The organism is Bradyrhizobium manausense, from assembly GCF_018129685.1.
Taxonomy (GTDB): Bacteria; Pseudomonadota; Alphaproteobacteria; order Rhizobiales; family Xanthobacteraceae; genus Bradyrhizobium; species Bradyrhizobium manausense_D.
The window spans coordinates 1-97666 of the sequence record NZ_JAFCLG010000020.1 but is presented as its reverse complement, the minus strand read 5'-3'; the positions used below and the strand labels follow the sequence as shown (position 1 = coordinate 97666).

General features: G+C 64.1%; 100 protein-coding genes, 2 tRNA genes and 1 pseudogene. 69 read left to right on the top strand and 34 right to left on the bottom strand.

The window, feature by feature from the left end; genetic code table 11:
• Nucleotides 1-119: 119 nt before the first annotated feature.
• The 3 genes from JQ621_RS29925 to JQ621_RS29915 are packed head-to-tail and all read right to left on the bottom strand — an operon-like array spanning nt 120 to nt 2704.
• Nucleotides 120-839: a DUF1045 domain-containing protein gene (locus JQ621_RS29925; protein ID WP_212240311.1), complete on the bottom strand. Its 720-nt coding sequence runs from the start codon at nt 837-839 to the stop codon at nt 120-122.
• An 18-nt stretch (nt 840-857) separates the two neighbouring features.
• Complete coding sequence (locus tag JQ621_RS29920; protein ID WP_212240309.1) at nt 858-2051, bottom strand: alpha-D-ribose 1-methylphosphonate 5-triphosphate diphosphatase; 1194 nt, start codon at nt 2049-2051, stop codon at nt 858-860.
• The gene (locus JQ621_RS29915; protein WP_212240307.1) at nt 2048-2704 is read right to left on the bottom strand and encodes a transferase hexapeptide repeat family protein; all 657 of its coding nucleotides are present in this window, start codon (nt 2702-2704) and stop codon (nt 2048-2050) included. The genes JQ621_RS29920 and JQ621_RS29915 overlap by 4 nt, the downstream gene beginning before the upstream one ends.
• Before the next feature lie 173 nt (nt 2705-2877).
• Between JQ621_RS29915 and phnC the strand changes: the two genes are divergently transcribed.
• From phnC to phnE (JQ621_RS29895), 4 genes are all read left to right on the top strand, one after another.
• Nucleotides 2878-3687: a phosphonate ABC transporter ATP-binding protein gene (gene phnC / locus JQ621_RS29910; protein WP_212240298.1), complete on the top strand. Its 810-nt coding sequence runs from the start codon at nt 2878-2880 to the stop codon at nt 3685-3687.
• 61 nt (nt 3688-3748) lie between these two features.
• Nucleotides 3749-4678: a phosphonate ABC transporter substrate-binding protein gene (gene phnD, locus JQ621_RS29905; RefSeq protein ID WP_212240296.1), complete on the top strand. Its 930-nt coding sequence runs from the start codon at nt 3749-3751 to the stop codon at nt 4676-4678.
• Nucleotides 4679-4747: 69 nt separating this feature from the next.
• Nucleotides 4748-5632, top strand: a complete 885-nt coding sequence (phnE, locus tag JQ621_RS29900; protein ID WP_212240294.1) for a phosphonate ABC transporter, permease protein PhnE — start codon at nt 4748-4750, stop codon at nt 5630-5632.
• Nucleotides 5629-6474, top strand: a complete 846-nt coding sequence (gene phnE, locus JQ621_RS29895) for a phosphonate ABC transporter, permease protein PhnE (RefSeq protein ID WP_212240292.1) — start codon at nt 5629-5631, stop codon at nt 6472-6474. The genes phnE (JQ621_RS29900) and phnE (JQ621_RS29895) overlap by 4 nt, the downstream gene beginning before the upstream one ends.
• A 133-nt stretch (nt 6475-6607) precedes the next feature.
• Here phnE (JQ621_RS29895) and phnF read toward each other — a convergent pair whose 3' ends face one another.
• The gene (gene phnF / locus JQ621_RS29890; RefSeq protein WP_212240290.1) at nt 6608-7336 is read right to left on the bottom strand and encodes a phosphonate metabolism transcriptional regulator PhnF; all 729 of its coding nucleotides are present in this window, start codon (nt 7334-7336) and stop codon (nt 6608-6610) included.
• A gap of 119 nt (nt 7337-7455) precedes the next feature.
• On the opposite strand from phnF, the gene phnG reads away from it, so the two are divergent.
• The 11 genes from phnG (at nt 7456) to JQ621_RS29835 (ending at nt 16158) form a co-directional block, all read left to right on the top strand.
• Nucleotides 7456-7920, top strand: coding sequence for a phosphonate C-P lyase system protein PhnG (phnG, locus tag JQ621_RS29885; protein WP_212240289.1), 465 nt, complete (start codon nt 7456-7458; stop codon nt 7918-7920).
• Between the two features lie 4 nt (nt 7921-7924).
• Nucleotides 7925-8533: a phosphonate C-P lyase system protein PhnH gene (gene phnH / locus JQ621_RS29880; RefSeq protein WP_212240287.1), complete on the top strand. Its 609-nt coding sequence runs from the start codon at nt 7925-7927 to the stop codon at nt 8531-8533.
• A 3-nt stretch (nt 8534-8536) separates the two neighbouring features.
• A complete protein-coding gene (locus tag JQ621_RS29875) occupies nt 8537-9652 on the top strand; it encodes a carbon-phosphorus lyase complex subunit (protein WP_212240285.1) in 1116 nt (371 codons plus the stop codon).
• Entirely contained in the window at nt 9649-10545 is an 897-nt protein-coding gene (locus tag JQ621_RS29870) for an alpha-D-ribose 1-methylphosphonate 5-phosphate C-P-lyase PhnJ (protein ID WP_212240284.1), read from the top strand. Before JQ621_RS29875 ends, JQ621_RS29870 begins: the two co-directional genes overlap by 4 nt.
• A complete protein-coding gene (phnK, locus tag JQ621_RS29865) occupies nt 10538-11329 on the top strand; it encodes a phosphonate C-P lyase system protein PhnK (protein ID WP_212240283.1) in 792 nt (263 codons plus the stop codon). The genes JQ621_RS29870 and phnK overlap by 8 nt, the downstream gene beginning before the upstream one ends.
• Nucleotides 11330-11337: 8 nt before the next feature.
• Nucleotides 11338-12036 carry a phosphonate C-P lyase system protein PhnL gene (phnL, locus tag JQ621_RS29860; protein ID WP_212240282.1) on the top strand — a complete coding sequence of 233 codons (699 nt, stop codon included), beginning with the start codon at nt 11338-11340 and terminating at the stop codon, nt 12034-12036.
• A 12-nt stretch (nt 12037-12048) separates the two neighbouring features.
• Nucleotides 12049-13206: an alpha-D-ribose 1-methylphosphonate 5-triphosphate diphosphatase gene (locus JQ621_RS29855; protein ID WP_212240281.1), complete on the top strand. Its 1158-nt coding sequence runs from the start codon at nt 12049-12051 to the stop codon at nt 13204-13206.
• Nucleotides 13203-13799: a phosphonate metabolism protein/1,5-bisphosphokinase (PRPP-forming) PhnN gene (gene phnN, locus JQ621_RS29850; protein WP_212240280.1), complete on the top strand. Its 597-nt coding sequence runs from the start codon at nt 13203-13205 to the stop codon at nt 13797-13799. The genes JQ621_RS29855 and phnN overlap by 4 nt, the downstream gene beginning before the upstream one ends.
• A 21-nt stretch (nt 13800-13820) precedes the next feature.
• On the top strand, nt 13821-14432 hold the full coding sequence (locus JQ621_RS29845; RefSeq protein WP_212240279.1) for a pyridoxamine 5'-phosphate oxidase family protein: 612 nt from the start codon (nt 13821-13823) through the stop codon (nt 14430-14432).
• Between the two features lie 538 nt (nt 14433-14970).
• Nucleotides 14971-15192, top strand: a complete 222-nt coding sequence (locus tag JQ621_RS29840; RefSeq protein WP_212240277.1) for a hypothetical protein — start codon at nt 14971-14973, stop codon at nt 15190-15192.
• 12 nt (nt 15193-15204) lie between these two features.
• Complete coding sequence (locus JQ621_RS29835; protein ID WP_212240275.1) at nt 15205-16158, top strand: aliphatic sulfonate ABC transporter substrate-binding protein; 954 nt, start codon at nt 15205-15207, stop codon at nt 16156-16158.
• Here the strand turns inward: JQ621_RS29835 and JQ621_RS29830 are convergent.
• The 3 genes from JQ621_RS29830 to JQ621_RS29820 form a co-directional block, all read right to left on the bottom strand.
• Nucleotides 16155-16937 (bottom strand): alpha/beta fold hydrolase, encoded by a 783-nt coding sequence (locus tag JQ621_RS29830; RefSeq protein ID WP_212240273.1) that lies wholly within the window; start codon nt 16935-16937, stop codon nt 16155-16157. The two genes, JQ621_RS29835 and JQ621_RS29830, sit on opposite strands and share 4 nt — an antisense overlap.
• Before the next feature lie 4 nt (nt 16938-16941).
• Nucleotides 16942-18237: an O-acetylhomoserine aminocarboxypropyltransferase gene (locus JQ621_RS29825; RefSeq protein ID WP_212240271.1), complete on the bottom strand. Its 1296-nt coding sequence runs from the start codon at nt 18235-18237 to the stop codon at nt 16942-16944.
• A 138-nt stretch (nt 18238-18375) separates the two neighbouring features.
• Nucleotides 18376-19926 (bottom strand): outer membrane protein, encoded by a 1551-nt coding sequence (locus JQ621_RS29820; protein WP_212240266.1) that lies wholly within the window; start codon nt 19924-19926, stop codon nt 18376-18378.
• A 172-nt stretch (nt 19927-20098) separates the two neighbouring features.
• On the opposite strand from JQ621_RS29820, the gene JQ621_RS29815 reads away from it, so the two are divergent.
• Nucleotides 20099-21067, top strand: coding sequence for a helix-turn-helix domain-containing protein (locus tag JQ621_RS29815; protein ID WP_212240263.1), 969 nt, complete (start codon nt 20099-20101; stop codon nt 21065-21067).
• 4 nt (nt 21068-21071) lie between these two features.
• Nucleotides 21072-22040 carry a helix-turn-helix transcriptional regulator gene (locus JQ621_RS29810; RefSeq protein ID WP_212240262.1) on the top strand — a complete coding sequence of 323 codons (969 nt, stop codon included), beginning with the start codon at nt 21072-21074 and terminating at the stop codon, nt 22038-22040.
• Nucleotides 22041-22061: 21 nt separating this feature from the next.
• Here the strand turns inward: JQ621_RS29810 and JQ621_RS29805 are convergent, their stop codons facing one another.
• Both JQ621_RS29805 and JQ621_RS36135 read right to left on the bottom strand, forming a co-directional pair.
• Nucleotides 22062-22460: a hypothetical protein gene (locus JQ621_RS29805; RefSeq protein ID WP_212240260.1), complete on the bottom strand. Its 399-nt coding sequence runs from the start codon at nt 22458-22460 to the stop codon at nt 22062-22064.
• The gene (locus JQ621_RS36135) at nt 22445-23566 is read right to left on the bottom strand and encodes a YadA-like family protein (protein ID WP_249125667.1); all 1122 of its coding nucleotides are present in this window, start codon (nt 23564-23566) and stop codon (nt 22445-22447) included. Before JQ621_RS36135 ends, JQ621_RS29805 begins: the two co-directional genes overlap by 16 nt.
• Nucleotides 23567-23982: 416 nt before the next feature.
• On the opposite strand from JQ621_RS36135, the gene JQ621_RS29795 reads away from it, so the two are divergent.
• Nucleotides 23983-24972, top strand: a complete 990-nt coding sequence (locus JQ621_RS29795; RefSeq protein WP_212240256.1) for a helix-turn-helix transcriptional regulator — start codon at nt 23983-23985, stop codon at nt 24970-24972.
• A gap of 303 nt (nt 24973-25275) precedes the next feature.
• Here the strand turns inward: JQ621_RS29795 and JQ621_RS29790 are convergent, their stop codons facing one another.
• Complete coding sequence (locus JQ621_RS29790; RefSeq protein ID WP_249125658.1) at nt 25276-27747, bottom strand: autotransporter family protein; 2472 nt, start codon at nt 27745-27747, stop codon at nt 25276-25278.
• A gap of 299 nt (nt 27748-28046) precedes the next feature.
• Between JQ621_RS29790 and JQ621_RS29785 the strand changes: the two genes are divergently transcribed.
• Both JQ621_RS29785 and JQ621_RS29780 read left to right on the top strand, forming a co-directional pair.
• Entirely contained in the window at nt 28047-29027 is a 981-nt protein-coding gene (locus JQ621_RS29785; protein ID WP_212240253.1) for a helix-turn-helix transcriptional regulator, read from the top strand.
• Between the two features lie 166 nt (nt 29028-29193).
• Nucleotides 29194-30903, top strand: coding sequence for a methyl-accepting chemotaxis protein (locus tag JQ621_RS29780; protein WP_212240252.1), 1710 nt, complete (start codon nt 29194-29196; stop codon nt 30901-30903).
• A gap of 51 nt (nt 30904-30954) precedes the next feature.
• Here the strand turns inward: JQ621_RS29780 and JQ621_RS29775 are convergent, their stop codons facing one another.
• Nucleotides 30955-31956 carry an LLM class flavin-dependent oxidoreductase gene (locus tag JQ621_RS29775; protein ID WP_212240251.1) on the bottom strand — a complete coding sequence of 334 codons (1002 nt, stop codon included), beginning with the start codon at nt 31954-31956 and terminating at the stop codon, nt 30955-30957.
• 184 nt (nt 31957-32140) lie between these two features.
• On the opposite strand from JQ621_RS29775, the gene JQ621_RS29770 reads away from it, so the two are divergent.
• The 4 genes from JQ621_RS29770 (at nt 32141) to JQ621_RS29755 (ending at nt 35149) form a co-directional block, all read left to right on the top strand.
• Nucleotides 32141-32644 (top strand): peptidase associated/transthyretin-like domain-containing protein, encoded by a 504-nt coding sequence (locus JQ621_RS29770; protein WP_212240249.1) that lies wholly within the window; start codon nt 32141-32143, stop codon nt 32642-32644.
• 11 nt (nt 32645-32655) lie between these two features.
• Nucleotides 32656-33273, top strand: coding sequence for a ferric reductase-like transmembrane domain-containing protein (locus tag JQ621_RS29765; protein WP_212240247.1), 618 nt, complete (start codon nt 32656-32658; stop codon nt 33271-33273).
• Between the two features lie 53 nt (nt 33274-33326).
• Entirely contained in the window at nt 33327-33803 is a 477-nt protein-coding gene (locus tag JQ621_RS29760) for a Crp/Fnr family transcriptional regulator (RefSeq protein ID WP_212240327.1), read from the top strand.
• A gap of 278 nt (nt 33804-34081) precedes the next feature.
• Entirely contained in the window at nt 34082-35149 is a 1068-nt protein-coding gene (locus tag JQ621_RS29755; protein WP_212240246.1) for a winged helix family transcriptional regulator, read from the top strand.
• 154 nt (nt 35150-35303) lie between these two features.
• Here the strand turns inward: JQ621_RS29755 and JQ621_RS29750 are convergent, their stop codons facing one another.
• Nucleotides 35304-35750, bottom strand: coding sequence for a hypothetical protein (locus JQ621_RS29750; protein ID WP_212240326.1), 447 nt, complete (start codon nt 35748-35750; stop codon nt 35304-35306).
• A gap of 30 nt (nt 35751-35780) precedes the next feature.
• Nucleotides 35781-36149 carry an antibiotic biosynthesis monooxygenase family protein gene (locus JQ621_RS29745; RefSeq protein WP_249125657.1) on the bottom strand — a complete coding sequence of 123 codons (369 nt, stop codon included), beginning with the start codon at nt 36147-36149 and terminating at the stop codon, nt 35781-35783.
• Between the two features lie 97 nt (nt 36150-36246).
• Here JQ621_RS29745 and JQ621_RS29740 point away from each other — a divergent pair, with 97 nt between their 5' ends.
• Complete coding sequence (locus JQ621_RS29740) at nt 36247-36720, top strand: MarR family winged helix-turn-helix transcriptional regulator (RefSeq protein WP_212240244.1); 474 nt, start codon at nt 36247-36249, stop codon at nt 36718-36720.
• 55 nt (nt 36721-36775) lie between these two features.
• Here the strand turns inward: JQ621_RS29740 and JQ621_RS29735 are convergent, their stop codons facing one another.
• On the bottom strand, nt 36776-37039 hold the full coding sequence (locus JQ621_RS29735) for a hypothetical protein (RefSeq protein WP_212240243.1): 264 nt from the start codon (nt 37037-37039) through the stop codon (nt 36776-36778).
• Nucleotides 37040-37296: 257 nt separating this feature from the next.
• Here JQ621_RS29735 and JQ621_RS29730 point away from each other — a divergent pair, with 257 nt between their 5' ends.
• Nucleotides 37297-38451 (top strand): alpha/beta hydrolase family protein, encoded by a 1155-nt coding sequence (locus JQ621_RS29730; RefSeq protein WP_249125664.1) that lies wholly within the window; start codon nt 37297-37299, stop codon nt 38449-38451.
• Complete coding sequence (locus JQ621_RS29725) at nt 38448-39572, top strand: alpha/beta hydrolase family protein (protein ID WP_212240241.1); 1125 nt, start codon at nt 38448-38450, stop codon at nt 39570-39572. The genes JQ621_RS29730 and JQ621_RS29725 overlap by 4 nt, the downstream gene beginning before the upstream one ends.
• Nucleotides 39573-39592: 20 nt before the next feature.
• Here the strand turns inward: JQ621_RS29725 and JQ621_RS29720 are convergent, their stop codons facing one another.
• Nucleotides 39593-39775, bottom strand: a complete 183-nt coding sequence (locus JQ621_RS29720; protein WP_212240239.1) for a hypothetical protein — start codon at nt 39773-39775, stop codon at nt 39593-39595.
• Between the two features lie 75 nt (nt 39776-39850).
• Complete coding sequence (locus tag JQ621_RS29715; RefSeq protein ID WP_212240237.1) at nt 39851-40063, bottom strand: hypothetical protein; 213 nt, start codon at nt 40061-40063, stop codon at nt 39851-39853.
• A 293-nt stretch (nt 40064-40356) separates the two neighbouring features.
• On the opposite strand from JQ621_RS29715, the gene JQ621_RS29710 reads away from it, so the two are divergent.
• Nucleotides 40357-41553, top strand: coding sequence for an alpha/beta hydrolase (locus JQ621_RS29710; RefSeq protein ID WP_212240235.1), 1197 nt, complete (start codon nt 40357-40359; stop codon nt 41551-41553).
• Between the two features lie 79 nt (nt 41554-41632).
• Here JQ621_RS29710 and JQ621_RS29705 read toward each other — a convergent pair whose 3' ends face one another.
• The gene (locus JQ621_RS29705) at nt 41633-42673 is read right to left on the bottom strand and encodes a hypothetical protein (RefSeq protein ID WP_212240233.1); all 1041 of its coding nucleotides are present in this window, start codon (nt 42671-42673) and stop codon (nt 41633-41635) included.
• Nucleotides 42674-42929: 256 nt separating this feature from the next.
• Between JQ621_RS29705 and JQ621_RS29700 the strand changes: the two genes are divergently transcribed.
• The gene (locus tag JQ621_RS29700) at nt 42930-43817 is read left to right on the top strand and encodes a dienelactone hydrolase family protein (protein ID WP_212240230.1); all 888 of its coding nucleotides are present in this window, start codon (nt 42930-42932) and stop codon (nt 43815-43817) included.
• Nucleotides 43818-44009: 192 nt separating this feature from the next.
• Nucleotides 44010-44246: a DUF3551 domain-containing protein gene (locus JQ621_RS29695; protein WP_212240228.1), complete on the top strand. Its 237-nt coding sequence runs from the start codon at nt 44010-44012 to the stop codon at nt 44244-44246.
• 29 nt (nt 44247-44275) lie between these two features.
• Here the strand turns inward: JQ621_RS29695 and JQ621_RS29690 are convergent, their stop codons facing one another.
• Nucleotides 44276-45223, bottom strand: coding sequence for an AraC family transcriptional regulator (locus JQ621_RS29690; RefSeq protein ID WP_212240226.1), 948 nt, complete (start codon nt 45221-45223; stop codon nt 44276-44278).
• A gap of 101 nt (nt 45224-45324) precedes the next feature.
• On the bottom strand, nt 45325-47304 hold the full coding sequence (locus tag JQ621_RS29685) for a cache domain-containing protein (protein ID WP_212240224.1): 1980 nt from the start codon (nt 47302-47304) through the stop codon (nt 45325-45327).
• Nucleotides 47305-47898: 594 nt separating this feature from the next.
• On the opposite strand from JQ621_RS29685, the gene JQ621_RS29680 reads away from it, so the two are divergent.
• Together JQ621_RS29680 and JQ621_RS29675 are read left to right on the top strand one after the other, a co-directional pair.
• Nucleotides 47899-48255 carry a hypothetical protein gene (locus JQ621_RS29680; protein WP_212240222.1) on the top strand — a complete coding sequence of 119 codons (357 nt, stop codon included), beginning with the start codon at nt 47899-47901 and terminating at the stop codon, nt 48253-48255.
• Between the two features lie 155 nt (nt 48256-48410).
• Nucleotides 48411-48950 carry a 2'-5' RNA ligase family protein gene (locus tag JQ621_RS29675; protein WP_212240221.1) on the top strand — a complete coding sequence of 180 codons (540 nt, stop codon included), beginning with the start codon at nt 48411-48413 and terminating at the stop codon, nt 48948-48950.
• A gap of 911 nt (nt 48951-49861) precedes the next feature.
• Here the strand turns inward: JQ621_RS29675 and JQ621_RS29670 are convergent.
• A tRNA-Thr gene (locus JQ621_RS29670) sits at nt 49862-49936 on the bottom strand.
• 314 nt (nt 49937-50250) lie between these two features.
• Here JQ621_RS29670 and JQ621_RS29665 point away from each other — a divergent pair.
• The 13 genes from JQ621_RS29665 (at nt 50251) to JQ621_RS29605 (ending at nt 58768) form a co-directional block, all read left to right on the top strand.
• Nucleotides 50251-50439 (top strand): hypothetical protein, encoded by a 189-nt coding sequence (locus tag JQ621_RS29665; RefSeq protein ID WP_212240220.1) that lies wholly within the window; start codon nt 50251-50253, stop codon nt 50437-50439.
• A 25-nt stretch (nt 50440-50464) separates the two neighbouring features.
• Nucleotides 50465-52171, top strand: coding sequence for an FAD-dependent oxidoreductase (locus JQ621_RS29660; RefSeq protein ID WP_212240325.1), 1707 nt, complete (start codon nt 50465-50467; stop codon nt 52169-52171).
• A 122-nt stretch (nt 52172-52293) separates the two neighbouring features.
• Nucleotides 52294-52602 (top strand): EthD family reductase, encoded by a 309-nt coding sequence (locus JQ621_RS29655; RefSeq protein WP_212240219.1) that lies wholly within the window; start codon nt 52294-52296, stop codon nt 52600-52602.
• Nucleotides 52603-52793: 191 nt separating this feature from the next.
• Nucleotides 52794-53303, top strand: a complete 510-nt coding sequence (locus JQ621_RS29650) for a hypothetical protein (RefSeq protein WP_212240217.1) — start codon at nt 52794-52796, stop codon at nt 53301-53303.
• 110 nt (nt 53304-53413) lie between these two features.
• Entirely contained in the window at nt 53414-54238 is an 825-nt protein-coding gene (locus JQ621_RS29645; RefSeq protein WP_212240213.1) for an alpha/beta fold hydrolase, read from the top strand.
• 36 nt (nt 54239-54274) lie between these two features.
• Entirely contained in the window at nt 54275-54412 is a 138-nt protein-coding gene (locus tag JQ621_RS29640) for a hypothetical protein (RefSeq protein WP_249125656.1), read from the top strand.
• 82 nt (nt 54413-54494) lie between these two features.
• Nucleotides 54495-54944, top strand: coding sequence for a DUF2948 family protein (locus JQ621_RS29635; RefSeq protein ID WP_212240324.1), 450 nt, complete (start codon nt 54495-54497; stop codon nt 54942-54944).
• A 135-nt stretch (nt 54945-55079) separates the two neighbouring features.
• Entirely contained in the window at nt 55080-56375 is a 1296-nt protein-coding gene (gene hisD / locus JQ621_RS29630) for a histidinol dehydrogenase (protein ID WP_212240211.1), read from the top strand.
• A complete protein-coding gene (locus tag JQ621_RS29625) occupies nt 56372-56869 on the top strand; it encodes a UPF0262 family protein (protein WP_212240209.1) in 498 nt (165 codons plus the stop codon). Before hisD ends, JQ621_RS29625 begins: the two co-directional genes overlap by 4 nt.
• Before the next feature lie 72 nt (nt 56870-56941).
• Nucleotides 56942-57409 carry an arsenate-mycothiol transferase ArsC gene (locus JQ621_RS29620; protein WP_212240207.1) on the top strand — a complete coding sequence of 156 codons (468 nt, stop codon included), beginning with the start codon at nt 56942-56944 and terminating at the stop codon, nt 57407-57409.
• A gap of 157 nt (nt 57410-57566) precedes the next feature.
• Nucleotides 57567-58196 carry a Maf-like protein gene (locus JQ621_RS29615; protein WP_011084077.1) on the top strand — a complete coding sequence of 210 codons (630 nt, stop codon included), beginning with the start codon at nt 57567-57569 and terminating at the stop codon, nt 58194-58196.
• 126 nt (nt 58197-58322) lie between these two features.
• Complete coding sequence (gene yacG, locus JQ621_RS29610) at nt 58323-58505, top strand: DNA gyrase inhibitor YacG (protein WP_212240205.1); 183 nt, start codon at nt 58323-58325, stop codon at nt 58503-58505.
• 187 nt (nt 58506-58692) lie between these two features.
• Nucleotides 58693-58768, top strand: a tRNA-Phe gene (locus JQ621_RS29605).
• A gap of 207 nt (nt 58769-58975) precedes the next feature.
• On the opposite strand, the gene JQ621_RS29600 is transcribed toward JQ621_RS29605, so the two are convergent.
• Nucleotides 58976-59881, bottom strand: a complete 906-nt coding sequence (locus tag JQ621_RS29600; protein WP_212240203.1) for a ferritin family protein — start codon at nt 59879-59881, stop codon at nt 58976-58978.
• A 212-nt stretch (nt 59882-60093) separates the two neighbouring features.
• Here JQ621_RS29600 and JQ621_RS29595 point away from each other — a divergent pair, with 212 nt between their 5' ends.
• From JQ621_RS29595 to JQ621_RS29560, 8 genes are all read left to right on the top strand, one after another.
• Complete coding sequence (locus JQ621_RS29595) at nt 60094-62325, top strand: NosR/NirI family protein (protein ID WP_212240323.1); 2232 nt, start codon at nt 60094-60096, stop codon at nt 62323-62325.
• 15 nt (nt 62326-62340) lie between these two features.
• The gene (nosZ, locus tag JQ621_RS29590) at nt 62341-64296 is read left to right on the top strand and encodes a TAT-dependent nitrous-oxide reductase (protein ID WP_212240200.1); all 1956 of its coding nucleotides are present in this window, start codon (nt 62341-62343) and stop codon (nt 64294-64296) included.
• A gap of 14 nt (nt 64297-64310) precedes the next feature.
• Nucleotides 64311-65672 carry a nitrous oxide reductase family maturation protein NosD gene (locus JQ621_RS29585; RefSeq protein WP_212240199.1) on the top strand — a complete coding sequence of 454 codons (1362 nt, stop codon included), beginning with the start codon at nt 64311-64313 and terminating at the stop codon, nt 65670-65672.
• A complete protein-coding gene (locus JQ621_RS29580; RefSeq protein WP_212240197.1) occupies nt 65669-66574 on the top strand; it encodes an ABC transporter ATP-binding protein in 906 nt (301 codons plus the stop codon). Before JQ621_RS29585 ends, JQ621_RS29580 begins: the two co-directional genes overlap by 4 nt.
• Nucleotides 66571-67398: an ABC transporter permease subunit gene (locus JQ621_RS29575; RefSeq protein WP_212240189.1), complete on the top strand. Its 828-nt coding sequence runs from the start codon at nt 66571-66573 to the stop codon at nt 67396-67398. Before JQ621_RS29580 ends, JQ621_RS29575 begins: the two co-directional genes overlap by 4 nt.
• Nucleotides 67395-67937: a nitrous oxide reductase accessory protein NosL gene (locus JQ621_RS29570; RefSeq protein WP_212240187.1), complete on the top strand. Its 543-nt coding sequence runs from the start codon at nt 67395-67397 to the stop codon at nt 67935-67937. The genes JQ621_RS29575 and JQ621_RS29570 overlap by 4 nt, the downstream gene beginning before the upstream one ends.
• Nucleotides 67938-67950: 13 nt before the next feature.
• The gene (locus tag JQ621_RS29565) at nt 67951-68949 is read left to right on the top strand and encodes an FAD:protein FMN transferase (protein WP_212240183.1); all 999 of its coding nucleotides are present in this window, start codon (nt 67951-67953) and stop codon (nt 68947-68949) included.
• Between the two features lie 217 nt (nt 68950-69166).
• Nucleotides 69167-69415 (top strand): hypothetical protein, encoded by a 249-nt coding sequence (locus JQ621_RS29560; RefSeq protein ID WP_212240181.1) that lies wholly within the window; start codon nt 69167-69169, stop codon nt 69413-69415.
• 278 nt (nt 69416-69693) lie between these two features.
• On the opposite strand, the gene JQ621_RS29555 is transcribed toward JQ621_RS29560, so the two are convergent.
• Both JQ621_RS29555 and JQ621_RS29550 read right to left on the bottom strand, forming a co-directional pair.
• Nucleotides 69694-70737, bottom strand: a complete 1044-nt coding sequence (locus tag JQ621_RS29555; RefSeq protein ID WP_212240179.1) for a glutathione S-transferase family protein — start codon at nt 70735-70737, stop codon at nt 69694-69696.
• Nucleotides 70738-70775: 38 nt separating this feature from the next.
• Complete coding sequence (locus JQ621_RS29550; protein ID WP_212240177.1) at nt 70776-71552, bottom strand: SDR family oxidoreductase; 777 nt, start codon at nt 71550-71552, stop codon at nt 70776-70778.
• Nucleotides 71553-71678: 126 nt separating this feature from the next.
• On the opposite strand from JQ621_RS29550, the gene JQ621_RS29545 reads away from it, so the two are divergent.
• The 4 genes and pseudogenes from JQ621_RS29545 (at nt 71679) to JQ621_RS29530 (ending at nt 75018) form a co-directional block, all read left to right on the top strand.
• Nucleotides 71679-72593, top strand: a complete 915-nt coding sequence (locus JQ621_RS29545) for a LysR family transcriptional regulator (protein WP_212240175.1) — start codon at nt 71679-71681, stop codon at nt 72591-72593.
• A 98-nt stretch (nt 72594-72691) separates the two neighbouring features.
• A pseudogene (locus tag JQ621_RS29540) lies at nt 72692-73019 on the top strand (hypothetical protein).
• A 21-nt stretch (nt 73020-73040) separates the two neighbouring features.
• Nucleotides 73041-73742, top strand: a complete 702-nt coding sequence (locus tag JQ621_RS29535) for a RibD family protein (protein WP_212240174.1) — start codon at nt 73041-73043, stop codon at nt 73740-73742.
• A 4-nt stretch (nt 73743-73746) separates the two neighbouring features.
• On the top strand, nt 73747-75018 hold the full coding sequence (locus JQ621_RS29530) for a flavin monoamine oxidase family protein (RefSeq protein WP_212240172.1): 1272 nt from the start codon (nt 73747-73749) through the stop codon (nt 75016-75018).
• 20 nt (nt 75019-75038) lie between these two features.
• Here the strand turns inward: JQ621_RS29530 and JQ621_RS29525 are convergent, their stop codons facing one another.
• On the bottom strand, nt 75039-75614 hold the full coding sequence (locus tag JQ621_RS29525; RefSeq protein ID WP_212240171.1) for a cysteine hydrolase family protein: 576 nt from the start codon (nt 75612-75614) through the stop codon (nt 75039-75041).
• 252 nt (nt 75615-75866) lie between these two features.
• Between JQ621_RS29525 and JQ621_RS29520 the strand changes: the two genes are divergently transcribed.
• On the top strand, nt 75867-77426 hold the full coding sequence (locus JQ621_RS29520) for an oleate hydratase (RefSeq protein ID WP_212240170.1): 1560 nt from the start codon (nt 75867-75869) through the stop codon (nt 77424-77426).
• A gap of 6 nt (nt 77427-77432) precedes the next feature.
• On the opposite strand, the gene JQ621_RS29515 is transcribed toward JQ621_RS29520, so the two are convergent.
• The 6 genes from JQ621_RS29515 to JQ621_RS29490 form a co-directional block, all read right to left on the bottom strand.
• Entirely contained in the window at nt 77433-78011 is a 579-nt protein-coding gene (locus JQ621_RS29515) for a hypothetical protein (protein ID WP_212240168.1), read from the bottom strand.
• A 217-nt stretch (nt 78012-78228) separates the two neighbouring features.
• Nucleotides 78229-78972: a CoA transferase gene (locus JQ621_RS29510; protein WP_212240164.1), complete on the bottom strand. Its 744-nt coding sequence runs from the start codon at nt 78970-78972 to the stop codon at nt 78229-78231.
• Entirely contained in the window at nt 78972-79790 is an 819-nt protein-coding gene (locus tag JQ621_RS29505; RefSeq protein ID WP_212240162.1) for a CoA transferase subunit A, read from the bottom strand. The genes JQ621_RS29510 and JQ621_RS29505 overlap by 1 nt, the downstream gene beginning before the upstream one ends.
• Nucleotides 79791-79824: 34 nt before the next feature.
• Nucleotides 79825-81138, bottom strand: a complete 1314-nt coding sequence (locus JQ621_RS29500) for a tetratricopeptide repeat protein (protein ID WP_212240160.1) — start codon at nt 81136-81138, stop codon at nt 79825-79827.
• Nucleotides 81139-81153: 15 nt separating this feature from the next.
• Nucleotides 81154-82164, bottom strand: coding sequence for an aldo/keto reductase (locus tag JQ621_RS29495; protein ID WP_212240159.1), 1011 nt, complete (start codon nt 82162-82164; stop codon nt 81154-81156).
• Nucleotides 82165-82321: 157 nt separating this feature from the next.
• A complete protein-coding gene (locus JQ621_RS29490) occupies nt 82322-82747 on the bottom strand; it encodes a PaaI family thioesterase (RefSeq protein WP_249125655.1) in 426 nt (141 codons plus the stop codon).
• A 71-nt stretch (nt 82748-82818) separates the two neighbouring features.
• On the opposite strand from JQ621_RS29490, the gene JQ621_RS29485 reads away from it, so the two are divergent.
• Together JQ621_RS29485 and JQ621_RS29480 are read left to right on the top strand one after the other, a co-directional pair.
• On the top strand, nt 82819-83445 hold the full coding sequence (locus JQ621_RS29485) for an NUDIX hydrolase (protein ID WP_212240158.1): 627 nt from the start codon (nt 82819-82821) through the stop codon (nt 83443-83445).
• 56 nt (nt 83446-83501) lie between these two features.
• Complete coding sequence (locus tag JQ621_RS29480) at nt 83502-84719, top strand: hypothetical protein (RefSeq protein ID WP_212240157.1); 1218 nt, start codon at nt 83502-83504, stop codon at nt 84717-84719.
• A 77-nt stretch (nt 84720-84796) separates the two neighbouring features.
• Here JQ621_RS29480 and JQ621_RS29475 read toward each other — a convergent pair whose 3' ends face one another.
• Nucleotides 84797-85099 (bottom strand): hypothetical protein, encoded by a 303-nt coding sequence (locus JQ621_RS29475; protein ID WP_212240316.1) that lies wholly within the window; start codon nt 85097-85099, stop codon nt 84797-84799.
• 192 nt (nt 85100-85291) lie between these two features.
• Between JQ621_RS29475 and JQ621_RS29470 the strand changes: the two genes are divergently transcribed.
• Together JQ621_RS29470 and JQ621_RS29465 are read left to right on the top strand one after the other, a co-directional pair.
• Entirely contained in the window at nt 85292-85771 is a 480-nt protein-coding gene (locus JQ621_RS29470; protein ID WP_212240154.1) for a hypothetical protein, read from the top strand.
• Between the two features lie 70 nt (nt 85772-85841).
• Nucleotides 85842-86648 carry an SDR family NAD(P)-dependent oxidoreductase gene (locus JQ621_RS29465; protein WP_212240153.1) on the top strand — a complete coding sequence of 269 codons (807 nt, stop codon included), beginning with the start codon at nt 85842-85844 and terminating at the stop codon, nt 86646-86648.
• Between the two features lie 181 nt (nt 86649-86829).
• Here the strand turns inward: JQ621_RS29465 and JQ621_RS29460 are convergent, their stop codons facing one another.
• Complete coding sequence (locus JQ621_RS29460; RefSeq protein WP_212240150.1) at nt 86830-88374, bottom strand: cation:proton antiporter; 1545 nt, start codon at nt 88372-88374, stop codon at nt 86830-86832.
• A gap of 102 nt (nt 88375-88476) precedes the next feature.
• Between JQ621_RS29460 and JQ621_RS29455 the strand changes: the two genes are divergently transcribed.
• The 4 genes from JQ621_RS29455 to JQ621_RS29440 all read left to right on the top strand — a co-directional run bounded on the left by JQ621_RS29455 (nt 88477) and on the right by JQ621_RS29440 (nt 93232).
• Entirely contained in the window at nt 88477-89241 is a 765-nt protein-coding gene (locus JQ621_RS29455) for a tetratricopeptide repeat protein (RefSeq protein WP_212240148.1), read from the top strand.
• A 189-nt stretch (nt 89242-89430) separates the two neighbouring features.
• A complete protein-coding gene (locus tag JQ621_RS29450) occupies nt 89431-90807 on the top strand; it encodes a tetratricopeptide repeat protein (protein WP_212240315.1) in 1377 nt (458 codons plus the stop codon).
• Nucleotides 90808-90990: 183 nt separating this feature from the next.
• On the top strand, nt 90991-92901 hold the full coding sequence (locus JQ621_RS29445; RefSeq protein ID WP_212240146.1) for a propionyl-CoA synthetase: 1911 nt from the start codon (nt 90991-90993) through the stop codon (nt 92899-92901).
• Between the two features lie 70 nt (nt 92902-92971).
• Nucleotides 92972-93232, top strand: coding sequence for a hypothetical protein (locus JQ621_RS29440; RefSeq protein WP_212240144.1), 261 nt, complete (start codon nt 92972-92974; stop codon nt 93230-93232).
• A gap of 78 nt (nt 93233-93310) precedes the next feature.
• Here the strand turns inward: JQ621_RS29440 and JQ621_RS29435 are convergent, their stop codons facing one another.
• Entirely contained in the window at nt 93311-94006 is a 696-nt protein-coding gene (locus JQ621_RS29435; protein ID WP_212240143.1) for a DUF1013 domain-containing protein, read from the bottom strand.
• A gap of 264 nt (nt 94007-94270) precedes the next feature.
• On the opposite strand from JQ621_RS29435, the gene ispH reads away from it, so the two are divergent.
• Genes ispH through rnhA form a run of 3 tightly spaced genes read left to right on the top strand, consistent with a single transcriptional unit; the run spans nt 94271 to nt 96702 of the window.
• The gene (gene ispH, locus JQ621_RS29430; protein ID WP_212240142.1) at nt 94271-95239 is read left to right on the top strand and encodes a 4-hydroxy-3-methylbut-2-enyl diphosphate reductase; all 969 of its coding nucleotides are present in this window, start codon (nt 94271-94273) and stop codon (nt 95237-95239) included.
• A 6-nt stretch (nt 95240-95245) separates the two neighbouring features.
• Nucleotides 95246-96241 (top strand): homoserine kinase, encoded by a 996-nt coding sequence (locus JQ621_RS29425; RefSeq protein WP_212240140.1) that lies wholly within the window; start codon nt 95246-95248, stop codon nt 96239-96241.
• Complete coding sequence (rnhA, locus tag JQ621_RS29420; protein ID WP_212240133.1) at nt 96238-96702, top strand: ribonuclease HI; 465 nt, start codon at nt 96238-96240, stop codon at nt 96700-96702. Before JQ621_RS29425 ends, rnhA begins: the two co-directional genes overlap by 4 nt.
• A gap of 200 nt (nt 96703-96902) precedes the next feature.
• Here the strand turns inward: rnhA and JQ621_RS29415 are convergent, their stop codons facing one another.
• Nucleotides 96903-97388: a peroxiredoxin gene (locus tag JQ621_RS29415; RefSeq protein WP_188098920.1), complete on the bottom strand. Its 486-nt coding sequence runs from the start codon at nt 97386-97388 to the stop codon at nt 96903-96905.
• Between the last annotated feature and the right edge of the window lie 278 nt (nt 97389-97666).

Genomic DNA, 97666 nt, shown 5'->3' with positions numbered 1-97666 from the left:
GCCCTCATTGCTGTCGCCAGGAAGCTGCTGACCATCCTCAACGCCATGCTGCGCGACCGAAAAATCTATAAGGTCGAACCATCAACATAACAGTTGCCGGCCTTCGCCGGGACGACACCTTATATGACGCGCGAGCCCGCCTGACTCACCAGCTTCCACTCGCCGATGATGCGGAAGCGCGCCTTCGCATCATCCTGCCTGAACAGCGCAATGCGATCGATCGCGAGCGTATCGAGGCCAAGCCCTGTAAACCTCGCCCGCAGCATCTGCAGGATCGGCCCGCGCCGCTCCGCATCGAGCCGCCCCGTCAGCGTCATGTGGAAGCGGAATTCCTCCATCACGTAAGGATAGCCCCAGCGATCGAGATAATCGCGCTGCCGCTCGGTGAGCTTCTCGGGCTTGCGCCGCGCGCGATCCTCCGCCGTCAAAGAGGCGCGGAAGGAATCGAAATCGCGGACGCAGTCGGCGGCAAACTGTTGGAGCGCATCGACCGGTTCGGTCGGAATGACCGCGATGAAGCCGCTTATCGAGTCGACCACCGGTCGGATCACCGGGAGCGGCCGCGTTTTGCCGGCGAATGTCGCGCACGCTGCTACGAGTTCGGCTTCGGTCCTGTCTGATGTCAGCGCCATCGGCGCCTTCAGCGTGCCGTGAAAGCCGTATTTGCGAGGATCGGCGGTGATGTCGCGCCAGTCGGCTGCGACATGCAAGGCATCGCCGGGAAAGGGCAGTTCGTCACCGGTGTAGGCATCATAGCCGAGCAGTTCCGCGCCAAATCGCGACAGCGCGTGACCAGCGCCGGCGGCGAAATAAATTGCGTAGCGGGGAAAACCTGTCATTGCCGGAGCATAACCAATTTACGCCGCAACGACAGTCTCGCGCGGGGTCGCCGCGATTGCAGCGAGCCGCGTCGCATCGGCGAGAAGCACGAGCTTGCCGGCGGCGATGACCGCAACCAGCCGCGGCCGCATCGGCACGCTGTCGTCGACGAGCAAAATGTCGGCGCGATGCCCGGCAGCGAGCGTGCCTCGGTCGGTCAGGCCGGCTGCCTGCGCCGGCGCCGACGAGATCAGCTTCCAGGCGTCCGTCAGCGGCAGCACGCGGTCGGCGGCAAGGCGGAATGCGGCGAGCAGCGGCGCCGGATAGTAATAGTCTGAGGCCAGCACCGTGCAGAGCCCCTTGGCGATCATGTCGGAGGCCTTGGTCCAGCCGGTGTGGCTACCGCCGCGCACGACGTTCGGGGCGCCGTAGACAATGGCGTCGCCGTGACTTGCTGCCTCGTGCGCCGTCTCCTCGTTGACCGGAAACTCGGCGAGCCGCACGCCCATGTCGCGAAAATTCCGGCGCATCGCCGGCGTCTGATCGTCATGCGACAGCATCCGCACCTCGGCCGCGCGGGCCGCAGCCGCGATCCGGATGATCGATGCCGGAACACCGGCCGCGCGCGAGACGATCCGTGCGACGAGCTTGTCGAAATCCTCGCTCGGCAGGCCGGTGCGCTCCACCATGCGGTTGCGCTTGCGTGGATTCGAGATGTCGGCAACGACCCCGTCCATATGGTCGTTGAAGGCGAACAGGTCGACGCGGCCCTCGGCGAGCCACCGGCCGATCTCCTCCTCGGCATCCAGATTGTAGGTCTCGTGACGCAGGTGGAAACGGGTATCGGCGGCGAACTGCGGACGCTGCCGTTCGATCGCCTCGAGCAGGCGCCTTGCATTGTCGCCGCTGCGCAGGCCCGGTTCCCACGACCAGGTCGTGGCGTGGAACACGGTGGTGATGCCGTTGCTAATCACTTGGCGGTCGGTGTCGGCCAGCGCGACGTCGATCGGGAAGTCGACGCCGGCGCGCGGCATCATCTGGCGTTCGAAGGCATCGCCGTGAAGGTCGACGATGCCGGGCAGCACCAGCAAATTGCGCGCATCAATCGCCAGCCGCGCGCGGCCACGTGACGCATCGATCTGCCCAATGTCGGTTCCGGATACGGAGAGAGATGTTTCGGCAAGCTCGGAGCCGATCAGGGTCCGGCCACCTTCGATGAATATATCTGTCACGCGACCGCGCTTCGTTTGCTGGCAGAGGAATGTGCCCCTGCTTCGTATGTCGTCAGGAAATCTTCAATCGCGAGCTCGCGGAAATCGGGCAGCGCCGCACGCAATTTGTCGTGATCCCAGTCCCACCATGCCAGCTTTGCAAGCCGCCCGGCAACCTCCTCCGAGAACCGCCGCCGCACGATCCGCGCGGGATTTCCCGCCACGATGGTGTAGGCCGGCACGTCCTTGGTGACGATGGCACCCGCCGCAATCACCGCACCGGTGCCGATATTTCGGCCCGGCAGCACCACTGCGCCATGGCCGATCCAGACGTCATGCCCGATATGGACGTGATGCCGGCGTCGCCATTCGAAGAAGTCGTCGTCGTCGCTCTCGCCCGGGAAGTAGGCGCTGGAGCGGTAGGTGAAATGCGCCTGGGTGGCGCGGTGCATAGGATGATTGCCGGGATTGATACGCGTCATCGCCGCGATCGAGCAGAACTTTCCAATGGTCGCGTAGGTGATCTGCGCGTCGTTGACGACGTAGGAGTAATCGCCCATCGCCACTTCGTGCAGGATGGTGCGCGCGCCAACTTCAGTATAGGCGCCAAGCTTGACCTCGTGCAGCTTCGCCGAAGGATCGATGGTCGGCTCGACCGATAGCAGCTTGGCCATGTTGCATCCGGGCGTTCGAGGGGGAGAGCCCGTCTTCGAGTGGCTTGATGACAATGTCATGACAGCACGATGACGGGGACGAGGTGTGTTGCATTGCCGCACCGACCTGGCAGTGTCACACAAGTGTCAAGCGCCGGGATTAGCGGTGGGAGTCAGCTACTCTGGAGCCCTGCATGCTGGTGGTGGAAGGTCTGACGTGCCGCTTCGGCGCAAAAGCCGCGGTGGACGACGCGTCGTTTCAAATTTCCCCCGGCGGCTTCGTCGGCGTGATCGGGCGCTCCGGCGCCGGCAAGTCGACCCTGCTGCGAACCATCAATCGCTTGGTCACCCCGACGCAGGGCCGGATCCTGTTCGACGGCCTCGACGTCACGGCACTACGCGGCAAGGAGCTGCGGCAGTGGCGGGCGCGATCGGCGATGATCTTCCAGCAATTCAACCTGGTCGGCCGGCTCGACGTGCTGACCAACGTGCTGATGGGGCGGCTGGCCACCATGCCCGCCTGGCGCTCGCTGTCGCAGATCTGGCCCGAGCAGGACAAGGCGCTGGCCATGTCGGCGCTCGAGCAATTCGACATCGCCCCGCTCGCCGCCCAGCGCGCCGACCAGCTCTCCGGCGGTCAGCAACAGCGCGTCGCGATCGCGCGGGCGCTGGTGCAGCAGCCCGACATCATCCTCGCCGACGAGCCGATCGCCTCGCTCGACCCGCGCAACACCAAGATCGTCATGGATGCGCTGCTGCGCATCAACAAGCATTTTGGCATCACCGTTCTCTGCAACCTGCATTCGCTCGATCTGGCGCGCAGCTATTGCGACCGCCTGATCGGCATGGCGCAGGGGCGCGTGGTGTTCGACGGCGCGCCGGCCGCGCTGACCGATCTCGTCGCGCGTGAGCTCTACGATCTCGAAGCCGCCGATGTCATGGGCGGCACACCGGCCCCGGCGCCCGAGGGCGTCCCGGCACTCGGAACGGCCGCCGCGGCCTGAGCCGCGTCGCATCCGTCGTTACCTGTATTTGCGTCCACCGATCCTATCAGATGAGGGCATCATGATCACTCGCAGATTAATTCTCGCCGGCGCAGCCGCGCTGACCTTTGCCGGATCCGCTTCGGCCGAAGACTGGAAGACGAAATATCCGGAAATCACCTTCGCCGCGATTCCGGCCGAGAACGGCTCGGGCGTGACCGAGCGCTATGGCCCCTTCATCAACTATCTGTCGAAGGAACTGGGCGTGAAGGTCACGCTGCGCGTCGCCAATGACTACGCCGCGCTCATCGAAGGTCAGCGTGCCGGCAACATCCACATCGGCTATTACGGCCCTGCCTCCTTCGCACGCGCCCGCCTGACCGGCGTGAAGACCGATGCCTTCGTCATCGACGTCAACTCCGACGGCTCGAAGGGCTACTACTCGGTGTTCTACGTGCTGGCGAAATCGCCATACCAGAAGATCGAGGACCTCAAGGGCAAGAATTTGGGTCTGGTCGATCCGAACTCGACCTCGGGCAACAACATGCCCCGCTTCAAGCTGAACGCGATGGGCATCGATCCCGATTCCTATTTCTCCAAGGTGGTCTTCACCGGCAGCCACGAGAACGCCGTTCTCGCGCTCGCCCAGGGCACCGTCGACGTCGCCGCCAATTGGTGGAATGCGGACGACGACTCCAACCTGACCCGTATGCTCAACAAGGGCATGGTGAAGTCGTCCGACGGCACCGTGATGAAGAAGGAAGACTTCCGCATCATCGTCAAGTCCGACCTCATCATCAACTCGCCCTACGCCTATCTCAGCGACCTGCCCGACGACATGAAGGCCGCGATCAAGAAGGCCTTCCTCGATGCGGCGCAGAAGGATCCCGAGGCGTTCAAGAAGCTCTCCGACGGCAAGAACAAGCCGTGGGAGCCGATCGCCAACGACGATTACAACAAAACCATCGAGCTGATTAAGTTCGTCGACGCTTTGCGCAAGAAGGCGTCCTGATTTCGTCGGGACGACGCTACTCGAGCCGGGTCTCGGACCCGGCTCTTTTCTTGATGGATCCGTATTTCAATGACGGTTGCGGTTTCGATCCTTCCCGAGCAACAGCTCGCAGCCCTCAACGCCGCTTACCGCAAGGCGGTGGCGCGCAGACGCCTGCAGGTGACGGGCGGACTTGCTCTGTTCATCGTCGCGCTGATCGTGGCCGCCGTCGGCGCCGAAGTGAATCTGCGCACCTTCTTCACTTATTTCGGCAACTTCATAAGCTATTTCGACCGCATTTTCACGCTCGACAGCGGCCAGCGGGTCTGGACCGATTTCCGCGAATGGTTCTGGGGCTTGCACAAATGGCTGAAGCTGCTCGGCGAGACCTTGCTGATATCCTATGTCGGCACACTGTCCGGCGCCGTCCTCGCCTTCGCCCTCAATTTCTTTGCGGCTGAAAATACCTCGCCCGCGCCCTGGCTGCGCTTCACGGTGCGGCGCTTGCTCGAATTCGCCCGCACTGTGCCCGGCATCGTCTTCGCGCTGATCTTCGTCATCGCGTTCGGGCTCGGTCCGATGGCGGGCGTGCTCGCGATCGCCATTCACTCCACCGGCGCGCTCGGCAAGCTGTTCTCGGAGATCGTCGAGAACGCCGACATGAAGCCGGTCGAGGGCATCCGCTCCACCGGGGCGAGCTGGATCGCCTGCATGCGCTTTGCGATCCTGCCGCAAGTCTCGGCGGGCTATGCCAGCTACACGTTGCTGCGCTTCGAGATCAACGTGCGCGAGGCCTCGGTGATGGGCTTTGTCGGCGCCGGCGGCATCGGGCAGGAGCTCATCGTCGCGATCCGCAAGTTTTACTACTCCGACGTCAGCGCGATCCTCGTGACCATCATCGTCACGGTCTTCCTGATCGACATCACGACCGGCTGGGTGCGTGGCCGCCTGTTCGGCAAGGAGGCGCGGAATTGAGCAAGCTCCAGGACGTCAACACCGCGGAGCTCCGCGCGCGCTACCCCGATGTCTTCAACCGGCCGGCATCGGCACGCCTGGCGACGCCTGCGATGCTCGTCGCGGCGCTCGCGATATTCGTATTCGGCCTGGTCGATCTCGATTTTTCGCCGTCGCGCTTCGTCTCGGGGCTGAGCCAGCTCGGCTGGATCAGCATGATGATGATCCCGCCCGATCCCGGCTCGTCGCTGCCGCTCTATCTGAAGGCGCTGGGCGAGACGCTGTCGATCGCGCTGCTCGGCACCACGCTCGCAGCCCTGATGGCGCTGCCCATCAGCTTGTTTGCGGCGCGCAATATCGTGCCGGGCATCGTCCGCTTCCCGGTGCGGCGGTTCCTCGATTCGATCCGCGGCGTTGATACGCTGATCTGGGCGCTGGTGTGGATCAACGTGGTCGGGCTCGGTCCGTTCGCCGGGGTGCTCGCCATTGCCGTGTCGGATTTCGGCGCATTCGGAAAGCTCTTTTCGGAGGCGATCGAAGGCGCCGACCAGAAGCAGGTCGAGGGCATCCGTGCCTCGGGCGGCAGCGCGCTGCACGAGATCCGCTTCGGCCTGATGCCGCAGGTGCTGCCGGTCATTGCCGGCCAGGTTCTTTATTTCATCGAATCGAACACGCGCTCGGCTACCATCATCGGAATCGTCGGCGCCGGCGGTATCGGCCTCCAGCTCGCCGAGCAGATCCGCGTGCTTGAATGGCAGAAGGTCTCGTTCCTGATCCTGATGATTCTGGTCGCGGTCGCCGCGATCGATTTCATCTCGGGCAAGCTGCGATTTGCGATTATTGGCAGGCGCGCTGTCGCCTGAACGACGGTGCCGTAGGGTGGGCAAAGCGAAAGCGTGCCCACCACCTCTCTCGAATCATGGAAAGATCGTGGGCACCGCGCAAGAGCGCCTTTGCCCACCCTGCGAGACCGGATTTGTAGAGCGAGGGTTCACCCTACGGCTCCACCAAAAACTCCACCCGCTCGGCCGCAAAGCGCGAATGCTTCGTCACCAGCGGCTTGCCCTCGAGATCGAGGTCAGTGGCGTCGACCACCAGGATCGGTCGTCCCAGCGGCAGGTCGAGCCGTGCGGCGTCGGTCGCATCGACAATGCCGGCGGTGATCCTCGTGGCGCCGCGACGGTAGTCGCGTACGCCGTAATGTTCGAGCAGCTTTGTCATCGAACGCGTCGCGGCGAACACTTCGCCTGCGCCGGGAAATAGCTCCGCCGACAGCCACGTCGTGGAGACGCAGATTGGCGTGCGATCGGCGAGCCTGATAGCCTCGATCCGGACCAGCGGTGCGCCGGTCTTCAATCCGAGTTCTCGCGCAAGCTCGCGGGTCGCGACGTCTTCCGATGCTTCGATCAACCGGCCGTGCGGCTCGCGGCCTTCGGCGCCGACAATCTCGGAGAAGCGCGTGCGCGAGCGCAAGGGATAAGCGAGCTTCTGCGCCTCGACATAGGTTCCGCTGCCGCGCTCGGCACGCACGAGGCCGCGCTCGGCAAGGGCTGCGAGCGCGCGTCGCACAGTGTGCCTGTTGACGCGATAGGTTTCGGCGATCTCCATCTCGCCCGGCAGCTTGTCGCCTGCGGCAAAACGGCCGTCGGCGATGCCGCGCTCGATGCCGTCGGCAACGAGGCGCCACAGCGCGACGCCGGAAGAGGCGGTGTCCTGCATGCTCATGTCGGCGGCGAGCCTAGCCTGAAAATCACACGTTTGTCACGAAACAGTCATGGCGTTTCCTTATCAAGTTGTCTAGTATCATAGACAACTTGGATTCGGCAAGTTCTGAAGACAATCCGGTGGATTCGGTGACCCAGCACAATCAGCAGCAAGTCCAGCGCCAGGCCGCGATGGCCGTGCTGGCGCACGCGGAGGCGGGCGAGATCGCCGCCCGTCTCCGCGCGATCTCCTTGCCTGGCCATCAGGACCTGCGCGAACCGGAGAACGGACTCGTCATGCTGCGCGGCCGGGTCGGCGGCGACGGCGCGCCGTTCAATCTCGGTGAAGCCACCGTGTCGCGCGCGGCGGTGCGGCTTGCGAGCGGCGAAATCGGCTTCGGCTACACGCTTGGGCGCGACGGGCAGAAGGCGCGGCTGATCGCCTTGTGCGACGCACTCGTGCAGTCGCCTGAATTTGGTGCCGCCGTCGAGCGCGACGTAATCGCGCCGTTGCGCGAGCAGCTTATGATCAGGCGCAAGCAGTCGGCGGAAGAGACCGCTGCGACGAAGGTTGATTTCTACACCATGGTGCGCGGTGAGGGGTGAGGCCATGACCACGATTGCGGAACTGCCGCCGGGGTTCGTCGACAAGGTGTTGTCGGCGCAATCGACCTTTCGCTCGGTCATGGACGCGATGGCGCGGCCGGGCGCGGTCCAGCGCATCGTGCCGATGGCGGGAACAGCCGGACCGATGATGCGCGGCATGGCCGCGATCGCGCTGACGTTGTTCGACCACGACACGCCGCTCTGGCTCGATCCGCGGATGGCGGAAAGCACGGACGTCCTGAAATGGCTCAAGTTCCACACCGGCGCGCCGGTGATCCAGGACTCCTCGATCGCTGCCTTCGCGCTGATCAGCGACGGCGTGCTGCTGCCTGATCTCCAGCGTTTCGCGCTCGGCACCAACGAATATCCCGATCGCTCGACCACCGTGATCGTTCAGGTCGAGAGCCTGGACTCGGGGCCGAGTTTCGAACTGCGCGGCCCCGGCATCGACGGCGTCGCAACGCTCCAGGCCTCCGTCAAGCCCTTCGACCTGTTCGAGCTCCTGCGCATCAACGAGACGCTGTTTCCGCGCGGCATCGACGTGGTGCTGGTCGCCGATGACGCCGTGGTCGCGATCCCGCGCACGACCCGCGTTACGAGCCTGGGAGTCTGACGCATGTATGTCGCAGTCAAAGGCGGCGAACGCGCTATCGAGAACGCCCATCGCCTGCTTGCCAACGCCCGGCGCGGTGACCAGGGCGTCGCGGAAGTCTCGCTCGACCAGATCTCGGAACAGCTTGGGCTCGCCGTCGATCGCGTCATGAGCGAAGGCTCGCTCTATGACCGCGAACTCGCGGCGCTGGCGATCAAGCAGGCGCGCGGCGATCTGATCGAGGCGATCTTCCTGGTTCGCGCCTTCCGCGCCACCTTGCCGCGCTTCGGCGCCAGCGAGCCCGTCGACACCGGTGCGATGCGCGTGCGGCGGCGGGTGTCTGCGACCTTCAAGGATATTCCGGGCGGTCAGATCCTCGGGCCGACTTTCGACTACACGCATCGCTTGCTGGATCCGTCGCTCGCCGAAGGCTTCGTGCCGGAGGCGCCGGCGACATCAGAGGCGTCGTCAGCGGCAACCCCGCGCGTGACCGATATTCTCGGCCGCGATGGATTGATCGAGACCTCGCCGCAAGCCGAAGAGGGCGCCAGCGTTGGCGACCTCACCCGCGAGCCGCTGAACTTCCCGGCAGATCGCGATCTGCGCCTGCAAAATCTTGCGCGTGGCGATGAAGGTTTTCTGCTGGCGATGGGCTATTCCACCCAGCGCGGCTATGGCCGCAATCATCCCTTCGTAGGCGAGATCCGCTTCGGCGACGTCGAGGTCGAGTTCGCAGCCGAAGAGGTCGGTTTTGCCGTGCCGCTCGGCTCGATCGAGCTGACGGAGTGCCAGATGGTCAACCAGTTCAAGGGATCGGCGACGGAAGCGCCGTGCTTCACCCGCGGCTATGGCCTTGCCTTTGGCCAGAGCGAGCGCAAGACCATGTCGATGGCGCTGGTCGACCGGGCGCTGCGTGCCCGCGAGCTCGGTGAAGAGGCCCTGGCCCCGGCGCAAGATGAAGAATTCGTGTTGTCTCATTCGGACAACGTCCAGGCGACCGGCTTCGTCGAGCATCTGAAACTGCCGCATTACGTCGACTTCCAGTCCGAGCTCGGCCTGTTGCGCAAGCTCCGGAAGGAGTTTGCCGAAGCCTCAGCCGAGGCCAACGCGCCCGATGCCATGAAGGAGGCCGCGGAATGAACGCGCCCGCCTACAACTTCGCCTATCTCGACGAACAGACCAAGCGGATGATCCGCCGCGCGATCCTCAAGGCGATCGCGATTCCCGGCTATCAAGTGCCGTTTGCCAGCCGCGAAATGCCGATGCCTTACGGCTGGGGCACCGGCGGCGTCCAGGTGACCGCCGCGATCCTGGGGCCGCAGGACGTGCTGAAGGTGATCGACCAGGGTTCTGACGACACCACCAATGCGATCTCGATCCGCAAATTCTTCGCCAAGACCGCCGGCGTCGCCACGACGACGTCCACGATTGATGCGACCGTGATCCAGACCCGTCACCGCATCCCTGAGACGGGGCTGCACGCAAACCAGGTGCTGGTCTATCAGGTGCCGATTCCGGAACCGCTGCGTTTCCTTGAGCCGCGCGAGACCGAGACGCGGCGCATGCATGCGCTTGCCGAATACGGCCTGATGCATGTGAAGCTCTACGAGGACATCGCCCGCTTCGGTCACATCGCCACCGCCTACGCCTATCCGGTGAAGGTCAACGCCCGCTACGTGATGGACCCGTCGCCTACGCCGAAATTCGACAATCCCAAGATGGATAACTGTCCGGCCTTGCAATTGTTCGGCGCGGGCCGCGAGAAGCGCATCTATGCGATCCCGCCCTATACGCAGGTGGTGTCGCTCGATTTCGAGGACCACCCGTTCGAGCCGTATCGTTTCAACGCGCCCTGCGCGCTGTGCGGCGCCGAAAATTCCTACCTCGATGAGATCGTCACCGACGACAAGGGCAGCCGCATGTTCGTCTGCTCGGATACCGACTATTGCGAGGGACGTCAGGCCGCCGGCCATCACGGTGCCATGAGTGCTGCGCCATACAAGGACAAGGCGCAGGGAGAAGCAAATGGCTGATCTTCTGGAAACCGATCAGCCGCTGTTGATTGCCAACGCGCTCAGCAAATCCTATGGCCGTATCGTCGCCTGCCGGGACGTCTCGTTCGCGCTTTATCCCGGCGAAGTGCTGGCGATCGTCGGTGAATCCGGTTCGGGCAAATCGACGCTGTTGCAAATGCTTTCGGGTCAGCTCGCCGCCAGCGGCGGACAGGTGTCCTACCGGATGCGCGACAGCGTTACCCGCGATCTCGCCTCGCTGGGCGAGGCCGAACGGCGCCTCTTGTTCCGCACCGATTGGGGTTTCGTGCATCAGGACCCGGCGCAGGGTCTGCGTATGGCGGTCTCGGCCGGCGCCAATGTCGGCGAGCGGTTGATGGCCGTCGGCTGGAACCATTACGGCCGCATTCGTGAGAGCGCTTCTGACTGGCTTGCCCGCGTCGAGATCGACGTCGCGCGGATCGACGATGCCCCGCGCACCTATTCGGGCGGCATGCGCCAGCGGCTCCAGATCGCACGCAACCTCGTCACCGAGCCGCGGCTCGTGTTCATGGACGAGCCGACCGGCGGGCTTGATGTCTCCGTGCAGGCTCGCTTGCTCGATCTGCTGCGCAATCTCGTCGCCGAACTGCATCTCGCCGTCGTCATCGTCACCCACGATCTCGCGGTCGCGCGCCTGCTTTCCCATCGCGTGATGGTGATGAAGGGCGGCCGCGTCATCGAGACTGGTCTCACCGACCAGGTGCTCGACGATCCTCGCGAGCCTTATACCCAGCTCCTCGTCTCCTCGATTCTGCCGCCATGAGCCTGCCGATGACCGCCATGATCGAAGTCGCCGACGCCAACAAGACCTTTACGATGCATCTGCAGGGCGGCATCGAATTGCCCGTCGTGCGCGGCGTGACCTTTCACGTCGATCCGGGCGAATGCGTCGTGCTGTCGGGACCGTCGGGCGCCGGAAAATCGTCGATCCTGAAGATGATCTTTGGCAATTACCGCTGCGATTCCGGCCGTATCGGGATCCGCCATCGGGGCCAGGTGATCGATCTTGCCACCGCCGAGCCGCGGCAGGTCCTAAACGTTCGCCGCGCGACGATCGGCTATGTCAGCCAGTTCCTCCGCGCGGTGCCGCGTGTTGCAACCATCGACGTCGTCGCCGAGCCGCTGATCGTCAACGGTCTCGGCCGCGCCGATGCGCAGGCGCGTGCCGGCGAGCTGTTGCGTCGGCTCAATATCCCCGAACGGCTGTGGCAGCTTCCGCCTGCGACCTTTTCCGGCGGCGAGCAGCAGCGCGTCAATATTGCGCGCGGCTTCATCTCGGAACTACCAATCCTGCTGCTGGACGAGCCGACCGCCTCGCTCGATGCGGCCAACCGCGCCGTCGTGGTCGAGCTGATTGCCGAGAAGAAGCGTCAGGGCGTCGCCATGGTGGCGATTGTCCATGACGACGAAATCCGCCATCTGATCGCCGACCGCATCGTCGACGTCACCAGCTTTGCCGCCGCGGCCTGAAGGACAAGGAACATGAACGCCAAGCCGAAGGACATCGTGATCGCCAACGCCAGGATCGTGCTGGCTGACCGGGTGATCGAGCAGGGCTGGCTTGCTCTTGCCGATGGACGCATTGCCGAGATCGGTGAGGGCAAGGCACCTACAGGTAGCGAAGATGCCGGTGGCGATCTGATCATGCCCGGCCTGATAGAGCTCCACACCGACCATCTCGAAGCGCATTACGTGCCGCGCCCAAAGGTGTTCTGGAATCCAGTCGCCGCAGTGATCTCCTATGACGGCCAGCTTGCGACCTCAGGCATCACCACCGTGTTCGACTCGCTCCGGGTCTGGCGCGAGGACGGTGCCGAGGAGGTCGATGGCCGCGCCGGCGTGCTTGCCGCCGCGATCACCACCGCGCGTGATTCGAACCTGTTGCGTGCCGACCACTTCCTGCATCTGCGCTGCGAAATCCCGATGCCAAGCGTGGTCGAGGAGGCCAGGGAGCTGATCGACCGTCCCGACGTCAAGCTGATGTCGCTGATGGACCATACCCCTGGCCAGCGCCAGTTCCGTGACGAGGTCAAGCTGCGCGACTATTACCGCGGCAAGGGCGGCGGCAAGACCGATGCCGAGCTCGATGAGCTCTTCGCAAAGCGCTTCGAGTACCAGAAGGCCTATGCCGCGACCAACATGCGCGAGATCGTTGCGCTGGCGCATCAGTACAAGATTCCGCTGGCAAGTCACGACGACACGACCGAGGAGAACGTCGCCGACGCCGTGCGTGACGGCGTTGCGGTGGCGGAATTCCCGACCACGATCGAGGCTGCGCGCGGCCTGCATCAGGCCGGCATCGACATCCTGATGGGCGCGCCGAATGTCGTGCGCGGCGGCTCCCACTCCGGCAACATCGCCGCGGTCGACCTCGCCCGCGAAGGACTGCTCGACATCCTGTCTTCGGACTACATCCCCTCGAGCCTCCTGATGGGCGCGCTGCAACTGCCAGAGCATGCGTCGTCGATCAGCCTGCCGGCGGCGGTTCGCACCGTGACGAAGGCGCCTGCGGACGCGGTCGGCCTCACCGATCGTGGCGAGATCGCGGTCGGCAAGCGTGCGGACCTCATTCGCGTGCATGTGGCCGCCAGCGTTCCCGTTGTCCGCAGCGTCTGGCGCGAAGGAAGCCGCGTCGCATGAGCGAGACGGTCGCGGCGGAGGCAGGGCAGGCGGGCGCGATTGGCCCGGGCCGGCTCGTGCTCGTGGTGGGTCCGAGCGGTGCCGGCAAGGACACGCTGCTGCGGCTGGCGCGGGCAGCGTGTGCCGACGATAACGACGTCGTCTTCCCGCGCCGTGTCGTGACGCGCGCGTCCTCGGCCGACGAGGACAATATTGCGGTCAGTCCGGACGAATTCGCCCGCGGGCGCGATCACGGCGATTTCGCCGTGCATTGGGACGCGCATGGCCATTCCTATGCGCTTCCGCTGGAGATCAACGACGACATCCGCGCCGGGCGCACCGTGGTCGTCAACGTCTCGCGCACGGTGATCAGCGCCTTGCGTCGGGCCTATGCAAACGTCGTCGCGGTCGCGATCACGGCGCCGCCGGACGTGCTGGCTCAGCGTCTTGCCGCGCGTGCGCGCAACAGCGATGGCAATATCGCCGACCGGCTCGCGCGTCATGTCGATGACGCATCGGCCAATGCCGATGTCACCATCCTCAACGCCGGCAGCGCGGATTATCACGGCCGCCAGCTCGTGCGTGTAATCCGCAATGAAGGCTGGCGCGAGTAACCGGCAGAGCAGGAGCGTGGAATGACGGTGATCAGGACGGTCGAACAGCTCGAAGCCATCTACGGCGCCATCAACGACGCCTCGACCGTGAAAGTCGCCGACCATGTCACTCCGCTCTACCGCATCTTCATCGAGAAGGCACCGTTCGCTGCGCTTGCCACCATCGGGCCCGAGGGCATCGACTGCTCGCCCCGCGGGGATCTTCCCGGCTTTGTCCGTATTCACGACTCCAAGACGCTGATGTTGCCCGATCGCCGCGGCAACAACCGCGTCGATTCCCTGCGTAACATCGTCCGCGACCCGCGTGTGTCGCTGATGTTTCTGATCCCTGGTTCCGGCAATGCGGTCCGCGCCAACGGCCGCGCGCATCTCTCCGTCGATCCCGACCTGCTCGTCTCGTTCAAGGTCGAGGGCAAGGCGCCGCGCAGCGTCATGGTGATGAACGTCGACGAGATCTATTTTCAATGCGCCCGTGCGATCGTCCGCTCCGACCTGTGGAATCCCGACAAGCGCATCGACCCGAAGACGTTGCCGACGCCCGGCCAGATCCTCGCCGAGATGAGCCAGAACAAGGTCGGCGGCGCGGAGTATGATCGCATCTGGCCTGAGCGCGCTGCGGCCACGATGTGGTGAGGGGCTCCTTACCCTCTCCCCCTGCGGGAGAAGGTGGCTCGCCGCTATAGCGGCGAGACGGGTGAGGGGTAGCTATCCCCACGAGCTGTCGTGCAAGCGGAGAGATAACCCTCATCCGGCGCCATAGCCGAAGCTTCGCTTCGGCGTTCATAAGAACGGCGGCCGAAAGGCCACCTACGCCACCTTCTCCCGCAAGGGGAGAAGGGAAGAGGAGATCGTTGCGCGAGATGAATCCGCCTCTCATTGCTTGCGGCGGGAGAAGCGGCAAAGCGCGTCGCTGCCAAATATGGATAGCCATTTCATTGACCAAAGGCGCTGAACGCTCGATATTCGAAGCATCGAAACTGCTCCTCGAGCTCGAAGCCGCACCATGGGAATCGACCACCAGCGCAATCAGAACGACATGCATGCGTGCATGACGCGGCGCTGTTTCTCCGCGGCAACGGGCGCCTGTTGTTGTTGCTGATCGTCTCCTAACAGCAACTCGATCCGCAAAATCCCAAGACAGGAACGCCGAGACTTCGGCGAACGAGCAGTCATGACTCAAACCCCGTCCAACGCCTACATCATCGAAATCAATGACCGCGCCGCTGGAATCGTCACCCGTGATGAGCGTGGCTTCCGCTTCTTCTCCTGCGAGCGCCTGTTCGATGGCCTCGAAGGCCGCCAGTTCCGCTCCGCGCGCGAAGTCGAGCGCGCGGCCCGCGCGGTGTTCTCCGAGCGCCGCCGGCGTGCCAATTCCCCGAACTTCGCCAACTGAAAGGATCGCACCATGATTGCACGACGACACCTTCTCACCGCAGCGCTGCTGCTCGCGACCAGCCTCGCTGCACCCGCCTACGCCGAGGACAAGCCGACGGAGATCCGGATCGGGACGCAGAAGGGTGGTTTCTTCCCCGCCGTTCGCCAGCGCCAGACGCTCGAAAATGCCTTCAGGCCGCTTGGGATCGAGGTCAAGTGGATCGACTTCCAGTTCGGTCCGCCGCTGCTGGAGGCCATCAATGTCGGCAGTGTCGATTTCGGCTACGTCGGTGATGCCCCGCCGATCTTCGCGCAAGCCGGCAGTGCCAGGATCCGCTATGTCGCCGCGGTGAAATCGGACGGCAAGACCCAGGCAATCATCGTGCCGAAGGATTCGTCGATCAAGACGCTGACCGATCTCAAGGGCAAGCGCGTCGCCTTCGGCAAGGGATCGAGCGCGCATAATCTGCTTGTCGCGGCGCTCGAGAAGGCCGGCCTGTCCTGGTCCGATATCACCCCGGCGCCGCTCGCGCCCGCCGATGCGACGGCGGCCTTCGTGAAGGGATCGGTCGACGCCTGGTCGATCTGGGATCCGTATCTGGCGCTGGCCGAGTTGAAGGAAAACGCCCGCGTCCTCGTCTTCGACAAGGACGTGCACAAGCCCAACGCCTTCTACATTGCCAATTCGGATTTCGTGGAAAAATATCCTTTGCTGGTCGCGAGGCTCAACACGACCTTCGCGTCAGAAGGCGTATGGGCCAACGAACACCATGAGGACGTCGCCAAGGCGCAAGCCGACGCGACCGGCGTCGATATCGAGGCCGTCAGGCGTTTCGTGGATCGCTCCAACTTCCGCGTGGTGCCGCTCGATGCCGAGGTGATCGCAACTCAGCAGGCCGTGGCCGACCGCTTCGCAAAGCTCGGCCTGATCCCGAAGCCGGTCAACGTGTCCGACATCGTCTGGAAGTGGACGCCGGGCTCCTAACCCCTTAGCGCCGCCAGCAACTCGTCCGGGCGTTCGGCCATGATCATGTGGCCCGCGCCCGGCACGATGACCGTCTTCGCATGCGGAATTGCCGCCGCAAGCGCCTTGCCGGCCTTCACCGGCGTCATCATGTCCCGCTCGCCGAGGATGAGCGTCGTCGGCACCTTGACGCTCGCCGCCGCAGTCAGCGCGTTCGCATAGGCATTGCAAGCGGACAAATCCCTGAACAGCACGCCCGGCTCGCAAGCCTGAAGCACGGCCTGCGCGCCGCCATGCATCCACAGGCCCGGCGCGAAGCTGCCGCCGAGCTCGGCGTTGAAGCCGAGGCCCCAGATCGAGACCATGTCATTTGCATCCTGCGAGTTGGCTTCCGCTGCCTTCAGCAGATCCGGGCCGACGGTCATGGTCGCCGCAGTGCCGATCAGGCTCAGCGCCGACACCTTGCCCGGGTGACGCGCCGCAGTCTCCAGCGAGATCAGCGAGCCCATGGAATGGCCGATCAGGTGCGCCTTGGCAGCGCCAGCCGCATCGAGCAGCGCCGCCGTCCAGTCGGCCATCTCGGCGATACTTCCGAACGAAGGCCCGGGCGAGCGACCGTGACCAGGCAGATCGGGCGCCAGCACGCCAAAGCCGTGATGGGCAAACCAGCGCGTATGCAGCGCCCAGGTCGAATGATCGAAGCCGGCGCCATGGAGGAAGACGACCGTGGGGAGGGACCCATCGAATTCGCGGCCGCCGGTTGCGACAAACACATCAGATCCGTTGACGGAAAGGTTCATCGTCTCAGACCTTTTGCGAGATGCGCAATGCCTGCGCGAGATCGTCGATGATATCGCTGGCCGTCTCGATGCCGACCGAGAGCCGCACCAGCTCCTCGCCGATGCCGGCGGCCTTGAGCTGCTCGGCATCCATCTGCTGATGCGTGGTCGAGGCGGGGTGGATCACCAGCGTCTTGGCGTCGCCGACATTGGCAAGATGGCTGATCAGACGCAGCGACTCGATGAATTTGCGCCCGGCAGGCCGACCCCCCTTGATACCGAAGGAGACGATCGATCCGGCACCGCGCGGCAGCAGCGTCTTCGCAAGCTGGTAGTCGGGGTGGTTCTCAAGCGAGGGATGCAGCACCCAGTCGACGGCCTTGTTGGCCTTCAGCGCCTCCAGCACGAGGTACGTGTTCTGCATGTGCCGGTCCATCCGCACGCCCAGCGTCTCGACGCCCTGGAGCAGCTGGAACGCATTGGTCGGCGAGAGACACGCGCCGAAATCGCGCAGGCCCTCGGTGCGAGCGCGCATGATAAAGGCGGCGGTGCCGAACTGCTCGTCGAAGACGATACCGTGATAACCGCCATAGGGCTCGGTCAGCACACCGAACTTGCCGGAGCCGCGCCAGTCGAAGCGGCCGCCGTCGACAATGGCGCCGCCGATCGCGATGCCATGGCCGCCGATCCATTTGGTCGCCGAATGCATCACGATATCGGCGCCCCGCTCGATCGGCCGGCTCAGATAGGGCGTCGCGAAGGTGTTGTCGATCAGCAGGGGAATTCTCGCCGCATGCGCGATGGCGGCGACCTTCGGGATATCGAGCACTTCGAGCCCGGGATTGCCGATGGTCTCGCCGATCACCAGCCTGGTGTTCGGCTTGATCGCGTTCCGGAACGCCTCGTGATCGCGCGGCTTGACGAAACTCGTTGTGATGCCGAAGCGCGGCAGCGTGTGCGCCAAGAGATTGATGGTGCCGCCATAGAGCGAGCTCGACGCCACGATGTGGTCGCCGGCGTTGAGTAACGTCGCGATGGCGAGATGCAGCGCGGCCATGCCGCTTGCGGTGCAGATCGCTCCGACGCCGCCCTCCAGCGCCGCGAGCCGCTCCTCCAGCACGCCGGTGGTCGGATTGGAGATGCGCGTATAGATGTGGCCGGCGCGCTCCAGGTTGAACAGCGCCGCCGCATGGTCGGAATCCTGAAACACGTAGGACGTGGTCTGGTAGATCGGCACCGCCCGCGCCCCGGTCGCGGGATCCGGATGCTGGCCCGCATGCAGGCTCAGGGTCTCGAAGGCGGGCGGCTTGGGTGCGGGCATGCGTGGCCTCGTTGGTCGGTCGGCACGAGGCGTCGTTGTGCCACAAAACGAGGTGCCGCGTCAGCCCGTTGACAACGGCCTTGGGATCGTCCGTGCGGGGCGGCTTGGCGATCAATACTTCGCCGTCGCCGGCGCGCCTCAGTTGAAGCGATAGACCAGCGAGGTGCTGATGGTCTGGGTCCACGGCTTGAAGGCGACGGCGTTGCCGGTCGGCGTGCCGGCGGGCCCGAAGAAAGCAAAAGCGGCGTTGGTTTCGGGCGCCGTGGCGCGATCGTAATAAGCCGCGCGATACTCGGTCTTCATGAACCAGCCCTTCGCCGCCACGCCAAGGATGTTCACGCTGTTCTCGACGCCGCCGCCGACAAACCAGCCGTCCCGATGAAAGGATGGGGTGGTAAAAAAGACCACGCGGCCTCCACCGCCGGCCGAGAGGTTCAAATAACTTGCCCCGGACCAGTCCGACCCCGAGTAACCCGCGTTCACGTAGGAGAGCACGTTTGGCGCAACCAGATAACCAAGCCTTGCACCGGCGGCGTAACTGGTGCGCAATTTCTCCTGTCCTTCGAACGTGCTGAAGAAGATCGCAGGGTCGGTGATTGAGCCGTGGATGTTGCCGAACTGGCCGTCCGCAAACAGGCCCGCCACCCATTTGCTGCCGAATTGCCAGTCGTAACCGGCACCGACCGTGCCGAACCATCCACTGCCGCCAAGCCGTTGATCGCGGGACAGCGGAGCAAGGCCCGGGACCGTGACGATACTACTGTCTGCGGCCCATAGCCCGCCGCCACCGCCGCCAAACAAATAGACGCCACTCCAATTGGTCGCCATCACAGGGGAAGGTGCCTTGGTGTAGGTCGGGGCCGCCGCCATGGGCCGATCAGAGTTGAATCGGTAGACCAGTGAGGTACTGATCGTCTGGACCCAGGGCTTGAACGTATCGGCGGTCGTCGTTGGCGATCCAGTCGGTCCGAGCATACCAGCGAGGGAAATGGTTCCCGGCAGAATGGCCCGATCATAGTAGGCGGCGCGATATTCAGTCTTCATGAACCAGCCGGGCGTAGCGAGCCCGAAGAGATCGAGACTATTCTCGACGCCACCGCCGACGAACCAGCCGTCTCGATGGAATGAAGGCGTAGCGAATAAGTTCCCGGGAACGATGCCCGTGGGCAACGATGAATACTCCGCTCCGGACCATTCAGAACGCGAGTAGCCGGCGTTGACGTAAGACAGCACGTTCGGCGCCACCAGATAGCCGAGCCGCGCGCCCGCAGCCCAACTCGTGCGCATCGTTTCGCGCCCCTCGGTCGTCAAGCCTAAGAACGTGAGCGGATCGGCGATCGAACCGCGAATCTTGCCGAGCTGCGCATCAGCGAAGGCGCCCGCGACCCAGTTTGTGTTGAACTGCCAATCGTAGCCGAGTCCCACCGTCCCGAACCAGCCGCTGCCGCCGAGCCGCTGATCGTGCGAGAACGCGGTGCCGTCGGGAAAGCCCGGTCTACCGGATGCGACGACATTGCTCTCCGCATTCCACAGCCCGCCGCCGGCGCCGCCGAAGACATAGAAGCCAGTCCAGTTGATCCCGTGGGCCGCGGGGGCCGGTGATGGAGTCTTAACGGGAAGATCTGCCGCAAAAGCGGGCAGTCCGATGAGTGCCGTCATGCCAGCGGCAACCACAAACGTCGTCTTCATCAAGGCCCCAACACATTCCAGATTGCATTACGCCATTGATAGCTGCCGCGCTGATTTACGCTTGGGCTAAACGGCACAACGCACGGACTACGCGGCGCTCAACTTGCAATTTGAACGGTTGTTGCTGTTGTGCGACAAATTGCTCTGCGCGTCGCGCGTGTTGGAAGCCGCCATGGAAGTCGATGATTACGAGTTGCTGCAACTTCATGTTTCTTCGGAGCCCTTTGCCCAGCGCGGCGAGCTCGATGCCTTTCGCGAGGTGTGGGGCCGCAAGATGCTGCGTTACGAGCTAGAGCCGATGGATGGCCATCCCCTGCATTTCGAAGTCGCTCTGCGCTCGCTGCCCGACTTCACGATGGCCACCGGATCGCGATCGCCGATGCGCACGCGCCGCACCGAGGAGCACATCGATCACGACGATTTCTTCCTCGTCGTGTTTACGAGCGGGGCGGCCGAGCTGAACGAGTGCGGTCGCGTGGCGGCCATTCGCGAGGGTGAAGCCGTGTTGTCGTCGAACGGCTCGCCCGCGAGCTTCGTGATTCCGACGCGGTCCCGCACCCTCAGCTATCGCTTGAGCCGCGCGCTGTTGCGGCCCCACGTTCGCAATCTCGACGATCTGACTGCGCGCCCGATTCCGCGGGAGAGCCAGTTGCTCCGCCTGCTGGTGGGCTATTCTGGTGCTCTGAACGATCAGAGCGCGCTCGCGACGGCCGGGCTTCGTCGTGCGGTGAGCGCCCATATGCACGATCTCGCTGCGCTGCTGCTCGGCGGCAAGGCTGAGCCGCCCCTGAACGAGGGGTTGCAGGCCGCCCGGCTCAAGGCGATCAAGGACGACGTGCTGCGGAGGCTCGCGCAGAGCGATCTGTCGGTCGACGAGATTGCCGCGAGCCAGCAGATCTCCGAGCGCTACATACGCAAGCTGTTTGCATCTTCAGGCACGACCTTCTCCGATTTCGTGCGCGAGGCGCGCCTCGACTGCGCCCATCGCATTCTGACCGATCCTGCGCAGATGCAGCGCCCGATCAATGCGATCGCCTATGAGAGCGGCTTCGGCGATCTCTCTTATTTCAACCGCGCCTTTCGCCAGCGCTACGGCATGACGCCGTCGGAAGTGCGCGGTCTCGCGCGGCAGAGCGGCTGATCCGATGCAAGCCAACGATCACGAGTTGTTGCTGTTTCGCGTCTCATCGGCTCCCTATGAGAAGAGCGGAGAGCTCAATGCATTTCGGGAAGCTTATGGTCGCACGATATTGCGCTTCGACATCGGAGCCCTCGATGGACACCCCCTGCAATTTGATTTCGTGCTTCGCTCGCTGCCGGACCTGGCGGTGGCGAGCGGGTCGCGATCGCCGATGCACATTTGGCGTTCCGAGGAGCTCATCGACAACGACGATATTATTCTTGTCGTCGTAACGCGCGGTGCAGGTGAACTGGGTCAGCATGGTCGCGTGGCGGCCATGCACGACGGCGGAGCCGCGCTGATGGAGAACGGGGCGCCTGCAAGCTTCCTGGTGCCGACGTCGTCTCACACCATCACCTATCGCTTTCGCCGCAATCTGCTTCGACCTCACATACCGAATCTTGACGATCTCCTGATCCGCCCCATCGCAGGAGGCAGCCAGGCGCTCCGTCTCCTGGTCGGCTATTCCCGCGTTCTGAACGATCAAAGCGCACTTGCAACGGCGGAGCTTCGCCGGACCGTCACGACGCACATGCACGACCTCGCCGTCCTGCTGCTCGGCGGCAAGGCCGAGGCACCTCTCGCCGGTGGACTCCGCGCGGCACGGCTGAAGGCGATGAAGGATGACATTCTACAGAGGATAGCGCGAAGCTCTTTCTCCGTTGGCGAGATCGCTCGAAGCCACCAGATCTCGGAGCGCTACATCCGCAAGCTCTTTGCCGAGGAAGGCACGAGTTTCACCGATTTCGTGCGGCAGGCGCGGCTCGCCCGTGCCCACCAGATGCTCACCGATCCTTCCCAGCGTTTCCGGCCGATCAATGCCATCGCCTATGAGAACGGCTTCAGCGATCTGTCTTATTTCAACCGCGCGTTTCGCCAGCGTTACGGCATGACGCCGTCGGAAGCGCGTGAGATGGCGCGACAGAAGGACTGATTCGGCGCGTTGTTTTCTCGATCAATGCGGCGCGGCGGCAGGTTTCGCCACCGGTGCCGCAGCGGGCGCGGCGATCCTGAAGCAACTGATCGATCCGATCACGTTCGCTCCATATTGGACGAAGCCGTCCTGTGTCGGCGGCGAGTGGGCCGCGCTGATCGGCAGATAGAGGTAGCACGCGGTGCCGTCGGCCGGATCGCGCCAGCGCTGGATCAGCGTGTCCTGCAAGGGTCCCGCGAACTGCCGCTCGAGCTGCATGCGCGGCAGATTGGCCCATTGGCCGGACGGCTGCGGCGCGGGTTGCGCCGGCTGGGCCGGAGCGGGTTGCGCTTGCTGCGCGATGGCCGGGCTGGCCGCCATCGTCACGGCGATGATCGCGAGGCCTGACAGCCGCGACCACATCCTCAGTTCAACGTCCATGAGCTACCGATCGAGGCGCCGTATTGGTTGACCTGCGGTGTGGCGGTGAACGACGCGTTGACGCGCCATTGGCTGCTGATGGCATAGCCGAGACCGGAGGCTAGTGCGCTCTGGCCCTTGAAATGGCCGACCGCGGCGGCGACCGAGAGCTTGCCGGGGCGAGGATCGTATTGCAGGGCGCTGGAAGCCAGCGCCAGCGCGATGCCGGCGCGCGCCTCGGTCAGATTGGTGTCGATCTGGTTTTGCAGCCCGGCCGTCCATCCGCTCGCGAGGCTGTTGAGCTGCGACATATTCACGGCATCGGTCGGCGCGATGCCGGCCGCGACATTGGTCAGCCGCCGTTCGTTGCCGGTCGAGCCGAACGAGACCGTGTTCGGCGCGGACGCGACCGAGCCACGGCCGATCGCGACGGAATTGGCCGCGCTCGCCTGCGCGCCGTTGCCGATCGCGATGGCGTTGGTGCCGCTGGCGAAGGCGGCGTTGCCGGCGCCCGTATTGCTGTTGCCGCCAATGGCGATGGAGTTCGCGCCCGACGCCTGGGTATTGCCCCCGAGCGCGGTGGAGTAGTCGCCGCTGGCATTTGCAGCAGCGCCGAAAGCGCCCGAAGCGTTGCCGGTCGCGCTGCTACCGGCGCCATAGGCCGAGCTGGACGTGCCTGCGGCCACGCTGTTGACACCTATGGCCGCACTATTTGTGCCGCTCGCAACACTGACGGTCCCTGCTGCGATACTGTTGTCTCCCGAGGCGGTCGCGTTGTTGCCGGTTGCGATGCTGTTGCTCCCCGAGGCGGTGGAGCTGTTACCCGCGGCAATGCTGGAGATTCCGCTGGCAACGCTGCCGGCTCCTGCGGCAAGGCTGGCATTGCCGGAGGCAACGCTGGACGCACCAAACGCCGCACTACCGTCGCCACTTGCAGTAGTTCGGAAGCCTACCGCGGTGCTGGCAACGCTGCCCCCGATCGCTGTCGAGCCGGCCCCGATGGCCGACGAACCGCCACCGCTGGCAGAAGCGTTGGTGCCGCAAGCCGTATTGCTAATAGAGCCGAAATCGTTCCCCGCCGGACTCGGGCCCGTGCCGCCGTTGCTGCACTCGACGGCGTGCGCCATCGACGAGGCGAGAAGTGAAACGGTCAGGATCGAGCAGGCGATCAACAGCGACACGGCTCGCTTGCGAACCGACGACGCGTTGGAGGTGGTTTGGCTAAGAAAGATGCAGGCTCGCGCCAGGCTCATTAGCTTTTCTCCAGTTCGTCCTTGAAACGAGACGATGACTCGTCGATCGGTTGCGGGACGTTCGGCTCAATTTGCCAAGTGGAAGGCGTGTCCGCTTGGGCGCGGCGGCACACCGCGCGGGCTCCGCGGCACTCGCAGCCGATATCGAGTCTTTGTTGCCGTCTCGCCACAGATCGAGTCCGTGTTGCGTCCATTAGCATTGTGCCTTGGTGCGAATGCGCAATAAGCTGGAAGCGGCGTCGCCCGCGAGGATGCGTCGTCACGGCCGCCTGTCTCCTCCTGGACAACGAATGCAGTCTCCCGAAACCGATTTCAGAAAATTGCGTTTTCAGTCGCCCGCCAATCCGGACCGGCACTGGATCGAATGGTTCTGCGAGGAATTTTCGCGCCAGCACTATGCTGTTCAGACCAGTCCTCTTGGAGACGGCCCCCTCGTGATGGCCGGCGTCACGCGGCTGTTGCCGGATCTCGCCGTCTATCGCGGCACGACATCGCTGGTGCGAAGCGTCAACCTGCCCGAGCTGGCGCCGAGCGACGATCCATTCCTGCTGATCAATCTCGCCGGTGGCGACCTCAACGTCGCGTTCAGGGGCGAGAAGGCGGTCCAGGCTCCCGGAAGCTGCTTTCTCGGCAGCCCGGATCTGGTCGGCACGCTGGAGGCCCCACAGTCGACGGAGATTCTTTCGATTCGCCTGCGCCGCAGACTGCTCGAGCCGCTCGTTCCCGGCCTGTCGGATCGCCTGTCGCGGCTGGCCGCGCCGAACTCGCAGGCGCTGCAAATGTTGCTGGGCTACATGCAGTCGCTGGAGGCCGAGCAGGGGATCGGCGATCCCGACCTGGCGCTCGCCGTTACCACCCATGTTCATGAGCTCGCCGCGCTGGTCTTCGACGCCGGCGGCGACGCTGCGCGTCCGGAAACCAGCGGAGTGCGCGCCGGACGGCTGGCGGCGATGAAGCAGGACATTCTGCGCCGGCTTGCCCAGGGCTCGCTGTCCGTCGGCGAGATCGCGCGCTGCCAGCAGATCTCGGAACGTTACATCCGCGATCTCTTCGCCTCCGAGGGAACGACATTCTCCGATTTCGTGCGCGAGGCGCGGCTGGCGCGTGCGCGGCGCCTGCTGGCCGATCCGCGCCAGGCGCATCGTCCCATCAACGCCATCGCCTATGACTGCGGCTTCGGTGATCTCTCCTACTTCAACCGGACCTTCCGCCAGCGCTACGGCATGACGCCGTCGGAAGCGCGCGAGAAGGCCGGGCGGGAAAACGGCTCGGATCGCTGAGCCGCTCGACGATGCCGGTCACAACATCACGGCGGCAAGATCGCCATGGCCCGACGCGGCGGCCCACAGGGCGACGAGCAAAAAGCACGAGGCTGATGCCGCAAAAGATCAGAGTGCCGTCCTCGCTTCCGTCGCGATCGGCCATCCGGCGCCCATCGGCACGCGGGTGGCGCCGGCCGTCACGCGCAAGCAGGTTGTCAGTGTAGATCGACATTCGCGTTTCCCGATTTCAGATCTGCAACTCAATGCTTCGTCGCCGAAAGCGCCCGATCGGTTCTGACATTTCCGTGAAGTCTCGTCTCATTACCACGCATATCGAACTACGCCCTTGCCGGCATAGGAGCGGGTGACTTGCGAGAACTCGCCCTCGAAGGTCGCCGCCGCCGACCAGCCGTTCAGCCATTTCATTTCGACGGATGCGGTGGCGAGCGCGGAATCGCGCGCCTGCGCGGCGCCGTTGACGACGAAGCTCGCGCCCGGCAGCGCCTGGAAGGTCGCGGCGATGGCGCGATTCGGATTGTAATCATGCGCCCAGGCGAGGCGGCCGCGCAGCGTCAACACGCCGTTCTGTTGCGCAAAGGATTTGTCGCTGCGCAAACCGAGCTCGGTGCGGGTGTCCGTCACGTCCTTGGCCCCATAATTCAGCGCGAAGGCAGGCGTCCCCGAGATCGCTTGCTCGGCATAGGCCGGCAGCTGGAACGTCGTCGCTTGAGCGGCCGCATAGGGCGTGAGGCCGAGGCCGCCGATCCACGGCGCCACGAAGCGATAGCCGCCTTCGAGCCGGCCGGACCACGCATTGGCGTTGAACTCGGCGCGCAGGCGGTCGACGCCGGCGATAGTGACGGTGCGGTCCGTCGTGACGTCCTGCCAGCCATAGGCAAGCGCCGCGGTAATATACGCCTGGCCGCGCGTGTGATGCACATAGGCGCCGGCCTGGAACAAATCGGAGCGTCCGCCGCCGAGCCCGTTCACGCCAAAGCTGGTGCCGCCGCCGGCCAGCGCAAAGCCGGCCAGCGTGTTCGGCGAGAACAGGTAGTCCGCGCCGACGGCGGTGCCGAAGATGCGGCTGGTCGCCTGGTTGGAGCCGACGACAGCGTTGCCATCGGTGGTCTGCGTGCCGCCGAAGCCCGCCGCCCACACGCTCCAGCGTTGCTCGAAGGGACGGGCGCGCAGCGGCGCCTTGGTGAACATGGCATAGGCGTTGGCGCGGCCGTCATCCGCATAGCCGCTCGCGCCGGCGGGATTGTCACCGCAACGCTCGCGCGTGACAGCCGAGGAGCTGCAGCCGACATCGCGCATGAAGGGATCGGTCAGCAGGCCCATGAACTGGCTCATGGCATCGAAGGTGGTCTGCTGTGAGCCGGTCGCGTGTTCGCCCGAGGCTTGTGTCAGCTCGGCCGGTGAGAGGCCGGCATAAACCGCCGGAATGCCGCCGGTAGCGTTGAAGTAGCCGACCAGTGCATTGCCGACTGCGATCTGGTTTTGATTCATGCCGTTGTTGGACGGGCCGCCACCGAAACCGAGCGAAAGATTGAGATAGACGTGGTTGGCATCGTAGCTCAGGCTGTCCGTTGCGCCGGCCGGCAGGTTACCGCCGAGATTGTTCGCGGAGGGCGCGAACGTCCCGGAAATGCCGCCCGCTGCGGTCAGGATCGTATATTGCTTGCTGAGATAGCTGCCGGGGAAGAAGGTCGCGCTTACCGCCGCCCCGCCGAGGGTTGCGGTGCCCGCCACGTTGGCGAAGGATGAGGCCGTTGGACTGACGGAGATGAAGTAATGCGCACCGGTCTGGAGCACTAGATTGCCGGAGATCGTCAAGGATGTGGTTGGTGAATCATTGCCTGCATACAGGGTAGCGCCCGTGTTGACCTGGGTGCTGCCGACCGTGCCCTGGCCGCCAAATGCGGCGCCGCTTCCGACTGTGACTTGGCTCGAGGTGTTGAGCGAGCCATTGACCAGCAGTGTGCCACCGTTCACGATAGTTGGCCCGTCATAGGTGTTGGCGTTTGTCAACGTCATGCCGTTGCCGCCGGTCTTGACCAGCGAGCCGCCAACGCCGCTGATCACACCGTCGACGGTCATTGCCAGACCGTTTCCACCGACCGTCAATTGGTTGCTGCCGAGTTTGAAGGTGCCGCCTCCATTGATCGAGCCGGCGGAGATCTGATGGCTGCCGCCCGGCCCTGACGTAGCAGAGAAGTCCGTCTGCGCCGTCGCATTGTTGTTAATGGCGGCGTTGCCGGCTGTGCTGTTGTTGAAGAAGCCAAGGAAGCCGTTATTCGTGATCGTCGCGTTGCCTGCCGTGCTGGTGTTCTGAAGGTTCATGTTCCAGAAATTGGTGATCGTGGCGACGCCGGCGGTGCTGCTGTTCTGGAAGTTCAGATTGCCGCTACTGTTTGTAATGGAAACGCTGCCGCTCAAGACATTGATGCCGGCGCCTGTGAAGATGAGATCCCGGTTGAGACCCGTCGAGAAATGATAGGTGCCGAGATTGAAGGTCCAGCCACCCACGGTGACGTCCGCACTCGTGGTGATGGAAGTCTGGCTGGACAGGTTGAAGAAGGCGGTTCCGGTCGGCACCGTTGTCGGGATCCAGTTCGCGCCGGTGTTGTAGTCGGCGCTGCCGGGGGCCGTATTCCAGGTGGCGTTCTGCGCCGAGGCCGGCGCGGCGGGAATCATGAAGGCGAGCACGGAGCAAGCGGTTAGCAGCGCGGTTCGCGTCAGCGCTCGTTGCGACGATCCGAGCGTGGCAGCGGAGACAACGGTCATCTTCATCATGATCTTCCCAAGGCATCGTCGGGCGAAGCGAGCGCCGCCCATCAACCGGATAGCTAACGCGCGGGCGATATCGCGGCTTGGGCAGGACGGCAGCCGCCTTGGGCTGCGCGGAGCTGCCGTTGCGAATTGCGATGTCTGTTGAAGTTGAGCAACAGCGCCGGCGAGCGCTCACGGTCGTGCGCGGTCAGGCGCTTGGACAAAACGGAACAAGGCTGCGGACTAAACGGCATTCATATGCCGTTTGATCCAATGTTCCCGTTGTGCGACAAGTTGGCATGTCCATGGGAGTCCGTGACGTGACGGCAGTCGACGCCGAAGAATTGCTTCAGTTTCGCATTTCATCCGAACCTCTTGCCGCGAGCGGGCAGCTCGACGCCTTCATCGAGGTCTGGGGCCGCAAGATGATGCGCCTCGACATCGAGCCGCTGGGCAGCCAGCCCCTCAAGATCGAAGCCATGCTGCGTTCGCTACCCAACTTCACGATGGCGAGCGGGCTACGCTCGCCGATGCGGGTTCACCGCACGCCCGAACTCATCGACCATGACGATCTTCACCTCGTCGTCATCGCACAGGGCGCCGGCGAACTGCATCAGCAGGGCCGTGTTGCGACGATAGGCACTGGCGAAGCTGTCCTGACCGACAACGGCTCGCCGGCGATCTTCGTGATGCCGACGCATTGTCACACCATTACTTATCGCTTCAGCCGGGATCTGCTGCAGCGTCGCATCGGCCATGTCGACGATCTCGTCGCCCGCCCGTTCGCGAGGGATCACCAGGCGCTTCGCCTGCTGACAGGCTATGCCGGCGTCCTCGGCGATCAAAGCGCGCTTGCGACCGCCGAGCTGCGCCGCGCCGTCAGCGATCACATGCATGATCTCGCGGCGCTGCTGTTCGGGGCCAGAGCAGAGCCGCATCTTGCCGATGGGCTTCGCGCGGCGCGACTCAAGGCGATGAAGGACGAAATTCTCCGGCGGCTCGCGCAAAGCTCGCTCTCGGTCGACGAGATCGCGCGTAGCCAGCAGATATCGGAGCGCTACGTCCGCCAGCTCTTCGCCGACGACGGCACCACCTTCACCGATTTCGTCCGCGATGCGCGGCTCGCTCGCGCCCATCGCATCCTGACCGACGCCACCGAGCCGCGGCGGCCGATCAACGCGATCGCCTATGAATGCGGCTTCAGCGACCTTTCTTACTTCAACCGCGTGTTCCGCCAGCGCTACGACATGACTCCAACGGAGGCACGCGGCGGGGTGAAGCGCAAAGGCGGCCCGTGCTAATGCTGGTGCGCGTTAACCTCCTGGTAACACCGGAGATGGTCGGTGGCGCCTTCGTGGCGTAACTGAGTTCTTAACGAATTGCCTCTACTTTGCGCATTCTCGCCAATGTGATCGCCCGCAGCCCTGGTTCCAACGGCGCGGCGCCCAGCAACCCCGAAGAGGCAGAATGCCTGATCTCAAGAACCTGTTTTCGTTGCGCTCGATCGGCGCCAAGCTCGCGCTCATGACCTTTGTCGGTGCAGTCTGCATGGCGCTGGTCGCCTCGACCGTGCTGTGGATCGCGCGCAACCAGCTCGTCACCGAGCGGGTCGAGAAGGCGCATGCTGCCGTCGATATCGTCTGGAATCTGGCCGACGGCTACTACAAGGCCTACAAGGCCGGCCAGATGACCGAGGAGGAAGCCAAGAAGCGCTTCCTCGAAGCCAATAATTACGTCTGGTACGAAGAGCACGGCAACTACGCCTATATCTACGACTACGAGACCGGGCTGTGCGTCTCCAACCCTGGCATCCCCCAGTTCGTCGGCAAGGACATGCGTCCGAACAAGGACGCCAATGGCATGCTGTTCGCGGTGGCGCTGATGGACATCGCCAGGAAGGGCCAGGGCACGCTGCGCTATTCGTTCCGCCGCAGCGGCTCGGATGCGACGCCGCTCGACAAGGTCGCCTTCACGCGCGGTTTCGCGCCGTGGAACCTGATGATCGGCTCGGCCGAATACATGTCCGAGGTCGACAATTCGTTCTGGTCGATGGTGCAGACTGCCTCCGTCGTCATCGCCGTGCTGATGCTGATCTCGATCATGATCGCCTGGGCCGTCGGCCGCAGCGTGGTCAAGCCGCTCATGGGCCTGAAGGAGCGCATGGCCTCGCTCAGCGAAGGCCAGCTCGATGCGCCGGTCGCGCATGCCGATCGCCGTGACGAGATCGGCGAGATGGCGCGCACGGTGCAGGTGTTCCGCGACGCCATGATCGAGACCAACCGCATGCGCGAGGAGCAGGCCGTCGCCGCGCAGCGCCAGGGCGAGGCCCGCAAGGTCGACATGAACCGGCTCGCCGATCAGTTCGAGCGCGAGGTCGGTGAGATCATCGAGCTCGTGTCGGTTGCCGCCGGCCAGCTCGAGACGTCGTCGACGACGCTGTCCAAGACCGCCGACACCGTCGCGCAGGTCTCGAACCGCGCCTCCACGGCGTCGGGCGAGGCATCAGCCAACGTCCATTCGGTCGCCGCCGCGAGCGAGGAGCTTGCGTCGTCCATCGGCGAGATCTCGCGTCAGGTCGAGACCTCGGCGCGGATCGCCGGCGAGGCCGTCAGCCAGGCGCAGAAGACCGACAGCCGCATCAGCGAGCTGTCGCAGGCCGCGAGCCGCATCGGCGACGTCGTCGATCTCATCCAGACCATCGCCGGTCAGACCAATCTCCTGGCGCTCAACGCGACCATCGAGGCCGCGCGCGCGGGCGAAGCCGGCCGCGGCTTTGCCGTGGTGGCGTCCGAAGTGAAGTCGCTCGCCGAGCAGACCGCCAAGGCAACCGACGAGATCAGCCAGCAGATCAACGACATCCAATCGGCGACACGCGATTCGGTCGCGGCGATCAAGGAGATCGGCGCGACGATCGGCAAGATCTCGGAGATTTCGGCGGCGATCACCGCCTCGGTCGAGCAGCAGGGCGCGGCCACGCAGGAGATTTCCCGCAACGTGCAGCGCGCCGCCGAAGGCACCTCGCAGGTCGAGGCCAGCATCGCCGACGTCCAGCGCGGCGCCTCCGAGACCGGTGGTGCCTCCGCCCTGGTGCAGTCGGCCGCGCAATCGCTCGCGGGCGAAAGCGCGCGCCTGAAGCGCGGCGTCGCGAGCTTCATGAGCTCGATCAGGGCGGCGTAGGCGACGCTCTGAGTTATCTGCGTCATGGCCGGGCAAGCCCGGGCATGGCGACTAGGCCGTGTTCGCCAACCGGTCCCGCACCTCTGCTGCGATCTCGAACGAGCGCAGCCGCGCGGTGTGGTCGTAGATCTGGCCGGTGGTCATCAGCTCATCAGCCGCGGTGTCGGCGATCAGCGCCCTCAGCTTTCCCTCAACGACATCAGGCGAGCCGACGGCTGAGCAGGCCAGCGATTGCGCAACGCCGGCTTTCTCCGCCGGCGACCACAGCGCGTCCATGTCGTCGACCGGTGGCGGCAGCTGGCCAGGCGTGCCGCGGCGCAAATTGATGAACTGCTGCTGCAGCGAGGTGAACATCCGCTGCGCCTCGATATCGCTGTCGGCGGCGAAAACGTTGACGCCGATCATCGCATAGGGCTTGTCGAGCTGCGCCGACGGCTCGAAGCGCGCGCGATATTCCCGCAGCGCCGGCATCATCATCTGCGGCGCGAAATGCGAGGCGAAGGCGAAGGGCAGCCCCAGCATCGCCGCGAGCTGCGCGCCGAACATGCTGGAGCCGAGGATCCAGAGCGGCACCTTCGTGCCCATGCCGGGCACGGCGCGGATGGTCTGGTCCGGTTGCAAATCGCCGAGCAGCGCTTGCAATTCCAGCACGTCATGCGGAAAATTTTCGGCCGCCGTCGCGAGGTCCCGCCGCATCGCCCGCGCGGTGAGCTGGTCGGTACCGGGCGCGCGGCCAAGGCCGAGATCGATCCGTCCGGGATAGAGCGATTCCAGCGTCCCGAACTGCTCGGCGATCACGAGCGGCGAATAGTTCGGCAGCATCACCCCGCCGGAGCCGACGCGGATCGTCTTGGTCCCGCCCGCGACATGTCCGATCACCACCGACGTCGCCGCGCTCGCGATGCCCATCATGTTGTGATGCTCGGCCAGCCAGAACCGCTTGAAGCCCCAGGCCTCGGCATGCCGGGCAAGATCGAGCGAATTGCGGAACGCCTGCGCGGCGTCGGAGCCCTGCCTGATGGGCGCGAGGTCGAGCACTGAAAAGGGGATCATGTCGGGCTGCCGGAGTGGGGGTCTGCATGTATGAGGGGTCGACATGTAGTGTCACCGCGCAGGATGGGTAGAGCACCATTCACAACCCTGTTATGGCGCCCTGTGTCGCCCTTCGTCTCGGCTGGGCGTTTCTTGTGTGGTGGTGTATCCTGCGCGCAGCGCCACCTTTGCCAGGAGGACAGATATGACCCTTGTCGTACTCAGCCGCCGCAATCTCCTCGTCGCCGGCAGCTCGGTCCTTGCCTCGGGCGTCCTGGCGGCCGGCGCTTCCGGGCTTCTGCTGCCTGCACGTGCGGACGGCCTCGCGCCGACGGAATCGATGACCGGCGGAGCCAACAATTATCGCAAGGGCGCGCCGATCGTGGATCGGATCGGAAAGGGCGGCTTCTGGATGAGCGGCACTGTGCGCCGCGCCGGCGACGGAGCACCGCTGGCCGGACAGCGCATCCAGATCTGGGCGCACACGGTCGAAGGGCAGGAGCACGAGCCGCAGAGCCACGGCGCCACGCTCACCGACAAGGACGGCGTGTTCCGGCTCGAGATGCCGCAGATCATTCCGATCTTCGGCCAGCCGCACGGTCACCTCGCCTATGACAGCGGCGAATTCAAAACCGTCTTTCTGCGGCCGATCATGCGCAGCCCGAAGGAAACCAGCCTTGAGGCGCATTTCGTGCTTCAACCGGCCTGACAGAATTGCAGATGAACGGGCGGACATCCCTGATCTGGGCCGCCCTTGCCTTGGCCGTCGGCGTGCCGATCGCGTTCGCGGCGGCAAGCGAGCAGCTGGCGTGGCGAGGCCCGATCTACATTCTGGCAGGATTCGCTGGAATCATCGCTCTCGCTCTCGTGCTGGTTCAGCCGCTGCTGATCGGCGGATATCTGCCCGGCCTGTCGACGTATCGCGCACGGCGCGCTCATCATTGGATCGGCGGCGCGCTTGCGCTGGCCGTGGTGATCCATGTCGCCGGCCTCTGGTTCACCAGCCCGCCCGACATGATCGACGCGCTCACCTTCTCTTCGCCGACGCCGTTCTCCCCCTTCGGCGTGGTCGCCATGTGGGCGATCTTCGCCGTCGCGCTTCTGGCGGCGTTGCGCCGGCGGCTGGGCCTGCGGCTGCGCTCCTGGCGCATCATCCATATTCCCCTTGCGATCGCCATCGTGATCGCCGGCGTGGTTCATTGCCTGTTGATCGAGGGGACGATGGAGACGATCTCTAAGGCGGTGCTCTGTGCGCTCGTGCTCGCCGCCACCATCAAGGTCTTGGCCGACCTCTGGCGAAAGCGGATGGTGCGCAGCGAGAGCATCGCGCGGCAGTGAATCTCGTCCGCGCTCTGCTTGCCGCTCATGGCGCCGACAACTATCCTCGCGCGATGACCGCCAGCACCCCCGATCTGAAAGCGTTCCTGCTCGCGACACCGTTCTTCGGCGGTCTCACGGACGCAAGCCTCGAAGTCCTGGTCTCGATGCTGGTCGAATGCCGCTTCGATACCGGCGCGACGATCGTGACGGAGGGCGAACCGGGGCGCTCGATGTTCATCGTCAAATCCGGCCGGCTGGCGGTCCGCAAGCGGACGAGTTCGGGGAACGTCATCCCGATTTCCGTGCTGGAGCCTGGCGATTTCTTCGGCGAGATGACGCTGATCGAAATGCAAAATCGTTCCGCCACGGTGATCGCGGAAAGCCCGACCGTGCTGTACGAACTGACGGCCAAAAAGCTCTACGCCTGTTACAAGGCCGACGTCCACGCCTATGTGATCGTCCTGCAGAACATCAATCGCGAATTGTGCCGGCGGCTCCGCCGCGCCGACGATCGCTTTACGGGGCATCAGGTCGGCAACGGCAATTGACCCGACAATTCGGACGCGTTTACAGTCGTTTACATCCCATTCGTGCGGCGTTGACAGCGATCTCGGCGATGCCGGCGTTTTTTGCTATAGGTGGTCCGCGTGAGAGGGAGCGCGATGAGCACGGTTGCTGCAATGTCATGTCCTGAAGCTGCGGCCGGCCTCTCGGCGCACACCAGATCAGTTGCTCAGGGATGGTGAAGCCGACAATCCTCGTCGTCGCCGACGACGCTTCATTGCGAGCGACACTGGCGCGCTGGCTGCTGCAGGCCGGCTACGCCGTGGAGCTCGCCGAGAGTCCGCGGCGTGCGCACGAGGTGGCCGCGAAGGCCGGTATCGACCTCGCCATGGTCGCACCACGGGGATTGGGCGCGCCGGGCGTCGAGCTCGCGCATGAACTCACCGGCGTGGTCGCGCACGTCATCATGATCGGAGAACCGGCGGCCGATCCTGGAGCGTCGGGCGAGCCGGCTGTCAGCGTTGCGTTACCCCTCAGCGAATTGGACGTGCTGGACAAGGTCCGCTCCGTCTTGCGACCGGCCCGAGTCCAGGAGGCGCCGTCGACGCCACAAATTCTTCGCTTCGAGGGGTACACGCTCGACGCCGGTGCGCGCACCTGCGTCGATGCGCGGGGACAGGACGTGACGCTGACGCGCGCCGAGTTTTCCCTGCTGCTGGCGTTCGGACAAAAGCCCGGTCGGGTGCTGTCACGCGACGAGCTCACGCGTGTGGTGACGGGCCGCGGCGCAGAGCCCGAAGACCGCAGCGTCGATGTGCTGATCTCGCGCCTGCGCCGCAAGATCGAACCGGACCCGAAAACGCCGCGGCTGATCGTGACAGTACCGGGCGAGGGCTACAGGTTCACCGCCAAACCGGAGGTCGTCACCCCGGACCATCAACCTGTTGCAGTTCAGCCGGCGGCAGTCCAGGGCGCAGATGCGCCTGTGGTAGCGTTCGATCGCGGATCGGGGAACAGACTTCCCAGGTTCGCCGGAATTGGCGCGGTCGCTGTCGTCCTGATCATGGCCGTCGTCGGTTGGAAGGAATGGAGCAACCGAGACGCCCTGCAACGGGTTGCCGAAGCGTCGCCGCCCGCGATCTCGCCCGAGACACGGCCGTCGCCGGCGCCGCCTGCACCCTCGCGGGACGAGCAGCGCGCCATCGTGTTCAAGCGCATGGTCGCAGCCATGCAGGACAATCAGTACAACTGGCGTACGGTCGAGCGATTGGCAGTTCTGTCGGGCGTTGACGAAAGTGAAGCGCACGAAATCCTGGCGGAGCATCCCAACGAAGTCGTGCTCGGCAAGTCGCAAGAAGGCAAGCTGCTGGCCAAATTGGCAGGGCGCTGAGGTGCGGTGTCGTGCGTCAAAGAAAAAAGAAAGAGGCCGCCCAGTAAGGCGGCCCGTTTTGTTTTGACCCGTCATCTGACCTAGGGCGCGTACTCATAAAGTCACGACAACATCGAGCGTCAGGTCAGTTCTCCGCGCAGTTCCAATTGGGTGATCAAGCGGGTTTACGGCGCAACCATCCTCTGATTTTGAAACCGTCCCGCATGTTGAGAACTAGAAGTGTAATGTTTGTTGCGCCCGCGACGAACTCGATCGTTTGCACAGCATAGAACGTAGCATCGAATGCCGCCGCTTGAGCCTTGGACGCAAGGAAGAGCGCAGACGGAATAAGAACCAGTATGCCGTTTCCTGCAATGAATGGCATGCGCCTGAATTTGGCCCCGATCAGCCCGGCCCGGCGTCCCTTTGCCAGGATGACACCTGTGCCACCGGTGGCAGCGAGCGCCGGAATCAGCAACAAGAAACCCCAAGGTATGGTGCTCTTAACCGCTGCGACTGTGGCATGGGACGCGAACAGCTCACTGAGTACCGTCGAGAGCCAAAATGTACCGATCGTTGCGATAGATAAGGCGCCAGCGAGAGGATGTATCAACTTGATCATGAGCATCTTCCCTTCTTAAAAACAGCAGGGCTAGGCAACGCAGATGCCGGGCACGGAAACTTTCTGGAACAGATGAGGGGAAGCTATCGCCGAGGCCGGATAGCTGGCGATTTTTGCCAGGAAGTCAGGATGGGTGAACGCCGCGCGGAAGTGTGCGGTGGATTCCCAGACGGCGTAATTCAGATAGGTCGAGCTGTCGCCGAGAGCTCTGTGAAGCTGGGTGGAAATGAAGCCCGGCTGTCGCTTCATGAACTCTGCGTCGTCCTGCCAGGTCTTGAGAAAAGCCGCCTCGTCGGCTTTGTCGAGAGTGAATGGGTTCACTAGGACGACTGAATTTGCCTCAATACCGATCTGGCGGTCGATCGGGAAGGACGGGTCGAGTGGGCGTAGCAGAGACATGGGTGGCTCCATTGCTAGTTGATATATGATGCCTAATTGGTATTATGATTACATATTAGATTGACACTATGATGTCAATATAAATCAATGGTGACGAATGAAGAGAGCCAAGCGAACCACCGAGGGTGAAGCCCTGACCGATCTTGTTCTCGATCTATTCAGGCTCGACAGCCTACTTTTGACGGCCGGCGACCGTCTGGTCGCCCCGCTCGGCCTGACAAGCGCACGCTGGCAGGTGCTTGGCGCCATTGTGGCCGCCGAGCGTCCCCAACCGGTCGCTTGGCTCGCACGTGACCTCGGCGGCAATCGTCAAAACGTGCAACGGATTATCAATGATCTGCATAGGGAGGGCCTCGTATCTTTCGAGGTCAACCCGCATCACCGACGGGCGCAGCTTGTTGTGCTCACTGAGGCTGGAAGGCGCGCCTTCGAAGCCGCAATGGAATTGCAGGCCCCCTGGATCAACGATCTTTCAGAAGGGCTGTCGGTCAAGGATATACGGATTGTCCATCGCGTGATCGCGGCCTTGCGAGATAAGCTTGAGGGCAGCCGTGACGACAAGTCGGCCTGACAGGGCAAGAGCATTGTGCTCGGCCGGCACGGCTGCGCGCTAATGAGTCCACGCCCTAGTCCCGCCAGCAATACTTGCCCTCGTAGCCCAGATGCGTTCCGATCGGACATTCGCGGGGGTGATTGGGCCAGCAATACTTGCCTTCATAGCCGAGATGGGTGCCGGGTCCGCACGACAGCGCGGACTCGGCGACGTTCGACGCGATGCCGAGTGCGAGGCCCAGCGGGCTGGCGGAGGCAGCGCCGGTCGAGATGGCGAGGGCGAGGCCGGTTCCGGCGAGAAGCAGCTTGAGGTTCGAGAAAACGGACTTGCGTGACATGGCGATCTCTCCTGTAGCTTGTTGACCATCGGCAGCGCGCGGCCTGTCCGGATGGGATGTGAACATTCACATCATGCCCATCCGTCATTGCACCGAGCGCGGGAGTTCAGCGGATTCTCGAGCGTTTACTTGCATTTACATCCGGTTCACCCGCCGTTTACGTGATTGCCCAGCCGGAATGACTTCCGCTTGTGAACGCCCCGTGCACAAATGCGCCCGCGCCAGATGGACCGTCGTTTTGGGGGAAGAACGTCGTGATGGGTGCCCGCCTGATCCTGCTTGCTGCGTTGGTTTGCACGGCCGCGTCACCCGCACGGTCCGATGACTTGCTGGAAACAGCAGCCCCGTTGGCCGTGACCATCGGCAGGGATGTTGTCCGGCTCGAGGGACTCATCATCAGGAAGTCCGACGCCCAGGGCCGGCTGCCGATTGCGATCCTGACCAATGGCGGCGTTGCGACCGCAACGGGTGGAGGCGGGACGAGCACGGCGACCTACGCGCACCATGCGCGGGACCTGGCGCGACGCGGCTGGCTTGCGGTGGTCGTGATGCGGCGCGGCTTTGGCCAGTCCGAGGGCCAAAAGCCGGCGGCGATCACCTGCCAGGCCGCATCGCTCGGTGCATGGGCAAACGCCGCGGCGGACGATCTGCAGGCAACCATCGAATTTGTCGCGAAGCGGCCGGATGCCGATGCGAGCAGGGTGATCGCGATCGGATCCGAAATCGCAGGCGTGGCGGCCGTCGCGCTCTCCGCGCGCAATCCGCCCGGATTGGTCGGGGTTATCTCGGTTTCAGGCGGCCTGCAGTCCGAATCGAACTGCCCGATCGACGACCTCCTGGTCGAGCAGTACAAGGCTTTCGGCACGAGAAACCGCGTGCCCAATCTCTGGATCTATTCAAGGAGCGACAAGGCATTCGGCCCCGATCTCGCCGAGCGTTTGCACGGCGCGTTTCTCGATGCCGGCGGCGATGTCAAATTCGTCATGTTCTTCCGCGACGGCGACGTCGGTACCGCTGTCTTCGGTCAGGCGACCGGCGCATGGTACGCGCAGATGGATGCCTTCCTGCGTGTCAGAGGCCTGCCGACATGGAGCCCGGCCGACGTCTGGAATGTCGCCGACAGGCTCAAGATCACCGACAGGATCGAGCGGGAGAATGTCGCGGAAGTCCTGTTCCAACGCTATTTTGCAGCTCCCGGCGAAAAGGCGATCGCGTTCTCGCAGGCCTTGCAGGCCGCGTGGGCGCGTCCCCAGAACAAGGTCGTCGCCGAGCCGCATCTGCCGCTGACGTATCAGTTTGGCGCGAAAAGCCTCGATGAGGCGCGGAGCGGCGCCCTGGCGAGCTGCGCGAGGCTCGCGCAGGACTGCGCCATCGTCATGGAAAATGATCGCTGGGTCGGGGACGTCAGATGATGCGTCCGATCTGTCGAACCCCCAAATCGCGCGCGCACGTCGCTTTCGCGGTCATTGCCCTCATCGCCTCGTTCTCGACGGCATTCGCCGGCGATCTCGTCGAGGAGCGTCGATATCTGCGCGTCAAGATCGGCGGCAGGGACGTTCGCCTGGAGGCGCTGTTCGTCAAGCGCACGGATGCGGCGGGACGTTTGCCGATCGCGTTCTTCAATCACGGCCGGCCGCCGGTTCGCAACATGGCGCTGGATCAAAGTCTCGTTCGCGATCCAGGTATCAATGCCATCGCCGACATCGCGCGCCGCGGCTGGCTGGTCGTGGCGATCAACCGGCGTGGCTATGGATCGTCCGACGGCCCGAGCCAGTCGGACGGGCCCTGCGCTGCGGATACCTTTCTGTCCTGGATGAATGCGGATGCCGATGACATCGAGGCCTCGATCGGCACTGTCACGCAGCGCGCCGACGCCGATCCAGCGCGGATGATCGTCATCGGTGAATCTGCCGGCGGCGCGGCTGCGCTGGCGCTGGGCGCGCGAAATGTCCCAGGCCTTGCGGCGGTGATCGACCTTGCGGGTGGCGAGCATCTGGCGGGCTGTGCGGCGATCAACGATGCCATTCCCGCCGATTTCAGGGCGCTTGGCGCGCGCAGCCACGTTCCCAATCTCTGGGTGTTCGCCAAGAACGACCTCAATCATCCCGTCGACCAGATCGAGGCGATGCGGGCGGCCTTCACGGCATCAGGCGCGGATCTCAAGCTCGTGCTGCTTGAGCCGATCGGCGAGGACGGCCACACCGGGCTTGGATCGAATGCCGGTCGCGCGCGCTGGCTGGCCGAGCTCGACATTTTTTTGAGGAGCCACAATCTCCCGACCTGGCCGCTTTCCAGCGTGGACGTCGTGCTGCAGAAACTGCGATGGCCGCAATCCCTGCACAACTATGTGCAGGCCTATCTGACCGCGCCGGGCGAGAAGGCCTTGGCGCGGACACCCGGAACGCAGAATGCGTCCTATCGGACCGCGCCGACCCTCGACGATGCACGCAAGCTCGCCCTGGATGCCTGTCAGCAGAAGGGCGAGCATTGCACGATCGTCATGGAGAACGACCGCTGGACCGGAGCGCAATGAATCGTGCGACAGGCGAACGCTCACAATGGCTTCTTCTTGCTCGGCGGGTGGAGGTAACTCTTCTGCACCGATGTGATGGGATGAAAGTGAGCCGCGACCTCTCGATTGGTGGCACCGAAAGTCTGCGTGGAGAATGCGGACGCCGGGGTGGCGATGGCTGCAATTGCAAGGACGATCGCCGACAGGATGGATGCGCGGAACATGGTGGTCTCCTTGAGGGTGTGAGATGGTCGGGTGCGACGGAATGTGAGCATTGGCATGGGTTCAAGCTTATGGGTTCAACGATCGGGTTGGGGGCGCGGCGGCATCAGGCAGTTGTGGGTCTCGCAATAGGTCGGAAGCACCTTTGGCACGAGCGGTGGCCGCGGCAATCGACCCGCCTCGGTTTCGAGCGGCCTTATCGTCGTGCTGGCGTGCGCAGAGGCGGGAGCTGCGATACCGATCGAAGCAAGACTGAGCGTGATCGCGAGCAGAGCTTGAATGCGCAACATGATGATCTCCTGTGGTCGGCACGAGATGGATCGGCATTACTGGATCACGACCTGCGTGCAGGGCACGTAAGCCGTGGCACATGCCAATCAGTCATTCCGCAGCGGACCGGGTTCGTCCGATCCTGCGGCATTTCCGGCCGTTTACATCGCGTTCGCAGCCTGTTTACGCGGCATCGCCAGCAGCGCAGGTCGCGATGATCCCGACCCGTTCGCTTCGCCTGAGCAGGTTCGCCGCGATTGTCGCTGTCGCGGTCCTGACGGGTGCAGCCTCACCCCTGCCTGAAGGAGCGCGCATGGTGCTTGCGCAGAACGATGCGTCCCGTCCAACGGAAGCCCCGCTGCGCAAGATCATTGCGGATCTGCAGCAAGGCGCGCCGGATACCGGCAGCATGGTGCCCGAGCTTGGCGCTGCCGTGCAGGTGCAGGCAGCAGCGATTGCGGGATCGCTCAAATCGCTCGGCAAACTGCAGCAAATGGAGTTCGCAGGCGTCGATCACGGCTCGGATGTCTACATCGTGACATTCGAGCATGGCGCGACCCGTTGGCTGCTCCGGATGTCGCCTGACGGCAGGATCGCCGGCCTTTTCTTCAAACCGCTTCCAGTCGCCGAAGCCAGAGGTGACGACGTCGCGACATCGGGTCTGTCGGGGACATTGTTGAAGCCCGACAAGAGCGAGCGCCCGCCGGTGGTGCTGCTGATCGGCGGTTCCGGCCCGACCGACCGGAACGGCAACCAGGGCCCGACGGGGCCCGCCGAATTGCGCCAGCTTGCCGAACAGCTCGCCGACAGGGGCATCGCATCGCTGCGCTATGACAAACGCGGCGCCGGCCGCAGCGCCGCGCCCGGCTTGCAGGAAAAAGATCTCGCGCTGAAATCCTTTGTCGACGATGCGATCGCCTGGCTCGGCTGGCTGCGCCAACGCTCCGATCTCGGACCCGCAATCATGATCGGACACAGCGAAGGCGGGCTGATCGCGATGCTCGCGGCCAGGCGCGAAACCGTCGCCGGCATCGTCTTGCTCGCGACGCCCGGCAGGAGGCTCGGCGATATCATCCGCGATCAGTTGCAGGGCATTGGAATGGACGCAGCGCTGCAGAGCGAGGCCTCAACCATCATCGCAGCGCTGGAGCGCGGCGAAACGGTGCCGAGCGTGAGCCCGGCCTTGCACGCGCTGTTCAGGCCCAGCGTGCAGCCTTTCATGATCTCCGAGCTGGCGGTTGATCCTGCGAAGGAGCTCGGGGCTCTTGCCTTGCCGGTGATGATTGTGTCCGGCGGGCACGATCTTCAGATCCTGGCTGCCGATGCAGCTTTGCTCGCCGCGGCGCGCCCCGACGCTGAACGCCTCGACATGCCCGACATGAATCACGTGCTGAAGACGACGCCTGCGGATCGCGCGGGTCAGCAGGATGCGTATTCCAATCCGAACGTTCCGCTTGCCGCGGGCTTGAGCGATGCGATCGCAAGCTTCGTTCGTCGCGCGGCGCATTAAATTAGCGGCTGTTCGTCGCCGAGCGGCAAGCGGAGGCGATGATTGACGCATCGCCTCCGCCGGAGCCGCATGCGCCGGATCACTTCGGCTGGCCTGCATCGGTACTGGCCATCTGCTTCTGCCAGATGAAAACACCGGAGCCGCAGCGGAGCCAGACCTTCTGGTAGCCGAGCAGGTTCATGGCGACCTCCTCGGTATCGCGCGCAGCTGCGTCCTTGGCATCCGTCTCCAGCACCTGAATCGTCTGCCTGAGCTCAGTGACCTCGGCCCTGGCCGCGTCCGACAGCGGGGCGGTCGGCAGCAATTGATCGATCATCGTGGCCAGCGGGGGATTGTCCGCTGCCGTCATGCATTGCGGCGTGACGACAGGCTGCGGCTGCGCCGTCGCAGCGGAAGCGCCTCCGCCAACGCCAATGCGAGGCGGTGTGCCGTAGGGCAGAGGCGCAGAACCGGCGCCGGGAATGCCGACAGGAATCCCGACCGGCACGCGGACCGGCACTGGTGGCACCACGATCACGACCGGACCGCTACCGCCACTCTTGCCAGTGCCGCCCGTGCTTCCGCCGCCTGCACTGCCGCCGCCCGAACCACCGCTGCCCGACCCACCGGAGCTTCCGCCGCCCGAGCCACCGCCTCCGGAACCGCCGCCGCCGGAACCGCCGCCTGCGCTGCCTCCGCCGGAGCCGCCTCCCGAACCACCGCCACCTGAACCGCCGCCCGAGCCGCCACCGGAGCTCTTGCACATGGGCAAATACGGATGCGTCGCGCAGATGTCGACTGGCGGCAGATTTTGTTTCGGGATCTCGGCGTTCTGGATGCTGGTGATGTTGTGGGACGCCGGTATCGGCTGCTCGGCGTTCTTGACGCTGGAGATGCTGTGGGACGGCGGCATCGGCTGCTCTGCATTCCCGACCGTGGCCCTGCCCGGTGCAGGGACTCCTGGCACCGTCGGGATCGTGTGGGGAGACTGGATCACCTTGGCCGGAGTCGGCGCTGGAAGCTGAGCCAGATGGCTACCGCCGCCGAACACCTGCAGCGATCCGGCCGCCGCCGGGAGGGTGGCGGAGCCGATCGCAGTGGCGCTGAGCAGAATTGCGAGGAAGCTGGACGTGCGTGACATGACTGATCTCCTGAGGTTGGTCGTCGGGTTGCTGGATGCGATGCGGCCGTTCGCACCATGCCCGTCTGTCATGCGGCCTCGCGTCCGCGTTCGGGAGAATTGTCAGCGTTTACAGTTGTTTACACCAGATTTACAGCCCGTTTACGGGACATCCGCACGGCGCCCCGCTAGCTTGTTTCAACACCGGCGCGACAGGTCTCGTGGATTTCGTGCTCGGTTCAGCCAGGTTCCCGATCATTTCGTTTAGAGGTGCCCCGTGATTTCAGCGCGTTCGCTTTTCCGCTTCGTCGCTCTCGCCGCTGCCTTGGTCGTTTCGGTCGGAGCCACCCCTCCGCCACCGATCGGCCCGTTGCCGGAGCGTGTCACTTTTCCCAGCGCAGACGGTCAAACCACTCTGGTTGGCTATGTCTTCAGGCCCGAAGGCCCGCACGCCGCGCGAACACCGGCCGTGGTCATGATGCATGGCCGGGCCGGTCCCTATTCATCGCTGGCCAACGGACGGTACGATGCCAGCACGCTGTCCCAGCGCCATCAGAAATGGGGCCACCTCTGGGCCCAGCAGGGTTATCTTGCCATCCTGGTGGACGGGTTCGGACCACGCGGATATCCGCAAGGCTTCTCGCACAAGGATTACGAGCAGCGCCCCGAGAGCGTGAACGAGGTGGTCGTGCGGCCGTATGATGCCTATGGCGCTCTGGCCTATCTGCGCACGCGCAGCGATGTCCTGGCCGATTACATTGCGCTGCAGGGCTGGTCGAATGGTGCAAGCGCCACGCTCGCCACGATGTCGTCGGACACGCCGGCGCTGGCACCGCCGTCGCAAGTCGTCGGCTTTCGCGCCGCGGTCGCCTTCTATCCCGGCTGTGGCCTGAAGGGAAAATTCAAGGCTGGCCTGATCCCCTATGCTCCGGTTCACGTGTTCGTCGGCACCGCCGATGAGGAGATATCGCCGACCGAATGCAGCGAGCTCGTCGAGAAGAGCCGGGCGCAGAAAGCCAATATCAGCCTGAAGATCTATCCCAACGCGACGCATGATTTCGATGATCCCGGTGCAGTCCGCCAGGACAATCCGGCCAACGTCGCCGCGACTCGGGATGCGACCGCCGATAGTGTCGCTTTCTTTGCCTCGGTCCTGAAGCACTAGGGCGTTTTCGAGCAAGGTGGATACCGGTTCGCGTGAATCCGTTCCGAGACAATCGGAACGGAATCGCCCGGCACGCCGCCGCGCAGGCCACGGATTGATGCTTGCCGTCGGAGACGACAATCCGTAAGCAATTCCTAGCGACCGGTTGCCTTCCCCGGCTCCAGCCGTTCCGCTGACGTGATGGAGGATCACATGCGTCTCGCCCTGTTGGTTGTTGTCATGGTGGCCGGACTTGCTGGCGCAGCGCACGCCGAGCGCGACTATCCCTGGTGCGTCTTTGGCGGATCGCTCGGCCCTTCCGGCGAATGCATGTATGTGACGCGGGAACAGTGCCTGGCCTCGGCGTCCGGGCGTTGGAATACCTATTGCGACATCAACCCGCGCGTGAGGTTCCAACAGATGACGCCGCCTCCGCGCCGGACGCATTGATCACGGGAGCGATGGCATCGCGACGGCCGTCAGGCCGGTAGGCGCCTCGCGTTTGCAAGCGTCTGTGATGGAAGCTCCCCGGTCGTATCGCGATAGAGCTTGGAGAAATCACCCATGTGCCAGAAGCCGTGGGCGCAGGCACTGGCCTTGACGGTCAGGCCTGGGGTTCCGCTGCGAAGCTGCCGGCGGACGGCCCAGAGCCGCCTGAGCTGGCTGTAGCGCAACGGACTGGTGCCGCAGACAGCACGGACGGCATTGTTCATCGTTCGCGTCGAAATGCCGATCTCTTGCGCCAGGATATCGCAGTAGATGTCGGTGGTGTGGTTTGCGCTGACCACACGTTCGATGTGATCCACGATGGCCTTGTAACGCGAGCGCGGGTCGTCCCGGTCGAAGTCACCGGCGCACATCGCCTCGTCGAACGACGAGAACAGGGCAGACTCGATCGTCGCCGGCGCGCCATCAGCCGCGATGGCCTGGGGCTGGGCGGCGGCGGTCTCGAGAATGCCGCGAAGGTGCATTTGCAGGCGCGCCAGATCGGGGTCGGCCAACCGGAGCAGCACGTGGCCGTCGTTGAAGGCCTTCCAGCTATCGGCCAGCGCATCCCGGCGGATCGCCAGGATCGCGACGAGGCGTCCCTCCGGCTCGTAAACCGTGCAGTTGGCGTTGCCCTTCAGGATGATCAGCGACCGGCCGACATCCTTGCCGTTCACCCGGGTCGATGTGATCCCGTCCATGGGAACAACGATGACCAGCCGGCCGGAGAGATCGTACCCCCTGATGATGCGCGGAAAAGTCTGTACCAGCGACAGGGAGCACGAGGGCAAGGCAACGTTGGCCCGCAGCACCTCGAAATTGCCGGCCCTTAGCGGGGTGCTTTCGGCACTTGCATACCGTTCGCTCTCGCGAAACTGATCGATGTCCGCGTAGCGCACCAGTTCCAGTGAGGTCGAGGAATGGAGGTTTCTGAAAAGCATCGGAAATTCGAATCAAAGGCAAGGATCGCATGAGGTCCATCATATTAACGCCGATATGAGTTAGGAAAAAATGGTATCTTGGTCCATCCTGACGAAAAACTTTACGCGGCCTCCCGCCGGAGCAGCTGCGCCAATGCGGCATCTTGCCCGCTGGCCGAGGAGAACTTCACCAGCGCCGAGCGCCCGTCGATCCGGGCGACCGTTCCGGCAAGATCGGCCGAGCTGCCCTCGATCTGCAGGCGAACCTGCGTGTCGATCGCCAGGCCCTCCGGGATGTCATCGATTCTCGCGCCGCCGTCCGAGATATCTCGAACGATAATGCCGAACGGCTTACCAGCCACCAGCAGCCTGCCGGCGCGGCGGACCTCGAACCGTGTCGTCACGCGGCGGTCGACGTCCGACGTCGAGGTGCGGATGACGCGCACCAGCGTCAATCGCAGTTCGTCGACTTTCTGCGCGATATCCACCGAACCATGTCGGATTTCGGCAGCGCGACGACCTGTCTCGACGGCCTCGCGCGAAACCGAAGCGATCTGGGTGGCAACCTCGCGGGCTGCGAGCGAGGTTTCCTCGACGGTGCGCGAGATCTCGAGCGTGACGGTATTCTGCTGCTCGATGGCGTCGGCGATGGTCGTCGACACGGATTCGACATTGCGAATGACTTCGCCGATCGCGCTGATCGACTGCACGGAGGCGCGGGTCGATTCCTGGATCTCGGCAATCTGCTGCGAGATCTCGCTGGTCGCCTTGGCTGTCTGCTCGGCGAGCGACTTCACTTCGGATGCGACCACGGCAAAGCCGCGTCCGGCCTCGCCGGCGCGCGCGGCTTCGATCGTGGCGTTGAGCGCCAGCAGGTTGGTCTGCTCGGCGATCTCGCTGATCAGATTGGTCACGGCGCCGACCTTGCCGGCGGCCTCTTCCAGCCGTGCGATGGTCGATTGCGCCTCGCTGGATGCGGTGACCGCCTGCCTTGTCAGGTCGCGGGAGGAGGAGACCTGCTGGGCGATCGCGGTGATCGAGGTCGCCATTTGCGAGGAAGCTTTCGCCATCGTCTGGGCATTGATGAGCGCTTCTTCGGCGGCGGCCGCGACGCTGCTCGAATTCTGGCCCAGCGTCCGCGCGGTATCGTTCATCTGGGTCGCGTTGTCGGCCATCCGGCTGGTTCCGCTGGCGACCTCGGTGACCGCGGCGTTGGTCTCGCGCTCAACCGTTTCGGCCATCTCCTGTAGTGCGGCGGCCTTGGCCTCCTCGGCCTGGAGCCGCCGCCGTTCGTCGGCCGCGGCTTCCTCGCGCATCTTCTCGGCGGCCTTGATTTTGAATTGCTCGATCGAGCGCGCCATGTCGCCGATCTCGTCAGCCCGATTGAGGCCCGGCAGCTTCACGTCGAATTGCCCGGCGCCAAGCGCGATCAGCGCTGAGGTCATTGACGACAACGCCGATGACATCTTGCGCGCGATGACCAGCGTGATCGCGCCGAGAACGATGACGATGCAGAGTCCGGCGATGATCAGCGCTTTTACGCTCGACCAGACCTGCGCATCGAGATCGTCGATATAAACGCCAGTGCCGATCACCCATCCCCACGGCGAAAATCCCGTGACGTAGGACAGTTTCGGTTGCGGCGCGTCCTTGCCAGGCTTCGGCCAGTAATATTCGACCACGCCCGAGCCCTGGCGCTTGACGGTATCGGCGAACTCCACGAACAGGCGCTTCCCGGTCGGGTCCTTGATGTTGCTGAGATCCTGTCCGTTGAGCTCCGGCTTGATCGGATGGATGATCATGCGCGGTTCCAGATCGTTGATCCAGAAGTAGTCACCGTTGCCATAACGCAACTTGCCGATCTCATCGGCCGCGCGCTGACGGGCGACGTCGTCAGGCGTCTTGTCGCGCTGCGACCTGTCGTATTCGCTCTTGGCGATGCTGAACGCTGATTGAACGAGATGGCTCAGCTCGTTCTGGCGCTGCTCGCGCAGGGAGACGGCAAGATTGTCGATCTGCACGGCCGCGAGGCCCAGCAAGCCGCAGAAGCTCAATCCGATGATACCGTAGATGCGCAGCTTGATCGAAACGCGCAGCTTCATGCGACAGATCCCCGTAGGTTGCGGATGGTTGCGTCTTACGGCCCGGCAATGAGCTTCATACGCGCCCTCATCAACCTAACGGGCCGAGGTATCGATGTGCTTAAACGGCCTATCGAAATTCGGAGAGCGTGGAGCCGAACATGAAGTATGTTGCCGAAAACGACGCGCAGCTCGCCGGATATCGATAGGAAAATTATCGGCGCGTGAATCGCACGCGGGTAAACGTAATGGCGAATCAAGCGGGATGAGAAGCGAATTGTCCAATGTTGTCCCGATGCCGAATCTCGCGTCGCAACTTCGTCGTCCTGACCCTGTCGTGACGACGATCTCGGATCTGTTGCCGGTCCACGAAATGCGATTGGCGCAGATATCGGTCCTCGTCGAACGATGCGGCGAGGGGGAAGGGAACCGCGCGCTTCGTGCGCAATCGGCGACGGTCTCGCATCTCATCGCGCAGGCGCGGAAGCAGGCGGCTCGACTTGGTCCGGCGGATAGCCCGCTTCTTACTGAATTTCGATAGGGATGTTTGTTGCCGCATAAGATGATTTGCGACATATTAAACGAGAGATAAAAAGGTGGCGTGAGTAGGCGTTAATGACGAATGTCGCGGCATTCCCGGCGCATGCGAGCGCAACTGCCTCAATGGCGGTCAACCGGCTGAACGAAATCTTGCAGACCGTGGAAGCCGTCTCGCTGCGGCTGCCGCATGAACATGCAGCGCGCGCCGATATGATGCGGATGCTCCGGATTTTCAACACGGCGAACAGCTGCGTCAGGATTGTCTTGTCGGACTTCAGGGACGATCCGGCGTTCGATCAGCTCGCCCTGTATTCAGGCGAGATCAAGAGGATGATCGAAACAGCGCGCGAAAAGGCCGTCGGCTTGCTCGAAACGGGCAACGACCAGGTTTTGGGCTCCGAGGCTTTGCTCGCCAGACGCGTCGGCGACTGACGGGCGTCAGGACGGGTCGAGCACCGCGAAATCCGTCATGCGTTATTGATCAATCCCTCGACGCGCTTGCTTCACACCGCCGCCGAATTCGGCCCGTTGCAGATCCGAGCCATCAGTCTAAAGATGGAGGGCCCTGGTCTCCAACATGTTCAGCAATGGCGATCGCGATCAATATTCGAGCCGATGGTTCCTCCGCGAGCGAGATCGAACGACTGTGGGACCAGGTTGCGGCTTTCGAGAATGAGCCCTCGATGCGCTCTCTCGGCTACCGGCCGCATTTGACATTCGCGATCTACGATGCGCCCGAGATCGACGAAAGCACCGCATGGGAGGCGATGCTGCGCGCGGTGAACGGCGAGGCGCAGCTGCGCGTCGCGTTCAAGCGCATCGGCTGGTTCGCCGGCCCTCCGCTTGTCCTGTGGGCCGAGCCCGTCAGTGACCCTGCGCTCGCGCGTTGGCACGCAGCGATCAGCGAAAGCATTGATCCTGCTCACTGTCGACCTCACTACCGCCCCGGCGCCTGGACGCCTCATTGCACCCTCGGCATGCGTATCGCCGACGCGAAGCGCGATGAGGCAATCGCATTTGCACGGTCGTTCGACCGAAACATCTCGGTGTTGTTCGACGTGGTCGACTGCGTGTCGTTCCCGCCGGTGCGGGTGATCGCCGAGCGCAGATTGCCGCCCGTTCGGTAATTGCCTCGGTTGGCTAAAGCAGGGCGATTGAACGCAGCGAGTTTTGATGAAGGCCGAAAGCGATCAGGCCGGAGAGAAGCAACGCAGTCCCGGTCGCGATCAGGCAAAACGCAAACACTATCGAAAGCCCCTGGTTCGTCTTGAATGACCAGGACGATAATAGATAAAATTTTACCGACAATCGAAAGGAAGAATTAACCTTACCTGCGCGGCCCAACAGGAAACGTCGGCATCACGCCTTGGATGCGTCCGCGGGCATGTGTTTGCCGCACACGCCAATCTGACCCGTCGGGCAAAGCACCCGCCTCCCGCCGAACCCCGTCAACCCCCCTCACAAAAATATTCCACTTTACCGAAATTCGGAATTGCGGTATTCCCCCGCCATCCCGGCCCGAGGAGGGGAGCGATCTTACGTCGTCACGAACGTGGGCCGGGGTTGCGATGGACGCAGCAAGCGCCGGCGCGGATGCGAGGGCAGGGCGGGGGGAGGATTGAGCCGGATCCCGTGAGCTCATCGCAAGCCGTGGCGTACGAACGGCGCTCGCGCGTAACGGCAAAACCGTGTGGTCCTGGCTGTCGTCGCTACAGCCAAGCTTCCGCGACGATGCATCCTCCCAACCGGGCGCGGTGCGTCAACGGATCGTGAAGCGACGGTGACAAAAAGAACGCGTCGCCGGGGAGAGCACGGCATAGCCGTCCAACCATCGCGCAGGGAAGGCCGAGTGTTCGGCGTCACCTGTATGCTGCTGTGCGGTCTTTCACTGCGCTACATTCGCGCAGCGGACCGCGGGTGCCCGTCGGCACCCGGTCTTCCCTGCGCCCTCTTCGAAAGAGGAAGGAGGCGGAACGAGCAAAGCTCGGGCGTCCAGTGCCGCGAGAATGCCGGTCCGCGCTCAATGTCTGAAAGTGAATGGTGCTGCCAGACAGGATTGAACTGTCGACCTCTCCATTACCAATGGAGTGCTCTACCACTGAGCTACGGCAGCAATGCTGGGATCGAGAATCGGCCGCCACAGGGGCCTACCAAGCGGGCCGATATCTGCCACAGGCCTCCCCGCTGTGCAAGCTTGCAAGGACAGCCAAAACGAGAAAATCGGAGCGATATCGGGGATATTACGGCCGTTTTCGCCCGAAACGACCGACTCTCCGTCGAATTTGGTTCCGATTCCCCGGCCAACTGGCCAGTTGGCTGCAGGGGCGGCTTCGACCCATTTTGGATTTCGCACGATCGAGGCCATCAGGCCTCTTGAGCTGCCGCATTCTCTGAGCATGTTACCGCCATCTGCGGGATGGACGCGCGATGGCTGACGAGAACGACAAAACCACTGGACATGCGAAGGGATCGCGGGACGACCGGCTAAAATCGGCGCTGCGCGAGAATCTCAAGCGACGCAAGGCGCAGGCGCGCGAACGCGCCGCGCGCGGCGATCCCTCGCAAAACGAAGATGGCTCCCCAAATGAGGGAGCCGCCGGCAAGGCCGGAACTTAGAAATTTGGAGTGCGTGGACGTGGCCATGGGGCAGAACGAGCAGGATCAGACCGACAGGAATGCGATGATGTCGCGTTTCGCCCGCCCCGAGCAGACGTTTCCGACGTTGACGCCGGCCGAGATCGAGCGCCTCAGGCAGTTCGGCGAGCTTCGCACCTACAGGCATGGCGAGGTGCTGTTCGAAACCGGCAAGCCGGGGCCGGGCATGTTCGTCGTGCTGAAGGGTCATGTCTCGATGACCCAGCGTGACGGCCTCGGCAATGTCACGCCTCTGATCGACCAGGGGCCGGGGCAATTTCTGGCCGAGCTCAGCCAGCTGTCGGGCCGTCCGGCGCTGGTCGATGGCCGCGCCGAAGGCGATGTCGAGACGCTGCTGCTGCCGCCGGAGCGGTTGCGCGCATTGCTGGTCGCCGAGGCCGAGCTCGGCGAGCGCATCATGCGCGCGCTGATCCTGCGCCGGGTCAATCTGCTGCAGGCCGGCGTCGGCGGCATCGTGCTGATCGGTCCCTCGCATTCGGCGGGCGTGGTGCGGTTGCAGGGCTTTCTCACCCGCAACGGCCAGCCGCATCACCTGCTCGATCCCGACAGGGATCGCGATGCCGCGGAGGTGATCGCGCGCTATTCGCCCAGACCCGAGGACTGGCCGCTGGTCGTCACGCCGGATGGCGCGGTGCTGCGCAACCCTGATGAAACCGCGCTTGCGCGCGCGATCGGCATGATCGGCGGCCCGCGCAACGACCGCATCTACGACGTTGCGATTGTCGGCTGCGGGCCGGCCGGGCTCGCCACCGCCGTGTATGCGGCCTCCGAGGGCCTTTCAGTCGCGGTTCTCGACACCCGCGCCTTCGGCGGCCAGGCCGGCGCCAGCGCGCGCATCGAAAACTATCTGGGTTTTCCGACCGGCATTTCCGGCCAGGCGCTCACGGCACGCGCGTTCAACCAGGCGCAAAAGTTCGGCGCCGACATCATGATCCCCGTCACGGCGAAGTCGCTCGATTGCTCGCGCAAGGACGGCGCGTTTGCGGTCACGCTCGACGGCCATGATCCCTTGCGCGCGCGTTCGGTGGTGGTGGCGAGCGGCGCGCGCTATCGCCGGCCCGACATCGCCAACCTCGACAAGTTCGAGGGCCGCGGGGTCTGGTACTGGGCCTCGCCGGTCGAGGCAAGACTGTGTGCGGGCGAGGAGGTGGCGCTGGTCGGCGCCGGCAATTCGGCCGGGCAGGCGGCGGTGTTCTTGTCGGGCCATGCGAAAAAAGTGCTGATGATCATCCGCGGCGGCGGTCTTGGCGCCAGCATGTCGCGCTATCTCATCGAGCGTATCGAGGCGACGCCGAACATCGAGCTGCTGTTCAACACCGAGATATCGGCGCTCGAAGGCGACGAGGCCTCGCTGCTGCGGCGGATCCGCTGGAAGAGCCGGCTGTCCGACGACGAGGATTCCGCGGACATCAAGAATCTCTTTTTGTTCGTCGGCGCCGATCCCGCCACCAGCTGGCTCGACGGCTGCGGCGTGACGCTGGACCGTGGCGGCTTCGTCGTCACGGGCGCGCAGTCCGAACAGAACCAGGGCCGGCTGGTGGCGCCGTTGGAAACGTCGGTTCCCGGTGTCTATGCCGTCGGCGACGTCCGCTCCGGCTCGGTCAAACGCGTCGGCGGCGCCATCGGCGAGGGCGCACAGGTTGTCGCCTCACTCCACGGCTATCTCGGCGACGCCGCAAAACCGGCGCTTTAATCGCGGATAGAACGAGCAAATGGCAAGTCGATTGTGACTTGCCATCTTGCCGTGTCCCACGGACTATTGCCGCGCCGCGATCAATCGCGCGTGGAAGAACAAAGATTGCAAGGGAGGACTACATGGCCGAACTCGTCGTGCTCTACAAGACGCCCAAAGACGCCGCCGCCTTCGACAAATATTATGTCGAGACGCACATTCCGCTCGCAAAGAAACTTCCGGGTCTGAAGAAGTACACCGTGAGCAAGGGGCAGATCGGCACGCCCGCCGGTCCGTCGCAATTCCATCTGATTGCGACGCTCAGCTTCGACAGCCTCGCCGACATCCAGAAGGCGTTCGGCTCACCCGAGGGCAAGGCGGCCGCCGCCGATGTGCCGAAATTCGCCTCGGGCGGCGTCGAGATGCAGATGTTCGATACCAAGGAAGTGTGAATCTCCGACGCGACTTCCGTCGAACGCTGCCATCGCTTGTGACAGCGCTGCAAAAATTTCAGTCATGCATTTGTCGATTCGCACGATGATGCATGGCTGGACGCGGATGTGTGATCGTGCCGCGTGTGGCAATCCGATGAGGACCGTAATATCAATCTCCTGTTCTCAATGCCGAGAGTAGGAGAGATGTCATGGTGCTCGGGATGAGTCTGCAAGTCTTCACACTGGTCCATGTCATCATCAGCCTGATCGCCATCGCCGCCGGCCTCGTCGTGATGTTCGCCCTGCTCGGCTCGAAGCCGATGCCGGGCCTCACCGCGATCTTCCTGGTCTTCACCATCCTGACCAATGCGACGGGCTTCCTGTTTCCGTTCAAGGAGCTGCTGCCGTCCTACATCATCGCCGGCATCTCGCTGGTGCTGCTGGCAATCGCCTGCTTCGCGCTCTACGGCATGAAGCTCGCAGGCCCGTGGCGGCCTGCCTACATCGTGACCGCGATGATCTCGCTCTACCTCAACGTCTTCGTGCTGATCATCCAGTCGTTCCTGAAGATCCCGGCGCTCGCCGCGCTCGCACCGGCCGTGCCGCCGGCGCCGCCCTCCGGCCCGGTGTTCGCCGCGGTGCAAGGCATCGTGCTGGTGTTCTTCGTGCTGGTGACCATCGGCGCCTGGCGCCGCTTCAAGCCGATGGCGTTCGCGTGATTTGATCTCGTCATTCCGGGGCGATGCAAAGCATCGAACCCGGAATCTCGAGATTCCGGTTCGCGCTGGTGCGCGCCCCGGAATGACATTTTCCAATGAAGGAGTCCCACATGCCCACCATCACCACCAAAGACGGCGTCGAGATTTTCTACAAGGATTGGGGCTCGGGTCAGCCGATCGTGTTCAGCCATGGCTGGCCGCTGTCATCGGACGATTGGGACGCGCAGATGATGTTCTTCGTCACCCGCGGCTATCGCGTGATCGCGCATGACCGCCGCGGTCATGGCCGCTCGGCGCAGGCCGCCGATGGCCACGACATGGATCACTACGCCGACGATCTCGCCGCGCTCACCGCGCATCTCGATCTCAAGAGCGCCCTGCATGTCGGCCATTCCACCGGCGGCGGAGAGGTCGTGCACTACATCGCGCGTCACGGCGAGTCGCGTGTGGCGAAGGCCGCGATCCTCTCGGCGGTGCCCCCGCTGATGGTGAAGACCGAGGCCAATCCCGGCGGTCTGCCGAAGAGCGTGTTCGACGGCTTTCAGGCGGCGCTTGCCGCCGGCCGCTCGGCGTTCTACCGCGACATCGCCGCAGGTCCCTTCTACGGCTACAACCGTCCCGGCGCCAAGCCGTCGGAAGCCGTGATCCAGAACTGGTGGCGCCAGGGCATGATGGGCGGCGCGAAGGCGCACTATGACGGCATCGTCGCGTTTTCGCAGACCGACTTCACCGAGGATCTGAAGATGATCAGCGTGCCGGTGCTGGTGATGCATGGCGACGACGACCAGATCGTGCCCTACGCAGACTCCGCGCCACTGTCGGCCAAGCTGCTCAAGAATGGCACGCTGAAGACCTACAAGGGCTTTCCGCATGGCATGCCGACCACGGAAGCCGAGACGATCAACGCGGACCTGCTGGCGTTCTTCAGGAGTTGAGCGTTCGATCTTGCCCTCTCCCGTCTGCGGGAGAGGGTGAGGGGTTGTTTTCGCAAACACGCCTCGCCCAGGCTCGTCACCTCGACCGGGCAGATCGGCTGCGCCATGATCCATGTCGCCCGGGCCGGTTATCCGAAGAATGTGCTGGAGATGGAGGATATCAATAGCGTCTAGCTCTTGGGCTGGTTAGTTTGCGCGGAAATTTTGCCCGCCCCGCGCGTTGAGCCGCATCAGCCCCGAGGAAAAAGTACCGGTGATGTCTCCCCAGCTCAAACTGATCGCGCTCGATGCCGACGATCTCGCCGTCATCTCGACCCATGTGCAGGATGCCCGGGTGCAACCTTGCGACATCATCTGGCGGCAAAGCGAGAAGCGCCTGGTGGTCGGCATGAGCCGTCTGGACTGGGAGCAGACGCTGGATGGTGAGACCGAGCCGCGCCGGCTGGTCGCCGCGCTCCGCTTCGACCGCGTGCTGGCCTGCAAGGCGCGCAATATCGATCTCGCCACGCCCGAGGCCGTTCTGGACCTCGTCGGCATCGAATTTCACCCTCAGGACGGCCGTCACGAGGAGCCCGGCGGCAGCGCGCTGCTTCTGTTCGCCCAGGGCGGCGCCATCCGCCTCGATGTCGAGTGCCTGGAGTGCCAGCTCACCGACCTCGGGACGGACGAATTCGGGGCGGGACTGCAAATCGAGGGGGAGGGCTGAGGCAGCCTGTATACCAGGCGTGCGGCTCAGGCTCTCGCCCAAACGGGTGCTTGCAAGGGTTGACGCAGCTTCCCCGCCGCGCCATTGAGCAGGGGGCCGTCTGAGCCCCCCTAAACCAGCAGAAGCCAAGCCAAAATGCCCGTTCGTCTCGACCGCAGCAGCGCCGATTTTGACCAGCGATTCGCGGCCTTCCTCGCCGCCAAGCGCGAGGTTTCGGCCGACGTCGAGGCCGCCGTGCGCGCCATCGTCGACGACGTCGCCAAACGCGGTGATGCCGCGCTGCTGGAGGCCACCGCCAGGTTCGACCGCTTGAAACTGGATGCATCAAGCCTGCGCGTTTCGGCCGCCGAGATTGAAGCTGCGGCAAAGGCCTGCGATGCAGCGACGCTGGATGCGCTCAAGCTCGCGCGTGACCGCATCGAGATCTACCATCGTCGCCAGCTGCCAAGAGACGAGCGCTTCACCGATCCGCTCGGCGTCGAGCTCGGCTGGCGCTATACCGCGATCGAATCCGCCGGCCTCTACGTGCCCGGCGGCACCGCCGCCTATCCGTCCTCGGTGCTGATGAATGCGGTGCCGGCGAAGGTTGCCGGCGTCTCGCGCCTCGTGATGGTGGTGCCGTCACCGGACGGCAAGCTCAATCCGCTGGTGCTGGCGGCCGCCTCGCTTGGCGGTGTCACCGAAATCTATCGCGTTGGTGGCGCGCAGGCCGTTGCGGCGCTCGCCTATGGCACCGCGACGATCGCGCCGGTCGTCAAGATCGTCGGCCCGGGCAACGCCTATGTCGCCGCCGCAAAGCGGCTGGTGTTCGGCAAGGTCGGCATCGACATGATCGCAGGCCCTTCCGAGGTGCTGGTGATTGCCGACGATACCGGCAACGCCGACTGGATCGCCGCCGATCTCCTGGCGCAGGCCGAGCATGATGCCAGCGCGCAGTCGATCCTGATCACGGACTCGGCGCGCCTTGCCGACGATGTGGAGAAGGCCGTCGAAGCGCAGCTGAAAACGCTGCCGCGCGCTGCCATTGCCGGCAAATCCTGGGCCGATTTCGGCGCCATCATCATGGTGAAAACTCTCACCGAGGCCATCCCGCTCGCAGACGCGATCGCCGCCGAACATCTCGAGATCATGGCCACCGATCCCGATGCGCTCGCCGCAAAGATCCGCAACGCCGGCGCGGTGTTCCTCGGCGCGCATACGCCGGAGGCGATTGGCGATTATGTCGGCGGCTCCAACCACGTGCTGCCGACGGCGCGCTCGGCGCGATTCTCCTCGGGCCTCGGGGTCGCCGATTTCATGAAGCGCACCTCGATCCTGAAATGCGGCCCGGACCAGCTGCGTGCGCTGGGACCGGCTGCGATGACGCTGGGACAAGCGGAGGGGCTGGATGCCCATTCGCGCTCGATCGGATTGCGCCTCAATCTGTCATGACAAAGCCGCCCGAACAGGACGACTCGACCAATCGCATCGTCGCGGTCACCCTCGACGAAGACTCGATCGGCCGTTCCGGGCCGGACATCGAGCATGAGCGCGCGATCGCGATCTACGATCTGATCGAGCAGAATCTGTTCGCGCCCGACGGCGCGGAGGGCAAGGGACCGTTCACGCTGCATATCGGCATCACCGGCAGCCGGCTGATGTTCGACATTCGCCGCGAGGACGGCACGCCCGTGGTCGCGCATCTGTTGTCTCTGACGCCGTTCCGGCGGATCGTGAAGGACTATTTCATGATCTGCGACAGCTATTACCAGGCGATCCGCACCGCGACGCCGGACAAGATCGAGGCCATCGACATGGGCCGCCGCGGTATCCATGACGAGGGATCGCGGACGCTGCAGGAGCGGCTGAAGGGCAAGGTGCGGATCGATTTCGAGACCTCGCGCCGGCTGTTCACGCTCATTACCGTTCTGCACTGGAAGGGCTAGGGCATGGCCCGGAAAAGTGTGCAGCGGTTTTCCGATAAGGCCATGCCCTCTATCAAAAGAGGCTAAACGCGGATGGCGGGTCCGCCGCGCACACGCGATCCGCAATCGGTGCTGTTCGCCTGCGCGATGAACAGCGTGCGCTCGCCGATGGCCGCGAGCCTGCTCCAGCATATGTTTCCGCAAGGTCTCTACGTGAAGTCGGCCGGCGCCCGGAAGGGCGAGCTCGATCCGTTTGCGGTTGCCGTGATGGCAGAGCTTGGCCAGGACATCTCGACCCACAAGCCGCAGACCTTCGAGGAACTGGAGGATTGGGAGGGGCTCAATTTCGACCTCATCATCACCCTGTCCCCGGAGGCGCATCACAAGGCGCTGGAGCTGACCCGCACGCTTGCCGCCGACGTCGAATACTGGCCGACGCACGATCCGACCACGATGGAGGGCAGCCGCGACCAGAAGCTCGCCGCCTATCGCGAGGTCTGCGACCAGCTGATGATGCGCATCCGCCGGCGGTTCGCCAAGGTGGGTGCGGCGAGCGGGTAGCAATGGGTGGCCGTAACACCCGCGTCACAGACCACGGGCACAGCTTGTCGGAAACCTCGAATCAGCAAAGTCCGGGTTCCCGGGTTGTGAAATCAGCCCCCGTCCGATAGGTTCCGCGCGCAATTCACCCCCTGCCAAAATCTCCCAAAATCACCTGATGCTCGGCCGCCCCAAATTCGTTCTTGCCTCCGGTTCACCGCGGCGCCTGTCGCTGCTCAACCAGGCCGGCATTGAGCCGGATGCGCTCCGGCCGGCCGACGTCGACGAGACGCCGAAGCGGGGTGAGCTGCCGCGCGCCTGCGCCAACCGCCTCGCGCGGGCCAAGGCCGATGCGGCGCTCAAATCAGTGCAGCTGGACGACGAATTGCGGGGCGCCTTCATCCTCTCCGCCGACACGGTGGTGGCGGTCGGCCGCCGCATCCTGCCGAAGGCCAATCTGGTCGACGAGGCTGCGCAGTGTCTGCGGCTGCTGTCGGGCCGCAACCACCGCGTCTATACCGCGATCTGTCTGGTGACGCCGCGCGAGGCCTTCCGCCAGCGCCTGGTCGAGACCCGCGTCCGCTTCAAGCGGCTTTCTGAAGACGACATCCAGGCCTATATCGGCTCCGGCGAATGGCGCGGCAAAGCCGGTGGCTATGCCGTACAGGGCATCGCCGGCTCGTTCGTGGTGAAGATGGTCGGCTCCTACAGCAACGTGGTCGGGCTGCCGCTCTACGAGACCACGACGCTGCTCGGCGGCGAAGGCTTTCCGATCCGCTTCGGCTGGCTCAACGCCACCGCCGTCTGACGAACATCGCCAAAACAACCCCATGCACAGTAGAATCCACCGGCGGGGAATCCGCGCCTCGGCCCGAGAAACCTGTTTGTCGACGGGCCCTTGAACGCCCCGACCTCGTGTACAGCTATCCCGATCATGGACGACCAAGTCAAAAAGCCCATCCCGCCCCTCAAAACCTGCCCGATCTGCGGCAAGCCGCAGGCGCAGGCCACCCGTCCGTTCTGCTCCTCGCGCTGCCGCGACGTCGATCTGAACCGCTGGCTGAAAGGATCCTACGTCATCCCCGGTCGGGACGACGAGGTGGATGACGTTGAATAGGTAATAATATCAATATCTTACGTGGGCGCCCGGCGCACCTCGGAAAGCCCGCGCCAGCTTGTGCACAGCCGGGCCGCGCCCGGCGAAGCCTCTTGGCGAAGCCGGGTGGACAGGCCGCTCCGAGCCCACTATAAACCGCCCGCTCGATGGGCCTTGAACCCTCTTCTTTGGGTCCCTCGCAGAGCAAGCCCAGGTAGCTCAGTTGGTAGAGCATGCGACTGAAAATCGCAGTGTCGGTGGTTCGATTCCGCCCCTGGGCACCATTAAGTTCGCTCAGACCAAAGGACTCTCCGAGTGAAAGCTCGTCCCGGCGTAATCCGTCGGGTGAAGCTGGATGGTTTCATCCCGCCCCCTAGGCGCCATTGGCTTATGTTGTCCGATACTTGCGCCGCTATTGCCAGCAACGAGCAAAATCACCCGCCGCATCGAATGCAGCGCGACTTGCAAGGTGCATCCGCTGGCGTTGCGGATCATCGCAATCCCGATTCGGCGGCGAGCTGACGCAGCCCCGCGAGTCGCATGATGGATTGCGCGGCGAGTTTCTGCGCCAATTCCATGCTGCTCTGGTCGGCCGCGCGGTCGGCATCGTCGAGATAGATGATGGACAATTGCTCGGCGCGGCGCAGGGCGCGGCGTTTGATGTGTTCGATCTCCTCAATCTTCGTGTCGGCGCTGTTTCCGTCTGAAGGCGTCAGGAAAGGCGGGGGCAGGGGAGCGGGATCGAGGGTCAGGAGTTGTTTGCGTTGGACGGGGTCCAGCCGTTGCGACCAGGCGACCATGTCCCTGAGGAGAAGGCTCTCCAGCAGCGCCGCCGAGTCAGGCTCGTCGATCTCCTCGTCGGTCCTGGCTGCGTGCCCGGCTCCGAGCTTCCGTTCGGCGCGCCAGGCAAGTCGCCGCTCGCGGCGCAACAGATTGCCGTCAGACAACGCTTCACGCGCGAGCTGCTCTGCGGTCTCGCGCACCAAAGGATCTTCAGCAAGGGCGATGACATAAGTCCAGAACACGAAGGCGCGCTGGCGGTGGCGGGCCGCGAGCGCCCAGGCGGCATAAGGCGTCGACAGGCTGGAATTCCCGATGTCGGCGATTTCCGCCGCAGCAACGAGGTCGATCGGTGCCCAGCGCAGATCGGACGCATCGGGACGCTTGCCGCAGGCGGCAAGGCAGGCCGCGGACAGGCTGTCGCAACGATTGCGCTCGCGCGTCGCGACGACCTCGAACACGGGGCGTACCGGCAGCAGGCGCTCCTCGGTCTGCACGGCAAGCGAGTCGTATTGCCGTGCAGCCTTTTGCGCCTGGTCAAACGCAATTGCATAGAGCTCGTTGAGGCTTCGCACCGGCGCCGGCGGCACGGCGATCAGAAGCGGCTCTTTGCGCATGTCGGGCTCTCTCTCGAAACAAAGTTTGTACCAATCGGACTATCGGCAGTTTGATCCAACGCAACTAGCGATCTTGTTCGGCGCTCTATTGTTGCTTGAGCTTGCAATCCAGAACAACGGCGTTCTGCTGAAGAGTCTGGACTTGTCTCTTGCACAAACCCGCCAACATCGTTGTCCTTTTCTCGATCCTTGCCGTTTTCGGCTGGATCGCCATGCTTGGAGAGGCGTGCGCCGCAGGCCGGCTGAGCGAATACCTTGGCAAGGCGGAGCCGGGCGAACTGGTCACAGGCGCCAATCGCTTCGGGGCGCCGCAGGGAGATCCCGCGATTGCGCCTGCCTACAAGGATGATCAGCTCCTCGGCTTCGTCTACCTGAACTCCGATTTTGCCAACGCCACTGGCTACTCTGGAAAGCCCATCCAGATCCTGGTCGGTATCGATCCCAAAGGTGTGCTGACCGGCCTGAAGCTCGTTGAGCACAAGGAACCCATTGTGCTCGTGGGCATTCCGGTAGGCCGCATACTCGAAGCGGTCAATAAGTTGATCGGCACCGACATGGATCGCGTGGCGCGCGGAGTCACGCCCGCCCCGCAGGTCGATATCGTCAGCGGCGCGACCGTCACCGTCCTTGTGATGGGCGACAGCATCGTTCGCTCCGCGACCAAGCTCATCAAGAGCGGTCGGCTCGGCGGTGCGGGCAACGCGATCGCCGGCGCGTCGCCGCAAGCTTCGAAGGTAATCAATCCCGGAAAGAGCGAGATTCGCGACTGGCAGAGTCTGGTCGATGACGGTTCGGTCCGCCGCCTGATTCTCACCGTTGCCGACGTGAACAAGGCCTTCGAGAAATTGGGCAACGCTGGCGCGGCCGCGCGTCCCGAAGAGGGCGATCCCGACGACAGCTTCATCGACCTGTACGTCGCCGATGTCGCGGTGCCGACCATCGGCCGCAGCCTGCTCGGCGATGACGGATTCGACCATCTGACTGGCCGACTCAGGCCCGGCCAGCAGGCGTTGATCGTCGCAGGATCGGGCCGCTATTCGTTCAAGGGGGCCGCTTACGTCCGCGGCGGAATCTTCGACCGCATCGAGCTGATTCAGGATGCCAACAGCATCCGCTTCCGCGACCGCGACCATACGCGGTTGGGAAACCTGGAAGCCGAAGGCGCGCCTGAGTTTCCTGAAATAGCCTTGTTCACGGTGCCGCCGGAATTCGCGCTCGATCCGACCGAGCCGTGGGTGTTGCAACTGCTGGTGCAGCGTGTGGTCTCGACACGAGAGAAGGCGTGGCTCACCTTCGATCTCGGCTACACGCTGCCAAACGCCTATGTGAAAACTGAGCCGCCGCCGGCACGGCAGCAGGCCGCCGCATCGCCCACGGAACGGTCGGCAGCGCCTGCAGTCACACCGCGCGACACCAAGACATCCTTCGTCGCCGAAGGCGAACCGCTGTGGATGAAGATCTGGCGTGGCGACGTCGTCAAGATTTCTACGACGGCTGCAGCGCTCGGCGCGCTCACTTTGATCTTCTTCTTCCAGAATGCCCTGGTCCGCCGCCCCAGGCTCTACACGTGGGTTCGTCGCGGCTATTTGTTGTTCATTCTGGTCTGGCTCGGCTGGTATGCGAACGCCCAGCTCTCGGTGGTCAACGTCCTGACCTTCGCCAACTCGCTGCTGACCGGCTTCAGTTGGGAATACTTCCTGTCGGCTCCGCTGATCTTCCTGCTTTGGGCCTCGATCGCCGCCGGGCTGCTGTTCTGGGGGCGCGGGCCATTCTGCGGCTGGCTCTGCCCGTTCGGCGCGCTGCAGGAACTGCTCAACAACATCGCCCAGGCGGTGAAGATCCCGCAATTCAGGCTGCCATGGGGCCTGCACGAGCGGCTGTGGCCGATCAAATACATCATCTTTCTAGGCCTGTTCGGCATGTCGCTTTACTCGACCGCCTTTGCAGAACAATTGGCCGAAGTGGAGCCCTTCAAGACCACCATTGTCTTGAAGTTCGCGCGTGAATGGCCGTACGTCGTTTACGCCCTCACGACATTGTCCGCTGGCCTGTTCGTGGAACGGTTCTTCTGCCGCTACATGTGCCCGCTTGGCGCCGCGCTCGCCATTCCCGGCCGGATCCGGATGTTCGAATGGCTGCGCCGCTGGCCCGAATGCGGCACGCCCTGCCAGCGCTGCGCCAAGGAATGCCCGGTGCAGGCGATCCATCCCGAGGGCCACATCAACGTCAATGAGTGCATCTACTGCATGCATTGCCAGGAACTGTATTTCGACGACCACCGCTGTCCGCACATGATTCAGGTGCGGCTGAAGCGCGAGAAGCGCGATGCGCTGTCGTCGCCCTCGATGCACAGCGGCGGCAAAGGCCCGAGCACAATCATCACCGCCGGCGGCAAGCCCATCCACCTGCCGACCGCCGATACCGTCACACCACCTGTAACCTGAAAGAAGGAGGCTATTATGAGCGACAACGAAAACGGAAAAGGCGTCAGCCGGCGCACTCTGCTTGGAACGACCGCGGCGGCCGCAGGCGTGGGTCTTGCGGGCGGAGCTGCGCTTGGCACAGACGGCAAGGACTTCATTGCGCCGGCCGATGCACAGACCAAGACGGCGGCGCCGAAAGCACCGGCAGCACGCCCCGCGGTGCAGAAAGCCGAGGTCGCGCCCGGCGAGCTCGATGAATATTATGTCTTCTTTTCCAGTGGCCAGACCGGCGAAATGCGTATCGTCGGTCTTCCCTCCATGCGCGAACTCATGCGTGTTCCCGTGTTCAACCGTTGCAGCGCCACTGGTTGGGGATTGACCAACGAAAGCCTGAAGGTGTTGACGGAAGGACTGCAACCGGTGACCCGCGAATTTCTCAAGACCCGCGGTGGCACCTACACGAACGGCGACCTGCATCATCCGCACATCTCGTTCACCGACGGCACCTATGACGGCCGCTACGCCTTCATGAACGACAAGGCCAATACCCGGGTGGCGCGGGTGCGCCTCGACGTCATGAAGTGCGACAAGATCATCGAGGTTCCGAACCAGCAAGCGGTGCACGGCTTGCGGCTGCAGAAATATCCCCGCACCGGGTACGTGTTCGCCAACGGCGAGGAGGGAGTTCCGCTGCCAAACGACGGCAAGATCCTCGACGATCCGAAGCAGTATCACTCGATCTTCAGCGCGATTGATGGCGACACCATGAAGGTTGCCTGGCAGGTGATCGTCAACGGCAATCTCGACAACGTCGACGCCGACTATCAAGGCAAATATGCCTTCGCTACCTGCTATAACTCGGAAGAGGGCGTAACGCTCGCCGAAATGACCGCCAGCGAGCAGGACTGGGCCGTCATTTTCAATATCAAGCGGATTGAAGAGGCGGTGAAGAAGGGCGACTTCAAGGAAATGAACGGCGTGCCGGTGATCGACGGCCGCAAGGGCTCTGCCTATACCCGCTATGTTCCGATTTCCAACAATCCGCACGGCATCAACACCGCGCCCGACGGCATCCACGTCTGCGTGGCGGGCAAACTCTCGCCGACAGTGACGGTGATGGACGTCCGGCTGTTCGACCAATTGTTCGACGACAAGATCAAGCCGCGTGACGTTGTGGTTGCGGAACCGGAGCTCGGCCTCGGGCCCTTGCATACGGCCTATGACGGCAGGGGCAACGCCTACACGACGCTGTTTCTCGACAGCCAGGTCTGCAAATGGAATATCGATCTCGCCAAGCGAGCCTTCAAGGGCGAGAAAGTTGATCCGATCATCCAGAAGCTCGACGTGCACTATCAACCCGGCCACAACCACTCCTCGATGGGGCAGACCAAGGAGGCCGATGGAAAATGGCTGATCTCGCTCAACAAGTTCTCCAAGGATCGCTTCCTCAATGTCGGTCCCTTGAAGCCGGAGAACGATCAGCTGATCGATATATCCGGTGACAAGATGGTCCTTATTCACGACGGCCCGAGCTTTGCCGAGCCTCATGACGCGACGATCGTTCACCGCTCCAAGATCAATCCGATCTCGATCTGGGACCGCGCCGATCCGATGTTCGCCGACGCCGTCAAGCAGGCCAAGGCCGACGGCATCAATCTCGAAGCGGACTCCAAGGTCATTCGCGACGGCAACAAGGTGCGGGTCTATATGACCTCCACGGCGCCGGCGTTTGGTCTCGAGCAGTTCCAGGTCAAGCAGGGCGATCAGGTCACCGTCTACATCACCAACATCGATGCGGTGGAAGACCTGACTCACGGCTTCTCGATCGTGAACTACGGTATCCAGATGGAAGTCGCACCGATGGCAACGGCATCGGTGTCGTTCTCGGCGGATAAGGCCGGCGTCTACTGGTACTATTGTTCGTGGTTCTGTCACGCCATGCACATGGAAATGAAGGGCCGCATGTTCGTTGAACCGAAGCCGTCGGCTTGAGGCGGGGACGACACGTGCTTTTCTTCCTGCGCATCCTTCCGGCGGCGATCTTCGCCGCCGGAGTCCCGGGCTCCGCCATTGCGGAGACGTTGAAGGCTGTGCCGGAACGGCCCTTGCAGGCTGTGCTCGACCGGGCGCAGGACGGCGACGTCATCGAACTGGCGCCTGGCGAATACAAGGGCGCGCTCAGGATCGAGCGGCGCGTCGTATTGAGCGGGCGGCCGGGCGCGGTGCTCGACGGCGGCGGCTCCGGCAATGCCGTCACGGTGACCGCGCCCGACGTCATCATCCGCGGCATGACCATCCGGGGATCGGGCCATGATCTGGAGACGATGGATTCAGGGGTATTCCTGGAGAAGACCGCGGAACGCGCGCTGGTCGAAAACAACCGATTCGAAGCCAACCTGTTCGGCATTTACGTTCATGGCGCGACGGGTTCGCGCGTCCTCCACAACATGATCGAAGGCGTGCAGGGCGGACGCCGTCAGGAAGCCGGCAACGGTGTGTCGCTGTGGAATGCGCCCGATGTCACGATCGCGGAGAATACTTTCCGCTACGGCCGCGATGGCATCTTCACCATCACCAGCGCCAAGGACCGTTTCATCAACAACCGCTTCGAGCAGGTGCGGTTCGCCGTGCATTACATGTACACCAACGACAGCGAAGTCAGCGGCAACGTCTCGATCGGCAATCACGTCGGCTACGCCATCATGTATTCGAACCGGCTGGTCATCCGAGGCAATATCAGCGATCGCGATCGCGACTACGGCATGCTGTTCAACTACGCCAATTACGCCGAAATCGACGGCAATTGGGTGGCCGGCGGCTCGCTCGACAAGATCGCAAGCAGTCGGGACGAAGGTCCGGACGAAGAGCGCGGCATGGTGCCGGAGGCGAAGCCGACGGCGGGCCTGCGCACCGGGCCGGAAAAATGCGTCTTCATCTACAACACCAACCATAACAAGTTTCGCAACAACTGGTTCGAGCGCTGCGGCATCGGCGTGCATTTCACCGCCGGCTCCGAGGGCAACGAGATCACCGGCAATGCCTTTGTCGGCAACCGCAACCAGGTGAAATATGTCGGCACCCGCGACCTCGACTGGTCGAAGGATGGTCGTGGCAATTACTGGAGCGACAATCCGGCATTCGATCTCGATGGCGACGGCATCGCGGACACGGCCTACCGCCCCAACGATCTGGTCGATCGCGTGTTGTGGACCGCGCCGTCGGCGAAAGTCCTGATCAACAGTCCCGCGGTGCAGGTGCTGCGCTGGGCGCAGGCGCAGTTTCCGGCGCTCTATCCCGGCGGCGTCGTCGATAGCCATCCCTTGATCTCGCCGCCACCGAAACCATCAGCCAGCCGGAGCCTGAGATGACCGTTACCATCGCCGTCAATGGCGTGGAGAAGTGCTACGGCGCGGTAAAGGCGCTGCGCAACGTCTCGTTCGACCTCGGTCCGGGACGGCTGAGTGCGTTGGTCGGCCACAACGGCGCCGGCAAAACCACGCTGATCAAATTGATGCTCGGCCTCATCCACGCCGACCGCGGCACGGTCCGCGTTTTGGGCGAAAATCCAGCGGCCGGCGAATTTTCGGCGCGCAGGCTGCTCGGTTATTTGCCTGAGAATGTTGCGTTCAATGCCGCCCTGACCGGACGCGAAACGTTGGCGTTCTACGCGAGGCTGAAGCAAATCAAGCTCGCCTCGGCCTGGCCGCTGCTTGACCGCGTCGGCCTCATGGATGCCGCCGATCGCAGGGTCGGCACCTATTCCAAGGGCATGCGGCAACGTCTGGGCCTGGCCCAGGCCCTGCTGGGGCGGCCGCGCGTGCTGCTGCTGGACGAACCGACAACGGGACTCGACCCCGCGCTGCGCCAGACTTTCTATGAGATCCTGAACGAGTTGCGAAACGACGGCGCCACCGTCCTGATCTCCTCGCACGCGCTCAACGAGCTCGAGGATCGCGCCGAACATGTTCTGATCATGAACCGCGGGCTTCTGGTCGCGCAGGGTACGCTGGCGGAACTGCGCTCGCTCTCGCAACTGCCGATCCGGGTCTCGCTTGATCTCGCGCCCGGGGCCAACGGCGTCGCGCCGGCATGGATGAGCGGGGAGTCGTTCGCAACTTCGCAGGGGCGCATCGTGCTGGTGCCCGACGAGGCGCGCAAGATGGAATTGCTGCGCGTTGCGGCCGGCGACCCCCGCGTGCGCAACATCGAGATCGCGGCACCGACGCTTGACGATCTCTACGCCCATTTTCTTCGGGAGAATGCTGCGTGAGGAACATCGTCATCATCGCGGCCAAGGAAATCAAGGAAGGGTTGCGCAATCGTTGGGTTCTGGCGACCACGCTGCTGCTGGCCGCGCTTTCGCTGTCGCTGACATTCCTCGGCAGCGCGCCGACCGGCAATGTCGGTGCCGGCGCGCTCGATGTGGTCGTGGTCAGCCTGTCCAGCCTCACGATCTTTCTGCTGCCGCTGATTGCGCTCTTGATCTCGCACGACGCCGTGGTCGGCGAGATGGAGCGGGGCACCATGATCCTGCTGCTGAGCTATCCTGTCGGCCGCTATCAGGTGATCCTCGGAAAGTTCTGCGGGCATGTGCTGATCCTCGCCTTCGCCACCGTCATCGGCTATGGCGCAGCGGCTGCCGCGCTCGCGATCACTGGTGCCTCGGTGCTGGCGGCAAGCTGGTATGCCTTCGCCTCCATGCTCGGGACGTCGATCCTGCTCGGCGCGGTCTTTGTCGCGATCGGATACCTGATCTCCAGCCTGGTCCGCGACCGCGGCACCGCGGCAGGCATCTCGGTGGGCATCTGGCTGCTGATGGTGCTGGTGTTCGACATGGCGCTGCTCGGCATTCTGGTGATCGATCAGGGGCGTGTCATCTCGGCCCCCGTGCTCGAGGCGTTGCTGTTTCTCAATCCCACCGACCTTTACCGTCTCACCAATCTGACCGGGTTCAATGTCAGCCAGTTTTCGGGCATGGCCGGGCTCGCCGGGACTGCGAGCACGGGCACCGGCGCATTGCTGCTGGGCCTGCTGGTCTGGATCGCGGCCCCGCTCGGGCTTGCGACCGCGTTCTTTGCGCGGAGGGAATTATGAGCCTGCGAATCCTCTCCACTATCGTTGCCGCCATCTTGCTGGCCGGATGTAATCAGGATGCGGCCAATTCGGTGGCGCCGCCGCCTGTCGCGCTCAACCGCGACGCGATGGGTGTGTTCTGCGGCATGAATCTGATGGAGCATCCTGGTCCGAAGGGCCAGATCATCACCGCGAGCAGGATTGATCCGTTCTGGTTCACCTCGGTGCGGGACACCGTGGCGTTCACGCTGATGCCCGACCAGCCCCGCGACATCCGGGTGATCTATGTTTCGGACATGGCGCGCGCGACCAGCTGGGACGATCCCGGTACGACGAACTGGATCGACGCGCGCAAGGCGTTCTTCGTGATCGAAAGCCGCAAGCAGGGCGGCATGGGCGCGGCCGAGGCGGTGCCTTTCGGCAATCGCGAGGCCGCCGGCGCGTTTGCTGCGGCCAATGGCGGCCGGGTTGTGACGTTTGCGGAAATTCCAAACGCCTATGTGCTTGGCAGCGACACCGCCGGCGACCAGGCCGAACACTCCGACGTGCGTCTCAACTGACGGAGATCAGCCGATGCTCAACCCAAATCTCACCCGTCGCCGCATCATCGTCATTGCTGCGGCCGCAGCTGGATCGGCATTTCTGACCGGTGGCCGAACTGCCCAGGCAGGCGATGCCGTACGGTGGCACGGATCGGCACTCGGCGCGCAGGTCTCGATCGAGATTTATCACCCGGATCGGGCGGAGGCCGAACGGCTGGTCGACCGCTGTGTGCTGGACGTGCGGCGGCTGGAGCAGCAGTTCAGCCTCTACCGGGCCGACTCCGCGATCTCAACCCTCAACCGCACCGGTATTCTGGTTTCCCCCGACGCTGACATGGTCGTGCTGCTGAAGGCCTCGCTGCGGTTTGCCGGGATGACCGGCGGTGCATTCGATCCGACGGTGCAGCCGCTGTGGCAGCTCCACGCGGATCATTTCGCTTCCGACAGTCCGGATATTGAGGGACCGTCGCCGCAGAAGCTGGCCGAAGCGCTGGCGAAGGTCGGCCACCGTGGCCTCCTTGTGAACGAAGATCGCGTCGCTCTCGTCAAGCATGGCGCAGCGATCACGCTGAACGGCATCGCGCAGGGCTATGCCACCGACCGTGTGGTCGAGCGCCTGCGCAAGGCGGGTCTGTCGACGACTTTGGTCAATATGGGCGAGATCCGGGCGATCGGCACCAGACCCGGGGGCGCGCCATGGCGCGTCGGCCTTGCCGATCCTGACAGGCCCGGCGCGCTCAACGAAACCATTGACCTTGTCGATCGTGCCGTCTCGACATCGGCAGGCGCTGGATTCCGGTTCGATGCCGAAGGCCGGTTTACGCATCTGTTCGATCCGGCGACGGGACGCAGTCCATCGCGCTACCGCACGGTGAGTGTCATTGCGCCAACCGCCACCGAAGCGGATGCGCTTTCGACCGCATTCAGCCTGCTGCCGTCGTCAGGGATCGCGGACATCGTGGCCACGCGACCGGGCGTGCAGGCCCGCGTCACTGATGCCGCTGGATCCTTGATCGTGTATGGCGCTTGAGAAAGGCCGGTGTGCCGGCAATCGGCCCGGTCAGACCCAAATTACAGTGCAATTTTGAGCATCAGGTCAGGATCAGCAGGCTTCCGCTGACAGCCGCGCTTGACACCGCGCGCAGCAGTTCCGGAAACCGCACCTGCCCTGGTTCTGGCACCTCGCTTGCTAAGTCCTGTCCAAAACCCGGCCTCAGCAGGGAGGCCGTTTCAGGTTGAGGCAAGTGATGCAGGAAGTGTCCCGTTCTGGTGCTGAGGACGAGCTCCGGCTTGATGGGTTGATCGCCGATTTGTGGTGGCGGGTTCGGCTGCTCAACACCGATATTCTCGAGGAAGAGGCCAAAGCCGGAGTGTTCGACCCGCAGCAGCCGACCTATCCGACGCTGGCGGCGAACCTTCGCGCCCGACGCGATAATCTGGTCGCGACGATCGGCATGCTCGAGCAGCGTGCGAGAGCGGCTTCCGAGGTGGCGTGAGAGCGGACTTCGTCTCTCCGGCGGGCGGGGCTCGGCCTTCCATCGATACCGCTCCGCGAGAAATGCCGTGAGAGCCCGCATCGGTCTGCTCCGGCTGCTCGATGTGCGGGAGGTGGCCGGCGTGGTCGATTTCGACCAGCTTCGCATCGGGGATATCGTTCGCGGCCTGACGGCCGAGCTCCGGCCAATTTCCGAGCGGCTTGATGGCTTCGGGCGAGGCGTAACGGCGAAGAAGACGCTGCGGTCGTTCTGCCCGACCGTGAGCACGACCGGCATGTTCAGGAGGCTCGTGGCGTATCGGCTCGTTGAAGATCATGTCGTAGGTCAGCGCGGGTACTCGGCGCTCTCGACCGCCCGCGCCCATGTGGTGCTGTGAAGTCAAGCACCGGGCCGAGCGGAACGATCCCGGTCGGATTGATCGCGCGGTGACTCTCATAATAGTGCCGCTTGATATGCTCGAAATTCACGGTCTCGGCGACACCGGGCCACTGGTAGATGTCGCGTGTGTAGGCCGAGAGACTGGGGTAGTCGACCAGCCGGCGGATATTGCACTTGAAGTGCCCGACATAAACAGCATCGAAGCGGATCAGCGTCGTGAACAGGCGGATATCGGCCTCGGTCATGATATCGCCGAGCAGAAAGCGCCGGTCGGCCAGCCGCTGCTCGAGCCAATCCAGTGTGTCGAAGAGCGGCACGACGGCTTCCTCATAGGCTGATTGCGTCGTGGCGAAGCCCGCCTTGTAGACGCCGTTGTTGACCGTGTCGTAGACGCGCGCGTTGATCGCGTCGATCTCGTCGCGCAGCGCAGATGGATAATAGTCGCCGGGTTTGGCGCCGCTGTCGTCGAAGGCCGAGTTTAGCATCCGGATGATCTCGGACGATTCGTTGTTGACGATGCTACAGGTGTCCTTGTCCCACAGCACGGGAACGGTGACGCGGCCCGTGTAGTGTGGATCGGCCGCCGTATAGATCTGATGCAGGAACTGCGCATTGTAGACGGCGTCGGCGATGACGCCCGGGCCGTCCGCGAAGGTCCAGCCGTGCTCGAGCATCAGCCAATGTACGATCGAGACCGAGATCGTGTCCTCGAGCCCCTTCAGCGCCCGCATGATCAATGTGCGATGCGCCCAGGGACAGGCGAGGCTGACATAGAGATGATAGCGGCCGGCCTGCGCCTTGAAGCCGCCCGTTCCGGTCGGGCCGGCGTCGCCGCCGGCCGTGACCCAGTTGCGGAAGGAGCTGTCCTTGCGAATGAAGCGGCCGCCGTTTGGCGCCGTTGCATACCAGGCGTCTTGCCACTTGCCGTCCACCAGCAATCCCATGTCGGTCTCCTCTTGCGTTGCCGTTGTTGCCAGCCGCCTCAGGTGCGGGTGATCGAAAGGCCGCCATCGACCAGCAAGGCCGTTCCGGTGACGAACGATGAATCCTCGGACGCCAAATAAAGCACGGAACGCGCCACTTCTTCAGGCCGTCCCACGCGCTTCAATGCGTGCAGGTTGGTGATGAAGGCCGTCTTGTCAGGCGTATCGTTCATCTCGCGATACATCTCGGTCTCGATCGCGCCGGGCAGCACCGCATTGACCCTGATATTCTGCGGGCCGAACTCGGCGGCGAGCGTCTGCGTCAAGCCGATCAGGCCCGACTTGCTCGCGGCATAGGCGGCGACACCGGGGAATGAGGAGCTGTAGCCGACGAAGGTCGAGGTGAAGATCACCGAGCCGCCGCCGTGCTTGGCCATCTCGGCGATCTGGTGCTTTGCGCCCAGGAACGAGCCGGTGAGGTTGATCGCGACGGCATCGTTCCAGCCGCCCTCCGAGACGCCGGTCGAAGCACCGCCTTCACCGAGCGTGCCGGCATTGTTGAAGGCGATGTCCAGCCTGCCGAATGCCTTCACCGCCAATGCCACCAGGGCCTTGGCATAGTCTTCCGAGCGCACGTCGCCCGCCAGAGCGACGGCCGACCCGCCGTTCGCCTTGATCTCGGCGACGAGGCTCGCCAGCTCGCTTTCGCGCCGGGCGCCGACCACCACCTTCGCGCCCTCGGCCGCGAACAGCTTGGCCGTGACCCGGCCGATGCCCGAGCTCGCGCCGGTCACGATTGCAACCTTGTCTGAAAGACGTCCTGTAACCTGTGTCATGTCCGTTCTCCGGTTCGGCCGCACCATCAGCGGCCTGCGACGAGCTACGTAGACCCTCAGAGAACTGGAAAGAAGCCAAAGAAAATGGTTATATTATTCAGTTTTACTGAATAATCGAGGCCTGTCATGGATCGTCTCCGTGCTTTCGAGGTGTTCACCGCGGTGGTGGGCCAGGGCTCCTTCATCCGCGCCGCCGACAAGCTCGAGACCTCGCCGGCCAATGTCACCCGCTACGTCAACGAGCTGGAGGAGATGCTCGGCGCACGCTTGCTCAACCGGACGTCAAGGCGGCTTTCGCTGACCGAAGCCGGCAAGACGCTGTATGACCGCGCGCTCTCGATTCTGGAGGAAGTGGCGGAGACGGAAGCGATCGCGTCCTCCGCGGCCATGCAGCCGCGCGGGCGCCTGCGGATCAATGCGCCGCTGAGCTTCGGCATCCTCCACCTCGCGCCGCTATGGCCGCGTTTTATCGCACGCTATCCCGATATCCAGCTGGACATCAGCCTGGTCGACCGGCTCGTCGATCTCGTCGACGAGGGCTTCGATCTGGCGGTCCGCATCTCGCGCGGCGGTTCGCCGAGCCTGATCAGCCGCAAGATCGCGGCCATCGGTCACTTCGTTTGTGCGTCGCCCGACTACGTCGCCAAACATGGCGCGCCGCAGACCCCGGACGATATCAGACACCATCGCTGCATTGCCTACGCCTATTCCGCCTCGGCCGACGAATGGCGATTGCTCGACAAGGAAGGCAAAGTCCACACGGTGCCTGTGTCCAACATCTTTCATACCAACAACGGCGAAACGGCTCGTGCGGCGGCGCTGGCCGGGCTCGGATTGTTTCTGCAGCCGACGTTCCTGACCGGAGAGCTGCTGCGGCAGGGGCGCCTGGTCCGCCTGCTGCCGGACTATCGTGCGCCCGAGCTCGACGTGCTCGTCGTCTATCCAAGCCGCCGCTACGTCAGTGCCAAGGTGCGCGTGATGGTGGACTTCCTGGCCGAGGCATTCCAGCACAAGCCGTCGTGGGACACCTGCCAGGTTTGAATCGGCGCAGCCTATGTTGGCTGCTCCCGCCGGTTCCATTCCATGGTTTCGTCCCGCCCTTGTGTTATTGCTGCTCCGCGCAACGATGCGAGGTTTCCATGCTGCCCATTCCCGCTGATATCTTCACCGAGCAAGAGCACGTCTCTCCCGACAGTCTTGCCAATCTCGGGCCGCTCCGCCGGCTCGCTTACGGCATCTGCTCGACCGACTTCCTGGAGCAGGCCTTCCGCACCGATTCCTAATCGCTGCGACATCACCTTCAACGACGATGGCAGCTGGAGCTATTTGATCCAGACCGCGTTGTTCGTCCGCGGCGCGCCGTTCAATCATCACGACAGCAACACGCTTCGGCTGGTCGCGCCGCTCAAGCTCAATCCCCTTGCCGTGATCGTGAACGATCGCGATAAGGGCAGCAAGCCGGCCTGAGGCGCGGTCGCGGAGATCTGCATGAAGCCCTACGTCATCTGTCTGATGCATGCGAGCCTCGACGGCCGCACCCATCCCAGCCGCTGGCGTCCGAAGGGCGCCGGTACCGACTGGTTCGAAAAAATCCATGACCAGCTCGGCGGCGATGCCTGGGTGATCGGCCGCGTCACCGGTTCCGAGTTCGCCAGGGGCAAGCCCTATCCGGAGACGAGCGAGACATTTCCGCGCGAAAACTGGTTCGCGCGGCGCGATGCCAAAACCTACGGCGTCGTGCTCGACGCGCAGGGCAAGATCGGCTGGGGCCGGTCCGATATCGGCGGCGATCCCATTGTCGTGGTGCTGACCGAGAGCGTTCCGGATGCGCATCTCGCGGGACTGCGCGGCGAGGGCGTGTCGTATATTTTCGCCGGCAAGTCCGGGATCGATCTCGCCTTGGCGGTGGAGATCCTCAATCGCGAACTCGGCGTGAAGCGCCTGCTGGTGGAAGGCGGCGGCGTCGCCAATGGCGCGTTTCTGCGCGCCGGCCTGATCGACGAATTCAACCTGATCCTCAGCCCCGCGATCGACGGTGCCAGAGGCGCGCCCTTCGTGTTCGATTCGGCCGAGGAAGACAGCGACAAGCGCGCGCCGCTCACCGCGATGACGCTTGATAGCACGCGGGACCTCGGTGGCGGCGTCCTCTTGCTGCGCTATCTGATCCAGAACGATCGCGCGCGCCAATAGCAGCATGGCGGACAATTCAGAGCACATCGTCATCGTTGGCGCGGGCGCGGCCGGCCTGATGGCGGCGCGCGAGCTCGCGCGTGCCGGCAGACGAGTCACGGTCCTGGAAGCGCGTGATCGCTGCGGCGGACGCATCCATCCGCTGCCGGCCACGGAGTTCGGCTATGCCGCCGATGGCGGCGCCGAGTTCGTCCATGGCGAAGCGCCGGTCACCCGCAGCCTTGCACGCGAGGCGGGGCTGACGGTGCGGGCGATCGGTGGCGCGCAATGGAGCTTTGACGGCACGGATTTCTCGCAGGAGAGCCCGCGCGATCCCTATGACGACAGGCTTCACGCCACGCTGAAGGATTTGACCGAGGATGTCACTGTCGCCGACTTCCTGCATCGTCATTTCGCCGGACCGGAGTACGCGCGCCTGCGGCATGCGGTCGAACGCATGGTCGAGGGCTATGACGCGGCCGACCCCGCACGGGCCTCGACACTGGCACTGCGCGACGAATGGATGAACGACGGACTTGCGGCGCAGGCGCGCATCGACGGCGGCTATGGCGGGCTGATTGATTATCTGGCGGCCGAGTGCCGCAACTGCGGCGCCGCCATTCACCTCGGTGCCACGGTCGCGTCGATCGAGGAGAGCGGCGGCAAGGTCGCTGTCCGCTGCGCCGGCGGGGCAGTGCATGCCTGCGATCGCGTCATCCTCACCGTGCCCCTGCCGCTCTTGCGCGAGATCGCACTGCCCGCGGCCGCACGCGAGAAGGCTGCAGCCGCAGACGACATCGGCTTCGGCAGCGTCATCAAGATCCTGCTGCGGTTCACGCGGCCATGGTGGCGCGAGCGGAAGCCGGAGCTTTCCGACATGCTGTTCTTGCTTTCGGACGAGACGATTCCGGTATGGTGGACGCGTCATCCGGACTGGCATCCCGTGCTGACGGGATGGTTCGGTGGCCCGCGAACGGCGCAGCTGGCGCATCTCGATCCGCAAGGACTGATCGATGCCGGGATCGACTCCCTTGCAGCCATGTTTAGCCTGCGTCGTGATGAGATCGCGCGGGACCTCGTGGCAGCGGCGGCGGCCAATTGGGCGAACGATCCCTTCGCCCGCGGCGCCTATTCCTGGGCGACGCCGCGAACGCGGGCGGCGCAGGAAATTCTCGTGGATCCCGATGGCTCGATTTTGTTTTCAGGCGAAGCGCTGTATCGCGGTCGCGACATGGGAACGGTCGAGGCTGCGCTCGCAAGCGGGCTGGAGACGGCCGGGATCATCTTGCGAGGCTAGTTTGCCAGTCGAGCCGGGGTTTACTGCCGCACCGCTGCGAGCGATGCGATCACCTCGCCCGCGGTCACGATGCGGGCAAACTCGCCGTTCAGATTCGACAGTGTCATCGCGTGGATGGATTCGGCCGAATGCGTCTCGCCGTCCGGGCCGACGCGATCGAATGTCCAGGTCGCATCGCGCACCAGGTGCGCGTCGAAGCCGAGATTGCCGGCCATGCGCGTCGTTGTCTCCACGCAGTGATTGGTGGTCGCGCCGCAGATGACGAGCGTCGAGATGCCGCCTGCGCGCAGGCGCGCCTCGAGATCGGTGCCGATGAAGGCGCTGTTGACGCGCTTGACGATGACGGGTTCGCCGTCCTGCTCGCGCGCCTCGTCCTTGACGGCGTAACCGCTGCGCTCGGGGCGAAACGTCGAGCCCGGCTTGGTGCCTTCATGTCGGATGTGGAAGACCGGCGCGCGATGCTTTCGGAACGCGGTGAGCAGATCGACGATGCGTGCCACCGCATCCGGATTGTTGCGCCGCTGGCCCGCCGCCTCCCATTCGTCGAAGGCGCGCTGGACGTCAATGACAATCAGGGCTGGGTGGCAATGAGCCATGATGGATCTTTCGAGCTGTGCACCGCGGCGACTATGCGGGGTGAATGCGACAGCGCGCAATGCCGATCTTCCCTCGTTTCGGGCCACCTCGCGGGTCTGTAGCCGTATCGACTCTCTGCTCCCGGCCTGCATGACGTTTGCGCTCACTTCGATTTGAAACCCGGCGCCGGCCCCACTTGATCCAGCGCAACCTCGGCGGCCGCTCGCCGATGCAATGTCGCGCCGGACATTTGATTGCGATCGAGGCGAGGCATGAAGGCATATTTCATCGGCGGCGGCATCGGATCGCTCGCGGGCGCGGCATTCCTGATTCGCGATGCGAAGGTGGCGGGACGGGACATCATGATCTACGAGGCGCAGCCGCTGCTCGGCGGCAGTCTCGATGGTGCGCAGCTCGAGAACGGTGCCTATTCGCTCCGCGGCGGCCGCATGCTCACGACCGATCATTACGAATGCACCTGGGACCTGTTCTCCGGCATTCCGTCGCTCGAGCGTCCCGGCCTGAGCGTGCGCGAGGAAACCGTGGCGTTCAACGTGGAGAACCCCGCGCACTCCCGTGCGCGCCTGGTCGATCGCAACCGCTTCAAGATCGATGTCTCGCATATGGGCTTCACCGCGCGCGACCGGCTCGAGCTGTTGCGGCTGACGGAAGCTTCCGAGGAGACGCTCGGCGCCAGCCGCATCACCGACTGGTTGTCGCCGGGATTCTTCAAATCCAATTTCTGGTACATGTGGCAGACCACCTTCGCCTTCCAGCCCTGGCACAGTGCAGTCGAGCTGAAGCGCTATCTGCACCGCTTCATGAACGAATTTCCGCGCATCGAGACGCTCGCGGGGGTCAAGCGCACCGTCTTCAATCAATATGACGCGGTGGTGCGGCCGCTGGTCGACTGGTTGACGCAGCAGGGCGTGCAATTCGTGTGGGGAACGCGCGTCGTCGATATGACGTTCGAGCAGGAGGGTGACAAGCTGCGGGTCCGGCAGCTCATGCTCGACCGCGACGGGCGCAGTGCCAATGTCCGCCTCGAGGACGGCGATCTGGTCTTCTTCCAGAACGGCTCGATGACGGATGCGTCGAGCCTGGGTACCATGACCGAACCCGCGCCGTACCTGACCAAGGCGGACAGTCAGGGCTGGGCACTCTGGGAGACGATCGCGAAGGGGCGCCCCGAATTCGGCAATCCGTCGGCGTTCAACGGCTCGATCCCCGAATCCTATTGGCTGTCCTTCACCGTGACCTGCCGCGACCCGCGCTTCTTCGATCAGATGGAAGCATTCTCCGGCAACAGGGCCGGCACCGGCGGGCTCGTGACGTTCAAGGATTCCAACTGGCTGATGTCGGTCGTGCTCTACCATCAGCCGCATTTCCTCGGTCAGCCCAAGAACGTCCAGGTTTTCTGGGGCTATGCGCTGCATCCCGATCGCATCGGCGATTTCGTCGCCAAGCCGATGTCGGAATGCGGTGGCGCCGACATCCTGACGGAGCTCTGCGGTCATCTGAACTTCGACCGCGCCGTGTTCGAGGACGCGATCTGCATTCCCTGTCGCATGCCCTATATCACCAGCATGTTCATGCCGCGCCATGTGACCGACCGGCCGCTGCCGGTGCCGAAGAATTCGGTGAACCTGGCTTTCGTCAGCCAGTTCGTCGAGATTCCGGACGACGTTGTCTTCACCGTCGAATATTCGGTGCGTGCGGCGCAGACGGCTGTCTATCAATTGATGAAGATCGATCGCCCGGTGCCGGCCGTGACCCGCCACGACAAGTCGCTCGGCGTGATCTTCGCGACGCTGGAGAAGGCGTTCGCTTGATCGGGCCTACCTGAACGGATCCTGGACCGACGGCGACGACTGCCTGATGCGGCGCACGCTCACTGGCGTGCCGTCGGAGACGAACAGCAGTTCATACGTCCGGCCTTCGCTGTCGATCGCGGAGCAGGTGACGTCGTTCACCTTCCTGGCGGCGAAATTGCCGGTCTGGCGGCAACTGCCGGTGGAGGTCTGCGCAGCCGGGACCGGCAGGCCGTCGACCTTCGGCCGGTTCTTGGAGTTGAGCAGCATGCGGTCGATCGGCAACTCGTAGGAATTGTCGTCGGCCCGCTTGCCGTTTTCGCCGGAGAACGACACCACGTGGTTCTCGTCGCTGGGGTCGTCGACCGCGACCGCGAAATTGACCCGGCCCTTGTCGTCATGGGCGAAGGCCACGGTCTTGCAGGCAAAGGGGCGCCCGGCGACCTTCAGCGTCTTGCAGTGGCCCGACATCAGGGCCAGCATGTCGACGAGGGAATTCTGCTGCGCCGGCGGATTCTTCACCGGGATCGCGGTGGAAGACTCGGCAAAACAAGGGCTTGCGAGACAGACGAGGATTGTAGCCAGGACCGGTCGGCGGAGGCGCATCGTCAGGCTCACGTGCCAGGGGGCCACGGACGGGTGAGAGTTCCGCCCACCAACCATCCAATCGCAAATTGGTTGCGATCCCGTTTTATCCGTCAAGTCTTCGGCCAAGCCCGTCTGGAATACCACCGCGCCACCCATCGGCGATTCGCCCGATCGCCCCAACCCGTCCCGGCAGGCACATGCCGCCAGGCCGATGTTTTTTTCGTGGCAGACGGCCCTACGCCGCCCACTTCATGGTCCGCGCAAAGGCTGGATAGGTCTCGGCGAGCTCGTCGAAAACGCGCCCGCGGAGCAGCGCAAGCGTTGCGGCGTCCGGCCGCCGCGTTTCGCGCACGACCTCCGGCTCCTGATAGGCGAAGCCAGTGTTCTCCCGGATGTCGGCCGGCGTGAACGGAGGGTGGACGGAGCGCAAGGCGAAGCCACCCGCCTCGCGATCGAAATCGAACAGCGCCATGTTGGTCAGAAGCGCGTGCGGTCCGCCGCGGCGCGGCACCTCGGGCGTCATCGCACGCGCGCTGACGAAATCGACCTTGGGCACGAACACGCGCGGCGAATGCTCCTCGCGAAACAGGATCACGCGGGGAATGAGATGATAGAGGTAGGCTGAGCCGAATGAGCCCGGCCAGCGCACGCTGCCGGTGGGGTAATCGCCGGTACCGACCAGGTTGATGTTGCCGTGGCCGTCGATCTGGCCGCCGCCGAGGAAGAAGGCGTCGACGCGGCCCTGGGCGGCGCAGTCGAACAGCTCGATGCCGCCATTGGTGAAGAAATTGTGCGCCTGCGATCCCAGGATCGAGATGCGCACCGGTGGCCTGCCACCGAGCTCGCTCCGGGCGCGCAGCAGCATGGCGCCGGCCGCGGGGATCGGCGACGACGCGCCGACCGCGACATGACGGATGCCCTCGAGCAGATCGGCAATGGTGGCGATCAGGATCTCGCGCCGTTCGCGCTCGGCCGACATCAGGCCACCTGCTTGCGATGCGTCAGGAAGGCCGAGAGATAGGCGCGAAAGCCGTCCTCGCTGCGCGCCATCGCCGCATAGCGTGCGATCTCGGCTTCGTCGGCCGGATATTCGTCCCACAGCGCCAGCGGCCAGGCGCCGCGTTCGGCGACCGCGATGGCATCGACGTAGAGCGAGGGCAGGACGCCGGCAGCGGAATCCTCGCTGTCCAGCAGATTGCGGTCGACGATGCGCTCGACGGTCACCAGCGTGCGCTTGGAGGCATAAGCGAGGTCGGCGAGCTCACGGTGCCGGCCGATGCGGACATTGCCGGCGCGGTCGGCCTCGGGCGCGTGAAACAGCGCGACGTCAGGCGAGATCGCGGGCACGACGACAACCTTGCGCGCCTCGCCGACGGGACTGTCGATCACCTGCCAGTCGGGTCGCACGTTGAGGAGATCGCTGCCGATGATGCCCGCGATCGGCATGAACGGCACGCCCTTTTGCGCTGCAAGCAGGCCGGCGAAGATCGCGGGGCAGGTGGAGTCGCGCATCGCGAAGGCCCCGCTCTTGACGCCGGCCGTGAAGCGCGGTGCGCCGCCGGCCTCGCCCAGCGACACCGCGCTGGTTTCGAGCGACGCGACGCTACCGGCGCCAATCAGCAAATCGGCCTGCAGTCCTGATATCGGGACACAGATCAGCTTGAGGTCACGGATGCCTGTTTCGAGCAGCGCCGCGGTCGCCGCCATCGCCACGCCTGAACCGTCGACCGGGATCGCCAGCGACTGTCCGGGTGCAACGCGCGCGGCCAGCGCCTCCAGCGCAACGATCTCGGTCATGGGCGTCCTCCGGTCGTGTTTGCTCCATCCTGCCTTAAGCCATCGCCGCCCGCCAGCGCGTATCGCGCAAGGACGGGCGGCGGTGGAGGCGGGTGTCGAGGAGCTTGCGGGCGCGCGGCAGCTCGCCGCTGCGCATCAGGGCAACGAGGAACGTGTCCTCGATCAGCTCGCGCTGGGCGTGGCTGCCGCCGATGCGCACGACCTCGTTGCAGACGGGCTCCAGCTCACGCACACAGGCTGCGTAATTCTCATTGGCGAAGGCCGCCAGCGCGCGGCAGATCGCCGGCACCACGGGGCCGGCCGGCAACTTGCCGTCGCCAAGCCGCTGCTCGATCACTGCCAGGCGCGCTGCCAGTGCTTCCTGATTTTGCGTTGCGGCCGCGAACAGTGCCATGTGGACGTCAGCGAAGGGCAGCCCCGGCTTCGGAAACAGTTTTTGCGCGGTGGCGTCGGCCTCGGCCCACAGTGTTTTTGGCACTGCGTGACCGTAAGCCGACAGGCGCCAGAGCAATGAGGCGCCGTCAGTGATGGCGTTGAGCGGCGGCGCTTGCGTGGCGGAGGGTTGCAGCACATCGGCATAGATTGCAAGCGCGCGCGCCGAATCGCCATGCTCGAGCGCGCCAAGCGCCTGGTGCCAGAGGATGTGACCGTGCAGGATGCCGGCGCGGTCATAGGTCGGAATCCATTCCTCGACGAGACGATCGGCGGCCTCGATCGAACCATCTTCGAACATCGCGTGCAGCACGGCATGTGCAGCGTGCGCATTGGCCCGGCGCAGATCGAAGCCGCGCTCGGTGATCTTGCGGCCGCGCGCAACGTCGCCGTTCTCCGTCAGTGCCCAGCCGGACATGGTGAGGAACCACCAGTCCTCGCCATAATGCTGCGCGACGCGTTCGCACAGCTCGTGCCGGGCGCGATCGTGATCGGCCATACCGGAGAATGCGAACAGGCCGAATGCGCCGAGCGGCAGCGACAGCACCACGGCATCGCGCGGCCAGCTCTCGATGTGCTTGAACATGGCCGCGATCGCGTCGGGCCCGCGTCCCTCGATCGCAAGCGCCAGCGTTTCGACATGCGAGCGCTCGCGCTCGGTGCCGCGCCTGGCGACAATCCCGCGCGCGGTCGCCGCCTTCTGACGCGCAAGATCGCCCTGCTGGTAGAACGCGTGCACGCGGGCGCGGGCAATGTGCGGGAGCGCGAAATCCGGATCGGCGGCGATAGCGCATTCCAGCGCTTCCACCGTGCCGGTCCAGCCGGCCAGCATGAGATCGACGCCCTCCCGATAGGCGGACGCCGCCTCGTCCGAGGTGGTGGTGAGCGGCAGTCCAAAGCGGTCTTCAAGCGCCATCGTTGTCTCCGGCTCTCAAATCGTCCGCGCGCGCCGGCCTTCGATCGGATAGGCCGGGTCGTTATAGCCCGGCGTCGAGGGATGGCCCGGCACCACAAGCCGGTCGATCAGCGCTTCGTCATCCGCCGTGAAGCGATAATCCAGCGCGCTGATATAGCCGTCCCACTGTTCCTCGGTGCGAGGGCCCGCGACGATCGACGAGACGAAGGCGGAATTCAGCACCCAGGCGACCGCGAACTGCCCGGCGGTGATGCCGTTCTTCTCGGCGTGAACCTTGATGTCCTGTGCGAGCTGGAGCGATTCCGGCCGCCATTCCGTCTGCATCATCCTGACGTCGTTGCGGCCCGCGCGCGTCTCCTTGTCCGGCGCTGCATCGGGCTTGTACTTGCCGGTCAGCACGCCGCGCGCCAGCGGGCTATAGGGCACGATGCCGAGGCCGTAATAGGAGCAGGCCGGAAAATGCTCGACCTCGGGCATCCGGTTCATCGCGTTGTAATAGGGCTGGCTCGCCACGGGACGGTCGATGCCGAGCCGGTCGCAGATGTTGCAGATCTCGGCGACGCGCCAGGCACGGTAGTTGGAGACGCCGAAATAGCGGATCTTGCCCGCGCGGATCAGATCGCCCATCGCGCGCACCGTTTCCTCCAGCGGCGTCGCATGGTCTTCCTTGTGCAGATAGTAGATGTCGATGTGGTCGGTGCCGAGGCGCTTCAGGCTCTCGTCCGCGGCCTGCAAGACCCAGCGCCGCGACAGCCCGACGCGATTGGGATCGTTCCCCATGGGATTGGCGAGCTTCGTCGCGAGCACCCAGGCGTGCCTGGTGTTGCCGATGGCGCGGCCGACAACCTCTTCGGAGCCGCCCTTCGAATAGGCGTCCGCCGTGTCGATGAAGTTGATGCCGGCATCGTGCGCCTTGGCAATGATCCGCTTGGAGGCCGTCTCATCCGTCGGCCCGCCGAACATCATGGTGCCCAAGCAGATCGGCGACACTTTCAGGCCGCTGCGGCCAAGCTGGCGGTATTGCATGGGCAATCCTCGATGTTTTTGTTGCTGCCAGCATAGCGACCCAGTGCCGTCATTGCGAGCGTAGCGAAGCAATCCAGAACTGCGTCCGCGGAAATACTCTGGATTGCTTCGCTTCGCTCGCAATGACGCGGAGAGGGTAGTGTCAACCTGACCGCGCCTACTCCGGCCCCTTCAAAATCTTGAACACGCCATTGGCCATGACGAGGCAGCGGTCCTCCACCAGCACTTCCGTGCTCATGAAAATCAGGCTCCGCGTCGTTCGCACGACGCGGGGGCGGGAGATCAGGATGTCGCCGATCCTGCCGGCCTCGACGAAATGCGTGTCGAGCTGCACGGTCGCCATATACTGCTTGCCGGTCTCGTAGCGGGCGGTCATGCCGCAGGTGCGGTCGGCGAAGGTCATCATCACGCCGCCCTGGACCATGCCGCGGCGGTTGTGATGCTTGTCTTCGGTCGCCAGCGCGAATTCAAAGTGGCCCTCGACCTTGCGCTCCCAGAGCGGGCCGATGAGGTGAATGAAGCCGCTGGTGTCGACGATCGTCCAGCCCTCGGATTTGAGCTTTGCGGCGGTCTTGTCGATCATCTCTCCGTCCATCCCTGCAACGCGTGCCTCTCCTCGTTTCATCAGACGCGGTCCTGGTGTAGTCAAGCATCATGAGATTTTTCGGCGATGCCACCAGACGGAATATCGCAGAGGCTTGCGCTGCCTTCGCGCGGCTGCACGATGCGGCCGAGGCGTCTACACTGAAGCGCGCTGCGGTGGTGGTCGCGCTGACCGAATCCGATGACGGCGACGACACGGCGTTTCTGCTGACCAGGCGCGCATCGAGCCTGCGCTCGCATCGCGGTCAGTGGGCGCTGCCCGGCGGACGTTGCGATGCCGGCGAGACCCCGGTCGAGGCGGCGTTGCGCGAGCTCGACGAGGAGCTCGCGCTCAAGCTCCCCCCCGACGCGGTGCTCGGCCTGCTCGACGATTATCCGACGCGCTCGGGATACCTGATCACGCCGGTTGTGGTTTGGGCCGCAGACAGCGTTGCGATCAAGCCGAACCCGGACGAGGTCGCCTCGGTCCATCGCATCGCGCTCGACACGATCGAGCGTGATGACGCCTTCGATTTCACGGCCATTCCTGAAAGCAGCCGTCGCGTGATCCGGTTTCATCACCGGATGAGCCTGATCCATGCGCCGACGGCGGCGCTGATCTACCAGTTCCGCGAGGTGCTGGCGGGGCGTCAGACCCGCGTCACCGACCTGGAACAACCGGTGTTCGCCTGGACGTGACGATGGTAAACGGCACGTTAACGTGCCGGTTACCGGATGCCTGCTAAGAGGACAGCATGCATCATTCGATTCGAAATAATTTGGCGCTGGTTTCACTCGCGCTCGTCCTGCTTGTCCCCGCCGCGCGCGGTGGCGAGGCTGACGCGCTGCCGCCCGCCTTGCGCAATGCCAACGCCCAGCTTCTGTCGCAGTTCTTCGCGCAGAGCGGGGGCGCTTCGCCGGCCGTGCTCGAATATCGCCGCAAGCTTGCCGAATATCAGCAGATCCGCGGCGCCTTCGATCAGGAGGCCGCTGCCTATTGGGGCCAGGTCACGGAGAAGCGAAAAGGCCGCAATGCCAAGCGGCGCAGCGGGCAGCAGATCACGCTTGATGATTATGTGCTGGAGCAGCCGCCGGTTTACACCGGGCCGAAGCGTCCGGTGAATCCGGAGCCGGAAGAAACGCCGGAACGACCGCCGCGCAAGCCGCTGCCGGTGGCCTCCGATCTCCTGCGTGCCGCGCAGGACCTCTATCAATTCACGCCGCAGCGACCCGCCAGCGAGGTCGAATTCAAGCGCGCCTATGCGCGCTATGCGCTCGCCTCGGGGCTGACGCGCGAGCAGGCGGTGCGGGTCTATTCGTTCGAGACCGGCGGCACCGGCAATTACGATGTACAAGCCGGCATCGAGCATGGCGGCAAGCGCGCGATCTCGACCGCGATGGGCTACAACCAGCTGCTCACCACCAACAGCGTCGAGCTCTTGGCCGAGCAGGGCCATGAGTTCATCCGTGCGCTCTCCGACAAGGTGGCGCGCACCTCCGGTCCGGCACGTCAATCGCTGGAGCACAAGCTCGGCGTTCTCAAGAAGATGGTGGCGCACGCGAAGTCGGTGCCGGACACCTGGTCTGAGCATGAGAAGATCGGCGATACCGCGCAAGGCTGGGCCATGCATGCGATGGTGCTCGACGTCGACATCGGGCCGATGCTGCAGACCCACAAGCTGCTGACCTCGGTGCTGTTCGCCCGCGCCAAGGGCTACACCCGTCCGCTCACCGCAGCCGAACTGGAGATGATGAACCTCACCGGCGACGGAACCGGCCTCGACATGGTGACGATGCCGCAGGCGATGCGCGAGCAGGTGCCGACATCGAATTTCTTCCAGCGCGGCGGCTATGAGCGCAACCCGGTCGCGATCCGCCACAACACGGTGGCCAAGCTGCTGGCCGTGACGGACGCGCGGATGGATTCGAACAGCAACAATGCCGGCGCGCGGGAGTTGGCGGCAGCGTTCTAAATCGCTGGCGAGCTCTTAACCTCGCCCCGCTTGCGGTCGTAAGAACGGGGCGAGGGAGCGCACCTTCAGCTCGGCTCCTAATGATCCGATCCGAACTTGAACCGGCCGTCGCCCTCCAGATATTGCCCGCTGCGCATGTAGAGCTGGCCGTTCTGGCCGATGAAGAACAGCGTGCCCTTGGGCACCTTCTTGGCACCCTTCAGCAACTCGCCGGCATTGTTGGTGCCCATCTTGTAAGAGAAGGTCTTGCCGTCCTTGTCATAGGCATAGCCGGTGTCCGGCTTGAGCTCCCAAGGCGTTGCCGCATTTTGTGCGAATGCCGGGGCGGCGAAGGCGCCCAGCACGGCTGCAATTGCAAAGGTCTTGATTGAAAATGCCATCATCCATCCTCCCCATTGTCGGGGTGCCCATTTGAACAAATCACGAACGATGCGTCAGGGTCAATCTGCGATGACGCCGCAGCGCATCACGTCTTGTCCAGCAGTTGTGATTTTCCCTTCGTCCCCTCGCGACTATGTTCCGCTTTCAGTCTAGAACGCAACACGACAAAGATATTGGTGGGGATGATTCGAATGCGTCACGTCGTTAAATTTTGCGGGATTGCCCTGGTGTCGCTGACGGCGCTCGCGCCGGCCGCCCGGGCCGATGACTACCAGCTCAGCCACAACCAGCGGATTTCGTGCAGCCGCGGTCTTGCCCCGGGCAAGCTCAACACCGCGACCTGCAAGTCCTACACTTATCTCTTCAATACCAAGACCTCGGAATATTTCCGCTGCCAGGTGTCGCTGGCGCTGACCCGCGACAACAAGGAAGTCATCAACGTCCAGACCGACGGCGGCTGCACCAAGAAGCCGCGCATCTTCGAGGCCGACGGTCATTATGATTTCGACGCGACCGAGACCGAGCCGCCGAACACCAATTCGTTCTTCGGCCCCGGCGGCTATTCGGTCTGGGCTGCCGACATGACCGCGCAGAAGATCCGCGGCTGCATCACCATCTCCTCGGGCCTCGGCTCCGACATCTCCAAGTGCCTGGACATGACGTTCCAGTGACGGTCTGCCCGTGAAGGCCTGCCAGGGACGGTGAGGCGCGCTACGAAGAAAACAACGCGGGAGACACGCGATGGACCGACTCAAGGGCAAGGTCGCGATGGTGGTGGGCGCCGGCTCGATCGGGCCCGGCTGGGGCAACGGAAAGGCGACCGCGGTGACCTTTGCGCGCGAGGGCGCGCGGGTGTTTTGCGTCGACCGCAACGGTGCGGCCGCCGAGGAGACAGCTGACATCATCGCCGGCGAAGGCGGCAAGGCCACCGCGTTCACCGCCGATGTCTCGCGACCCGCCGAGATCGAGGCGATGGTCGCGGCGTGCCTGAAGACGTATGGCCGTATCGACGTGCTCGACAACAATGTCGGCATCGCCGAGATGGGCAGTGTGGTTGAGGTGACCGAGGAGAGCTGGGACCGCGTCTTTTCGGTCAACCTCAAGAGCGCCTATTTCGCCATGAAGCACGTCATCCCTGTCATGGTGACGCAGGGCGGCGGCTCGATCATCAACATCTCCTCGATCGCCTCGATTCGCCACATGGGCATCTCCTATGTCACCTACGGCGCCTCGAAGGCCGCGATGAACCAGATGACGCGCACCACCGCGATCGAGTTCGCGCGGCATCATGTGCGGGTGAACGCCATCCTGCCCGGTCTGATGAAGACGCCGATGGTGGAGCATTCCGCCGGCCTCGCCAACAGCTACGCCAAGGGCGACGTCGAGGCGATGTGGCGCGCCCGCGACGCGCAGGTGCCGATGGGCCACATGGGCGACGCGTTCGATGTCGCCAACGCCGCGCTGTTTCTGGCGTCGGACGAGTCGAAATATGTGACGGGGATCGAGCTGGTTGTCGACGGCGGGATTACGTGCAAGGCGGGGGCTTAGCGTCGCCTCACACTCCGCTGTCGTCCCGGACAAGCGTCAGCGCAGATCCGGGATCCATAACCACGGAATGCAGTTGTTGCGCGAAGCAGGTAATTCCGAGTGCTCGCAAAACGATTGCTGAGGCGTATGGATCCCGGATCCGCGCGCTTGGGGCGCGCTTGTCCGGGATGACGAGCTGAAATCATCCCCCCGCGCTGAGCTCCGCGCGATCCAGCTCTTCCTCCAGCCGGTGAAACGCGTCGTCGCCGATCACTTCGGTGGTGCGTAGATGGAAGACCGATTTGCGCGCAGCCTCGATGGCGCGGCGGCGCAGGGGATCGGCGGGCAGTTCGCCATTGACGATGCCGCCGTGCGGATCGTCATCGGCCTGCATCAGGATGGCGCGGTATTCGAGCCTGAGGATCTCGGCCTCCTCTGACGGATCGTCCTCGATCGCATCGAGCGCCGCGCGATAGGCGATGGCCCGGGCACGTGCGACCTCGACGCCGACGGGGTCGTCATCCCTGAGATCGAAGGCCAGGATCAGCGGCCGCAGCGTCAGGCCCTGGATCACCAGCGAGCCCAGCACCACCGCGAAGGCGATGAAGACGATGAAGTCGCGATAGGGAAAGTTCTCCGGCAGTGCGAAGGCGGTGGCGAGCGTGACCAGGCCACGCATGCCGCACCAGGAGATGATAAGCCCCCCTTTGGGTGAGGCGACCTGCTTCGGATCCTTTGGGTGGTAGATCCCGTGCGCGATCAGGGCGCGCAGCGTGGTGCGATAGAATGTGATCCAGAGCAGACGGACCAGGATGACCGTCGCCAGGATCCAGGCCGCCGCCACGCAATATTCCCAGCGCACATCCGTATCCAGCTTGGTCCAGATCGGCCGCATCTGCATGCCAATCAGCATGAAGGCGAGCACGTTGAGGACGAACACCGTCGTCTCCCACACCGCGTAGGACGGCACCCGCAGCCGCGCCGGCATCCGCGCCGGCGCCGACTGCGCGATGGTGATGGCATAGACCACGATGGTGAGGATGCCGGAGAGTCCGAGATGCTCGGCGCCGATCCAGATCATGAAGGTGGTGGCGAACTGCACGATGATCGCGCTCGGCACCTCCCTCACGCGCTCCATGATCGGCGGAATGATGCGCCCCGCAACAAGGCCGGCCAGCACGCTGCCGACCAGTCCGAGCGCGATCGTCGGTGCGACCTCGCTCCATGTCAGGTGCTCCATGACGACAGCGCCAACTGCGATGCGATAGATCAGCAGTGAGCTGGCGTCGTTGAGCAGACTTTCGCCCTCCAGCACCTTCACCATGCGATAGGGCAGCTTCACCTGGCTCAGGATCGCGACGGCTGCTGCGGCATCGGGCGGCGCCACGATGGCACCGAGCGCCACAGCGGCGGCCCAGGGCATGTCGGGAAAGAGACGATGCGCGACAAAGGCGACGGCGACAGTGGTCAGACCGACCGCCGCCACCACCAGGGTCGCGACCGGAACCCAATTGTTGCGCAAATCGCGCAGCGAGGTGTCGAAGGCGGCATCCAGCAGCACCGGTGCGACAAAAAGCGCCAAGGCCAGGTCCGGCTGCAGGGTCCAGGTCGGGCTATCAGGCACAAAGGCAATCAGCGCGCCGCCGATGGCGAGAAAGGTCGGATAGGGGACCTTGATCCGCCGCGCCAGCGCCGATAATGCAACGGCGCCGAGCAGAAGCGCGATGATCCATTCGAATGTCGACACGTTCGTTCCCGAAACCGATGTGAGCAGCGCTACAAGCTAGCACCAATCCGGCCGTATGATGGACAGTACGGCCCCGAGGCAAGCCTTTCGACGACAACGAGCATGCGTTTTCAAAAATTGATTCAGATGTCAGCGGCCGTCCTGCTTGCAGCGGTCTTGCCCGGTGCGGCTCACGCCGCAACCGGCGGTGAGCCCGCCGCCGTCGCGCAGGTCGACGTCGCGGCATGCCTCGCTGCAACCGCTGCCGACGACATCGACAAGGCAGGCCCGGCCTGCGCCGCGGTCATCGACAACGAGAAGACGGCAAAGCCAGATGTCATCAAGGCGCTGGTCGCGCGCGGCGCGCTCTATGCGCGGCATGACCAGATCGACCGTGCCATCGCTGACGACGGCCGCGCGTTGCAGCTCGATCCGACGCTGGCCGACGTCTTCAACGCACGTGGCGAGCTCTGGCTGAGGAAGGGCGACAAGCCGAAGGCGGTACAGGATTTCGGCGCCGCGCTGCGGATCGATCCGAACCACGAGAAGGCCAAGGCCAATCACAGGGCGATGGCGCGTGAGCTCGAACGAATCGGCGCGCAGATGGCGGTGGCCGGCAAGCCCAGCTTTAACTGCGCCGGCGCGCGCCGCCCGGTCGAGAAGGCGATCTGCGCCAATCGCGAGCTCGCTGATCTCGACCGCGAAGTGTATGCCGCGAACGCGCGCGTGATCCGCGAGGCGCAGAGCGAGGACGAGGCGAAGAAGCTCCGGTACGAGCGGGACGACTTTATCGCGCGTCGCAACGCCGGGTTCGGCCGGCCGGGATACGATCTGAAGAAGGCCATGCAGGAGCGGCTGCAGAGGCTGAATGGGGCGGACGGGTACTAGCCGCGCTCTTCGCCGCTTGAGAGGTCGTCATGCCCGGCCTGGTGCCGGGCATCCACGTTCTTTGTGCTGTGGGTCAGGCGTGGATGGCCGGGACAAGCCCGGCCATGACGGCAGGAACAGGCCCCGATTTGAACCCATGACGCGCCCACCGAGACAATGGTGAAACCTGATGTCACGGAGCTTTCCGCCATGTGCGGCACGCGTCCTACCGCGCAAATATCCAAAGTCCCGCTACGCAGCTTCCTGCTGGGCGCCGCGATGAGCCTTGTCCTCGCGACTCCGGCGTCGGCCACCGGCGATTGCGTAATGGGCAGCAAGGCTGCGCCGGCCGAAATCGTGTCGGCGTGCAGCGCCATCATCGACCAGACATCGAATCCGAACTCCGACCGCGTCGCGGCGCTGCTGGTTCGTGCCGACGTCAATGCGCACACGTCCGGCGGGCTCACGCAGGCGCTGCGGGATATTGACCGCGCCATCGCGCTCGATGGCAAGAATGCGCGCGCCTGGCGCCTGCGCGGCGATCTGTTGCGCGAGGCGGGCGGCGATCTCAACCGCGCCACGTCCAATCTCAGCAAGGCAATCGAGCTCGACCCGGGGGATGCCGAGGCCTATGAGCTGCGCGGCGTCGCCTACACCAATCAGCACCGTTTCGACCGAGCGATCGCCGATTACAACCAGGCGATCAAGCTGAAACCGGATTACGCGCAGGCCTGGTCCGACCGCGGCGCGACCTATTATCTCAGCGGCGACAACGACAAGGCGGTCGCCGATCTCAGCGAGGCCCTGCGGCTCGATCCCAGCCGGGCGCGCAGCTACACCAATCGCGGCGCGGCCTACAAGAAGCTCGGCCAGCTCGACAAATCCGTCGCCGACGACAGCGAGGCGATCAGGATCGATCCGAACGTACCGGAATATTACGACAATCGCGGGCTCACTTATGCCGCGATGAAGGACTATGACAAGGCGATCGCCGATTACGATCGGGCGCTGCGGCTGGCACCGCGGCCGAACTTCTTCACCAACCGCGGTGATTCCTACCAGTTCAAGGGCGAGTTCGGCGCAGCGCTGAGCGACTACAATGACGCGCTGAAGCTCGATCCTGATTTCGCGAAGGCCTACAACAACCGCGCAGTGCTCTACGCCAAGATGGGCGAGCGCAAGAAGGCGCTGGCCGATTACGAGACCGCGTTGCGGCTCGACCCGGGCGACACCAACGCCGCCGATGGCCGCCGCACCATGATGGCGGAGATCGCAAGGTTCGGCGCCGAGGCTCCAGGTCCGCTGACCGCGAATTCCGGCAGCGGCCCGTCATTCGATTGCGCCTCTGCCAAGCGCGAGGTCGAGAAGGTGATCTGCGCCGATCCGCAATTGAGCGTGCTCGATCGCCAGCTCGCCGAGGCCTATCAGCGCGTGCTGAAATCGATGAGCCGGCGCTCGGCGGCTGATTTCCGTAAATCCCAACAGGATTTCCTCGCCACCCGCGACGCCAGCTTCCGCCGCCCCGGCTATGACCTGAAGAAGGTCATGCAGGACCGGTTGCAGCGGCTGAATGCGATGGAGGGGTGAGTTCGCGTCTCCGCCGTAAGAACGAGGAGAGGGAGGCCAACCACCCTTTTCAGCTTGAACCGCGGCCCGTTCCCGGAAAATATCCCTCAAACAAGGCCGGCACTTGATCCCTGTCATGGCGGGACTGACGTCCAGCCGTCAGGTCAAGGCGAGGCCAAAAAAGAGGAAACGGGAGCGCCGGGAATGAACGTCCAGGGTAAGAGCCTTTATCACGAGGTCCACGCGCGTTCGCTGGCCGATCCCCAAGGCTTTTGGGCCGAGGCGGCAAGGGAAATCGACTGGATCGAGCCGCCGAAAAAGATCTTCGATGCAACGCAGGGCGTCTACGGCCGCTGGTTCACAGGCGGGGTCGTCAACACCTGCTATAACGCGCTCGACCGTCATGTCGAGCGCGGCCGCGCCGACCAGGTCGCGCTGATCCATGATTCGCCGCTGACGAATTCCGTCACCAAATTCACCTATGCCGAACTGCTGGCCGAAGTGCAGGCGCTCGCCGCCATCATGCAGGAGGTTGGCGTCGCCAAGGGCGACCGCGTCATTCTCTATATGCCGATGGTGCCGGAGGCCGTGGTTGCGATGCTCGCCTGTGCGCGCATCGGCGCGGTGCACTCCGTGGTGTTCGGCGGCTTCGCCGCAAAGGAGCTCGCAACCCGCATCGACGATGCGCAGCCAAAGCTCATTCTCTCGGCGAGCTGCGGCATCGAGCCCGGCCGCATCGTGCAGTACAAACCGCTGCTCGATGAAGCGATCAGGCTGGCGGCCGCAAAACCGAAGGCCTGCATCGTGCTGCAGCGTCCGCAGTTGACTTGCGACCTCGCGCCAAAGCGCGACTATGATTGGGCGAGCCTGCGTCGCAAGGCAATGAACGAGGGCAAGAAGGCGCCTTGCGTGCCCGTCGCTGCCACCGATCCGCTCTACATCCTCTACACGTCGGGCACGACAGGCATTCCCAAGGGCGTGGTGCGCGACAATGGCGGGCATCTCGTCGCGGTGAAGTGGTCGATGTTCAACCTCTATGGCGTCAAGCCGGGCGAGGTCTGGTGGTGCGGCTCGGACATCGGCTGGGTGGTCGGCCACAGCTACATCATTTACGGCCCGCTGCTGCATGGCGCGACCTCGATCATGTATGAGGGCAAGCCGGTCGGCACGCCCGACGCCGGCGCGTTCTGGCGCGTCATCTCCGAGCACAAGGCGGTTGCCCTCTTCACCGCGCCGACCGCGTTCCGCGCCATCCGCAAAGAAGATCCGGAAGGCAAGTTCATCCGGCAATACGACCTGTCGAAATTCCGCACGTTGTTTCTCGCCGGCGAGCGCGCCGATCCGCCGACGGTGGAATGGGCAGAGCAGCAGCTCAAGGTGCCTGTGATCGATCATTGGTGGCAGACGGAGACCGGCTGGTGCATCGCCGGCAATCCGGTCGGGCTCGGGCTGCTGCCGGTGAAGCACGGCTCGCCGACCGTGCCGATGCCGGGCTATCAGGTCGACGTGGTGGATGAGGCAGCCAAGCCGGTGGGTCCCAACACCATGGGCTCGATCGTCATCAAGTTGCCGATGCCGCCGGGCTGCCTGCCGACGCTGTGGAATCAGGATGCGCGCTTCAAGGAAGCGTATTTGAGCGAATTCCCCGGCTACTACAAAACCTCGGATGCTGGCTACAAGGACGAGGACGGCTATGTCTTCGTGATGGGGCGCACCGACGACATCATCAATGTCGCCGGCCACAGGCTCTCCACCGGCGGCATGGAAGAGATCCTGGCCTCGCATCCCGATGTCGCCGAATGCGCCGTGCTCGGCGTCAAGGATGCGATCAAGGGCGAGGTGCCCTGCGGGTTCCTGGTGCTGAAAGCCGGTGTGAAGCGCCCGCCCGCCGAAATCGAGAAGGAGATCATCGCGCTGGTGCGCGACCGGCTCGGCCCCGTCGCCGCGTTCAAGCTTGCCATCACTGTCGGCCGGCTGCCGAAGACGCGTTCGGGCAAGATCCTGCGCGGCACCATCAAGAAGATCGCCGACGGCGAGGCCTGGACCATGCCGGCCACGATCGAGGATCCCAAGGTGCTGGACGAGATCGGCGAGGCGCTGAAGGGGAAGGTGTGACGCAAGGTCCCTGCGGACTTACATTCTCCGCATTCCGCGCTAAACAGGGCCGGCCAATAAGGGACCTCGTATGCCACTCGCCACCGCGCCGCGCCTGCTTGCAGCCGTCCTGCTCGCCATCGCTCTCTCCGCCTGCTCGGCACGCTACCAGACGCCGGTTGCGATGGGGGGCGACGATGACGATTCGGTGTGCCAGAGCCGCGGCCTCGCGGTCGGCTCGCCGGAATATGTGGCCTGCCGCAAGGACCGCGACGTCCAGCGCAGCTCTGCGACCGCCCGCGCCGATCGCCGCCAGCGCGATCTCGGCGAATACATGCTGAACCATCCATAAGAGGTCATGCGCAAACAAAAACGCGGCGGGTTATCCCGCCGCGTTCTGCGTTTCGATGACGAATGAAAGAGCGGAGTCCTACTCCTCCTCTTGCTCCTGCTTCTTGCCGCCGAGGGTCTTGAGCTTGGCGAACACGGCATCGACGTTGAGGTCGTCGCTCGAGCGTTCGGCCGGCTCGAATTCGTCCTTCTTGGTGGTCTCGGAGGCCGGCAGCAGGGTGGCGCCGCCATAGGCTGTGTCGACCGGCTTTTCCTTGGCCGCGCGCGCCACTTCGAAATCGAGTTCGATCTGCGAGCAGAGGCCGAGGGTCACCGGATCGATCGGGGTCAGCTGGGAGGTGTTCCAGTGGGTGCGGTCGCGGACGCTGGCGATGGTGCTCTTGGTGGTGCCGACCAGGCGCATGATCTGGGCGTCCTTGAGCTCGGGATGGCTGCGCAGCAGCCAGAGGATGGCGCTGGGGCGCTCGTGGCGGCGCGACACCGGGGTGTAGCGCGGGCCCTTGCGCTTCGGCTGGGGCGGCAGCACGACCTTGCTCTCCTGAAGACGGAGCCGGTAGTCCTGGTTCTTCTCGCCCTTCTCGATCTCCTCGCGGGTCAGCTGGCCGTTGGAAATCGGGTCCATGCCCTTGATGCCCTGCGCGGCGTCGCCATCGGCGATCGCGCGCACCTCGAGCGGGTGCATCTTGGTGAAATCGGCGACCTGGTCAAAGGTCAGCGCGGTGTTGTCGAGCAGCCAGACGGCGGTCGCCTTGGGCATCAGAGGTGCGTTGCTCATGGCAAATCTCCTTTGTGCTTCGCCCACCCCTTTGGAGGCGAAACCGGTGGTCATCAGCGATGACAGGGAATTCGCGTTATATAAGCCGGGAGGGGGTAGCCACGCAATGGTTCTGCTATAGATAGTGCCTTGACAGCGCCGGAAAGGGGGCCCAATTCCCTCTCAAGTCGCTATAACGCCCAAGCAGACCGTTTTAGGCCCTTTTCCATCCATCGACCGTCCCCCGCCAGAAGGCGAACGGTGATTCGGTCCCGAGATCGCTCAATGTCAGCCAAACCAGACCTCAAGATCGTGCTTTGTTCTCCCCGCGGCTTCTGTGCCGGGGTGGTCCGGGCGATCGACACCGTGGAACGGGCGCTCGATAAGTATGGCGCCCCCGTCTATGTTCGCCATGAGATTGTGCACAACAAATACGTCGTGGACGGGTTGAAGAAAAAGGGCGCGATCTTCGTCGAGGAGCTCGCCGAGATCCCGGAAAACGCCACCGCTCCCGTCGTGTTCTCGGCCCATGGCGTGCCGAAGTCGGTTCCCGCCGATGCCCAGTCCCGCAATCTGTTCTCGCTCGATGCGACCTGCCCGCTGGTGACCAAGGTCCACCGCGAGGCGGCGATCCACTTCAAGCGCGGCCGCGAGATCTTCCTGATCGGCCACTCGCATCATCCCGAGGTGGTCGGCACGCTCGGCCAGCTGCCGGTCGGCGCGGTCACCCTGATCGAGACCGCCGAGGACGCCAAGACCATCAGCCCGAAGGACCCGAACAATCTGGCCTTCGTCACCCAGACCACGCTGTCGATCGACGATACCGCCGAGATCGTGGCGCTGCTCAAGGAGCGCTTCCCGAACATCAACGGGCCGCACAAGGAAGACATCTGCTACGCCACCACCAACCGCCAGCTCGCGGTGAAGAAGGTGGCGCCGGTGGTCGACGCGCTCATTGTTGTCGGCGCCCCCAATTCGTCGAACTCGCAGCGCCTGCGCGAGGTCGCCGAACGCGAGGGCTGCAAGATCGCCGTGCTGGCACAGCGCGCTGCCGACATCGACTGGACCAGGTTCGGCAACATCACCAGCCTCGGCATCACCGCGGGTGCCTCCGCGCCGGAAGTGATCGTCGAGGAGATCATGGACGCCTTCGCCGAGCGCTACACGCTGCATGTGGAGACGGTCTCGGCCGCGGAAGAGAACGAGTTCTTCCCGCTGCCGCGCCAGGTGCGCCCTGAAGCTGCCGCCGAGTAGTCTTGCATGGCGGTCTATACCGACGTTGCCGCCGACGAGCTTGCGGATTTCCTGAAGCAATACGATATCGGCGAACTGCTCTCCTACAAGGGCATCGCCGAGGGCGTCGAGAACACCAACTTCCTGCTGCACACCAGCCAAGGAAACGAGCAAGCCTCGTTCATCCTCACGCTGTATGAGAAGCGCGTGGCGAAGAACGATCTGCCGTTCTTCCTGGCATTGATGACGCATCTGGCCGAGCACGGTGTCAGTTGCCCGCTGCCGGTGAAGGCGAAGGACGGCGAGGCGCTGCACGAGCTGCAGGGACGGCCCGCCGCGATCATCACCTTTCTCGAAGGCATCTGGCCGCGCAAGCCGAACGCGACCCATTGTGCCGGTGTCGGCGAGGGGCTGGCCCGGATGCATCTGGCCGGCGCGAATTTTACGATCAAGCGCGCCAACGCGTTGTCTGTCGCGGGTTGGCGGCCGCTGTTCGATGCGGCGGCGGACCGCGCCGACGAGGTGCAGCCGGGCCTGCGCGCCTTTCTTTCGGCCGAGCTCGACTATCTCTCCGGTGGCGTCTGGCCGAACAATCTGCCCGAGGGCGTGATCCACGCCGATCTCTTCAACGACAACGTCTTCTTTCTCGGCGACAAGCTGTCGGGGATCATCGACTTCACCTTCGCCTGCAACGACATGCTGGCCTACGACGTCGCGATCTGCCTGAACGCGTGGTGCTTCGAGCCGGATCACGCCTTCAACGTCACCAAGGCGCGCGCCTTCCTCAACGCTTACGGCCGGGTGCGCAAGCTCTCGGAAGCCGAAGAGGCCGCGCTGCCGCTGCTCGCGCGCGGGGCTGCAATCCGCTTCCTGCTGACGCGGCTGGTCGACTGGCTCAACGTGCCCGCGGGCGCGCTGGTCAAGCCCAAGGATCCGCTGGAATATGTCCGCAAGCTGCGCTTCCACCAGAACGTATCCAGCGCGCGCGATTACGGGCTGATGCCGTCAGGACTGGTCGCGTGAGCGAGCTCCCCAATGTCACGATCTATACCGACGGCGCCTGCTCGGGGAATCCCGGGCCCGGCGGCTGGGGCGCGATCCTGAAGTTCGGCGACAAGGAAAAAGAGCTGAACGGCGGCGAGCGCCACACCACCAACAACCAGATGGAATTGATGGCGGCGATCTCCGCGCTCGAAGCGCTGAAGAAGCCCTGCACCGTCGATCTCTACACCGACAGCCAGTATGTCCGGCAAGGCATCACCGGATGGATCCACGGCTGGAAACGCAACGGCTGGCGTACCGCCGACAAGAAGCCGGTCAAGAACGTCGAGCTATGGCAGCGCCTCGACGCGGCGCTGAAGCAGCACGCGGTTCGCTGGCACTGGGTCAAGGGTCACGCCGGCCATCCCGAGAACGAGCGTGCCGATCAACTCGCGCGGGACGGGATCGTGAAGGCGAGGACGCAGACGCGGGTGGCGGAGTAGGGGCGAAGCATTTCGCTTGTGCGATCGTTTCGCGCCGCACGCTCCGCTGTCATCCCGGCGAAGGCCGGGATCCATAATCACAGGGTCAAGTTTGGCGATGACTCGGAGTTGCCAGCTCGCGCAGCAACTCCGCCCTGGGGTGATGGGTCCCGGCCTTCGCCGGGACGACACCGAGAGCGCGGTAGAAAGAGCTGGCCGCCTTACAGCTGCCCCAGCAGCGTATCGCCGCCGGAGACTTCGACCTTGCCCGGCATCGCCTCGAGGTTCAGCTTCTTGACCACGCCGTCCTCGACCAGCATCGAATAGCGCTTGGAGCGGATGCCGAGGCCGTTGCCGGAGGCATCGAGCTCCATGCCGATCGCCTTGGTGAAGTCGGCATTGCCGTCGGCGAGGAACACGGCCTCGTCGCGCTGGTCGGTGTCACGCTTCCAGGCGTTCATGACGAAGGCGTCGTTGACCGAGACGATCGCGATGGTGTCGACGCCCTTGTCCTTAATCGCGTAGGCGTTGAGGAAGATGCTCGGCAGATGCATCTTGTGGCAGGTGCCGGTGTAGGCGCCGGGCACCGCGAACAGCGCCACCTTCTTGCCCTTGAAGATATCGTCGGTGGTCTTCACCTGCGGGCCTTCCGCCGTCATCACGCGGAATTTCGTCTCGGGCAGCTTGTCGCCAACTTGGATAGCCATCGTCGTTTCTCCATGGAAAAGAGCCGGGCTCGTTCTAGAGCATTTTACCGCCGGAGGGAAACGGGTTCACCGCGGTGTGATGGGGCACTCGCAGGGCTGCACCCTCAGTGTCGTCCCGGCGAAGGCCGGGACCCATAACCACAGAGAGTGGTTTGAGGCTCGCTGGCAACTCCGAGTCTTCGCCAAACGCTCGCTGCGGCGTATGGGTCCCTGTGTCTGGAAAGTCTGTCATGATGAGAGTGGGCGGGAAGCCGTTGGGTCCTTGGCGCTTGACGCCG

Excerpts from the sequence above, each read along its gene's own strand:
- JQ621_RS29925 (WP_212240311.1), bottom strand. The coding sequence starts at position 839 with ATGACAGGTTTTCCCCGCTACGCAATTTATTTCGCCGCCGGCGCTGGT.
- JQ621_RS29915 (WP_212240307.1), bottom strand. The coding sequence starts at position 2,704 with ATGGCCAAGCTGCTATCGGTCGAGCCGACCATCGATCCTTCGGCGAAG.
- phnC (WP_212240298.1), top strand. The coding sequence starts at position 2,878 with ATGCTGGTGGTGGAAGGTCTGACGTGCCGCTTCGGCGCAAAAGCCGCG.
- phnD (WP_212240296.1), top strand. The coding sequence starts at position 3,749 with ATGATCACTCGCAGATTAATTCTCGCCGGCGCAGCCGCGCTGACCTTT.
- phnE (WP_212240294.1), top strand. The coding sequence starts at position 4,748 with ATGACGGTTGCGGTTTCGATCCTTCCCGAGCAACAGCTCGCAGCCCTC.
- phnF (WP_212240290.1), bottom strand. The coding sequence starts at position 7,336 with ATGAGCATGCAGGACACCGCCTCTTCCGGCGTCGCGCTGTGGCGCCTC.
- phnH (WP_212240287.1), top strand. The coding sequence starts at position 7,925 with ATGACCACGATTGCGGAACTGCCGCCGGGGTTCGTCGACAAGGTGTTG.
- JQ621_RS29875 (WP_212240285.1), top strand. The coding sequence starts at position 8,537 with ATGTATGTCGCAGTCAAAGGCGGCGAACGCGCTATCGAGAACGCCCAT.
- JQ621_RS29870 (WP_212240284.1), top strand. The coding sequence starts at position 9,649 with ATGAACGCGCCCGCCTACAACTTCGCCTATCTCGACGAACAGACCAAG.
- phnK (WP_212240283.1), top strand. The coding sequence starts at position 10,538 with ATGGCTGATCTTCTGGAAACCGATCAGCCGCTGTTGATTGCCAACGCG.
- phnL (WP_212240282.1), top strand. The coding sequence starts at position 11,338 with ATGACCGCCATGATCGAAGTCGCCGACGCCAACAAGACCTTTACGATG.
- JQ621_RS29855 (WP_212240281.1), top strand. The coding sequence starts at position 12,049 with ATGAACGCCAAGCCGAAGGACATCGTGATCGCCAACGCCAGGATCGTG.
- phnN (WP_212240280.1), top strand. The coding sequence starts at position 13,203 with ATGAGCGAGACGGTCGCGGCGGAGGCAGGGCAGGCGGGCGCGATTGGC.
- JQ621_RS29845 (WP_212240279.1), top strand. The coding sequence starts at position 13,821 with ATGACGGTGATCAGGACGGTCGAACAGCTCGAAGCCATCTACGGCGCC.
- JQ621_RS29840 (WP_212240277.1), top strand. The coding sequence starts at position 14,971 with ATGACTCAAACCCCGTCCAACGCCTACATCATCGAAATCAATGACCGC.
- JQ621_RS29835 (WP_212240275.1), top strand. The coding sequence starts at position 15,205 with ATGATTGCACGACGACACCTTCTCACCGCAGCGCTGCTGCTCGCGACC.
- JQ621_RS29830 (WP_212240273.1), bottom strand. The coding sequence starts at position 16,937 with ATGAACCTTTCCGTCAACGGATCTGATGTGTTTGTCGCAACCGGCGGC.
- JQ621_RS29825 (WP_212240271.1), bottom strand. The coding sequence starts at position 18,237 with ATGCCCGCACCCAAGCCGCCCGCCTTCGAGACCCTGAGCCTGCATGCG.
- JQ621_RS29820 (WP_212240266.1), bottom strand. The coding sequence starts at position 19,926 with ATGAAGACGACGTTTGTGGTTGCCGCTGGCATGACGGCACTCATCGGA.
- JQ621_RS29815 (WP_212240263.1), top strand. The coding sequence starts at position 20,099 with ATGGAAGTCGATGATTACGAGTTGCTGCAACTTCATGTTTCTTCGGAG.
- JQ621_RS29810 (WP_212240262.1), top strand. The coding sequence starts at position 21,072 with ATGCAAGCCAACGATCACGAGTTGTTGCTGTTTCGCGTCTCATCGGCT.
- JQ621_RS29805 (WP_212240260.1), bottom strand. The coding sequence starts at position 22,460 with ATGGACGTTGAACTGAGGATGTGGTCGCGGCTGTCAGGCCTCGCGATC.
- JQ621_RS36135 (WP_249125667.1), bottom strand. The coding sequence starts at position 23,566 with ATGGCGCACGCCGTCGAGTGCAGCAACGGCGGCACGGGCCCGAGTCCG.
- JQ621_RS29795 (WP_212240256.1), top strand. The coding sequence starts at position 23,983 with ATGCAGTCTCCCGAAACCGATTTCAGAAAATTGCGTTTTCAGTCGCCC.
- JQ621_RS29790 (WP_249125658.1), bottom strand. The coding sequence starts at position 27,747 with ATGAAGATGACCGTTGTCTCCGCTGCCACGCTCGGATCGTCGCAACGA.
- JQ621_RS29780 (WP_212240252.1), top strand. The coding sequence starts at position 29,194 with ATGCCTGATCTCAAGAACCTGTTTTCGTTGCGCTCGATCGGCGCCAAG.
- JQ621_RS29775 (WP_212240251.1), bottom strand. The coding sequence starts at position 31,956 with ATGATCCCCTTTTCAGTGCTCGACCTCGCGCCCATCAGGCAGGGCTCC.
- JQ621_RS29770 (WP_212240249.1), top strand. The coding sequence starts at position 32,141 with ATGACCCTTGTCGTACTCAGCCGCCGCAATCTCCTCGTCGCCGGCAGC.
- JQ621_RS29765 (WP_212240247.1), top strand. The coding sequence starts at position 32,656 with ATGAACGGGCGGACATCCCTGATCTGGGCCGCCCTTGCCTTGGCCGTC.
- JQ621_RS29760 (WP_212240327.1), top strand. The coding sequence starts at position 33,327 with ATGACCGCCAGCACCCCCGATCTGAAAGCGTTCCTGCTCGCGACACCG.
- JQ621_RS29750 (WP_212240326.1), bottom strand. The coding sequence starts at position 35,750 with ATGATCAAGTTGATACATCCTCTCGCTGGCGCCTTATCTATCGCAACG.
- JQ621_RS29745 (WP_249125657.1), bottom strand. The coding sequence starts at position 36,149 with ATGTCTCTGCTACGCCCACTCGACCCGTCCTTCCCGATCGACCGCCAG.
- JQ621_RS29740 (WP_212240244.1), top strand. The coding sequence starts at position 36,247 with ATGAAGAGAGCCAAGCGAACCACCGAGGGTGAAGCCCTGACCGATCTT.
- JQ621_RS29735 (WP_212240243.1), bottom strand. The coding sequence starts at position 37,039 with ATGTCACGCAAGTCCGTTTTCTCGAACCTCAAGCTGCTTCTCGCCGGA.
- JQ621_RS29730 (WP_249125664.1), top strand. The coding sequence starts at position 37,297 with ATGGGTGCCCGCCTGATCCTGCTTGCTGCGTTGGTTTGCACGGCCGCG.
- JQ621_RS29725 (WP_212240241.1), top strand. The coding sequence starts at position 38,448 with ATGATGCGTCCGATCTGTCGAACCCCCAAATCGCGCGCGCACGTCGCT.
- JQ621_RS29720 (WP_212240239.1), bottom strand. The coding sequence starts at position 39,775 with ATGTTCCGCGCATCCATCCTGTCGGCGATCGTCCTTGCAATTGCAGCC.
- JQ621_RS29715 (WP_212240237.1), bottom strand. The coding sequence starts at position 40,063 with ATGTTGCGCATTCAAGCTCTGCTCGCGATCACGCTCAGTCTTGCTTCG.
- JQ621_RS29710 (WP_212240235.1), top strand. The coding sequence starts at position 40,357 with ATGGTGCTTGCGCAGAACGATGCGTCCCGTCCAACGGAAGCCCCGCTG.
- JQ621_RS29705 (WP_212240233.1), bottom strand. The coding sequence starts at position 42,673 with ATGTCACGCACGTCCAGCTTCCTCGCAATTCTGCTCAGCGCCACTGCG.
- JQ621_RS29695 (WP_212240228.1), top strand. The coding sequence starts at position 44,010 with ATGCGTCTCGCCCTGTTGGTTGTTGTCATGGTGGCCGGACTTGCTGGC.
- JQ621_RS29690 (WP_212240226.1), bottom strand. The coding sequence starts at position 45,223 with ATGCTTTTCAGAAACCTCCATTCCTCGACCTCACTGGAACTGGTGCGC.
- JQ621_RS29685 (WP_212240224.1), bottom strand. The coding sequence starts at position 47,304 with ATGAAGCTGCGCGTTTCGATCAAGCTGCGCATCTACGGTATCATCGGA.
- JQ621_RS29680 (WP_212240222.1), top strand. The coding sequence starts at position 47,899 with ATGACGAATGTCGCGGCATTCCCGGCGCATGCGAGCGCAACTGCCTCA.
- JQ621_RS29675 (WP_212240221.1), top strand. The coding sequence starts at position 48,411 with ATGGCGATCGCGATCAATATTCGAGCCGATGGTTCCTCCGCGAGCGAG.
- JQ621_RS29665 (WP_212240220.1), top strand. The coding sequence starts at position 50,251 with ATGGCTGACGAGAACGACAAAACCACTGGACATGCGAAGGGATCGCGG.
- JQ621_RS29660 (WP_212240325.1), top strand. The coding sequence starts at position 50,465 with ATGGGGCAGAACGAGCAGGATCAGACCGACAGGAATGCGATGATGTCG.
- JQ621_RS29655 (WP_212240219.1), top strand. The coding sequence starts at position 52,294 with ATGGCCGAACTCGTCGTGCTCTACAAGACGCCCAAAGACGCCGCCGCC.
- JQ621_RS29650 (WP_212240217.1), top strand. The coding sequence starts at position 52,794 with ATGGTGCTCGGGATGAGTCTGCAAGTCTTCACACTGGTCCATGTCATC.
- JQ621_RS29645 (WP_212240213.1), top strand. The coding sequence starts at position 53,414 with ATGCCCACCATCACCACCAAAGACGGCGTCGAGATTTTCTACAAGGAT.
- JQ621_RS29635 (WP_212240324.1), top strand. The coding sequence starts at position 54,495 with ATGTCTCCCCAGCTCAAACTGATCGCGCTCGATGCCGACGATCTCGCC.
- hisD (WP_212240211.1), top strand. The coding sequence starts at position 55,080 with ATGCCCGTTCGTCTCGACCGCAGCAGCGCCGATTTTGACCAGCGATTC.
- JQ621_RS29625 (WP_212240209.1), top strand. The coding sequence starts at position 56,372 with ATGACAAAGCCGCCCGAACAGGACGACTCGACCAATCGCATCGTCGCG.
- JQ621_RS29620 (WP_212240207.1), top strand. The coding sequence starts at position 56,942 with ATGGCGGGTCCGCCGCGCACACGCGATCCGCAATCGGTGCTGTTCGCC.
- JQ621_RS29615 (WP_011084077.1), top strand. The coding sequence starts at position 57,567 with ATGCTCGGCCGCCCCAAATTCGTTCTTGCCTCCGGTTCACCGCGGCGC.
- yacG (WP_212240205.1), top strand. The coding sequence starts at position 58,323 with ATGGACGACCAAGTCAAAAAGCCCATCCCGCCCCTCAAAACCTGCCCG.
- JQ621_RS29600 (WP_212240203.1), bottom strand. The coding sequence starts at position 59,881 with ATGCGCAAAGAGCCGCTTCTGATCGCCGTGCCGCCGGCGCCGGTGCGA.
- JQ621_RS29595 (WP_212240323.1), top strand. The coding sequence starts at position 60,094 with ATGCTTGGAGAGGCGTGCGCCGCAGGCCGGCTGAGCGAATACCTTGGC.
- nosZ (WP_212240200.1), top strand. The coding sequence starts at position 62,341 with ATGAGCGACAACGAAAACGGAAAAGGCGTCAGCCGGCGCACTCTGCTT.
- JQ621_RS29580 (WP_212240197.1), top strand. The coding sequence starts at position 65,669 with ATGACCGTTACCATCGCCGTCAATGGCGTGGAGAAGTGCTACGGCGCG.
- JQ621_RS29570 (WP_212240187.1), top strand. The coding sequence starts at position 67,395 with ATGAGCCTGCGAATCCTCTCCACTATCGTTGCCGCCATCTTGCTGGCC.
- JQ621_RS29565 (WP_212240183.1), top strand. The coding sequence starts at position 67,951 with ATGCTCAACCCAAATCTCACCCGTCGCCGCATCATCGTCATTGCTGCG.
- JQ621_RS29560 (WP_212240181.1), top strand. The coding sequence starts at position 69,167 with ATGCAGGAAGTGTCCCGTTCTGGTGCTGAGGACGAGCTCCGGCTTGAT.
- JQ621_RS29555 (WP_212240179.1), bottom strand. The coding sequence starts at position 70,737 with ATGGGATTGCTGGTGGACGGCAAGTGGCAAGACGCCTGGTATGCAACG.
- JQ621_RS29550 (WP_212240177.1), bottom strand. The coding sequence starts at position 71,552 with ATGACACAGGTTACAGGACGTCTTTCAGACAAGGTTGCAATCGTGACC.
- JQ621_RS29545 (WP_212240175.1), top strand. The coding sequence starts at position 71,679 with ATGGATCGTCTCCGTGCTTTCGAGGTGTTCACCGCGGTGGTGGGCCAG.
- JQ621_RS29535 (WP_212240174.1), top strand. The coding sequence starts at position 73,041 with ATGAAGCCCTACGTCATCTGTCTGATGCATGCGAGCCTCGACGGCCGC.
- JQ621_RS29530 (WP_212240172.1), top strand. The coding sequence starts at position 73,747 with ATGGCGGACAATTCAGAGCACATCGTCATCGTTGGCGCGGGCGCGGCC.
- JQ621_RS29525 (WP_212240171.1), bottom strand. The coding sequence starts at position 75,614 with ATGGCTCATTGCCACCCAGCCCTGATTGTCATTGACGTCCAGCGCGCC.
- JQ621_RS29520 (WP_212240170.1), top strand. The coding sequence starts at position 75,867 with ATGAAGGCATATTTCATCGGCGGCGGCATCGGATCGCTCGCGGGCGCG.
- JQ621_RS29515 (WP_212240168.1), bottom strand. The coding sequence starts at position 78,011 with ATGCGCCTCCGCCGACCGGTCCTGGCTACAATCCTCGTCTGTCTCGCA.
- JQ621_RS29510 (WP_212240164.1), bottom strand. The coding sequence starts at position 78,972 with ATGTCGGCCGAGCGCGAACGGCGCGAGATCCTGATCGCCACCATTGCC.
- JQ621_RS29505 (WP_212240162.1), bottom strand. The coding sequence starts at position 79,790 with ATGACCGAGATCGTTGCGCTGGAGGCGCTGGCCGCGCGCGTTGCACCC.
- JQ621_RS29500 (WP_212240160.1), bottom strand. The coding sequence starts at position 81,138 with ATGGCGCTTGAAGACCGCTTTGGACTGCCGCTCACCACCACCTCGGAC.
- JQ621_RS29495 (WP_212240159.1), bottom strand. The coding sequence starts at position 82,164 with ATGCAATACCGCCAGCTTGGCCGCAGCGGCCTGAAAGTGTCGCCGATC.
- JQ621_RS29490 (WP_249125655.1), bottom strand. The coding sequence starts at position 82,747 with ATGATCGACAAGACCGCCGCAAAGCTCAAATCCGAGGGCTGGACGATC.
- JQ621_RS29485 (WP_212240158.1), top strand. The coding sequence starts at position 82,819 with ATGAGATTTTTCGGCGATGCCACCAGACGGAATATCGCAGAGGCTTGC.
- JQ621_RS29480 (WP_212240157.1), top strand. The coding sequence starts at position 83,502 with ATGCATCATTCGATTCGAAATAATTTGGCGCTGGTTTCACTCGCGCTC.
- JQ621_RS29475 (WP_212240316.1), bottom strand. The coding sequence starts at position 85,099 with ATGGCATTTTCAATCAAGACCTTTGCAATTGCAGCCGTGCTGGGCGCC.
- JQ621_RS29470 (WP_212240154.1), top strand. The coding sequence starts at position 85,292 with ATGCGTCACGTCGTTAAATTTTGCGGGATTGCCCTGGTGTCGCTGACG.
- JQ621_RS29465 (WP_212240153.1), top strand. The coding sequence starts at position 85,842 with ATGGACCGACTCAAGGGCAAGGTCGCGATGGTGGTGGGCGCCGGCTCG.
- JQ621_RS29455 (WP_212240148.1), top strand. The coding sequence starts at position 88,477 with ATGCGTTTTCAAAAATTGATTCAGATGTCAGCGGCCGTCCTGCTTGCA.
- JQ621_RS29450 (WP_212240315.1), top strand. The coding sequence starts at position 89,431 with ATGTGCGGCACGCGTCCTACCGCGCAAATATCCAAAGTCCCGCTACGC.
- JQ621_RS29445 (WP_212240146.1), top strand. The coding sequence starts at position 90,991 with ATGAACGTCCAGGGTAAGAGCCTTTATCACGAGGTCCACGCGCGTTCG.
- JQ621_RS29440 (WP_212240144.1), top strand. The coding sequence starts at position 92,972 with ATGCCACTCGCCACCGCGCCGCGCCTGCTTGCAGCCGTCCTGCTCGCC.
- JQ621_RS29435 (WP_212240143.1), bottom strand. The coding sequence starts at position 94,006 with ATGAGCAACGCACCTCTGATGCCCAAGGCGACCGCCGTCTGGCTGCTC.
- ispH (WP_212240142.1), top strand. The coding sequence starts at position 94,271 with ATGTCAGCCAAACCAGACCTCAAGATCGTGCTTTGTTCTCCCCGCGGC.
- JQ621_RS29425 (WP_212240140.1), top strand. The coding sequence starts at position 95,246 with ATGGCGGTCTATACCGACGTTGCCGCCGACGAGCTTGCGGATTTCCTG.
- JQ621_RS29415 (WP_188098920.1), bottom strand. The coding sequence starts at position 97,388 with ATGGCTATCCAAGTTGGCGACAAGCTGCCCGAGACGAAATTCCGCGTG.